At 69.5% G+C, this 106,763-nt stretch carries 105 protein-coding genes, 1 tRNA gene and 1 pseudogene; 32 read left to right on the forward strand and 75 right to left on the reverse strand.

Annotated features, from left to right (window positions below; genetic code table 11):
- Window positions 1-34: 34 nt before the first annotated feature.
- The 5 genes from AC1DMN_RS07010 to sufB are packed head-to-tail and all read right to left on the reverse strand — an operon-like array spanning window position 35 to window position 4,144.
- Window positions 35-364 carry a metal-sulfur cluster assembly factor gene (locus AC1DMN_RS07010; RefSeq protein ID WP_045252088.1) on the reverse strand — a complete coding sequence of 110 codons (330 nt, stop codon included), beginning with the start codon at window positions 362-364 and terminating at the stop codon, window positions 35-37.
- Between the two features lie 9 nt (window positions 365-373).
- A complete protein-coding gene (gene sufC, locus AC1DMN_RS07015) occupies window positions 374-1,144 on the reverse strand; it encodes a Fe-S cluster assembly ATPase SufC (protein WP_440731684.1) in 771 nt (256 codons plus the stop codon).
- Between the two features lie 46 nt (window positions 1,145-1,190).
- Entirely contained in the window at window positions 1,191-1,526 is a 336-nt protein-coding gene (locus AC1DMN_RS07020; RefSeq protein WP_292721013.1) for a non-heme iron oxygenase ferredoxin subunit, read from the reverse strand.
- Window positions 1,523-2,725 carry a Fe-S cluster assembly protein SufD gene (gene sufD / locus AC1DMN_RS07025; protein WP_441975849.1) on the reverse strand — a complete coding sequence of 401 codons (1,203 nt, stop codon included), beginning with the start codon at window positions 2,723-2,725 and terminating at the stop codon, window positions 1,523-1,525. The genes AC1DMN_RS07020 and sufD overlap by 4 nt, the downstream gene beginning before the upstream one ends.
- Window positions 2,726-4,144, reverse strand: coding sequence for a Fe-S cluster assembly protein SufB (gene sufB, locus AC1DMN_RS07030; protein ID WP_477384028.1), 1,419 nt, complete (start codon window positions 4,142-4,144; stop codon window positions 2,726-2,728).
- A 249-nt stretch (window positions 4,145-4,393) separates the two neighbouring features.
- On the opposite strand from sufB, the gene AC1DMN_RS07035 reads away from it, so the two are divergent.
- Complete coding sequence (locus AC1DMN_RS07035) at window positions 4,394-5,407, forward strand: COX15/CtaA family protein (RefSeq protein ID WP_477229143.1); 1,014 nt, start codon at window positions 4,394-4,396, stop codon at window positions 5,405-5,407.
- Between the two features lie 30 nt (window positions 5,408-5,437).
- On the opposite strand, the gene AC1DMN_RS07040 is transcribed toward AC1DMN_RS07035, so the two are convergent.
- On the reverse strand, window positions 5,438-6,409 hold the full coding sequence (locus AC1DMN_RS07040) for a helix-turn-helix transcriptional regulator (protein WP_477229144.1): 972 nt from the start codon (window positions 6,407-6,409) through the stop codon (window positions 5,438-5,440).
- Between the two features lie 271 nt (window positions 6,410-6,680).
- On the opposite strand from AC1DMN_RS07040, the gene AC1DMN_RS07045 reads away from it, so the two are divergent.
- The gene (locus AC1DMN_RS07045; protein ID WP_477229145.1) at window positions 6,681-7,160 is read left to right on the forward strand and encodes a hypothetical protein; all 480 of its coding nucleotides are present in this window, start codon (window positions 6,681-6,683) and stop codon (window positions 7,158-7,160) included.
- Here the strand turns inward: AC1DMN_RS07045 and AC1DMN_RS07050 are convergent.
- On the reverse strand, window positions 7,106-8,038 hold the full coding sequence (locus AC1DMN_RS07050; protein ID WP_477229335.1) for a heme o synthase: 933 nt from the start codon (window positions 8,036-8,038) through the stop codon (window positions 7,106-7,108). The genes AC1DMN_RS07045 and AC1DMN_RS07050 overlap by 55 nt on opposite strands.
- 238 nt (window positions 8,039-8,276) lie before the next feature.
- Between AC1DMN_RS07050 and tkt the strand changes: the two genes are divergently transcribed.
- The 6 genes from tkt to pgl are packed head-to-tail and all read left to right on the forward strand — an operon-like array spanning window position 8,277 to window position 16,428.
- The gene (tkt, locus tag AC1DMN_RS07055) at window positions 8,277-10,379 is read left to right on the forward strand and encodes a transketolase (RefSeq protein ID WP_440731678.1); all 2,103 of its coding nucleotides are present in this window, start codon (window positions 8,277-8,279) and stop codon (window positions 10,377-10,379) included.
- Between the two features lie 23 nt (window positions 10,380-10,402).
- Window positions 10,403-11,515, forward strand: a complete 1,113-nt coding sequence (gene tal, locus AC1DMN_RS07060; RefSeq protein ID WP_477229146.1) for a transaldolase — start codon at window positions 10,403-10,405, stop codon at window positions 11,513-11,515.
- Window positions 11,512-13,131, forward strand: a complete 1,620-nt coding sequence (locus AC1DMN_RS07065) for a glucose-6-phosphate isomerase (RefSeq protein ID WP_441975844.1) — start codon at window positions 11,512-11,514, stop codon at window positions 13,129-13,131. Before tal ends, AC1DMN_RS07065 begins: the two co-directional genes overlap by 4 nt.
- Window positions 13,132-13,166: 35 nt before the next feature.
- Window positions 13,167-14,714: a glucose-6-phosphate dehydrogenase gene (zwf, locus tag AC1DMN_RS07070; RefSeq protein WP_477384030.1), complete on the forward strand. Its 1,548-nt coding sequence runs from the start codon at window positions 13,167-13,169 to the stop codon at window positions 14,712-14,714.
- Window positions 14,711-15,646 carry a glucose-6-phosphate dehydrogenase assembly protein OpcA gene (locus AC1DMN_RS07075; protein WP_477384032.1) on the forward strand — a complete coding sequence of 312 codons (936 nt, stop codon included), beginning with the start codon at window positions 14,711-14,713 and terminating at the stop codon, window positions 15,644-15,646. Before zwf ends, AC1DMN_RS07075 begins: the two co-directional genes overlap by 4 nt.
- Window positions 15,647-15,648: 2 nt before the next feature.
- Window positions 15,649-16,428, forward strand: coding sequence for a 6-phosphogluconolactonase (pgl, locus tag AC1DMN_RS07080; protein WP_477229147.1), 780 nt, complete (start codon window positions 15,649-15,651; stop codon window positions 16,426-16,428).
- A gap of 31 nt (window positions 16,429-16,459) precedes the next feature.
- Here pgl and AC1DMN_RS07085 read toward each other — a convergent pair whose 3' ends face one another.
- Window positions 16,460-17,683 (reverse strand): DMT family transporter, encoded by a 1,224-nt coding sequence (locus AC1DMN_RS07085; protein WP_477229148.1) that lies wholly within the window; start codon window positions 17,681-17,683, stop codon window positions 16,460-16,462.
- A 43-nt stretch (window positions 17,684-17,726) separates the two neighbouring features.
- Here AC1DMN_RS07085 and def point away from each other — a divergent pair, with 43 nt between their 5' ends.
- From def to AC1DMN_RS07100, 3 genes are all read left to right on the forward strand, one after another.
- Complete coding sequence (def, locus tag AC1DMN_RS07090) at window positions 17,727-18,293, forward strand: peptide deformylase (RefSeq protein WP_440731672.1); 567 nt, start codon at window positions 17,727-17,729, stop codon at window positions 18,291-18,293.
- 142 nt (window positions 18,294-18,435) lie between these two features.
- A complete protein-coding gene (locus AC1DMN_RS07095) occupies window positions 18,436-18,948 on the forward strand; it encodes a septum formation family protein (RefSeq protein ID WP_441975842.1) in 513 nt (170 codons plus the stop codon).
- Window positions 18,949-19,102: 154 nt separating this feature from the next.
- A tRNA-Asn gene (locus tag AC1DMN_RS07100) sits at window positions 19,103-19,175 on the forward strand.
- Between the two features lie 112 nt (window positions 19,176-19,287).
- Here AC1DMN_RS07100 and AC1DMN_RS07105 read toward each other — a convergent pair.
- Genes AC1DMN_RS07105 through dusB form a run of 4 tightly spaced genes read right to left on the reverse strand, consistent with a single transcriptional unit; the run spans window position 19,288 to window position 24,530 of the window.
- Entirely contained in the window at window positions 19,288-20,058 is a 771-nt protein-coding gene (locus AC1DMN_RS07105) for an ATP-binding cassette domain-containing protein (RefSeq protein WP_477384034.1), read from the reverse strand.
- Window positions 20,059-20,111: 53 nt separating this feature from the next.
- A complete protein-coding gene (gene dnaG, locus AC1DMN_RS07110) occupies window positions 20,112-22,001 on the reverse strand; it encodes a DNA primase (protein WP_441975831.1) in 1,890 nt (629 codons plus the stop codon).
- Window positions 22,001-23,386, reverse strand: coding sequence for a deoxyguanosinetriphosphate triphosphohydrolase (locus tag AC1DMN_RS07115; protein WP_440731668.1), 1,386 nt, complete (start codon window positions 23,384-23,386; stop codon window positions 22,001-22,003). Before AC1DMN_RS07115 ends, dnaG begins: the two co-directional genes overlap by 1 nt.
- A complete protein-coding gene (gene dusB / locus AC1DMN_RS07120) occupies window positions 23,376-24,530 on the reverse strand; it encodes a tRNA dihydrouridine synthase DusB (RefSeq protein WP_440731667.1) in 1,155 nt (384 codons plus the stop codon). Before dusB ends, AC1DMN_RS07115 begins: the two co-directional genes overlap by 11 nt.
- A gap of 60 nt (window positions 24,531-24,590) precedes the next feature.
- Between dusB and AC1DMN_RS07125 the strand changes: the two genes are divergently transcribed.
- Complete coding sequence (locus AC1DMN_RS07125; protein ID WP_477384036.1) at window positions 24,591-25,082, forward strand: glutathione peroxidase; 492 nt, start codon at window positions 24,591-24,593, stop codon at window positions 25,080-25,082.
- Window positions 25,083-25,120: 38 nt separating this feature from the next.
- On the opposite strand, the gene AC1DMN_RS07130 is transcribed toward AC1DMN_RS07125, so the two are convergent.
- From AC1DMN_RS07130 to AC1DMN_RS07140, 3 genes are all read right to left on the reverse strand, one after another.
- The gene (locus AC1DMN_RS07130) at window positions 25,121-25,804 is read right to left on the reverse strand and encodes a DsbA family oxidoreductase (RefSeq protein WP_440731665.1); all 684 of its coding nucleotides are present in this window, start codon (window positions 25,802-25,804) and stop codon (window positions 25,121-25,123) included.
- A 632-nt stretch (window positions 25,805-26,436) separates the two neighbouring features.
- Window positions 26,437-27,387, reverse strand: coding sequence for a tetratricopeptide repeat protein (locus AC1DMN_RS07135; RefSeq protein ID WP_440731663.1), 951 nt, complete (start codon window positions 27,385-27,387; stop codon window positions 26,437-26,439).
- Window positions 27,384-29,264, reverse strand: a complete 1,881-nt coding sequence (locus AC1DMN_RS07140) for a DUF8094 domain-containing protein (protein WP_441975829.1) — start codon at window positions 29,262-29,264, stop codon at window positions 27,384-27,386. The genes AC1DMN_RS07135 and AC1DMN_RS07140 overlap by 4 nt, the downstream gene beginning before the upstream one ends.
- 186 nt (window positions 29,265-29,450) lie before the next feature.
- Between AC1DMN_RS07140 and AC1DMN_RS07145 the strand changes: the two genes are divergently transcribed.
- Window positions 29,451-30,515 carry an AI-2E family transporter gene (locus tag AC1DMN_RS07145; RefSeq protein WP_440731661.1) on the forward strand — a complete coding sequence of 355 codons (1,065 nt, stop codon included), beginning with the start codon at window positions 29,451-29,453 and terminating at the stop codon, window positions 30,513-30,515.
- 6 nt (window positions 30,516-30,521) lie between these two features.
- Here AC1DMN_RS07145 and AC1DMN_RS07150 read toward each other — a convergent pair whose 3' ends face one another.
- From AC1DMN_RS07150 to rpsB, 9 genes are all read right to left on the reverse strand, one after another.
- On the reverse strand, window positions 30,522-31,235 hold the full coding sequence (locus AC1DMN_RS07150) for an alpha/beta hydrolase (RefSeq protein WP_477229151.1): 714 nt from the start codon (window positions 31,233-31,235) through the stop codon (window positions 30,522-30,524).
- A gap of 1 nt (window position 31,236) precedes the next feature.
- Window positions 31,237-31,521: a hypothetical protein gene (locus tag AC1DMN_RS07155; protein WP_440731659.1), complete on the reverse strand. Its 285-nt coding sequence runs from the start codon at window positions 31,519-31,521 to the stop codon at window positions 31,237-31,239.
- 13 nt (window positions 31,522-31,534) lie between these two features.
- Window positions 31,535-32,158 carry an aggregation-promoting factor C-terminal-like domain-containing protein gene (locus tag AC1DMN_RS07160; protein WP_440731658.1) on the reverse strand — a complete coding sequence of 208 codons (624 nt, stop codon included), beginning with the start codon at window positions 32,156-32,158 and terminating at the stop codon, window positions 31,535-31,537.
- A 127-nt stretch (window positions 32,159-32,285) separates the two neighbouring features.
- A complete protein-coding gene (locus AC1DMN_RS07165; protein WP_440731657.1) occupies window positions 32,286-32,867 on the reverse strand; it encodes a DivIVA domain-containing protein in 582 nt (193 codons plus the stop codon).
- Window positions 32,864-33,955, reverse strand: coding sequence for a phosphatidate cytidylyltransferase (locus AC1DMN_RS07170; RefSeq protein ID WP_477229152.1), 1,092 nt, complete (start codon window positions 33,953-33,955; stop codon window positions 32,864-32,866). Before AC1DMN_RS07170 ends, AC1DMN_RS07165 begins: the two co-directional genes overlap by 4 nt.
- 8 nt (window positions 33,956-33,963) lie before the next feature.
- Window positions 33,964-34,518 (reverse strand): ribosome recycling factor, encoded by a 555-nt coding sequence (gene frr / locus AC1DMN_RS07175; protein ID WP_045273202.1) that lies wholly within the window; start codon window positions 34,516-34,518, stop codon window positions 33,964-33,966.
- Between the two features lie 102 nt (window positions 34,519-34,620).
- Entirely contained in the window at window positions 34,621-35,337 is a 717-nt protein-coding gene (gene pyrH, locus AC1DMN_RS07180; protein ID WP_440731655.1) for a UMP kinase, read from the reverse strand.
- 109 nt (window positions 35,338-35,446) lie between these two features.
- A complete protein-coding gene (gene tsf / locus AC1DMN_RS07185; RefSeq protein WP_440731654.1) occupies window positions 35,447-36,274 on the reverse strand; it encodes a translation elongation factor Ts in 828 nt (275 codons plus the stop codon).
- 78 nt (window positions 36,275-36,352) lie between these two features.
- Window positions 36,353-37,276 carry a 30S ribosomal protein S2 gene (rpsB, locus tag AC1DMN_RS07190; RefSeq protein ID WP_440731653.1) on the reverse strand — a complete coding sequence of 308 codons (924 nt, stop codon included), beginning with the start codon at window positions 37,274-37,276 and terminating at the stop codon, window positions 36,353-36,355.
- A 285-nt stretch (window positions 37,277-37,561) separates the two neighbouring features.
- On the opposite strand from rpsB, the gene AC1DMN_RS07195 reads away from it, so the two are divergent.
- Window positions 37,562-38,335, forward strand: coding sequence for a murein hydrolase activator EnvC family protein (locus tag AC1DMN_RS07195; RefSeq protein WP_477229153.1), 774 nt, complete (start codon window positions 37,562-37,564; stop codon window positions 38,333-38,335).
- Window positions 38,336-38,377: 42 nt separating this feature from the next.
- On the opposite strand, the gene AC1DMN_RS07200 is transcribed toward AC1DMN_RS07195, so the two are convergent.
- The 9 genes from AC1DMN_RS07200 to AC1DMN_RS07240 form a co-directional block, all read right to left on the reverse strand.
- On the reverse strand, window positions 38,378-39,280 hold the full coding sequence (locus tag AC1DMN_RS07200; RefSeq protein WP_477229154.1) for a tyrosine-type recombinase/integrase: 903 nt from the start codon (window positions 39,278-39,280) through the stop codon (window positions 38,378-38,380).
- Window positions 39,281-39,341: 61 nt separating this feature from the next.
- Entirely contained in the window at window positions 39,342-40,598 is a 1,257-nt protein-coding gene (gene dprA, locus AC1DMN_RS07205; RefSeq protein ID WP_477229155.1) for a DNA-processing protein DprA, read from the reverse strand.
- Window positions 40,595-42,124 (reverse strand): YifB family Mg chelatase-like AAA ATPase, encoded by a 1,530-nt coding sequence (locus tag AC1DMN_RS07210; RefSeq protein WP_477229156.1) that lies wholly within the window; start codon window positions 42,122-42,124, stop codon window positions 40,595-40,597. Before AC1DMN_RS07210 ends, dprA begins: the two co-directional genes overlap by 4 nt.
- The gene (locus AC1DMN_RS07215) at window positions 42,121-42,483 is read right to left on the reverse strand and encodes a YraN family protein (protein WP_440731648.1); all 363 of its coding nucleotides are present in this window, start codon (window positions 42,481-42,483) and stop codon (window positions 42,121-42,123) included. The genes AC1DMN_RS07210 and AC1DMN_RS07215 overlap by 4 nt, the downstream gene beginning before the upstream one ends.
- Window positions 42,484-42,623: 140 nt before the next feature.
- Window positions 42,624-42,950 (reverse strand): DUF2469 family protein, encoded by a 327-nt coding sequence (locus AC1DMN_RS07220; protein WP_045273217.1) that lies wholly within the window; start codon window positions 42,948-42,950, stop codon window positions 42,624-42,626.
- A gap of 53 nt (window positions 42,951-43,003) precedes the next feature.
- Window positions 43,004-43,663, reverse strand: a complete 660-nt coding sequence (locus tag AC1DMN_RS07225; protein ID WP_477229157.1) for a ribonuclease HII — start codon at window positions 43,661-43,663, stop codon at window positions 43,004-43,006.
- Entirely contained in the window at window positions 43,644-44,429 is a 786-nt protein-coding gene (gene lepB / locus AC1DMN_RS07230) for a signal peptidase I (RefSeq protein ID WP_440731646.1), read from the reverse strand. Before lepB ends, AC1DMN_RS07225 begins: the two co-directional genes overlap by 20 nt.
- 119 nt (window positions 44,430-44,548) lie before the next feature.
- Window positions 44,549-44,899 (reverse strand): 50S ribosomal protein L19, encoded by a 351-nt coding sequence (gene rplS, locus AC1DMN_RS07235; RefSeq protein ID WP_440732424.1) that lies wholly within the window; start codon window positions 44,897-44,899, stop codon window positions 44,549-44,551.
- A gap of 251 nt (window positions 44,900-45,150) precedes the next feature.
- A complete protein-coding gene (locus AC1DMN_RS07240) occupies window positions 45,151-45,663 on the reverse strand; it encodes an MFS transporter permease (RefSeq protein ID WP_477229158.1) in 513 nt (170 codons plus the stop codon).
- A gap of 120 nt (window positions 45,664-45,783) precedes the next feature.
- Between AC1DMN_RS07240 and map the strand changes: the two genes are divergently transcribed.
- Entirely contained in the window at window positions 45,784-46,566 is a 783-nt protein-coding gene (gene map / locus AC1DMN_RS07245; protein ID WP_441975819.1) for a type I methionyl aminopeptidase, read from the forward strand.
- 81 nt (window positions 46,567-46,647) lie between these two features.
- Window positions 46,648-47,238, forward strand: coding sequence for a histidine phosphatase family protein (locus tag AC1DMN_RS07250; protein WP_477229159.1), 591 nt, complete (start codon window positions 46,648-46,650; stop codon window positions 47,236-47,238).
- A 63-nt stretch (window positions 47,239-47,301) separates the two neighbouring features.
- Here AC1DMN_RS07250 and trmD read toward each other — a convergent pair whose 3' ends face one another.
- Genes trmD through rpsP form a run of 4 tightly spaced genes read right to left on the reverse strand, consistent with a single transcriptional unit; the run spans window position 47,302 to window position 49,299 of the window.
- Window positions 47,302-48,027 carry a tRNA (guanosine(37)-N1)-methyltransferase TrmD gene (gene trmD / locus AC1DMN_RS07255; protein WP_477229160.1) on the reverse strand — a complete coding sequence of 242 codons (726 nt, stop codon included), beginning with the start codon at window positions 48,025-48,027 and terminating at the stop codon, window positions 47,302-47,304.
- Window positions 48,017-48,628, reverse strand: a complete 612-nt coding sequence (gene rimM, locus AC1DMN_RS07260) for a ribosome maturation factor RimM (protein WP_440731641.1) — start codon at window positions 48,626-48,628, stop codon at window positions 48,017-48,019. The genes trmD and rimM overlap by 11 nt, the downstream gene beginning before the upstream one ends.
- Before the next feature lie 2 nt (window positions 48,629-48,630).
- Window positions 48,631-48,861 carry an RNA-binding protein gene (locus tag AC1DMN_RS07265; protein WP_477384038.1) on the reverse strand — a complete coding sequence of 77 codons (231 nt, stop codon included), beginning with the start codon at window positions 48,859-48,861 and terminating at the stop codon, window positions 48,631-48,633.
- A gap of 6 nt (window positions 48,862-48,867) precedes the next feature.
- Window positions 48,868-49,299 (reverse strand): 30S ribosomal protein S16, encoded by a 432-nt coding sequence (gene rpsP / locus AC1DMN_RS07270; RefSeq protein WP_440731640.1) that lies wholly within the window; start codon window positions 49,297-49,299, stop codon window positions 48,868-48,870.
- A gap of 227 nt (window positions 49,300-49,526) precedes the next feature.
- Between rpsP and AC1DMN_RS07275 the strand changes: the two genes are divergently transcribed.
- From AC1DMN_RS07275 to AC1DMN_RS07285, 3 genes are all read left to right on the forward strand, one after another.
- On the forward strand, window positions 49,527-50,474 hold the full coding sequence (locus AC1DMN_RS07275) for an ornithine cyclodeaminase family protein (protein WP_477384040.1): 948 nt from the start codon (window positions 49,527-49,529) through the stop codon (window positions 50,472-50,474).
- The gene (locus tag AC1DMN_RS07280; protein ID WP_477229162.1) at window positions 50,474-51,457 is read left to right on the forward strand and encodes a proline racemase family protein; all 984 of its coding nucleotides are present in this window, start codon (window positions 50,474-50,476) and stop codon (window positions 51,455-51,457) included. The genes AC1DMN_RS07275 and AC1DMN_RS07280 overlap by 1 nt, the downstream gene beginning before the upstream one ends.
- A gap of 79 nt (window positions 51,458-51,536) precedes the next feature.
- Window positions 51,537-52,721: a metal-dependent hydrolase family protein gene (locus AC1DMN_RS07285; protein ID WP_477229163.1), complete on the forward strand. Its 1,185-nt coding sequence runs from the start codon at window positions 51,537-51,539 to the stop codon at window positions 52,719-52,721.
- Window positions 52,722-52,807: 86 nt separating this feature from the next.
- On the opposite strand, the gene AC1DMN_RS07290 is transcribed toward AC1DMN_RS07285, so the two are convergent.
- The 12 genes from AC1DMN_RS07290 to AC1DMN_RS07345 form a co-directional block, all read right to left on the reverse strand.
- Window positions 52,808-54,286 carry an aldehyde dehydrogenase family protein gene (locus tag AC1DMN_RS07290; protein WP_477229164.1) on the reverse strand — a complete coding sequence of 493 codons (1,479 nt, stop codon included), beginning with the start codon at window positions 54,284-54,286 and terminating at the stop codon, window positions 52,808-52,810.
- A 10-nt stretch (window positions 54,287-54,296) separates the two neighbouring features.
- Complete coding sequence (locus AC1DMN_RS07295) at window positions 54,297-55,298, reverse strand: proline racemase family protein (protein ID WP_477384042.1); 1,002 nt, start codon at window positions 55,296-55,298, stop codon at window positions 54,297-54,299.
- Window positions 55,299-55,353: 55 nt separating this feature from the next.
- Entirely contained in the window at window positions 55,354-56,286 is a 933-nt protein-coding gene (locus AC1DMN_RS07300; protein WP_440731634.1) for a dihydrodipicolinate synthase family protein, read from the reverse strand.
- Between the two features lie 173 nt (window positions 56,287-56,459).
- Window positions 56,460-57,818, reverse strand: coding sequence for an FAD-dependent oxidoreductase (locus AC1DMN_RS07305; protein WP_477229166.1), 1,359 nt, complete (start codon window positions 57,816-57,818; stop codon window positions 56,460-56,462).
- A complete protein-coding gene (locus tag AC1DMN_RS07310; RefSeq protein ID WP_477229167.1) occupies window positions 57,815-58,060 on the reverse strand; it encodes a (2Fe-2S)-binding protein in 246 nt (81 codons plus the stop codon). Before AC1DMN_RS07310 ends, AC1DMN_RS07305 begins: the two co-directional genes overlap by 4 nt.
- Complete coding sequence (locus tag AC1DMN_RS07315; RefSeq protein ID WP_477229168.1) at window positions 58,057-59,277, reverse strand: NAD(P)/FAD-dependent oxidoreductase; 1,221 nt, start codon at window positions 59,275-59,277, stop codon at window positions 58,057-58,059. Before AC1DMN_RS07315 ends, AC1DMN_RS07310 begins: the two co-directional genes overlap by 4 nt.
- 2 nt (window positions 59,278-59,279) lie before the next feature.
- On the reverse strand, window positions 59,280-59,990 hold the full coding sequence (locus tag AC1DMN_RS07320) for an ABC transporter ATP-binding protein (protein ID WP_440731630.1): 711 nt from the start codon (window positions 59,988-59,990) through the stop codon (window positions 59,280-59,282).
- Window positions 59,987-60,907 carry an ABC transporter ATP-binding protein gene (locus tag AC1DMN_RS07325; protein WP_477229169.1) on the reverse strand — a complete coding sequence of 307 codons (921 nt, stop codon included), beginning with the start codon at window positions 60,905-60,907 and terminating at the stop codon, window positions 59,987-59,989. Before AC1DMN_RS07325 ends, AC1DMN_RS07320 begins: the two co-directional genes overlap by 4 nt.
- The gene (locus AC1DMN_RS07330) at window positions 60,904-62,097 is read right to left on the reverse strand and encodes a branched-chain amino acid ABC transporter permease (protein ID WP_477229170.1); all 1,194 of its coding nucleotides are present in this window, start codon (window positions 62,095-62,097) and stop codon (window positions 60,904-60,906) included. The genes AC1DMN_RS07325 and AC1DMN_RS07330 overlap by 4 nt, the downstream gene beginning before the upstream one ends.
- A 1-nt stretch (window position 62,098) precedes the next feature.
- Window positions 62,099-62,986 carry a branched-chain amino acid ABC transporter permease gene (locus AC1DMN_RS07335; RefSeq protein ID WP_440732423.1) on the reverse strand — a complete coding sequence of 296 codons (888 nt, stop codon included), beginning with the start codon at window positions 62,984-62,986 and terminating at the stop codon, window positions 62,099-62,101.
- Between the two features lie 73 nt (window positions 62,987-63,059).
- Window positions 63,060-64,247 (reverse strand): branched-chain amino acid ABC transporter substrate-binding protein, encoded by a 1,188-nt coding sequence (locus AC1DMN_RS07340; protein ID WP_477384044.1) that lies wholly within the window; start codon window positions 64,245-64,247, stop codon window positions 63,060-63,062.
- 91 nt (window positions 64,248-64,338) lie between these two features.
- On the reverse strand, window positions 64,339-65,001 hold the full coding sequence (locus AC1DMN_RS07345; protein ID WP_441975803.1) for a GntR family transcriptional regulator: 663 nt from the start codon (window positions 64,999-65,001) through the stop codon (window positions 64,339-64,341).
- A gap of 92 nt (window positions 65,002-65,093) precedes the next feature.
- Here AC1DMN_RS07345 and AC1DMN_RS07350 point away from each other — a divergent pair, with 92 nt between their 5' ends.
- The gene (locus AC1DMN_RS07350; RefSeq protein WP_440731625.1) at window positions 65,094-66,233 is read left to right on the forward strand and encodes a glutamate--cysteine ligase; all 1,140 of its coding nucleotides are present in this window, start codon (window positions 65,094-65,096) and stop codon (window positions 66,231-66,233) included.
- A gap of 49 nt (window positions 66,234-66,282) precedes the next feature.
- Here AC1DMN_RS07350 and AC1DMN_RS07355 read toward each other — a convergent pair whose 3' ends face one another.
- Window positions 66,283-67,245, reverse strand: a complete 963-nt coding sequence (locus tag AC1DMN_RS07355; protein WP_440731624.1) for a sugar-binding transcriptional regulator — start codon at window positions 67,243-67,245, stop codon at window positions 66,283-66,285.
- Between the two features lie 108 nt (window positions 67,246-67,353).
- Between AC1DMN_RS07355 and AC1DMN_RS07360 the strand changes: the two genes are divergently transcribed.
- The 3 genes from AC1DMN_RS07360 (at window position 67,354) to glpK (ending at window position 71,450) form a co-directional block, all read left to right on the forward strand.
- Window positions 67,354-69,063, forward strand: a complete 1,710-nt coding sequence (locus AC1DMN_RS07360) for a glycerol-3-phosphate dehydrogenase/oxidase (RefSeq protein WP_477384046.1) — start codon at window positions 67,354-67,356, stop codon at window positions 69,061-69,063.
- Window positions 69,064-69,149: 86 nt separating this feature from the next.
- Window positions 69,150-69,905 carry an MIP/aquaporin family protein gene (locus AC1DMN_RS07365; protein ID WP_440731622.1) on the forward strand — a complete coding sequence of 252 codons (756 nt, stop codon included), beginning with the start codon at window positions 69,150-69,152 and terminating at the stop codon, window positions 69,903-69,905.
- Between the two features lie 30 nt (window positions 69,906-69,935).
- Window positions 69,936-71,450, forward strand: coding sequence for a glycerol kinase GlpK (gene glpK / locus AC1DMN_RS07370; protein WP_440731621.1), 1,515 nt, complete (start codon window positions 69,936-69,938; stop codon window positions 71,448-71,450).
- A 76-nt stretch (window positions 71,451-71,526) separates the two neighbouring features.
- On the opposite strand, the gene AC1DMN_RS07375 is transcribed toward glpK, so the two are convergent.
- The 3 genes from AC1DMN_RS07375 to AC1DMN_RS07385 all read right to left on the reverse strand — a co-directional run bounded on the left by AC1DMN_RS07375 (window position 71,527) and on the right by AC1DMN_RS07385 (window position 76,038).
- Window positions 71,527-73,629: an endo-beta-N-acetylglucosaminidase gene (locus tag AC1DMN_RS07375; RefSeq protein WP_477229172.1), complete on the reverse strand. Its 2,103-nt coding sequence runs from the start codon at window positions 73,627-73,629 to the stop codon at window positions 71,527-71,529.
- A 227-nt stretch (window positions 73,630-73,856) separates the two neighbouring features.
- Window positions 73,857-75,407, reverse strand: a complete 1,551-nt coding sequence (ffh, locus tag AC1DMN_RS07380; RefSeq protein ID WP_440731619.1) for a signal recognition particle protein — start codon at window positions 75,405-75,407, stop codon at window positions 73,857-73,859.
- A gap of 43 nt (window positions 75,408-75,450) precedes the next feature.
- The gene (locus AC1DMN_RS07385; protein ID WP_477384048.1) at window positions 75,451-76,038 is read right to left on the reverse strand and encodes a TetR/AcrR family transcriptional regulator; all 588 of its coding nucleotides are present in this window, start codon (window positions 76,036-76,038) and stop codon (window positions 75,451-75,453) included.
- Window positions 76,039-76,122: 84 nt separating this feature from the next.
- Between AC1DMN_RS07385 and lipB the strand changes: the two genes are divergently transcribed.
- Window positions 76,123-76,764, forward strand: coding sequence for a lipoyl(octanoyl) transferase LipB (gene lipB, locus AC1DMN_RS07390; protein ID WP_440731617.1), 642 nt, complete (start codon window positions 76,123-76,125; stop codon window positions 76,762-76,764).
- Window positions 76,761-77,750: a lipoyl synthase gene (gene lipA / locus AC1DMN_RS07395; protein ID WP_477229174.1), complete on the forward strand. Its 990-nt coding sequence runs from the start codon at window positions 76,761-76,763 to the stop codon at window positions 77,748-77,750. Before lipB ends, lipA begins: the two co-directional genes overlap by 4 nt.
- A 97-nt stretch (window positions 77,751-77,847) precedes the next feature.
- On the opposite strand, the gene AC1DMN_RS07400 is transcribed toward lipA, so the two are convergent.
- The 3 genes from AC1DMN_RS07400 to smc form a co-directional block, all read right to left on the reverse strand.
- Window positions 77,848-78,348 (reverse strand): DUF2004 domain-containing protein, encoded by a 501-nt coding sequence (locus tag AC1DMN_RS07400; protein WP_440731615.1) that lies wholly within the window; start codon window positions 78,346-78,348, stop codon window positions 77,848-77,850.
- An 80-nt stretch (window positions 78,349-78,428) separates the two neighbouring features.
- The gene (gene ftsY, locus AC1DMN_RS07405) at window positions 78,429-79,304 is read right to left on the reverse strand and encodes a signal recognition particle-docking protein FtsY (protein ID WP_440731614.1); all 876 of its coding nucleotides are present in this window, start codon (window positions 79,302-79,304) and stop codon (window positions 78,429-78,431) included.
- A gap of 79 nt (window positions 79,305-79,383) precedes the next feature.
- Window positions 79,384-83,007: a chromosome segregation protein SMC gene (gene smc / locus AC1DMN_RS07410; protein ID WP_477384050.1), complete on the reverse strand. Its 3,624-nt coding sequence runs from the start codon at window positions 83,005-83,007 to the stop codon at window positions 79,384-79,386.
- A 507-nt stretch (window positions 83,008-83,514) separates the two neighbouring features.
- On the opposite strand from smc, the gene AC1DMN_RS07415 reads away from it, so the two are divergent.
- The 4 genes from AC1DMN_RS07415 to AC1DMN_RS07430 all read left to right on the forward strand — a co-directional run bounded on the left by AC1DMN_RS07415 (window position 83,515) and on the right by AC1DMN_RS07430 (window position 87,004).
- Window positions 83,515-83,793 (forward strand): hypothetical protein, encoded by a 279-nt coding sequence (locus tag AC1DMN_RS07415; protein WP_477229176.1) that lies wholly within the window; start codon window positions 83,515-83,517, stop codon window positions 83,791-83,793.
- A complete protein-coding gene (locus AC1DMN_RS07420) occupies window positions 83,793-84,899 on the forward strand; it encodes an N-acetyltransferase family protein (RefSeq protein WP_477384052.1) in 1,107 nt (368 codons plus the stop codon). The genes AC1DMN_RS07415 and AC1DMN_RS07420 overlap by 1 nt, the downstream gene beginning before the upstream one ends.
- 96 nt (window positions 84,900-84,995) lie before the next feature.
- The gene (locus AC1DMN_RS07425; RefSeq protein WP_477229178.1) at window positions 84,996-85,691 is read left to right on the forward strand and encodes an ABC transporter ATP-binding protein; all 696 of its coding nucleotides are present in this window, start codon (window positions 84,996-84,998) and stop codon (window positions 85,689-85,691) included.
- Window positions 85,688-87,004, forward strand: a complete 1,317-nt coding sequence (locus AC1DMN_RS07430) for a permease (protein WP_477229179.1) — start codon at window positions 85,688-85,690, stop codon at window positions 87,002-87,004. The genes AC1DMN_RS07425 and AC1DMN_RS07430 overlap by 4 nt, the downstream gene beginning before the upstream one ends.
- A gap of 11 nt (window positions 87,005-87,015) precedes the next feature.
- Here AC1DMN_RS07430 and AC1DMN_RS07435 read toward each other — a convergent pair whose 3' ends face one another.
- Window positions 87,016-87,654 (reverse strand): HAD-IA family hydrolase, encoded by a 639-nt coding sequence (locus AC1DMN_RS07435; protein ID WP_477229180.1) that lies wholly within the window; start codon window positions 87,652-87,654, stop codon window positions 87,016-87,018.
- Window positions 87,655-87,806: 152 nt separating this feature from the next.
- Between AC1DMN_RS07435 and AC1DMN_RS07440 the strand changes: the two genes are divergently transcribed.
- Window positions 87,807-88,268, forward strand: coding sequence for a phage tail protein (locus AC1DMN_RS07440; protein WP_477229181.1), 462 nt, complete (start codon window positions 87,807-87,809; stop codon window positions 88,266-88,268).
- Between the two features lie 56 nt (window positions 88,269-88,324).
- Here AC1DMN_RS07440 and AC1DMN_RS07445 read toward each other — a convergent pair whose 3' ends face one another.
- From AC1DMN_RS07445 to AC1DMN_RS07480, 8 genes are all read right to left on the reverse strand, one after another.
- Window positions 88,325-89,476: a hypothetical protein gene (locus tag AC1DMN_RS07445; protein ID WP_477384054.1), complete on the reverse strand. Its 1,152-nt coding sequence runs from the start codon at window positions 89,474-89,476 to the stop codon at window positions 88,325-88,327.
- Window positions 89,477-89,877: 401 nt separating this feature from the next.
- Window positions 89,878-90,798, reverse strand: a complete 921-nt coding sequence (mutM, locus tag AC1DMN_RS07450; protein WP_477229183.1) for a bifunctional DNA-formamidopyrimidine glycosylase/DNA-(apurinic or apyrimidinic site) lyase — start codon at window positions 90,796-90,798, stop codon at window positions 89,878-89,880.
- Window positions 90,791-91,483, reverse strand: a complete 693-nt coding sequence (gene rnc, locus AC1DMN_RS07455; RefSeq protein WP_441975791.1) for a ribonuclease III — start codon at window positions 91,481-91,483, stop codon at window positions 90,791-90,793. The genes mutM and rnc overlap by 8 nt, the downstream gene beginning before the upstream one ends.
- Window positions 91,484-91,497: 14 nt before the next feature.
- A complete protein-coding gene (gene rpmF / locus AC1DMN_RS07460; protein ID WP_477229184.1) occupies window positions 91,498-91,707 on the reverse strand; it encodes a 50S ribosomal protein L32 in 210 nt (69 codons plus the stop codon).
- A gap of 32 nt (window positions 91,708-91,739) precedes the next feature.
- A complete protein-coding gene (locus AC1DMN_RS07465) occupies window positions 91,740-92,222 on the reverse strand; it encodes a YceD family protein (RefSeq protein ID WP_440732421.1) in 483 nt (160 codons plus the stop codon).
- A gap of 139 nt (window positions 92,223-92,361) precedes the next feature.
- On the reverse strand, window positions 92,362-92,859 hold the full coding sequence (gene coaD / locus AC1DMN_RS07470; RefSeq protein WP_440731604.1) for a pantetheine-phosphate adenylyltransferase: 498 nt from the start codon (window positions 92,857-92,859) through the stop codon (window positions 92,362-92,364).
- 92 nt (window positions 92,860-92,951) lie between these two features.
- Window positions 92,952-95,129 (reverse strand): ATP-dependent DNA helicase RecG, encoded by a 2,178-nt coding sequence (locus tag AC1DMN_RS07475; RefSeq protein ID WP_441975790.1) that lies wholly within the window; start codon window positions 95,127-95,129, stop codon window positions 92,952-92,954.
- Between the two features lie 62 nt (window positions 95,130-95,191).
- The gene (locus AC1DMN_RS07480; RefSeq protein ID WP_477229336.1) at window positions 95,192-95,962 is read right to left on the reverse strand and encodes an alpha/beta fold hydrolase; all 771 of its coding nucleotides are present in this window, start codon (window positions 95,960-95,962) and stop codon (window positions 95,192-95,194) included.
- Between the two features lie 94 nt (window positions 95,963-96,056).
- Here AC1DMN_RS07480 and rsmD point away from each other — a divergent pair, with 94 nt between their 5' ends.
- The gene (rsmD, locus tag AC1DMN_RS07485) at window positions 96,057-96,632 is read left to right on the forward strand and encodes a 16S rRNA (guanine(966)-N(2))-methyltransferase RsmD (RefSeq protein WP_477229185.1); all 576 of its coding nucleotides are present in this window, start codon (window positions 96,057-96,059) and stop codon (window positions 96,630-96,632) included.
- Here rsmD and thiL read toward each other — a convergent pair.
- Window positions 96,587-97,675: a thiamine-phosphate kinase gene (gene thiL, locus AC1DMN_RS07490; protein ID WP_477229186.1), complete on the reverse strand. Its 1,089-nt coding sequence runs from the start codon at window positions 97,673-97,675 to the stop codon at window positions 96,587-96,589. The genes rsmD and thiL overlap by 46 nt on opposite strands.
- Before the next feature lie 23 nt (window positions 97,676-97,698).
- Here thiL and AC1DMN_RS07495 point away from each other — a divergent pair, with 23 nt between their 5' ends.
- On the forward strand, window positions 97,699-98,226 hold the full coding sequence (locus AC1DMN_RS07495; RefSeq protein WP_477229187.1) for a DUF3515 domain-containing protein: 528 nt from the start codon (window positions 97,699-97,701) through the stop codon (window positions 98,224-98,226).
- 19 nt (window positions 98,227-98,245) lie between these two features.
- Here AC1DMN_RS07495 and AC1DMN_RS07500 read toward each other — a convergent pair whose 3' ends face one another.
- The 9 genes and pseudogenes from AC1DMN_RS07500 to AC1DMN_RS07540 all read right to left on the reverse strand — a co-directional run.
- A complete protein-coding gene (locus AC1DMN_RS07500) occupies window positions 98,246-98,824 on the reverse strand; it encodes a hypothetical protein (protein WP_477229188.1) in 579 nt (192 codons plus the stop codon).
- Between the two features lie 135 nt (window positions 98,825-98,959).
- Window positions 98,960-99,883, reverse strand: a complete 924-nt coding sequence (locus AC1DMN_RS07505; RefSeq protein WP_477229189.1) for a LysR family transcriptional regulator — start codon at window positions 99,881-99,883, stop codon at window positions 98,960-98,962.
- 75 nt (window positions 99,884-99,958) lie between these two features.
- Window positions 99,959-101,041 carry a D-alanine--D-alanine ligase family protein gene (locus tag AC1DMN_RS07510; protein WP_441975785.1) on the reverse strand — a complete coding sequence of 361 codons (1,083 nt, stop codon included), beginning with the start codon at window positions 101,039-101,041 and terminating at the stop codon, window positions 99,959-99,961.
- Window positions 100,947-102,098: an NAD(P)H-dependent glycerol-3-phosphate dehydrogenase gene (locus tag AC1DMN_RS07515; protein ID WP_477229190.1), complete on the reverse strand. Its 1,152-nt coding sequence runs from the start codon at window positions 102,096-102,098 to the stop codon at window positions 100,947-100,949. Before AC1DMN_RS07515 ends, AC1DMN_RS07510 begins: the two co-directional genes overlap by 95 nt.
- Window positions 102,088-102,840 (reverse strand): lysophospholipid acyltransferase family protein, encoded by a 753-nt coding sequence (locus AC1DMN_RS07520; protein ID WP_440731595.1) that lies wholly within the window; start codon window positions 102,838-102,840, stop codon window positions 102,088-102,090. The genes AC1DMN_RS07515 and AC1DMN_RS07520 overlap by 11 nt, the downstream gene beginning before the upstream one ends.
- Before the next feature lies 1 nt (window position 102,841).
- Complete coding sequence (gene murA, locus AC1DMN_RS07525; protein WP_441975783.1) at window positions 102,842-104,203, reverse strand: UDP-N-acetylglucosamine 1-carboxyvinyltransferase; 1,362 nt, start codon at window positions 104,201-104,203, stop codon at window positions 102,842-102,844.
- 75 nt (window positions 104,204-104,278) lie between these two features.
- Window positions 104,279-104,875, reverse strand: coding sequence for a 3-isopropylmalate dehydratase small subunit (leuD, locus tag AC1DMN_RS07530; RefSeq protein WP_477229191.1), 597 nt, complete (start codon window positions 104,873-104,875; stop codon window positions 104,279-104,281).
- Between the two features lie 2 nt (window positions 104,876-104,877).
- A complete protein-coding gene (gene leuC, locus AC1DMN_RS07535) occupies window positions 104,878-106,344 on the reverse strand; it encodes a 3-isopropylmalate dehydratase large subunit (protein ID WP_441975781.1) in 1,467 nt (488 codons plus the stop codon).
- A 181-nt stretch (window positions 106,345-106,525) separates the two neighbouring features.
- Window positions 106,526-106,763: pseudogene (locus AC1DMN_RS07540) on the reverse strand (TerC family protein); the annotation flags it as partial.

Raw genomic sequence — 106,763 nt, forward strand, 5'->3', positions numbered from 1 at the left:
GTCATACGGCGTCAGACCCTTCGGTCGAAGCGTGTCAGATCGCGAAGCCGAGCGCACGCATCTGGTCGCGCCCGTCGTCGGTGATCCGCTCGGGGCCCCACGGCGGCATCCACACCCAGTTGATGCGGAAGCGGTCGACGACATCGTCCAGCGCCTGACCGGTCTGCTCCTCGAGCACATCGGTCAGAGGGCACCCGGCGCTCGTGAGCGTCATGTGGATGACGAGGGCGTCATTCTCCTCGTCCCAGGAGAGGTCGTAGATGAGACCGAGGTCGACGACGTTGATCCCGAGCTCCGGGTCCACGACGTCCTTGAGCGCCTCGGTGACCTCGTCGTACTTCTCTCCGGTCAGCGTTGCCGTCATGCCTTCAGCCTACGCTTCGATGGGAGCGGCGGGGTCGAGGAAGCGATCGTAGCCCTCGTCCTCGAGACGGTCGGCGAGCTCCGCACCGCCCTCCTCCACGATCTTGCCCGCGACGACCACGTGCACGTAGTCGGGGCGGATGTAGCGCAGGATGCGGGTGTAGTGCGTGATCAGCAGGACGCCGAGGTCCGTCTGCTCCTTGGCGCGGTTGACGCCCTCGGAGACGATCTTCAGCGCGTCGACGTCGAGGCCGGAGTCGGTCTCGTCGAGCACGGCGATCTTCGGCTTGAGCACCTCGAGCTGGAGGATCTCGTGCCGCTTCTTCTCACCGCCGGAGAAGCCCTCGTTGACGTTGCGCTGCGCGAACTTCGGGTCCATGCGCAGGTTCGCCATGGACGCCTTCACGTCCTTGGTCCACTGGCGGATCGAGGGCGCCTCGCCGTCCAGCGCGGTCTTCGCCGTGCGCAGGAAGTTGGTGACGGTGACACCCGGGATCTCGACCGGGTACTGCATGGCGAGGAAGAGACCCGCGCGAGCGCGCTCGTCGACGCTCATCGCGAGGACGTCCTCACCGTCGAGCGTGATCGAACCGCTCGTGACGGTGTACTTCGGGTGACCCGCGATCGTGTACGCCAGGGTGGACTTGCCGGATCCGTTCGGGCCCATGATGGCGTGGGTCTCGCCCGTGCGCATGGTGAGGGTGATGCCGTTGAGGATCGGCGTGGTGCCCGCCTCGGTCTCGACGGTGACGTGCAGGTCCTTGATCTCCAGGACGGTCATGGATGGTTCCTTCGTATTCGTGAAGCTTCGTGTGCGGATGCCGGGCTCAGAGGCCGCTGACATCCTTCGTGACGGTGGGGTCGATCATGAGGTCGTCTCCGACGATCTCCGTGACGTACACCGGGACCGGCTCGTAGGCCGGAAGGTTCAGCGGCTTGCCCGAGCACAGCGAGAACGCAGAGCCGTGGGCCCAGCACTCCAGCGTGGTGCCCTCGACGAACCCCTCGGACAGTGAGATGTCACCGTGCGTGCAGGTGTCACCGATCGCGTGGATCTGCCCTTCGGAGTCGAGCACGACCGCGATCGGCACCCCGTCGAGCTCGACGCGCAGCGGAGTGTCCTCCTGCAGGTCGCTCACGGCGCAGGCCCGCTGGGCGGTCACGCGTTCACCGCCTGCAGCTCGAGCTCGATCGCGGCGAGCAGCTCCTCTTCGAGGGAGGGCACGCCGAGACGCTGCACGATGTCGCTGAGGAAGCCGAGGACGACGAGGCGGCGCGCCTCCTCCTCGGTGATCCCGCGCGCCTGCAGGTAGAACAGCTGCTCGTCGTCGAAGCGTCCGGTGGCGCTGGCGTGGCCCGCACCCAGGATGTCGCCGGTCTCGATCTCGAGGTTCGGGATCGAGTCGGCGCGTGCGCCCTCGGTGAGCACCAGGTTGCGGTTCGCCTCGTAGGAGTCGGTGCCGGTCGCGTCGGGACCGATGAGCACGTCGCCGATCCACACGCTGTGCGCGCCCTGACCCTGCAGCGCGCCCTTGTACAGCACGTCGCCGATCGTGTGCGCGCCCTTGTGGTGCATATAGACCTGGCTCTCCAGGTGCTGACCGGCGTCCGCGTAGGACAGACCGTACAGGCGTGCCTCGGATCCGGCTCCGGCGAGTTCGACGTTCGGGTTGACGCGCACGACACCGCCGCCGAAGCTCACCACGAAGTGCGTGAGCGACGCATCGCGGTCGACGCGGGCCTGGTGCGCCGAGGCGTGGATCGCGTCGTCGGCCCACTCCTGCGCGCTCACGACCGTGAGCCGGGCGCCGTCTCGCACGAGGATCTCGACGTTCTGGGCGAGCTGGGCGGATCCAGTGTGCCGGAGCACGACCGTCGCCGAGCTGTTCGGGCCGGCCTCGATCACGATGTGCTGATCGGCGCGCAGCTCGGCGCCCTGCCCCACCAACTGCACGAAGATCGGCTCGGCGATCTCCTCGTCGGCGGGGATGGCGATGTGCTGCGCCTCGGTGCCGCCCTGCCAGGCGACGGCGGAGACGACGTCCTCGGGACGGAAGAACTCGCCGCGCGGGGCATCGCCGAAGCCGAGTGCCGTACGGAGGTAGCGGGAAGGCGTCACATCGACCGTGACACCGTCGCTGTCGGAGCTGGTCTGGAACAGCCCGGTCAGCTGCGCGACGGGTGTGTGCTTCCAGTTCACCTCGCGACCGGTGGGCACGCCGAAGTCGGCCGCGTCGAACGAGTGCGGCCGCTCGGAGCGGGTCTGCACCGGCGCGGTGGCTGCGTTCGCGACCTGGGCGGCGGGGTCGATGTGGGCGTGCGTATCCTGCGCCTCAACGGGCGCGGTCGTAGCGGCGGTCATTCAGCCGACCGATCCTTCCATGCCCATCTCGATGAGCTTGTTGAGTTCCATCGCGTACTCCATCGGCAACTCGCGCGCGATCGGCTCGATGAAGCCGCGCACGATCATCGCCATCGCCTCGTCCTCGGGCATGCCGCGGGACTGCAGGTAGAAGAGCTGCTCCTCGCTGACCTTGGAGACCGTGGCCTCATGGCCGAGCTGCACGTCGTCGACGCGGATGTCGATGGCCGGGTAGGTGTCGCTGCGGGACTTCGTGTCSACSAGCAGCGCGTCGCARCGCACSGTGTTSGCGGAGTGRTGCGCKKYCGCRTCCACCCKSACCTCRCCGCGGTAGCCGGCKCGSCCKCCGCCRCGGGCGATSGACTTSGASACGATCGACGACTGCGTGTACGGCGCCATGTGGATCATCTTCGCGCCGGCGTCCTGATGCTGACCGGGACCGGCGAAGGCGACGGAGAGGGTCTCGCCCTTGGCGTGCTCGCCCATCAGGTAGATCGACGGGTACTTCATCGTCACCTTGGAGCCGATGTTTCCGTCCACCCACTCCATGGTCGCGCCCTCGTGCGCGACGGCGCGCTTGGTGACCAGGTTGTAGACGTTGTTCGACCAGTTCTGGATCGTCGTGTAACGCACACGGGCGTTCTTCTTGACGATGATCTCGACGACCGCGGAGTGCAGCGAGTCGCTCTTGTAGATCGGGGCGGTGCAGCCCTCGATGTAGTGCACGTAACTGTCCTCGTCGGCGATGATCAGCGTGCGCTCGAACTGGCCCATGTTCTCGGTGTTGATCCGGAAGTAGGCCTGCAGCGGGATCTCCACGTGCACGCCCTTGGGCACATACACGAAGGATCCGCCGGACCACACCGCGGTGTTCAGCGCGGCGAACTTGTTGTCGCCGGCGGGGATCACAGTGCCGAAGTACTCCTCGAAGAACTCGGGGTGCTCGCGCAGCGCGGTGTCCGTGTCCATGAAGATGACGCCCTGCTGCTCCAGGTCCTCGCGGATCTGGTGGTAGACGACCTCGGATTCGTACTGCGCGGCCACACCGGCGACGAGGCGCTGGCGCTCGGCCTCGGGGATGCCGAGGCGCTCGTAGGTCTCGCGGATGTCCTCCGGGAGGTCCTCCCAGCTCTGCGCCTGCTTCTCGGTGGAGCGGACGAAGTACTTGATGTTGTCGAAGTCGATCTCGCTGAGGTCGGCGCCCCAGGTCGGCATCGGCTTGCGGCCGAAGAGCTGCAGGCCCTTCAGACGCGTCTTCAGCATCCATTCCGGCTCGCTCTTGAGYGCCGAGATACCCCGCACCACGTCCTCGGAAAGGCCGCGTCGCGCGGTTGCGCCGGCCGCATCCGTGTCGTGCCAGCCGAACTCGTACACCCCCAGACCATCCAGCTCCGGGCGGTCGATCAGCACATCCGACATCACACTCTCCTCTTGGGCCGTAACGGTTCATCCGCCCCGGCACACCGTCGCTCCCATCGAGTCTGCAGGGGAACGGGTGCCGCTTCTGGGCCCTCATCATGGACGCAAAGCATTCGCGCCTAAACTGTTGTCGATGGCAGAGCCATGCACATTCCGCGCTCCTGCGACCATCGCCGACACCTGAGATTCTACAGGTTCCCYCCGACATCCGGGCCGCAGTGCGCCCGCCGGAAGGGTTCCGGAGGAGCCATGCCCGAGATCGTGACACCGTCCGCCCGCCGTACCCGCTCCGGATTCCTGGGCCGAGTCCATGATCGGCTTCCCGATCGGGTCGACCTCCGTGTGCGGATCGCCGCCTGGGTCTCGTTCGTGCTGGAAGTGGCGATCGTCGGCACCGGCGGCGCCGTCCGCCTCACCGATTCCGGGCTCGGCTGCGAATGGCCGCTGTGCACTCCGGACTCGCTGTTCCCGACAGCGGCGCAGAGCTATCACTCGCTGATCGAGTTCGGCAACCGCGGCCTCAGCTTCTTCGTCGGCCTCGCCGCGATCGCCGTGATCGTGCTCATCTCCCGCTTCCGCGCGGAACGACGCGACCTCTGGGTCATGTCATGGATCATCTTCGCGGGTGTGCTGGTGCAGGCCGCGGTCGGCGGGATCCTGGTCATCTTCCAGCTGCACCCGAACATGGTCGCGTTCCACTACCTCGTTTCGCTCGTGCTGGTCGCCGTGTCGGCAGCCTTCCTGGTGCAGATGCGGCAGCCGCGCGGCACACGGGTGCGCGCCGTTCCGAAGGGCGTCGCGATCCTTGTGCACATCACCTCGTTCGTGCTGGCGTTGACGGTGCTCTTCGGGGTGCTCACCACCGGCGCAGGCCCGCACTCCGGCGACCCCGCGGTGACGCTGCGCAACGGCTTCGACGCGACCCTCCTCGAGCACGTGCACTCCTGGCCGGCGTACGCCCTGTTCGCACTCACCCTTGCCTTGCTCGTGATCACCCTGGTGAACTCGCTCTCCGCGATCCGCAATGCGGTGATCGCCCTGCTCGCGATCGAGCTCGTGCAGATCGCCGTGGGCCTCTACCAGGCGCGCAACGCGCTGCCTCCGCTCGCCGTGGGTGTGCACATGGTGCTGGCAGCGATACTCGTCGCGGCGTGCACGGTGCTCGTGCTGCGGCTGAAGCGCCCCGGGGCGACGTGGCCTGCAGCCGCAAGCACTCCGAGCGCCGGCACCGCGGACGCCGGGCCCTCGCACCCTCGCGACTGACGCGCCCTCTCGGCTGATCCGCTCCGCCGGTCAGCCGGTGCTGCGTTCCGCTCCCGGGCTGCCGTCCTGCGCCCAGGCGACCCCGAGGGCGAACAGCGTGGCCACGCCGTAACGCTCCATCGCCGCCGCGATCCTGCGCCGCCCGGTGCGCGGCGTGATGCCGAGCGAGCGGGATGCGGCATCCAGGGTCATCCCTCGTCGCATCCGGTGCAGCAGCTGTCCGTACCCGCCCGGATCCTTCTCGACCGGACTGGCCTGCTGCCAGAGCTCCGCGAAGTAGGCCTTCGCCATCCCGGCGATCACAGGGCTCGCGACGGCGAGCACGCTCTGGGGCGCCGTCTCGCCCCACACCAACGGCACCCCGGTGACATCCAGGTCGTCCACCCAGAACCAACTCGGCGGATCCGGCAGCATGCGGAACTCCACACCGGAGTCCCCGAACGCGCGCACCATGGCGGACAGCTGCTCGTCGAGCGGCATCGCAGGGATGATCGCCTGCACCGAGGAGTATGTCGACATCGCCGCGGCGAACGCCCTGCTGCGCTCGGGACTGCTCGCGCGATACCGGTCGAGGTCGGTGAGCACGGCCCGCACCCGACCACTGGAACCCACCCGGGATGCCTGGACGGCGAACCACAGGTCCTCGGCCGCGTGCGGGCCGTGGGCGCTCTGCAGCGAGAGCCGGTCCTGAGCCACCGCCTCGCCGAAGTTCCAGGACGAGGTGCGACGGGCCACGGCGTCCACGATCGCCGCGAGCTGGTCGCTGCGGGACTGCGCCTGGGCGCGCTCGGACTGCAGCACCCGTTCGATCGCGATCGCCGCGGCGTGCACCGGGGGGTTGAGCAGGATCAGCTCGTCCTGCAACGACAGGCTTCCCGCTTCGGCAAGGCGCTCCAGACTCGCGAGCGCGAGTCCGTGGTCGAGCCCGGAACGCGCGACGACCGCATGCACGTCGAAGGGGCGCTCGCGCAGCAGCAGATCCAGCAGCTCGTCGTCGCTCATGTCATGTCCTCTTGCGGACAGCGCGCGAACCGGTCCTTGCGCCGTCCTGATCAGGTCAGTTGGAATGTGTTCTGGACGCTAGCAGGATGTTCGGGATCAAGGACGGATCCTCACCTGCGTGCTGGGGACGCGGGTCCCGGCGCAGGGACGCCGGGACCTCTCCCCCTGATCCGCACTTGCGTGGTGCAGCGGATCGCGTCGGCGTCGGACGCATACCGGCCTCATAGGCGATGCAGACCGGACGCACGAGTTCGCCCGTGAGGCTGGGTCCATGACACGCGCATTGAATCGCAGCCTCCCGTTCTGGATCCTCGTCGTCGCCTCGATCGGCCTCATCGCCGCAGGAGTACTCACCGTCCTCGACCATCTCGGCACCATGACCGCCACCCTCAAGGACGGCAGTGCGACCGGGCTCGAGGTGTACGGGGGTCAGTCCTGGATCGTGCTCGGTTCGGCCCTGATCGGGGCGGGTGCGCTGGGCGTGCTGCTCGCCCTCGCGCTCGCGGTCGTCTCCACGCTGCTCGGCGCCACGGCGCAGCCCGTCGACAGGGCGCCTCTCGCGTTCGACGACGTCGACCTCGACCCGGAGCCCGAACTCGACCCCGAGGGGGCGCTCGACGCACCTGTCGCGCCGCACGAGATCGAGCGGGAGCAGCAGGTCGAGACCGAAGCCGACGAGGCGACGACCGAGGAGGCTCAGAAGGGCAGCAACGGATCGATCGCGACGGCCACGAAGATCAGCGTCAAGTAGGTGATGGAGGCGTGGAAGACGCGCATCGGCTTGGCCGATGCGCCCTTCACCGCCTGCGCGTACAGCCGGTGCGACTCGTACACGAACCACCCGCCGAACACCAGCGCCGACACGGTGTAGACCAGGCCCATCCCGGCCACCGGGATCAGCAGCAGGGAGCAGGCCAGGGTCGCCCACGCGTACAGGATGACCTGCAGCCCCACCTGCGATGCGGAGCGGGTGACGCCGAGCATGGGCACGTCGACGTCGTCGTAGTCGTCCTTGTACTTCATCGACAGCGGCCAGTAGTGCGCCGGAGTCCACAGGAACACCAGCACGAACAGCACGAAGGCCGGCCAGTCCAGCGATCCGGTGACAGCCGCCCAGCCGATGAGCACGGGGAAGCATCCGGCGATGCCGCCCCAGATGATGTTCTGCTCGGTGCGGCGCTTGAGGATCATCGTGTAGATCACGACGTAGAAGAAGATCGCGGCGGCGGAGAGCACGGCGGCGACCCAGTTCGTGGTCAGCCAGAGCCAGACGGTGGAGGCGACGGCGAGCACCCAGGAGAACACCAGGGCTCCGCGCGGGGAGACCTCGCCGGTCACCAGCGGGCGCTTCTCCGTGCGGTGCATGTGTGCATCGATGTCGCGATCGATGTACATGTTGAAGGATGCGGCGGATCCGGCGCTCAGGGATCCGCCGATCACCGTGGCCGCGACCAGCCAGAGGTTCGGCAGGCCGTGCTGCGCGAGGAACATCACCGGCACGGTGGAGACGAGCAGGAGCTCGAGCACACGGGGCTTGGTCAGCTCGACGTAGGCCTTGATGGTCCGCTTCAGAGAGCGCTCGGCGGCGACGGACTCGATGGTGGTCGCGATGCTGACCGCCTCCTTCATGCGCACACGGGAACTCATTCATCCTACGCCACGGTGCGGGYCCGGCCCGCCCCTCCTTCCCGCCCCGAGCACCGCTGCGAGGCGCGTCGCGCAACAATGTGTCGTGACCGGGCACACGGCGATGCGTCCGCACTATGCTGAAAACACTCGCGCGCCCGTCAACGTGCCAGCCCTTCCGTGATGTCGCGGGTGGCGCGCAGACAGCGGGCGCACACACTGTCTTCGAAAGGGCTCTGGAGTGTCGGAACTGCTGTGGGAAGAGATCGATCGGCGCGCGGTGGACACCGCTCGGGTTCTGGCGGCGGATGCCGTGCAGAAGGTCGGGAACGGTCATCCGGGTACGGCCATGAGCCTGGCCCCCGTGGCCTATCTGCTCTACCAGCGCGTCCTGCGCCACGACCCCGCCGACACCCACTGGATCGGGCGCGACCGGTTCGTCCTGTCCGTGGGGCACTCCTCCCTCACGCAGTACATCCAGCTCTACCTGGGCGGATTCGGCCTCGAGCTGACCGACCTCGAGGCGCTCCGCACCTGGGGCTCGCTGACCCCGGGCCACCCGGAGTACGGCCACACCAAGGGCGTGGAGATCACGACGGGACCGCTCGGCCAGGGCCTCGCCTCGGCGGTGGGCTTCGCCTACGCCGCCCGCTACGAGCGCGGCCTGTTCGACCCTGAGGCCGCCGCCGGCACGAGCCCCTTCGACCACTACGTCTACGTGATCGCCGGAGACGGCGATCTGCAGGAGGGCGTGACGAGCGAGGCCTCCTCGCTCGCGGGCCACCAGCAGCTCGGCAACCTCATCGCCATCTACGACTCCAACCGCATCTCGATCGAGGGCGACACCAACGTGGCCTTCACCGAGGGCGTGCGCGAGCGCTACGAGTCGTACGGCTGGCAGGTGCAGCACGTGGACTGGGTGCGCACCGGCACCTACGTCGAGGACGTGAAGGAGCTCTTCGACGCGATCGAGCAGGCCAAGGCGGAGACCTCCAAGCCGTCTCTGATCATCCTGAACACGATCATCGGCTGGCCGGCGCCCAACAAGAAGGGCACCGAGTCCGTGCACGGCAACGCCCTCGGCGCGGACGAAGTCGCCGAGACCAAGGTCGTACTGGGCTTCGATCCGGAGAAGTCGTTCGTGGTCGAGGACGCGGTGATCGAGCACACCCGTGAGCTCGGCGCCCGCGCCGCCTCCGAGCGCGCCGCCTGGCAGCAGGACTTCGATGCCTGGGCGGCGGCGAACCCGGAGCGCAAGGCGCTCCTGGACCGGCTCGAGGCACACGAGCTGCCCGAGGGCATCGAGGACGCGCTGCCCGTGTTCGAGGCGGGCACCGAACTCGCGACGCGCGCGGCGTCCGGCAAGGTCATCAACGCCCTCGCCCCCGAGCTCCCCGAGCTGTGGGGCGGATCCGCCGACCTGGCCGGATCCAACAACACGACGATCGCAGGCGCCAAGTCCTTCATCCCCGCGACCTGGTCGACCCACGACTGGGACGGCAGCCCCTATGGCCGCGTGCTGCACTTCGGCATCCGCGAGCACGCCATGGGCTCGATTCTGAACGGTATCGTGCTGCACGGCCCGACCCGGCCGTTCGGCGGCACGTTCCTCATCTTCAGCGACTACATGCGCCCCGCGGTGCGCCTGGCCGCGCTCATGAACGTGCCGAGCGTGTTCGTGTGGACGCACGACTCGGTCGCCCTCGGCGAGGACGGCCCCACGCATCAGCCGATCGAACAGCTCGCCTCGCTGCGCGCGATCCCCAACCTGACCGTGGTGCGCCCGGCCGACGGCAATGAGACCGCCGCCGCCTGGCTGGAGATCCTGCGCCGCCACGGCGGCCCCACCGGCATCGCGCTGACCCGGCAGAACGTGCCGAACTTCGCGCGCGGCACGGGCGAGGCATCGGGTGACACCTTCGCCGCGGCGTCGAACACGGTCAGAGGCGCATACGTCCTGGCCGAGGCTCCGAACGGCACGCCGGACGTCATCCTCATCGCGACCGGATCCGAGGTGCAGCTGGCCGTCGCCGCCCGCGAGGCTCTGGCCGCCGAGGGCGTCAACGCCCGCGTGGTGTCCGCCCCGTCCCTGGAGTGGTTCGCCGAGCAGGACGAGGCCTACCGCGAGGCGGTGCTGCCGTCGGGCGTCAAGGCTCGCGTCTCGGTCGAAGCCGGATCCACCCTCAGCTGGCACGGCATCGTCGGCTCGACCGGCCGCTCGGTCGGAATCGACCACTTCGGAGCCTCCGCCGACTACAAGACCCTGTTCCAGAAGTTCGGCATCACCACGGAGGCCGTCATCGCGGCCGCCCACGAGACCATCGCCGCCTCCGCGGCCGCTTGAGCAATACGTAAGAGGAGATCCGCATGACCACCCCCACCGCAGCCCTCTCCGCCGCAGGCGTCAGCATCTGGCTCGACGATCTGTCCCGCAGCCGCATCACGTCCGGCAACCTCGCCGAGCTCATCGCCACGCGCAACGTCGTGGGTGTGACCACCAACCCGACGATCTTCGCGAACGCGATCACCAACCCCGACGACACCTCGTACGACAGTCAGGTCGCGCAGCTCGCCGCCTCCGGTGCAAGCGCCGAAGAGGCGATCTTCGAGGCGACCACGCAGGACGTCCGCGACGCCCTCGACGTGTTCCGCCCGGTGTGGGAGGAGACCGGGCACGTCGACGGCCGCGTGTCGATCGAGGTCTCCCCCGACCTCGCGCACGACACCGAAGGCACCATCGCTCAGGCCAAGGAGCTCTGGGCCAAGGTCGATCGCCCGAACCTGCTCGTGAAGATCCCCGCGACGAAGGCGGGGCTGCCCGCGATCACGGCAGCGATCGCCGCCGGCATCAGCGTCAACGTGACGCTGATCTTCAGCCTGGAGCGCTACGCCGAGGTGATCGACGCCTACCTCGCGGGCCTCGAGCAGGCGAAGGCCGCCGACATCGACCTCTCGACGATCCAGTCGGTCGCGTCGTTCTTCGTGTCGCGCGTCGACACCGAGACCGACAAGCGCCTCACTGCGATCGGCACGGACGAGGCCATCGCGCTCAAGAGCAAGGCTGGTCTCGCGAACGCTCGCCTCGCGTACGAGCTGTACGAGCAGACCTTCGCGGGCGACCGCGCCGCGGCCCTGCTCGCCGCCGGTGCGAATCGCCAGCGACCGCTCTGGGCCTCCACAGGTGTGAAGGACCCGGCGCTGCCCGACACCTTGTACGTCACCGAGCTCGTCGCAGCCGACGTCGTCAACACGATGCCGGAGAAGACGCTCGAGGCGACCTTCGACCACGGCGTCGTCACCGGCGACACSGTCACCGGTACCTACGACGAGTCCCGCGCGGTGTTCGCCGGTCTCGCCGCGGTCGGCGTCGACTTCGACGACGTGACCCAGGTGCTCGAGGACGAGGGCGTCGCGAAGTTCATCGACTCCTGGCACGAGCTGCTCGGCCAGGTCCGCGAAGGACTGGAAGCCCAGCGGTGAGCTTCGAGATCCACACGTCCGGGGCGCCGAAGGCGGCGATCGACGAGGTCGTCCCGCGCCTGGTGGGCGAGCTGATCGCCTCCCGGATCACCAACGGCGATCCGACCGTGTGGGGCGAAGCCGCCGAGGCCGAGGCGAGCATCCGCCTCGGCTGGGTCGACGCCGTGAGCGTCTCGCGCCCCCTGGTGCCGGAGATCCTGGCACTCCGAGCCGACCTCGCGGCGAAGGGCGTCACCCGGGTCGTGCTGGCGGGGATGGGCGGATCCTCACTCGCTCCCGAGGTCATCTCGCAGACCGCCGGCATCGACATCACGATCCTCGACTCGACTTCGCCCGGGCAGGTGCTCGCGGCGATCGACGCAGGACTCTCCGACACGGTGCTCGTGGTGTCGTCCAAGTCCGGCTCCACGGTCGAGACCGACTCGCAGCGCCGCACGTTCGAGGCGGCATTCAGCGATGTCGGCATCGACCCCGTCGAGCGCATCGTCGTCGTCACCGATCCCGGCTCGCCTCTCGACGAGTCGGCGCGCGCCGCCGGCTACCGGGTGTTCAACGCCGATCCGAACGTCGGCGGCCGGTACTCCGCCCTCACCGCATTCGGGCTGGTGCCGTCGGGTCTCGCCGGCGTGGACATCACYGAGCTGCTCGACGAGGCCGAAGCCACGCTGCTGCAGGTCGCGATCGACTCCGCCGAGAATCCGGCGCTGCTGCTCGGCGCGGCGATCGCCGCGAGCGCACAGGCCCCGGGCGGGCCGCGCCGCGACAAGCTGGGTCTGATCACCGACGGCACCCACATCGTGGGTCTGCCCGATTGGATCGAGCAGCTCGTCGCCGAGTCGACGGGCAAGGAGGGCACGGGAATCCTTCCTGTGGTCCTGCTCCCCGTCTCCCCCGAGGTGGAGAACCGGCCGGTTGACCTGCAGCTGGTGCGCCTCGTCGACGATGCCGACGAGTTCCACCTCCGCGAACGCCACCCCGGCGAGATCCTCGTCAGCGGCACGCTCGGCGCGCAGTTCGTGGTCTGGGAGCACGCCACCGCTGTCGCGGGCTACCTGCTCGGAATCAACCCGTTCGACCAGCCCGACGTGGAGTCGGCGAAGGTCGCCACCCGTGGGCTGCTGGACGCGCGCCCGGAGCCGTCGCCCGCAGCCTTCGTGCAGGACGGCGTCGAGGTGCGCGCGTCCGACGCCTCTCTGCTCACGTCCGGCACGATCGCCGGGGTGCTCGACGCTCTGTGGCAGACGCTGCCGACGGATGGCTACGTGTCCATCCAGGCCTACGTGAACCGCCTCGAGATGCCGCAGCTGCAGGGCCTGCGCGAACTCGTGGCCGCGGACTCGGCACGTCCGACCACCTTCGGCTGGGGCCCGCGGTTCCTGCATTCGACGGGTCAGTATCACAAGGGCGGTCCTGCCCAGGGCGTGTTCCTGCAGATCCTGGAGCGTACGGACCTGGATCTGGAGATCCCGGATCGTCCATTCACGTTCGGCCAGCTCATCGAGGCACAGGCCGCGGGCGACGCCGGTGTGCTCGCCGCGCACGGCCGCCCCGTCGTGACCCTGACGATCACCGAACCACAGGACGATGTGCTCGACCTCTTCGAGGCCGCGCAGTAGGCATTCCACAGAGCACTCAGGAGAATCCCCCACTGATGACTGTTCCCGTCTCCCGCGGCCGCAACCCGCTGCGCGATCCCGACGACCGCCGGCTGAGCCGGATCGCGGGGCCCAGCGCTCTGGTGATCTTCGGCGTCACCGGCGATCTGTCGCGCAAGAAGCTGATGCCCGCCGTCTACGACCTCGCCAACCGCGGCCTCCTGCCCCCCGGGTTCGCCCTGGTCGGCTTCGCCCGCCGCGACTGGGAGGACCAGGACTTCGCCCAGGTCGTCTACGACGCCGTCAAGGAGCATGCGCGCACCCCGTTCCGCGAGGAGACGTGGGCGCAGCTGCTGCAGGGCATCCGGTTCGTCTCGGGCGAGTTCGGCGACCCGGACGCGTTCCGACGCCTGCGCGAGACGGTCGAGAAGCTCGACGTCGAACGCGGCACCATGGGCAACCATGCCTACTACCTGTCGATCCCGCCGAACCAGTTCCCGCTCGTGGCGCAGCAGCTGCGCGACTCGGGGCTCGTCGAGGGCCACGAGGACGCCGACCACTGGCGCYGGGTGGTGATCGAGAAGCCGTTCGGGCACGACTTGGCCTCGGCCCGTGCGCTGAACGACGCGCTCGAGGGCACCTTCCCGGCCGACTCGATCTTCCGCATCGATCACTACCTGGGCAAGGAGACGGTGCAGAACATCCTGGCGCTGCGCTTCGCGAACGAGCTGTACGAGCCGATCTGGAACCGCAACTACGTCGACCACGTGCAGATCACGATGGCCGAGGACATCGGCGTCGGCGGCCGTGCCGGCTACTACGACGGCATCGGCGCTGCCCGCGACGTCATCCAGAACCACCTCCTGCAGCTGCTGGCCCTCACCGCCATGGAGGAGCCGATCAGCCTGTCCGCAGAGCACCTGCGCGCCGAGAAGGAGAAGGTGCTGGCGGCGGTGTCGCTGCCCGACGACCTTTCTCTCGCGACGGCTCGTGGACAGTATGCGGGCGGCTGGCAGGGTGGTGAGCAGGTCACCGGGTTCCTCGACGAGGACGGCATGGATCCGGAGTCCGCCACCGAGACCTATGCCGCGGTGAAGCTCGAGATCAACACCCGGCGCTGGGCGGAGGTGCCCTTCTACCTGCGCACCGGCAAGCGTCTGGGCCGCCGCGTCACCGAGATCGCGGTCGTCTTCAAGCGCGCCCCGGAGCACCTCTTCGGCAGTGGACAGACCTCCGAGCTCGGCCAGAACGCGCTGGTCATCCGTGTGCAGCCGGACGAGGGCGTCACCCTCCGCTTCGGTTCGAAGGTCCCGGGCAGCGGCAGCAATGTCCGCGACGTGACGATGGACTTCGGCTACGGACACGCCTTCACCGAGGCCAGCCCCGAGGCGTACGAGCGGCTCATCCTGGACGTGCTGCTCGGCGACCCGCCGCTGTTCCCGCGCCATGAAGAGGTCGAGCTCAGCTGGAAGATCCTCGACCCCGTGGAGCAGTACTGGGCCGCCGAGGGCGGTCCCGTGGAGCAGTACGCTCCCGGATCCTGGGGACCGGCCTCCGCCGACGCCCTGCTCGCCCGCGACGGACGTGTCTGGAGGCGCCCGTGATCATCGATCTGCCCGACACCACCACCAGCCAGGTCGCGAAGAACCTGGTCAAGGCCCGCGAGGAGRGCGGCGTCGTCGCCCTCGGCCGCGTGCTCACGCTCATCATCGCCGCGACCGACGATGTCGCCGAGTCCGCCATCGACGCCGCGAACGACGCATCCCGCGAGCACCCGATGCGTGTGATCGTGCTGACCACGAGCGACGGGGATTCCCACCTCGATGCGCAGATCCGCGTCGGCGGCGACGCCGGTGCGAGCGAGGTCGTCGTGCTGCACGCCTTCGGCGACGCCGCGAGCAACGAGGAGAGCCTCGTCACGGGTCTGCTGCTGCCCGACGCCCCCGTGGTGGTGTGGTGGCCGCGCGAGGCTCCGGAAGCACCTGCGGCCTCTCCCCTGGGCCGCATCGCGCAGCGCCGCATCACCGATGCAGCTACCGCGCAGGACGTGCGCGCTCAGCTCGAAGTTCTCGGCCGTACGCACGTGCCTGGCGACACCGACCTGGCCTGGACCCGGCTCACGCACTGGCGCGAGCAGCTCGCGGCGGTGCTGGATCAGCCGCCGTACGAAGACGTCACGGCCATCGAGGTACGCGGGTCCGCCGCCTCGCCGTCCACGGCGCTTCTGGCCGGCTGGCTGCGCCTCGCTCTCGATGTGCCGGTGCGCTGGGCGTATGAGAGCCCTGAGGTGTGGCACGAGGGCATCAAGTCGGTGCGCCTGACCCGTGCGAACGGCGACATCCTGCTGGAGCGCCCGGTACCGGGATCCGCCGTGCTCACCCAGCCCGGGCAGCCCGACCACGAGCTGCACCTGCCGCGGCGCACGCTGCGCGAGTGCCTTGCCGAGGAGCTGCGCCGCCTCGACCCCGACGTGCTCTACGGCCGCGTGATCACCGAGGGCTGGGAGCTGCTCGAGGCCCCGGAGCCGGTGGCCTGACGATGGCTGCGGATTCCCCCGCCAAGCGGGTCGTCATCGGCGAGGATCCGGCGTCTCTCGCCGGCATCGTGGCTGATCGGTTCCTCGTCCGCGTGCACGCACGCATCAGGGACGGGCGGCTCGCCCACATCGCCCTCACCGGAGGCAGCATGGGAACCGCTGTGCTGCGGGCTGTCGCCGAGCACCCGCGCGCGACCGAACTGGACTGGTCGCTCGTGCACTTCTGGTGGGGCGACGAGCGCTTCGTGCCGGCGGACGATCCCGACCGCAACGCGGGACAGGCGCGGGCGGCGCTGCTGGACCGCATCCCGGTCCCGCCGGAGAACGTGCACGAGATGGCGGCGAGCGATGCGGGGCTGAGTCTGGACGAGGGCGCCGCGGCCTACGCGGCGGAGCTCGCGCGCTTCGGCGATGCGGAGCGTGCCTGGCCGTCGTTCGCCGTGTGCTTCCTCGGCGTCGGCCCCGACGGGCACATCGCCTCGCTCTTCCCGGACCACCCGGAGATCACGGTGACCGACGCCGCGGTGCTGCCGGTGCGGAACTCGCCGAAGCCGCCACCAGAGCGGATCACACTGACCCGTCCGGTGATCAACGCCTCCAAGCGGGTGTGGCTCGTGCTCACCGGCGCGGAGAAGGCCTCGGCACTCGGTCTCGCCCTGGCGGGGGCGAACTACGAGAACGTGCCGGCCGCCGGCGCCAAGGGGCGCAAGCGCACCGTGTATTTCGTCGACGAGGCAGCGGCCGCCGAGGTCGCACCCGACCTCATCGACATCGATTACTGACCGACCCCGCAGGGCCGGATCCGGTTCCCGCTCAGGCCCCTGAGGATCCGTTCCCGCGCTCATCGGCGTCTCCGCCGGCGCGGGGAGCGTCTTCACGGCGGAACGGGGCCACGTTCGACGGCCACTCCGGCGCATCGGGATGATGACCCGGAGCACCCTCGGAAGCACGCCCGGGCGAGGCCGAGGGCGCGGCAGCCTGCGACGCGGCCCCGCTGGGCGGCGTCTGCGTCGTCGAAGATCCGGATTCCTCGCGCGCGCCGGAGGGCATCGCATCGCCGGAACTGCCCCGAGTGATCGGCAGCTCCTGGCTCTCGCTGATGACCTGCGGATGATAGCGGGCGAGCGTGACCACGCCCCAGCCCGCGATCGCGCCGGAGACCCCGAAAGCGATGAACACCCACGGCGGCGCCGCTGCTCCCTCTTCGAGCACGAGCAGCCCGATCAGCACCGCCACCATGGGGTCGACCACGGTGAGCCCGGCGATCACCAGATCCGGCGGACCGGAGCCGTACGCGGTCTGCACGAAGTAGGCGCCTGCGGCACCCGCCGCGATCAGGGCGATCACGCACACGGCGGTGAGCCAGTCGAACTGCCCGAACTGGATCCGGCTGATCACGGCCTTGGCGAGCGTGGCCACGAAGCCGTAGAGGATGCCGGCGCCGGTCACATAGAAGAGCGCACGCATACGGCGCCGCAGGATCAGCCAGCAGGCGCCGAGCACGATGATGACGACCAGCAGGATCGTGAGGATGGTGAACAGCTGGATCTCGCTGATCTCGCGCTCCACGGCGAACAGGGCCGCGAACAGCACGAAGATGAAAATGCCGCCCACGCACGCGAAGATCGAGACGAGCGAGCGCTTGGTCGGCGCGACGCCCGTCACCCGGGCGTTCAGCAGCGTCGTGATGACGAGCGCGATCGCGCCGAGCGGCTGAACCACGATCAACGGCGCCTTGGTGAGCGCAGCCAGCTGGCAGACGATGGCGAGTGCCAGCATGAGGGTGCCGATGATCCAGGAAGGGCGTGTGAGCAGCCCACGGACCTGCGCCCAGCTGAGGCCTGTGGCGGCGTCGGAGCCGCTGAGTCGCTCCACCTTCTCCACACCGCGGTGCTGGTACTGCGCGCCGAGCGACATGAACACGGCTCCGGCGAGGGCGAGAGGGATGCCCATCAGCAGACCGGGGTTCTGGAACACCCCGGCGAGATGCTCGCCGACGTCGGCCGTCCCCATGGTCCGCGTCACGTTCTCCAGCACCCTTCGAGCCTACCTGCCGCCCGCCGCCGACTAGGGTTGACGCGTGGCTGTGCTTCCGATTCGCATCATGGGCGACCCCGTTCTGCATTCCCCCGCCGATCCGGTCGGCGAGATCACCGATGAGATCCGCACTCTGGTGGCGGACATGCACGAGACCATGGACGTCGCCCCCGGCGTCGGACTCGCCGCGCCGCAGGTCGGTGTCGGCCTGCGGATCTACGTCTATTCGTATGTCGACGACGACGAGAACCCGTGGCGCGGGGAGATCATCAACCCTGTGCTCTGGATGGCGCCCCTCGAGCCTGGCTCCCCCGACCCGGACCTCGAGTCCGAGGGCTGTCTGTCCTTCCCCGGCGAGCGGTTCCCGCTGCGCCGCTCGGAGCGAGTGCTGGTGACCGGCATGGATCTGAACGGCGACGCGGTGCGTATCGAGGTCGACGGCTGGCGCGCCCGCATCATGCAGCACGAGTTCGATCATCTCGACGGCATCCTCTACGTCGATCGCCTCGACGACGGCGACTGGAAGACCGTGCAGAAGATCGCCCGCAAGCGTGGCTGGGGCCGCCCCGGCGCCAGCTGGCTGCCCGGCGTGGACGATCTCGAAGGCTGAACCCGAGAACTTCCACTCGGCACAGAAATTCCCCAGGACAGCGCATCTTTCGCGCAGGTTTGAGATTTCCTCTTCCGCACCGGTACGTTCGTACCGTTCCCGCGTTCTGCGTGGATTCATAGCTTCTAGAGGGGGAATTCCCATGAACGACCGCGCTCTTCTCCGCCGCGTCGCCGTCGTCGGCTCTGCGCTGGTCTTGGCCGCCGGGCTCAGCGGCTGCAGCGTGATCGGCAGCATCCTCGGCAACGGGGGCGGCGACGCGCCGCGCGACGACAAGGCCCAGGTCACCCAGAGCTCGAGCATCGGCATCTTCAATCTCAAGCTCGGCGACTGCAAGATGAGCGATTCCGGGACGACCGTCAGCGACACCGACGTCGTCCCGTGCGACAAGCCGCATGACGAAGAGGTCTTCTACGAGTTCAAGCTCCCCGACGGGGAGTACGACTCCGCCGCGATCGACAAGGAGGTCGAGAAGTGCGCGGGTGACGCCTTCACGACATTCATCGGCATCGCGTACGACGACTCGACGCTCGACGTCGCGTACATGACGCCGACGAAGGACACGTGGGAGGAGATGAACGACCGTCTCGTCCAGTGCATCGTGAGCGACCCGGCCGGACAGACCACGGGCTCCCTCAAGGGATCCGCGCGCTGAGCGCGCCGGAAGCCGCGTCCTAGGAAGGGTCCGCTGCGGTGGGCCCTTCCGTCGTTCACGACGTGCGCGACGACGCGCCCGGGCGTCGTGCCGTGGCGGAGTCGGGACGCAACCTTTGCTATAGTTGACGAGTTGCCCGCGCAGCGGGAAGCATTCCTCGGTAGCTCAATTGGCAGAGCAGCCGGCTGTTAACCGGCAGGTTCTTGGTTCGAGTCCAAGCCGGGGAGCGATCCCCTCGAAGGCCCCGTCTCACGACGGGGCCTTCGTCGTTCCCGAGCGGGCACAGCCACGACGATTCGGGGTCGTCGGGCGTTACGGCTCACCTCATGCCGGGACCACTCAGCGCGGGTGCTCGGTGCCCGGGGTCCAGAGCAGATCCGCGCCCGCGCCCCGTGCGACCACATGGCCCTCGCGGATCATGAGCGTCTCCGCGCCCAGTTCGCGTGCGAACGCCGCGTCATTGCTGACCAGGAGCGCCGCCATCCCGCGTTCGGTGCGGCGGCGCGTGATCGCGGCGAACACGACGGGCCGCACCTCCAGGTCGAGGTTCGCGAGCGGCTCGTCGGCGATCAGCACGGTCGGATCGAGCACCAGGGCGCGGGCGATCGCGACGCGCTGGCGCATGCCCGCGCTGAGCTCGTACGGAAACGACGCGGCGAGGCCCAGCGGCAGGTGCAGTTCGTCCAGCAGCGTCGCCACCCGGATCGCCAGCGCCTTCACGTTCACGCGCCGCTCGCGCTGCAGGATCGGCTCTGCGATGATCTCCTRCACGGTCAGCTGCGGAGTGAGCAGCGCCCCGGCGTTCTGCGGGAGATAGCCGGCCCGATACGTCAACTCGCGCAGCCGGCGTCCGGGATGACGCACCGAGACGCCGCATACCGTCGCGGATCCGCCGACGACCCGGATCGAGGGGTCGGCGGCGCCGGCGAGGGCGCCGACCAGCGTCGACTTCCCGGCTCCGGTGGCACCGGCGATGCATATCAGCTCCCCCGCCGGCAATGCGAAGGTCACGCCATCGATCGCCCTGGTGGGAGCGGAGTGCCCGATCCGGTCGATGACGATGTCCTCGCAGACGATCGCGGTGGATGCATCCCCCGTCGCACGTGCCATGCACCCATCCTGCCCGATGCCTGCGGGCTCGGCGCCCTGGACCGCGGCGGGCCTCAGTACTCGATGAAGCGCTGCCGCTCAGCGTCGATCTCGACGATGCGACGCGCGATCGAACGGGCGCCCTCGGAATCGGCGGGCAGTCGCTGGATCGCGCCCAGCAGCTCGTGCTTCTCGCGCTCCAGTCCGCGCACGATGAGCCGGCGGCAGAGGTCCGTCGCGGATGCTCGGGCGCCCTGCTCGTCCCGCGCGGGGAACGCAGCCATGAGCAGTTCCCCGCCCAGCCCGCGGTACGGCTCCCGCACGGCGTCCACGGCCTGCAGCGCCCAGCCCGGTCGCTGCCGGTCGGAGATCTGCGCCACGGCCTCGCGCACGGCGTCCAGGGCGGGCACGGAGAACGGCGCGGTCATCGCGCGCTGCAGCAGTTCCGGATCGAGCTGATGCCCGTACTGCAGCGCTCCCATGAGCGCGTCGCGCTCGAGTGAGGCCTCCCCCGTGCGCGGAAGCGTGGCGAGCGTCACCACCGGAATGGATACCGGCGCGGAGGGGCCGTCGAGCGCGCCGGGATGCGAGCCCATGGCCGCTGTCGTGGTCCGCTGCTCTCGGGTTCCCGCATCGCCCTGACGGCGGCGTTCATGGCGGCGTACCTCCGCATGCACGTCCGTGGGGTCCATGCCGAGCCGGCGGGCAAGGATTCGCTCGTACTCGGGACGCAGCAGGGCGTCGCGAATCTCGCCGACGATCGGTGCCGCCGCGCGCAGTGCGCCGACGCGCCCCTCCGCAGTGCCGAGATCGAACGAGGCGATCTTCCGATCGATCACGAACTCGAACATCGGCACCTTGGCCGACATGAGGCCGCGCACGGCCTGGTCGCCGCGCTGCAGGCGCAGATCGCACGGGTCCAGCCCGTCGGGCGCCACGGCGACGAAGGTCTGCGCGTTGAACCTGTCGTCCTCCGTGAAGGCGCGCAGCGCCGCCTTCTGACCCGCCTCGTCGCCGTCGAACGTGAAGACGACCTCGCCGGCCGCGGAGTCGTCGCCCATGACCCGGCGCAGGAGCTTGATGTGCTCGGCCCCGAAGGCCGTACCGCAGGTCGCGATGGCGGTTGTGACGCCGGCGAGGTGGCACGCCATCACGTCGGTGTACCCCTCGACCACGACGACGCGCTTGGGATCGCCGCGGGAGATGTCGCGCTTGGCCAGATCCAGTCCGTAGAGCACCTGGGCCTTCTTGTAGATCGGCGTCTCCGGGGTGTTCAGGTACTTCGGCCCCTGATCGTCGTCGTAGAGCTTGCGGGCGCCGAACCCGATGGTCTGGCCCGTCACGTCACGGATCGGCCACACCACCCGGCCGCGGAACCGGTCGTACACGCCGCGCTGGCCCGCAGAGACGAGTCCGGCCGCGGTGAGCTCGTCGCGGGTGAACCCCTGCGCGCTGAGCGCTTTGAGCATGCCGTCCCAGCCGCGCGGTGCGTAACCCACGCCGAAATGGGCGGCGGCCCCCGCGTCGAACCCGCGCTGGCCGAGGAACGCGCGCGCAGACTCGGCCTCCGGGCTGAGCAGCTGGCCGCGGAAGAACTCCGCGGCCGCGGTGTTCGCGGCGTAGAGCCGGCTGCGCCCGCTCGTCTCCGGCGCGGGGCCGCCGTCCTCGTAGTGCAGGGTGTATCCGACGCGACCGGCGAGGCGCTCCACCGCCTCGGTGAAGCTGACGTGGTCCATCTCGCGCAGGAACGAGTACACGTCGCCGGAGGCGCCGCAGCCGAAGCAGTGGTAGTAGCCGACCTGCGGGCGCACGTGGAAGCTGGGGCTCTTCTCGTCGTGGAACGGGCACAGGCCCTTCATCGAGCCCACCCCCGCGGACTTCAGCGAGACGCGCTCCCCCACGATGTCGGCGATGTTGGTGCGCGACTTGACCTCGTCGACGTCGGCCTGCAGGATCCGGGGCATCAGCGCCCGCCGTGTTCGACGTCGACGAGCGCAGCCCGGGGGGTGTGCGCAGAACGCGGCCTGGCGTGCCGGGGCGACCAGATGCCGACCTCGGCGGGGTCGATGTCCCCGACCAGCCGGTTGTGCCAGTCCACCGCGGTCTGATCCGTCAGGCTGGCGACCTGATCCACGACCACTCGGGCGCGCTCGGCATCGGATCCGGCCGCGTGGAAGTCCGCGGCGAAGGCCGGTTCGAGCACGTCGGCGCCTGCGGTCCACAGGGCATCCGTGGACCACAGCGCGTCGGCGAGGCGCTTGAGCACCCGGCGCTGCTCCTTGTAGACGCCGCGACGGGCGTCGATCGTGACGATCGCCTGCCCCATGATCCCCTTGAGCACAGCGATCTCGGCCTCGATCACCTTCGGCACCACCACGTGCGCGCTGTACCGGGCGAGACTCGTGCCCGGATATGCCTCTCGGGTCGCGGACACCGCGGCGCGCGCGAAGCGGCCGATCATGTCACTGGTGAGGTTCTTCAGCCTCGCGAGATCACGCCGCGACCGGTCGAAGGAGCTCAACCACATCGGCTGCCGGGTGAGTCGGTACAGCGCGTCGGCGAGATCCTCACGGGTGAAGTCGTATCCGACCCACTGCTGGACGCGCCCCACCAGCGCGTGATGCTCGGCCGGATCCGCCAGCTGSGCSACRTCCAGGTACCCGTTGACGATCGCRTCCTCGAAGTCGTGCACCGAGTAGGCGATGTCGTCGGAGAGATCCATGATCTCCGCCTCGATGCAGCGCAGGCGGCCCGGCGCGCCCTCACGCATCCAGCGGAACACGTCCTCATCGTCGGGGTACACGCCGAACTTGAGCCGGCCGCCGGGATCGGGCAGAGGGCTGTCGACGGTCCACGGGTACTTGCACGTCGCATCGAGGCTGGCCCTGGTGAGGTTGAGTCCGACCGAGCGATCGCGGTCGTCGAGCACCTTCGCCTCGAGGCGCGTGAGGATCCGCAGCGACTGGGCATTGCCCTCGAAGCCGCCGATGTCCTCGGCCCAGTCGTTGAGCGCGCGCTCCCCGTTGTGCCCGAACGGCGGGTGCCCGAGGTCGTGGCTGAGGCACGCGGTGTCGACGACGTCGGCGGAGACCCCGAGCGCAACCGCGAGCTCGCGTCCCACCTGCGCCACCTCGAGCGAGTGCGTGAGACGGTTGCGGGCGAAGTCCGCCGTGCTCGCGGGGCTCAGCACCTGCGTCTTCGCCGCGAGACGGCGCAGCCCCGCCGAGTGCAGCACGCGGGCGCGGTCGCGGGCGAAGTCGTCCCGTTCGGAGCGGTGGGTCTCGGCGAAGAAGCGGGCGGCGTCGTGCGCGTCGTAGCCATCGACGCGCACGACGTCCTCAGCCGCCACTGTTCTCGACCTCGGCGCCGCGCATCATGTCGGTGACCTCGGAGGCGACCTCGCGCGAATCCAGCCATCCGTCCGGCAGCGCCGTGCGCTTCGGCGTGCCCGCGCGACCGCGCTGGCCCTCGGCTGGCGCACCCGGATACGGCGCGTCTCCGAGCGTGCCCAGGATGTCGTCGATCTCCTGCAGGGTCGACACGCGGGCGAGGGCTGCCCTCGTCTCGCCGCCCACCGGGTAGCCCTTGAAGTACCACGCGACGTGCTTGCGCACGTCCTTGCAGCCTCGGTCCTCGTCCTCGAAGAACTCGACCAGGAGCTCCGCGTGCCGGCGGAACGCGTCCTTGACGAAGCCCAGGGTCGCGTCGACCTGCACCGCGTTCTCGTCACCGAASGCGCCGGCGAGCTCGCCGAACARCCASGGTCGGCCGAGRCAGCCACGGCCSACCACGACACCGTCGCAGCCCGTCTCGGTCATCATCCGCACCGCGTCGTCCGCGCTCCAGATGTCACCGTTGCCCAGGACCGGGATCGAGGTCACCGCCTGCTTGAGCTCGCCGATCGCCGACCAGTCCGCATGTCCGGAGTAGTACTCCCCCGCCGTCCGCGCGTGCAGCGCGACCGCGGCGGCCCCGGCGTCCTCTGCGGCACGGCCCGCGTCGAGGAACGTGAGGTGATCCTTGTTGATGCCCTTGCGCATCTTCACGGTGAGCGGCACGTCGCCCGCGGCCTTGACGGCGCGGTCGACGATGTCGGCGAACAGTCCGATCTTCCACGGCAGCGCCGCTCCCCCGCCCTTGCGGGTGACCTTGGGCACGGGGCAGCCGAAGTTCAGGTCGATGTGGTCGGCCCTGTCCTCCGCGACGATGATCCGCACGGCCTCGGCGATGGTGGCCGGATCCACCCCGTAGAGCTGGATCGATCGCGGCGTCTCGCTCTCATGATGCTGGATGAGACGCATGGTGATCGCGTTGCGCTCCACAAGCGCCCGCGAGGTGATCATCTCGCTGACGTACAGCCCCGCGCCGTACTCGCGGCACAGGCGACGGAACGCGGTGTTGGTGATGCCCGCCATCGGCGCGAGCACGACGGGGACGTCGATGCGCAGCGGACCGATCTGCAGGGGCCGGACGGAGGCAGGGGCGAGAGTCATATCCTGTCCATTGTCCCAGATCCGAAGCCTCCGATCCCCGTCGCTCCTAGGCTTGGGGATATGTCCGACACCTCSCTGCGCCAGATCCCCTTCACCGATGCCGAMGGCGGCACCCGCACCCTCGACGACTACGGCACCGGCCCCGTGCTGGTCGTCAACGTCGCCTCGAAGTGCGGACTGACGCCGCAGTACGCGCAGCTCGAGGAGCTGCAGCGCCGGTTCGGCGACCGGGGCCTCACCGTGGTCGGGTTCCCCTGCAACCAGTTCTTCGGGCAGGAACCCGGATCCGTGGACCAGATCCTCGAATTCTGCTCCACGACGTATGGGATCTCGTTCCCGATCAATGACAAGGTCAAGGTCAACGGGCGCGGCGCCGCCGATCTCTACAAGACCCTCAAGCAGACCGAGGACGGTCACGGCAAGGCGGGGCGGGTGGAGTGGAACTTCGAGAAGTTCCTCGTCGCCCCGGACGGATCCGTGCGGCGCTTCCGTCCGCGCCAGGTCCCCGACGACCCCGAGATCGTCGCGGCCATCGAGGACGCCCTGACCTGACCACCCCCGCCACCTGATCGGAAGGGGGCGGCAGGGCGTCAGCCCTCGAGCACCTCGGCGGTGTCGCCGCGCTTCGCCCACAGCTCGCGCAGCACGCCCGCGAACGCCTCCGGCGGCTGTGCGCCGCTGACGCCGTACTGCCCGTCGATCACGAAGAACGGCACGCCCTGGATGCCGTAGGCCTGAGCCTGCGCCTGATCCTGACGCACGTCCGCCAGGTGCCGCTCCGTCTGCAGGGCCTCGAGCGCGGCCTCACGGTCCAGACCGATCTCGGCGGCGAGATCGGCCAGATCATCGATGCGGCCAACGTGGCGTCCCTCGACGAAGTAGGCCGACATCAGCCGCTCCTCCATGTCGTGCTGGCGTCCCTGTGCCTTGGCATGATGCAGGAGCTCGTGCGCCTTGACGGTGTTCGTGTGCTGCAGCAGGTCGAAGCGGTAGTCGAGCCCGGCTTCCTTGGCGACGCCGGTCACGCGGTCGAGCATCTGCTCCACCTGAGCGCGCGGCATCCCCTTGTGGCCGGCGAGGAAGTCGGCCTCGTCGCCCTCGAAATCGACGGGAGTGTCCGGCGAGAGCTCGAAGGAGTGGAACGTGATCGACACCTGCGGCGCGTCCTCGTCCTCCGCGGTGGCGGCGAGACCCGCCTCGAGATTGCGCTTGCCGATGTAGCACCAGGGGCAGGCGATGTCGGACCAGATGTCGATCGAGATGGGTTCACTCACACATCGATTCAACCGCATGTTCCCGGGGATATTCCGGATGCTAGCCTCATCCGGTGCCCGCCGCCCCCGCCCCCGCGCCGCGGCGGATCCTCATCGCAGGCGTGACCGGGAGCGGGAAGACGACGTTGGCACGCCGTCTGGCAGCGACACTGGGGCTGCGCCATGTCGAGATGGACGCGCTGTTCCACGGGCCCGACTGGACTCCGCGTCCCACATTTCTCGACGACGTACGGGAGATCGCCGCGACCGACAGCTGGGTCATGGAGTGGCAGTACTCGAGCAGAGGCACGGATCCGATCCTCGCCCCGCGCGCAGACCTGGTGATCTGGCTCGACTATCCATATCGCATCGTGCGCACGCGTCTGCTGTGGCGGACGATCTCCCGCAGCGTGCGCCGCACCGAGCTGTGGAACGGCAACCGCGAGAAGCCGCTCTGGGACATGCTCCGCCACGGTCCCGAGGAGAACATCCTGCGCTGGCAGACCACGACACTGCACAAGTGGCGCGACCGCATGCCCGAGATCGCCGCAGAGCATCCGGATCTGCCGATCCTGCGGTTCACGCACCCGCGCGAGACCGAGGAATGGGTGCGGACGCTGCGGGACAACGGCTGGCCGCCGCCGCAGTACCGCTCAGAACAGCAGCGTGGCGAGGCGCTTACGCGCCGCGACGACACGCGCATCCGCGTCGCCGACCAGGCCGAACAGCTCGACGAGGCGCTCGCGGACGACGCCCTGCTCGTCGGCCGGCACCGCGGTGAACAAGTCGAGAAGCCGGTCGAACGCATCGGCCACGTGGCCGCCTGCGACGTCGAGGTCTGCCACGGCGAACTGCGCGGGAATGTCCGTCGGCGCAGCCGCAGCCGCGGCGCGCGCCTCGTTCAGGTCGAGATCCTGGGTGCGGAACAACAGCCGGACCTGCCCGAGGCCCGATCGGGCCTCCTCGTCACGCGGATTCTCCGCCAGAGCCTTCTCGTACGCCTCGATCGCCGCAGCGAAGTCCCCTCGCTCGATCGCGTCGAACGCCGCCTGGTGCAGCGGTGGCAGCGGCTGCTCGACCGGCTCCGCCGCATCGTCCCCGGCAGCGGCTTCGCCGACCGGGATGGTCCCGGTCACGCCGTGCTGCGCCGCCAGCTGCAGCAGCTGCGCGAACACCTCCCGCACCTGCTCCTCGGGCACGGCGCCGGTGAACAGCGGCACGGGCTGGCCCGCCACGAGCGCCACCACCATCGGGATCGACTGCGCGCGGAACCCCTGGGCGAGCTGCGGGTTGGCGTCCACGTCGACCTTGGCGAGCACGACGCGGCCTGCGAGCTCGGTGACGACCTTCTCCAGCACCGGGCTGAGCTGCTTGCACGGGCCGCACCACTCGGCCCACAGGTCGACGACCACGGGAACGCGCTGCGACAGCTCCAGCACCTGCCCGAAGGTGGCATCGGTGACGTCGACGACCAGCGGGATCGCGGCGCCGTCCACCGGGCCCTGCTCCTGGTCCGGAGCACCTGATGCAGGTGCGGCCGGGCGATTGCGCAGCGAGGAAAGGTCGACAGCGCCGCGGAGGGCGGCGGCGGACAGCTCGGTCATTTGATCTCCGTCACACTCTGGAGCTGCTGGGACGCTGCCAGCAGCGTGATCTTGTCGTCGGATCCCTGCGCGGGCACGGCGAAGAACAGCTGCATCCCGTACACGGACACGAAGCCCGTCTTCGACTCGTCCACGCCCGTCAGAGCTTTCGCGGGAGCATTCACCACGGTGCCGTTCGTGTCGACGTTCTTGATCGAGGCGTCGGTGCTGGTCGGCTTGATCGTCTGCGAATCGTCGACCGTCACCGAGACGATCGCGCCGCTGTCGATGCTCGACATGGAGACGGGCGCGCCGGCGCCGGCGGTGGCGGCGAAGGCGAGACTCGACGTGGCGTCGGCGCCCTTGTCCTTCAACGCCTGGAGCACGGTCGCCCGGCTGTCCTGCACGGACTTGGCGAAGGCGAGCGCCGACTTGTCGAACTTGTCGTAGAACTCGCTCTTCTCGCCCTGATCGATCACGTTCGCGAACTCCGCGGCCAGCTCATCTGGCGCGGCCACGAGGAACGGCGAGTCCGGCGGGGTGAGCTTGGCGCCCAGCCACGCAGGAGCCATGTTGGGCAGCTTCGCGGACGCCTGCATCTCGGCGACCGAGGAGATCTTGTAGTCGGACCACGGATCCGGCTGCGTCATCATCATGATCAGCGGGGCGACCTTGTCGTCGCTGCCGTGCTCGACGAGCATGAGCACGGTGCGCGGCCACGAGTCGTACGCCTGGGGCACGAGGATCTTGACCTTGTCGGCCGGGATCGTCGCCGGCAGCGAGAAGTCGGCGACGCTCTTGCGCACGGCATATGCGGTCTTGCGCGCCTCGAGGGCCGCGCCCTCCAGGCGGGTCCCCGCTTTGGCCGCGTCGAGGTTCTTGTCGGCGTCGGCGAGCGTGCCCGAGATGCTCTCCAGGATCCGTGCTGCCTGCGCCTCGGTGACGGCGGGAGCCTGCTGGCCCGCCTCGACGGCCTGGGTCTCGGTCGGCGTCGGCGTCGGCGAGGTCGCGGGATGCGGCCAGATGTCCGGCGAGCAACCGCTGAGCAGAGCGGCGGTCACGCCGACCGCGGGCAGCAGGAGCAGCGCCCGTCGACGCCTCGGACCCATGGCACGGCGCTCGCGCACGACGCCGTCCTGACTCGACGCCTGATCGGACTCCGGCGACGCCTGGTCCCCGGCTGGAGCGGGGTCGGCCTCGGGGGCCGCGTCGATGGCGGCGCGGTCCGCGACGTCGATGGGTTCGGTCACCGGAAGGGGCGGCGGGGCCTTGCGGCGCGGGCCACGGCCCCTGCGCGAATGCCGGATCGCGAGCACGTACAGCACCAGCCCGACCAGGAAGAGGATGCCTCCCGCGACCATGAGCGGCCCTGCCCACGGCGTCGCGGTGTCGAGGGGCCATTTCAGCACCACATCGGTGGGCGCCTCGGCCTTCCCGTCCGAGGCGACCAGCACGCTCACGCCGTCGGGCACCTGCATCCGATCGACCAGCGAGTTCTTGTCGGTGAAGCTGTCCAGCCACAGATCGGATCCGGCGGGGTTGCGCTGAACGTCCTTCGCGCCGTCGCTCGCGACGGTCGGCTCGATCACCTTCGCGGTGGTGGTGCCGTTCTTGGCGAGGGAGATCCGGTTGTAGCTGGCGTCGCTCAGCCAGGCCTCGAGATCGGCGGTGCGCGCCTGAGCGACGAAGATCGTGCCGTCACCGTGGGCGACGAGCGTCTGCTCCCCCGGGTGGGCACGGAGGACGGCGGAGTCGATCACCGTGTACGCCTGCGGGGCCTTCACGGCCAGCTCGGCCGCGACGTCCTTCGGGCCGAGGAAGATGGTCCGCTGCGCGATGCCCGTCCCGATCAGGACGGCCGCCAGCACGAAGGCCAGAACAGCCCATACAAAACGCACGAAAAGTCTCCTCCGCGATCCTCGGGCAGGCGCCCGGGATCTCCGCTCGACGTTTCAGACTAGCGAAACGACCTGTATGGATGCCACGAGAGGCCCCTCGGCGCGCTCAGCCACGGCCGTTCGGCGATGCTCTGAGGCTCTGTGAGCTGCGCCGGTTACGCTGAAGAGCCCAGCCCGAAGGATCCCATGAAGCTGCACAACCCGTTCCGCACCGCCCTGGTGGCGACCCTCGGCGTGGGCCTGGGCATCATGCTCATCCAGAGCGTGCAATCCCTGTCCACGATCCTGCTGTACGTCGGAACAGCCTTGTTCCTGAGCCTCGGCCTGGATCCGATGGTGAGCTGGCTGACCCGTCGCCGTCTGCCTCGGTGGGCGGCCGTGCTGATCACGATCCTGGTCGTGCTCGGGGTGTTCGCGGGCATCGTGCTGATGGTGATCCCCATCCTGGTGACCCAGATCTCCCAGCTCGTTCAGCAGATCACGCAGATCGTGAACAGCGGCACGGCCATGGCCGACTTCAAGCACTGGCTGGAGGGGCTGCTCCCCAATCTCGACGTCGACACCGTGTTCGGCTATGTCAACGACTGGCTGAACAAGAACCTCGGCGATATCAGCAGCTCGATCGGACAGGGCGTGATCGTGGTCGGAGGTGCCCTCTTCGCGGGGATCAGCGGCACGTTCATCGTGCTGATCCTGACGATCTACTTCACGGCGGCGATCCCGTCGCTCAAGGGCGCCGTGTACCAGGTCGTCCCCGCCTCCAAGCGCGACCGCTTCATCGATCTCGCCGAGCAGATCACCGCCTCGGTCGGGCACTACGTCATGGGCCAGGTCGCCATGGGCGTGATCAACGGCGTGCTGAGCTTCATCTTCCTGTCGATCATCCAGGCGCCCTTCCCGATCGTGCTCGCAGTGATCGCGTTCTTCTTCTCCCTGATCCCGCTCGTCGGCACCCTGACCGGCTCGACGCTCATCGTGCTGCTGTGCCTGATCCCCGGGCTCGGGTCTCCCCCGTGGGCCTGGTTGATCGCCGCCGCCTACTACCTCGTGTACATGCAGATCGAGGCCTACGTCATCTCGCCGCGTGTGATGAACCGCGCGGTCGCCGTGCCCGGAGCCGTGGTCGTGATCGCGGCGCTGTCGGGCGGCGCGCTGCTCGGCCTGCTCGGCGCGCTCATCGCGATCCCGGTCGCGGCCAGCATCCTGATCATCTACCGCCAGGTGCTCATCCCGAGGATGAACGAGAGATAGCCGCCCTCAGGCCGCGGGCCACTCGCGCGGCAGCGGAAGTGCGGCGGGGTTCACCGCCGAGACGATCTCGTCCAGCACGCGACGAGTCTGACTCTCACCCACCCAGAGGTGCTTGCCACCGTCCACGGCGATGAGCTCGACGTGCGGGATCGCTGCGAACCGCGCCGCGGCCTCGGCCGGACGCAGATAGTCGTCGAGCTCGGGGACCAGGACCACCACGCGCCGCTCGTCGTGCGCCCAGGCGGCCACCTCGTCGGCGGTCGCGCGATGCAACGGCGGCGAGAGCAGGATGACGCCCTCGATGTCGTGCTCGCGGCCGTACTTGAGCGCGAGCTCGGTGCCGAACGACCAGCCCACGAGCCATGGCCGGGGCAGGCCGCGCTCCCGCGCGAACGCCATCGCCGCGGTCACGTCGTGGCGCTCCGCCGCTCCGCCGTCGAAGACGCCCTCGCTCGAGCCTCTCGGCGAACTCGTACCGCGTGTGTTGAAGCGCAGCACGGCGAGATCGGCCAGCGCCGGCAGCCGTGCCGCCGCCTTGCGCAGGATGTGCGAATCCATGAAGCCGCCCGCGGTGGGCAGCGGATGCAGCGTGACGAGCGTCGCCACCGGATCCGCGGCCTGCGGCATGGCGAGTTCGCCGACGAGGCGCAGCCCGTCCGCGGTGCGCAGTTCGATGTCCTCGCGTCGCGCGGGCAGAGGGCGAGGTCCGCGGATCTCCACGTCAGCTCCTGTTCCAGCAGCCGTTGTGCCAGTGCCGCCGAGCGGCCAGGTCGGCCGCGTCACCGAGCACGCCGTCCGCGCGCCAGACCACCAGATGCGCGGTGCGCGCAGGGATCACGCTCCGACAGCCCGGGCACACGTACTCCTTCTGCGCCTGCGCCGCCGTCAGAGGCTGGACGTACCACTCCGAGCCGCCCCGCGCCTCTGTACGCTTCCATCCGGCGATCAGCCGGTCGAGCGAATCCTCCTGCGGGCGCTCCTGACGTCGTCGATGCGGGCGTGGCATGGGTGAGCGCCGCTCACCACCAGTTGTTGGCGGACCAGAACGCCACGGCGGCGCCCCAGCTGCCGTAGCGGCCCACGGCGTAGCCGTTGCCCCAGCGCAGGTTGTCGACGGGGTCATAGCCGTTCCCGGGCACCTTGCTGCACGGCAGCGCCTGCACCAGACCGCACGCGCCGGATCCGCTGTTGGTGGCGTTCGGGTTCCAACCGCTCTCGCGGCTCACGATGTAGTCGACGTAACCCCAGTCGCTGGATGCGATGCCCGCTGCGGCCATCCACTCCGCCGGCGCGCCGCCGCCGCTGTAGTACATCGGTCCCGCATCCCCCGATGAACCGGAAGAAGAGGAGGAGTCATCGCTGGATGCGACCACCGGCTCAGGCGTCGGAGTCGGCTTCGGCGCGACATAGACGTCGAACGCATCGCGCGTCTGCGTGGTGGGCGTCACGCCGTGCACGGAGACGGTGATGTTCTGCGCGTCGCGGGCCGCCAGCGAATAGGCCGTGGTCGCCGCGGCGTGGGCGGGCTCCGAGGCCGACATCGCGAACCCGGCGGGAGCCACGATCGCGACGGAGAATCCGACCACGGCGAGCCCTGCGAGCACCGCGGAGGTCGCACTCCGACCGGGGCGTGCATTCGCCACCGGACGGGGAGCTGTGGCTGCGTCGTTCTGCACGGCGGTTCGGGGGCGCGCCGCAATCGAATCGTTATCGGGAGTCACAATGGGTCCGAGTTTAGCCAGCCGAACCTGAATTCGCCATGAGAATCGCTCAACGGATCGCGAGCAGCACGTCGATGGTCGCGTCGAGGAGCGCATCGACCTGCTCCTCGCGGTAGCCGCGGCGCTGCATCCGGAACGCGGTCTGACGCACCTGCTCCGCTGTCAGCGCGTCGCCGTCGCGGAGGAAGCGCACGATGCGCTTGGCGACGTGATCTACTTCGTCGACGCGGTATCCGAAGGTCAGCATCCCGGTGCGGGCGAACTTGTGCCCCTGCGGTCGGGTGAGGTGGTCCAGGATCACCTGCGCGTCGGTGCGCGCCCGCCCGACCCAGGCGGAGGCGCCGTCCGTGGAGACGACGAGGGCGCGCTCGCGCTGCGCGAATGCCTCCTCGACCCTGGCCAGCGCGGCGTCGACGGCGGCGATGTCATAGCCGCCCCGCACCAACGGGAACGAGGCCGCGCGGATGTCGGAGGATCCGATTCCGTCCGCCTCGTCCTCGAACGCACGACGCGCGCGGAGCAGGAACGTGTCGACAGCGGCGCGCTGATAGCCCTTCTCCCTTCGCGGGAGCACGGGAAAGCTCGGCGCGGCGCCGGAGGCGTCGCGATCGGTTCGTGCGGAATCGGTCATGCTGCCGCCAGAGGGGTGAGAAGGAGGTACAGGGCGAGCGCGACCACAGCGGAGGGGAGCATGCTGTCGAGCCGATCGAGCAGACCGCCGTGCCCGGGGATCCAGGAGCTCATGTCCTTGATTCCGAGATCGCGCTTGAGCAGCGACTCCCCCAGGTCGCCGATCGTCGCGGAGGCCACGAGGACTGCGCCGACGATGAGGCCGGCCCACCATGGCAGGCCGAGGAGAAAGACGCCGACGAGGGCACCGGCGACCAGAGATCCGAGGACCGCACCGGCAAAGCCCTCCCACGTCTTCTTGGGGCTGACGCGAGGCGCCATCGGATGACGCCCGCCACGCCCGAACAGCAGGCCTGAGGCGTAGGCGCAGGTGTCGGCCACGACCACGACCACGATGAGCGAGAGCACCCACCACTCTCCGCGGGGCTGACGCAGCAACATCAGCATCAGCGCGCCGAGGAACGGCACATACACCTGGATGAACCCGCCGGCCAGGGCGTCGGTGAGGACGTCGCCGTAGGTGCGCCCGTCCTTTGCGACCATCTGAGCGACCAGACGCCACACGACGACGCCGAACACGGCGACGAACAGCATCACCCAGGTCAGCCAGGCCTCGGCGAAATAGCCGCCCGCCGCCAGCGCCGCCCCGAGCACGAGCTGCGGCCACAGGTCGACCTTGCGTCCGCCGCTGCGCAGCGCGAGCACGAGCTCCCAGACGGCGATCAGGATGATCGCGAGGCCGATCACCACGAACGACCACTTCGCCAGCAGCAGGGAGGCGAGGATCACACCGCCGATCAGCAGGCCGACGCCGGTCGCGACGACGAGGTCGCGCCCGGTGCGCTCCTTGATGCGCTCGTTCGCCTGATCCAGCTGGTCACGAGCGTGCGAGACATGCGTCTCGATCTCAGCCTTCTTCGCACGGAATTGCGCCTGCAGGTTCTCGCCGCTGCGCTGGACCGGACTCTCCTGGCCGCGCGGCGGTGGGATCTCGTCGTCGCGGCGCTGCTCAGCGTCATGGATGCGCGACGGAAGCGGTGGTCTCGGAGGGATCCTCGACGCGTCCTCGTCGCCGGAAGGGGTGCTCATAGGCGGTCTCAGACCTCGAGCAGCTCTGCCTCTTTGCGCTTGACAGCCTCGTCGATGAGGTCGACGTGCTGGCGCGTGAGGGCGTCGAGCTCCTTCTCGCCGCGAGCGATCTCATCCTCGCCGAGGTCGCTCTTCAGGCCGTCCAGCTCATCTTTCGCCTTGCGCCGGATGCCGCGGACATGCACCTTCGCGTCCTCGCCCTTGCTCTTCACGAGCTTGACGTACTCCTTGCGACGGTCGGCCGTGAGCTCGGGCATCGTGACGCGCACGATGTTGCCGTCGTTCGTCGGGTTAGCGCCCAGATTCGGCATGTCGCGGACCGCCTGCTCGATGGCCTTGAGCGCGGTCTTGTCATAAGGGGTGATGATCAGCGAGCGCGCCTCCGGATTGGCGAGCGATGCGAGCTGTGCAAGCGGAGTCGGCGTGCCGTAGTAGTCCACCAGGACCTTCTGGAACATCTGCGGGTTCGCACGGCCGGTGCGCACCGTGCTGAAGTCCTCCTTGGCGGCCTCGACGGCGCGCTGCATGCGGGAGGTGGTGTCGGCGAGGACATCCGCGATCACGGTGACTCCTATTCGTCAGGGGGTWGCGAYTCAAGTCTATCGGGGAGGATGTGCGGATCCCCGGCCCTACGCCCAGCGGCGCGGCCCGGGGATCCGATGCTCTCAGGCGATGACGCGGGTTCCGATCGGTTCGCCCAGTAGCGCGCGGGTGATGTTGCCCGCGGGCTCCATGCCGAACACGCGCATGTCCATGCCGTTGTCCATGCACAGGCTGAACGCCGTGGAGTCCACGACCTTGAGGCCGCGCACGAGCGCGTCCTGGAAGGTGATCTCCTCGATCCGCTCCGCCGAGGTGTCCTTCTTGGGGTCGGCCGTGTAGATCGCGTCCACGCCGTTCTTGGCGACCAGGACCTCGTCGGCGCCGATCTCCAGCGCACGCTGCGCCGCGACGGTGTCCGTGGAGAAGTACGGCAGGCCCGCGCCCGCGCCGAAGATCACGACGCGGCTCTTCTCCATGTGCCGCTCTGCACGCAGCGGCAGGTACGGCTCGGCGACCTGGGTCATGGCGATCGCGGACTGCACGCGCGGCGACGCGCCCGCCTGCTCGAGGAAGTCCTGCAGCGCGAGCGCGTTCATGACCGTGCCCAGCATGCCCATGTAATCGGCGCGGGCACGATCCATGCCGCGCTGGCTCAGCTCCGCTCCGCGGAAGAAGTTGCCGCCGCCGACGACGACGGCGATCTCGACCCGGTCGGTGGCCGCGGCGATCTCTCGCGCGATCTGGCTGACGATGTCGGGGTTGACCCCGAGCTGGCCACCGCCGAAGGCCTCACCGGAGAGCTTGAGGACGACGCGTCGTCGCCCCTGTCGTTCGGTCATGGAGTACTTCCTCTCGTCTGGGAAAAGATATCGTCTGCAGCCCCCGTGCAGGAGCGGGGGCATGACGAAGGGGTCCGGATCCTGGTGGATCCGAACCCCTTCGATGCTGTTACGCGCCGACCTTGAAGCGGGCGAAGCCGGTCACGTTCAGACCGGCGTCCTTCGCGACCTGGCCCACGGACAGCTTGTTGTCCTTGGCGTAGTCCTGCTCGAGCAGGGCGACCTGCTTGAAGAACGCGGTCACGCGCCCCTCGACGATCTTCGGCAGGGCGGCCTCGGGCTTGCCCTCGTTGCGGGAGATCTCGGTCACGATCTCGCGCTCCTTCTCCACGTCCGCAGCCGGGACGTCCTCACGGGTGAGGTAGGAGGGGTTCGCGAACGAGATGTGCTGCGCGATGCTGCGAGCGGTCTCCGCGTCGTCACCCGTGTAGGCGACGACGACGCCGATCTGCGGCGGGAGGTCCTTGCTCGTGCGGTGCAGGTAGACCTCGGTCCGCTCGCCGGAGATGGTGGCGACGCGACGCAGTTCGACCTTCTCGCCGATGATCGCGGCCTCGTCGGAGATCAGCTGCTCGACGGTCTGACCGCCGGCGTCCGCCGCGAGGGCGGCCTCGACGCTGTCCGCCTTGATGGCGGCGGCTGCGTCGGCGACCTTGTCGGCCAGCGCGATGAAGCGCTCGTTCTTCGCGACGAAGTCCGTCTCGCAGGCGAGCTCGACGAGCGTCACGGCGCCGTCCTGCTCGCGGGCGACGACCAGGCCCTCGCTGGTGGAACGGTCAGCGCGCTTGGCGTTGCCCTTCGCACCCTTCAGGCGAAGGATCTCGACGGCCTTCTCGACGTTTCCGTCGGCCTCTTCGAGCGCCTTCTTGGTGTCGACCATTCCCGTTCCGAGCTGCTCACGCAGCGCCTTGATGTCGGCGATGGTGAAGTTGGCCATGTTGTGGTGGCTCCTTGCTTCGTATGTATGCGTGGTGGATGCCGGTCAGCTGGCTTCTGCCAGATGACCGATAGGCAATTACTTGTCGGTCGACTCGGCGGCGGCGACCTCGGCCACCGTCTCGTCGGCAGCAGCGGCGATCGTCTCGTCGTGCGCCTCGGCGCCGGCCTCGTCCGCAGCGGACTCAGTCGCGGCGACCTCTGCGGCTGCGCCCTCGACGACCTCGGCCGCGGGGGCCTCGTCGGCGGCGGGGGCCTCGAGGAGCTCCTGCTCCCACTCGGCGAGCGGCTCGGCGTCGCCGACCTCGGGGTTGTGCTTGAGCTGCAGGCCCTCGGCCGCGGCGTCGGCGATGATGCGGGTCAGCAGCGAGACCGAGCGGATCGCGTCGTCGTTGCCGGGGATCGGGTACTGGAAGTCGTCCGGGTCGGCGTTGGTGTCGAGGATGCCGATCACCGGGATGCCGAGCTTCTTGGCCTCGTCGATGGCGAGGTGCTCGCGCTTGGCGTCGACGACCCACAGGGCCGACGGGGTCTTGGTCAGGTTGCGGATACCGCCCAGCGACTTGTGCAGCTTGTCGAGCTCGCGCTTCTTGAGCAGCAGCTCCTTCTTCGTGAAGCCCGATGCGGCCGGGTTCTCGTAGTCGAGCTCCTCGAGCTCCTTCATGCGGGCGAGACGCTTCGCAATGGTGGTGAAGTTGGTGAGGAGGCCACCGAGCCAGCGCTGGTTGACGTAGGGCTGACCCACGCGCGTGGCCTGCTCGGCGAGGATCTCCTGCGCCTGCTTCTTGGTGCCCACGAAGAGGATGGTGCCGCCGTGCGCGACCGTCTCCTTGACGAAGTCGTAGGCCTTGTCGATGTAGCCCAGCGACTGCTGCAGGTCGATGATGTGGATCCCGCTGCGCTCCGTGAGGATGAAGCGCTTCACCTTCGGGTTCCACCGGCGGGTCTGGTGTCCGAAGTGAACGCCGCTGTCGAGCAGCTGGCGGATGGTGACGACGGCCATGGTCGTACTCCTTGTTCGTTGAGGTTGTGCTGCCGATCGGGTGATCGGCGATCCTGGTGCCCGGCGCACACTCCGCTCTCCTGCGAGAGACCTGTGGAGTGTTCGCCACGTTGAACGCTGTGGGCACGCGTAGTCACCCCGACAGACGGGGTGCCGTGCAAGCATATCAGGGTCGCGACGCCGGAACACGCGCGATCCGTCCGCACAATCCCGCCGGTGCGCAGGCTGTGCACCGATTGCGCGGAAGACTCACTGAGCGAACGCCGCACGGCGGAGGATCGGAGGATGCACTCTCCTCGCCGCCTTGCCTCCCCGAATCGCGGCGGGCGTCCGCCGCTCGGGCTGCTCGCGGTGGCGGCCGCATTGCTCGGCGGGCTGCTTCCCGTGGTGCTTTCGGCGGCGTCTCCGGCGGCGGTCGCGGCTGGAGGTCCTGCACGCACCGGCGACGTCGGTCAGGTCGAGGTGAGTTCGCGGGCTTCGGGCCGGGGTCCGGCAGCTTCGGGCGTTGGTCCCGCGACTCCGGGCCTTGGTCCCGCGACTCCGGGCCTTGGTCCCGCGACTCCGGGCCTTGGTCCCGCGACTCCGGGCCTTGGTCCCGCAGCGGAGGGGCGCGCTTCGGCGGGTGGCTCCTCCTCGCTGCCGGACCACGATTGGCTCTGGCCGGTCGAGGGCGCGCGTTCGGTGCTCGTGCCGTTCCGGGCCCCCGCGCACGACTACGGACCCGGGCACCGCGGCATGGACATCGCGGCGACAGGCGGGGCCCGAGCACCGGCCGACGGCGTGATCGCGTTCCGAGGCGTGGTCGTCGACCGTCCGCTGCTGACGATCGACCACGGCAACGGCCTGGTCACGACGTTCGAGCCCGTGCAGTCGGAGTTGGCCCCCGGCACGATCGTGCATCGAGGGGAGGTCATCGCGACCCTGTCCACCGGCGGGCATACGCCCGCCGGTGCCCTGCACGTCGGTGTGCGCTGGAACGGCGTCTACATCAACCCCATGCTGCTGTTCGGCGACGTGCCGCGCGCGGTGCTGCTGCCCTGCGGGACCGACGGCTGCTGACCACTGCCACGGGCATGATGGCGACGCGCGTCCGTGCGTCCGTCACGCCCGTGGGTGCGCGAGGCGGTAGCTCGCCGCGAGGCGCTCCGCCGAGACGTGCGTGTAGATCTGGGTTGTCCCCAGACTCGCGTGCCCGAGGATCTCCTGCACCGCGCGCAGGTCCGCTCCACCGTCGAGCAGGTGCGTGGCAGCGGAGTGGCGGAGCGCGTGGGGTCCCACGGTCTCCGCGCCGATCACGGGCGCGAGCACACGGGCGACCAGTTCGTACACCGCGCGCGGTCCCAGGGCTCCTCCGCGCGCACCGCGGAACAGCGCAGGGCCTGGCCGCTCTGCGCGTGCGACGAGCACGGGTCGGGCGCGGCGCAGGTACGAGGCGACCGCATCACGCGCCGGCGCGCCGAACGGCACGACGCGCTCCCTGTCGCCCTTGCCGAGCACGCGGGCGGTGCCTCGGTCGAGGTCGACGTCGTCGACGGCGAGCCCGCACAACTCGGAGACGCGCATGCCCGATCCGTACAGGAGCTCCAGGATCGCGCTGTCGCGAAGGCGGACAGGATCTACGTCGAGTGCGGCGTCGCGCGCCTCGTCGAGCAGCACGCGCATCGCGTCGGCCGATGCCACCGCCGGCAGGGTGCGCCCCCGCTTGGGTGTCACGAGGCGCAGCGCGGGGTCGTGCGCGATGAGCCCGGCCTCGGCGGCCCAGGCGAAGAACGAGCGCACCGCCGCCGTCCGTCGAGCCAGGGTCGATCGCGCGTCACCCCGCTGCGTGGCTCGCCACAGCCAGTCCCGCAGCGCCTCGAGATCGACGTCGTCGAGCGCCGCATCCGCCGTCGACGCCGCGAGATCGGCCAGATCCGACCGGTACGCGCGCACCGTCGCCGGCGACAGCCGCCGCACCTGGGCGAGGTGCGTCGTGAACACCGTGGCGGCCTCGGATACGCGCATGACTCCAGCATGCGCTCCCCGGCTCTGCACCGGCGGGAGCACGCGCGGGCACCACGACCTCTCATTGCAGGATGCTGCGCCACCCGTGCTCGGAGCGGACCGCGCTGCCGTCCAGCTCCAAGATGCCGAGGAGCGCCTCGACTCGATCCGCGCTCAGCCCGCTGCGCTGCGCGAGCTGCGTGCTGCTGCGTGGCGTGCGCACGTTCAGCGCGTCGGCCAGGCGCACCATGTCCGGATCCTCCGAGGCCGTCGCCGGCGTCACCGCGGCGACCCCGAGCAGCTCGCGCACGTCGGCGACGGACGTGATGCAGCGCGCGTCGTAGTCGCGCAGCAGCCGGTGGCAGCCCGCGGACGCGGTCGAGGTGATCGGACCCGGTACGGCGCCGAGCGGTCTGCCGAGCGCGGCCGCGTGCCCCGCCGTGTTCAGGGACCCGCTGCGGTGCCCGGCCTCGACCACGACCGTCGCGGCGGAGAGCGCACTGATCAGCCTGTTGCGTGCCAGGAACCGCCACTTGGTCGGGGCGGTGCCGCAGGCCACCTCGCTCACCAGCGCGCCACTCGTCAGAATCCGCTCGAACAGCTGCGCATGCCCGCTCGGGTAAGGCCGATCCACCCCTCCGGCGAGCACGGCCACCGTCCTTCCTCCGGCACGAAGCGCGGCGCGGTGCGCCGTACCGTCGATCCCGTACGCGCCTCCGGAGAAGATCACGCGCCCCTCTGCGGCGAGCTCGGCCGCCAGCTCCCCCGCGACGTGTTCGCCGTAGCTCGACGAGGCCCTGGCGCCGACGAGCGCGACGCCGTCTCCCGTCAGCACCGTCGGATCGCCACGCAGCCACAGCGCGTGCGGGGCATGCGCACCCAGATCTGCTGCGCACGCGGGCCATTCCGGATCGGGCGGCAGCAGAAGGCTCGCTCCGATGCGTGCTGCGGTCCGCAGCGCTCCGAGATGCGGCAGCGGGTCGAGCCGGGGAGCCCAGCGTCGCCGCCCGTCCCGCAGCGCTCCCGCTGCCGGGCGGTCGTCCACGCCATCCTGGCGATCCCCCTCACCGCTCGCCATGAGGTCCAGTGCCTCCTGGGGCCCGAGCGCGGCGACGAGCGCGCCCGCGACGCCGTCGCCAGGCTCGGTGATGAGATTCCAGATCAGGCCGTCACGCACCTCGGGCCGCTCCGCATCGGGACGGACACGGGTGGCCGCCTCAAGGAAGCGCTCGTCCTCCCGGAAGGCGCGCAACCGTGCCGCGAGTGCTCCGCCGCCCGGTGCGCGCCGCTCGCTGCGCTCCGCGCTCCCCGCCGCAATGGTCTGCTCCGTCGCGCTCATGCCGTCATCCCCTTCTTCAGGAACAGGGCGCGCCCCACATGGGCGAGCCCCGGTGCGTCCGCACCCGCCAGGTCGGCTACCGACCACGCCAGCCGCAGGACCCGGTCGTATCCGCGCAGCGTGAGGGCCCCGCGTTGCAACGCGCGATCCAACGGCGCCCGCGCCTCGGCGGGGAGCCGGAAATCTCCCTGGCGCAGCCATGTGCCTGGCACGTGCGCGTTGAGCCGCCACGGCGTGCCCCTCCAGCGCCGCGCAGCGCGGTCCCGCGCCTCCTCGACCCGCCCGCGCGCATCGGCCGTCGAGAGCGTGCCGCGCTCCTGCGTGCTGACCTGGGCGGCCGAGACACGGGCGACCCGCACCTCGATGTCGAGCCTGTCCCGGATCGGACCGGACAGCCGTGCCGCATAGCGCCGGATCGCGGAGGGAGGGCAGATGCACTCCTCGCCGACCACGCCGAAGGCTCCACAAGGGCACGGATTCGTGGCGAGCACCAGCTGGAACCGCGCGGGGAAGCGCGTCGTGAACTCGGCGCGATGGATCTCGATCATCCCCGCCTCCAGTGGCTGCCGGAGCGCGTCCAGGACACCGCCCGGGGCCTCGGCCGCCTCGTCGAGGAAGAGCAGCCCGCCATGGGCTCGGGCGATCGCACCTGGCCGGGCCGCTCGGGATCCGCCGCCGATCATGGCGGCGATCGACGCACTGTGATGGGGCGCGACGAACGGCGGCCGGAGGTCCAGGCGGGTGAGGTTCTCCCCCATCAGCGAACGGATCGAGGCGGCTTCGAGGGCCAGCTCCTCGTCGAGGTCCGGGAGGATCCCGGCGAGCCTGCGCGCCAGCATGGTCTTGCCGGCGCCGGGCGGACCGGACAGGAGCAGGTGGTGCCCTCCTGCCGCGGCGGCCACGAGGGCGGCGACCGCCTCGTCCTGTCCGATCACATCCGCCAGCTCCGGCGCAGGACCACTCCGCGCCGGTGTCGCCGCGGCGAGCACCGGTTCAGGATCGCCGAGCTCGGCCAGATCGGCACCGTGCAGCAACGCCACGTGGGCGAGGCTCACGGCCGCGTGCACCTCGAGCCCCGGTACGAGCCGGGCCTCGGCCTCATTCGCGACGGGCACCACCGCCCGCTCGAACCCGGCCTCCCGCGCCGCATGCAGCGCCGGCAGCACCCCGGGAATCGGGCGCAGCCGCCCGTCCAGTCCGAGCTCGCCCAGATGCACCGTGTGAGCGAGCGAGACCTCATCGAGGGATCCGGTCGTGCCGAACGCCGCGATCGCGATCGCGAGATCGAACGCGGCCCCGTGCTTGGGCAGGCCGGCGGGCGACAGGTTCACCGTGAGCTTGCGCCGCGGCAGGTCGAGGCCGCTGTTGCGGCAGGCGTTGTGCACACGGCGCACCGCCTCGCCGAGCGCGCGGTCCGCAAGCCCGATGAGATCGAACCCCGGCGTCTGCTGCGAGAGATCCGCCTCGACGTCCACCATGTGGCCGTTCAGCCCGGTCAGGGCGACCGCCCAGGTGCGCGCGGTCATCGCAGATCCTGCAGGTGTTCGAGGACTCCGATCGCCGGATCCGCGCCCACGATCCCGATCGCCTCGAGCCGCAGTGCCTGCCCCCGGCTCGCCATCGGGTGCTCCCGCACCCATACGTGCACCAGTCGCCACAGCCGCTGCCGCTTGCGCTCGTCGATCGCTTCGAACGGGTGTCCGTAGTCGAGGGTGCGCCGAGTCTTCACCTCGACGAACGCCAGCGTGCCATCGCGCTGCGCGACGATGTCGAGCTCACCCTGATCGCACCGCCAGTTGCGGTCGAGGATCCGGTATCCGAGTCGGGTCAGGTGCGCTGCGGCGCGGTCCTCCCCCGCGCGTCCGAGATCGTCTTTGGCTGCCATGTTCGACAGCCTGACCGCCGCTGCGGCGTCGTGGAGCGCCGTTCACGCAACCCGTGCGCAATCGGCGGGATCATCCGCCTGGGGAGGAAGATCGCGGGAGGGGCAGCGGTCAGGCCAGAGGGCGCCCGCCACGGCATGAATCACTCGCCGTCGAGTGAGAGCTCCTGCGGCAGTTCGAACTCGCGGCGCGACAGCTCCTCGACGTTCACGTCCTTGAACGTGAGCACGCGCACGGACTTCACGAAGCGGTCGGCGCGGTAGATGTCCCACACCCAGACGTCATTCATGGACACTTCGAAGTAGAAGTCATGCTCGGTGTCCCGGCGCACCACGTTGACCTCGTTGGCGAGGTAGAAGCGGCGCTCGGTCTCGACCACGTACTGGAACTGCAGGACCACGTCGCGGTACTCGCGGTACAGGGCGAGCTCGAGCTCACGGTCGTAGTCGTCGAAGGCGTCGTCATCCATGATCCCCCCATCCTACGAGAGCGGGATCCGCGCGGCCGCATCCTCGCGCGCGGTCAGAACAGCGTGGGCGCGTCGGCGATCGCCCAGGACGAGCGGTGGTGGCGGGTCAACCCGCGCAGACGGATCGCCTCACGGTGCTCGATGCTCGCGTAACCCTTGTTCCGCTCCCACTGGTAGTGCGGGAACTCGGGCGCCAGGTCGACCATGAGGGCATCGCGTGCCACCTTGGCCAGCACCGAGGCCGCGGCCACCGACGCGCAGTCCCGGTCGGCCTTGATGATCGAGCGCACGTTCAGGCGCCCGGGATGCACGGCAGAGACGTAGTCGTGGTTGCCATCGAGGATCACGAGCGCCGTCGAGGCCTCCCAGGCGTCCCCACAAGCCGCGATGATCGCACGGGACGCGGCGAGGCCCAATGCGCGCATGATGCCGACCTCGTCGATCTCGGCGCTCGAGGCCCAGCCCACCGCGCTCGCAGGCGCCCAGGCGCCGGCACGGTCGGCGACCTCGCGCCGGCGCTTCTCCGGCACCAGCTTGGAGTCGCGCAATCCCTGCGGCACCCGCCGGCGTGCGGCGGCCGCGTCCACCACGGTCGCGCCGACGGCCACCGGGCCGGCCAGCGCTCCTCGCCCGACCTCGTCCAGGGCGATGAGATGGGAGTGCTCCCGCAGCAGCCGCCGCTCGAGGACCAGGCTAGGCTCGACGACCGCCACGGCGGCGCTCCTGTGGCTTCGGCTTCGACACCCCGTTGAACACGGCGTAGTGACCGTCGACGAGGCCGAACCGGTCGAACGGCCACGTGGTGAGGAATGCGCGCCCGACGATGTTCTGCATCGGCACGAATCCGCCCCCGGGCTGATCCTGGTGATAGCGCGAGTCCTCGGAGCGCGTGCGGTTGTCCCCCAGCACCCACACCGCGCCCTTGGGCACGGTGACATCGAACGGGATGCTGGACGCGCGTGCGTCGCCCACGCCGGGTTTGAGATACGACGACTCGTCGATCGGAGCGCCGTTCACGGTGAGCTGGCCCAGTGAGTTGCAGCACACGACATGATCACCCGGAAGGCCGATGAGGCGCTTGACCAGATGGTCGTCCGAGTCGGGGGCGGCGACCCCGATCAGGGTGAGGAACCATTCCCCGGCCTCGAACAGCGGGGACCGCGGCGGCTGCGGCGGCGCCGGCGGCAGCCAGCCGCCCGGATCCTTGAAGACCACGACGTCGCCGCGGTGATAGCCGTTCCAGTGCGGAGTGACCTCATCGACGAGGATGCGGTCCTTGACGAGCAGCGTGTTCTCCATCGAGCCGGACGGGATGTAGAAGCTGCGCACCACGAAGGTCTTCACGAGGAAGGAGACCAGCACCGCGATGAGCAGGATCACCACGACGTCGCGGAGGAAGATCACCCAGCCGCGTCGTCGCGGCGTCGTCTGCTCCCGCACCGCGTCGGCGGGTCCGGCCGCCGCGAGCTCTTCCGTCATGCGCCATCCTTCACAGGCCTCGGCCGTCGACTGACGGCGCCTTCCAGCTTCTCATGTCCAGGGAACGAACAAGCGCCCCGGGAACCGTGTCTCGGGGCGCTTGTTCGAAAGCGGATGGGTCAGCGCGCGTCGCGCTTCTCCTTGATCTTCGCCTTCTTGCCGCGCAGGTTGCGGAGGTAGTACAGCTTGGCGCGGCGCACGTCGCCGCGGGTGACGACCTCGATGTGGTCGATCACCGGGGAGTGCACCGGGAAGGTGCGCTCGACGCCCACCTGGAAGCTGATCTTGCGGACCACGAAGGTCTCGCGCACACCGTCGCCCGAGCGGCCGATGACGACACCCTGGAAGACCTGGATACGGGAGCGGCTGCCCTCGATGATGTTGACGTGCACCTTGACGGTGTCGCCGGGGAAGAAGTCGGGGATGTCGGAGCGGAGCGAAGCCGCGTCGACGACGTCGAGGATCTGCATGATCGTCTCTCTCTGCATTCGCCTCAGGTCGCATGCATGTAGGAAGGGGTGAAAGGAGTGTTGTGTGCCGAACGGAGCGCTGAGCGCCCGCGGGTTCCCCTGAGGCAGAACCGGGTCACGGCACAAAGAACCATTCTGCCATGGAACCGGATCCGCACCAAAACGGGATCGGCCCCTCCCGGCCCGCGGCTCAGCGCGCGGAGAGGTCGCGCCCGGGGCGCGAGGAAGACCGCGGCCGCGCGCTCCGGGCGTCAGGCCCCTGAACGGTCCGTCTCCGTGATGACGAAGACGTCTCCCTGCTGCGACATCCGCTCTCGCTCAGGGCCGCCAGGATCCCCGTATGCCGCGGCGCGCATCGCTTCGCCGTCGATCGCGAATGCGGCCCTACCGCGCTCCGCCAGGTCCTTCCAGAGCTGCCAGAGGGTCGACCAGAACAGGCCGAGGAACGCCACGATGGTGCCGGTCAGCAGCCAGCCGAACGCGCTCTGCGGGAAGAAGCCCAAGGCGATCGTGAGGCCATGCCACACGGTGAACCCGATGACGTCGCGCCAGGAGACCGCGCGCTCCTCTCGGACGGTCGGGCGCGCGCGCACGAGCAACCCCAACGCCACCTCACCGACGAGCACCGAGGGCAGAGCGACGAACAGCACCCAGAAGAAGGCCCAGCCTCCGGCCTGGAACACACCCCAGCCGATGAACAGCCACAGCGGCAGCACCAGGGCGGCCGGGAACAGCCAGGAGAAGAAAGCGCGCCGGATCCACATACCGCGATGCTACGTCGGGGGCACCGACGCGGATCCGCGCGTTCGCTGTGAGCGTCGCCGGCGGAGAGGCGTCGGCCGCCAGAGAGGTAGGAGAGAATGGACCAGACGAGAGGACTGGGAATGATCGAACTGCGCACCCCCGCCGAGATCGAGGAGATGCGGGCGGCCGGACGCTTCGTGGCGGAGACGCTGGCGACGCTGCGTGCCGAGACCAAGGTGGGCACGAACCTGCTCTCGATCGATCGGCGCGCGCACGACATGATCCGCAAGGCCGGTGCCGAGTCCTGCTACATCGACTACCACCCCTCGTTCGGCGCGAGCCCGTTCGGGAAGGTCATCTGCACGTCCGTGAACGACGCCGTGCTGCACGGACTGCCCCACGACTACACACTGCGCGACGGCGACCTCGTCTCCCTCGACTTCGCCGTCTCCGTCGACGGCTGGGTCGCCGACTCCGCCGTGTCGTTCGTGGTCGGCACCCCGCGCGATGAGGACCTTCGCCTCATCGACACGACCGAGCGCGCCCTGGATGCAGCGATCGCGGCGGCCGTGGTCGGCAACCGGATCGGCGACATCTCGGCCTCGATCGCCGCCGTCGCTCACGGCGAGGGATACTCGATCAACACGGACTTCGGCGGGCATGGCGTCGGCCGCATCATGCACGGCGACCCGCACGTGCCCAACGACGGCCGGCCCGGACGCGGCTTCCCGCTGCGCGCCGGCCTCGTGATGGCGCTGGAGCCCTGGTTCCTCGCGACCACGGACGAGCTCGTCACCGACCCGGACGGCTGGACGCTGCGCAGTGCCGACGGCTCCCGTGGCTCGCACTCGGAGCACACGGTCGCGATCACCGAGGACGGCCCGATCATCCTCACCGACCGCACGTTCCTCGGCGTCGACTGATCCCGGATGCGCACGCGCTGAGGCGCACCCCGGAGCCGAGCGGCCGCTGTGCCGAAGCGGGTGCTGTGCCATTCTGTCGGCATGCCTCTCGCCGCACGGATGCCGGATCGCCTGTTCCTCGCGCGGCATGGCCAGACCGAGTGGAATCTCGAGCGCCGGATGCAAGGTCGGCTCGACTCCCCACTCACCTCCGCCGGCATCGAGCACGCGCATGCGACCGCACGGCAGCTGGAAAGCTCAGGCGTCGGGCTGATCTGCACGAGTCCGCTGGGACGCGCACGACGCACCGCGGAGATCGTCGCCGAACACCTCGATGTGGCCGTGGTCGTCGTCGACGAACTCGCGGAGGTGGATCTGGGGACCTTCGCGGGGCGCACCTGGGATGAGATCGATGAGACCCACCCCGGTGTCCGCGCCCTGCGGTCGGAGAACCGATACGGATGGGCGTTCCCCGGTGGCGAAAGCTACGCGTCGGCGCGACCGCGGGCACTCCGGGCGCTGGAGGAGTGCTCCTGGGCCGGTGAAGGGACACCGCTGCTCGTCACGCACGAGATGATCGGCCGGCTGCTGCGCGGCGCCATGCTCGGGTACGGGCATGCGGACACGCTCGCGCTGCGCCACCCGCATGGGATCGTCTTCGAACTCGCCCACGGAACAGAGCGCCTGCTCTGAGAAGGTCCGTCAGGATCCCGATCCGCCTCCGGTCGGTCGCCATGAGGCAGCGCGGGACGGCGCTCAGCCCTCGTCGGACAGCAGGTCGGGGCGGCGGCGGCGGGTGCGCTCGAGCTGTTGCTCCCGACGCCAGGCAGCGATCGCGCCGTGGTTCCCGCTCAGTAGGATCGGCGGCACCTCGCGCTCGCGCCAGACCGACGGCTTCGTGTAGGAGGGGTACTCGAGCAGGCCATCCTCATGCGATTCCTCGACGAGGCTCTCAGGGTTGCCGACGACACCGGGGATGAGCCGGCCGATCGCCTCGATCATCGCCATGACGGCGACCTCTCCCCCGTTCAGCACGTAGTCGCCGAGACTGATCAGGCGCACTTCGCCGAGGCTTGCGGCCTCCTCGAACACGCGCTCGTCGATGCCCTCGTAACGGCCGCAGCCGAAGATCAGATGCTCGCGGTCGGCGAGCTCGCGCGCGGTCGACTGCCGGAACACCTCGCCCGCCGGTGACGGGAAGATGATGGTGGGGCGAGCGTCAAGCGGCTCCGGAACAGAAGCCGTGCGAGCGGGCTCGGTCGCGAGCTGGTCGAGCGCGAGCCCCCAGGGCTCCGGCTTCATGACCATGCCGGCGCCGCCCCCGTAGGGCGTGTCGTCGACGGTGCGGTGCCGATCGCTCGTCCAGTCCCGCAGGTCGTGGACGTTCAGGTCCAGGATCCCGCTGTCGCGCGCCTTGCCCAGCAGCGAGAGGGTCAGCCCGTCGAAGTACGACGGGAAGATCGAGACGACGTCAATCCGCACCGGGAGCGTCCTGCTCGGAGGCGTCGGCGGGTGCGTCCTCGTCCGCGAGCTCCTCGAACAGTCCGGCGGGCGGCGTCACGACGATGCGTCCGGCGGCGATGTCCACGGTCGGCACGATCGCCGAGACGAACGGCACCATGATCTCGGATCCGTTCCCCGATGCAGGCCGGACGATGAGCAGATCCTGCGCGGGAAGGTGATCGACGCGGATCACGCGCCCGACGACGACGTCATCGCGGACGACGTCCAGCCCGGTGAGCTGGTGGTCATACCAGGCGTCGTCTTCGGGCTCCTCGGTCTCGTCCTGGTCGATCCACAGGATCGCCTTGACCAGGCCTTCGGCCGCGGTGCGGTCATCGACGCCCTCGAAGAACACGACGGAGCTGCCGTTCATCACCCGGTGCTCGCGGACGGTGATGGACTTGCCGTGCCACGGAGATGCCTCAGGCACCTGCAACGTGAACTCGGCGCCGGGCACGAAGCGCCCGGCCGGATCGTCGGTGTACAGCTCCAGCTTGAGCGCGCCCTTGAGGCCGTGCGCCTTGACGAGGCGCCCGACGCGCAGCTGGTTGCGGCCTGACGGGCGGTCGGTGGTGGCCACGCTCAGTCGTCCGCGACGTCGACGCGAACGCGACGTCCGTCCGCGAGCGCGGTGATCAGCGTCCGCAGGGCCTTGGCGGTGCGGCCGCCGCGCCCGATCACGCGACCTCGGTCATCGGGGTGCACGTGCACCTCGAGGACGTCGCCGCGGGGCGACGAGGTGGCGGTGATGGTCACATCCTCCGGGTGATCGACGATCCCCGAGACGATGTGCTCGAGCGCGRCAGCCAGCACGACGGATTACTCCGCGTCGGTCGCAGCGTCGGCTGCGTCCTCGGCGGCGGTCTCGACGGAAGCCTCCTCGACGGGAGCCTCCTTCTTCTCGACCTTGGGCTTGATGACCGACTTCTTGGAGGAGTCGGCCTCGAAGGCCACCTTCTCGCCGGCGACCTTGAGGGTGGACTTCGCGTCCTTGTCACCCTTGAACTTGCCCCAGTCGCCCGTGATCTTGAGGATGGCGGCGACCTGCTCGGTCGGCTGCGCGCCGACCGACAGCCAGTACTGCGCCCGCTCGGAGTCGACCTCGATGAACGAGGGCTCCTCGGTGGGGTGGTACTTGCCGATCTCCTCGATCACGCGACCGTCGCGCTTGGTGCGCGAGTCGGCGACGACGATGCGGTAGTACGGCGCGCGGATCTTGCCCAGGCGCTTGAGACGAATCTTGACAGCCACGATTCTCCTGAATGGTGTGGAAGGAAGACGAACTGATCACCTGGAGCGTGGGGTGCACACCCGGTGGAAGCTCTGCGGGTGGATCACGGCCGGATAGAGGGTCGAGCGGTGATCCAGCTGTCCATTCTGCCAGATCCGCGGCCCTGAGGCGAAACGACGCGGATCACGGTGGGTTTGACTGCCATCCGATCTGTACTGCATGACATATTACTGGGTAGAGTGAGGGCATGTCCGATGTGATCGCCGATCTCGCCCTCATCGATGCGGCGACCCTCGCGGCCCGCGTGAGCATGGCCGACGCGATCCGGGCCGTCGGCGAGGTGCTCCGCGGCGGCTTCGACCCCGAGGACGATCTGCCCCGCACGATCCTCGATATCCCGCACGGGCAGCTGCTGCTCATGCCCGCCGCCTTCGGCGGGATGGCCGGACAGAAGCTCGCCTCCGTCGCTCCGGACAACCCGGCACACGGACGGGACCGCATCCAGGCCGTCTACGTGGTGCTGGACGGCACGACGCTCGCGCCGATCGCCGTCATGGACGGCACGGCTCTCACTTCTCTGCGCACGCCGRCCGTCAGCGCCGCCGCGGTGGACGCGCTGGCCGGCCCCGATGCCGGCGACCTCGTCGTGTTCGGCACCGGACCTCAGGCCGTGCAGCACGTCCGGGCGCTCTGCGCCGTGCGCGCGCTCCGCACGGCACGCCTGATCGGACGGGATCCGGCCAAGGCCGCGGATGCCGTCGCCCACGCCCGGGACTTCGCGACGGAGGCGGATGTCGCCGTCGGATCCGTCGCGGACCTCGCCGCCGCCGACCTCATCGTGTGCGCGACCACGGCGACGGATCCGCTCTTCGTCGCCGACGCGGTGCGCACAGACGCCACCGTCGTCGCGATCGGCTCGCACGAGCCCGGTAAGGCGGAGCTGCCGCCCGCTCTGCTCGGCCGCGGTCAGGTCGTGGTGGAGAGCCGTCGCGTCGCGGCGGCGGAGGCCGGGGACGTCATCCGTGCCCTGGATTCCGGCGCGCTGCGGCCGGAGGAGCTCGTCACGATGCATGAGCTCTTCACGGGAAAGGTCTCCCCCGCCAAGGACCGGCCGAGGATCGTGAAGACGTGCGGCATGGGGTGGCAGGATCTGGCGGTCGCCGCCCGCGCAGTCCGCACCGGAGAGGAGCGATGATGACCATGATCACGGAGGATTGGCACACCGCCGGAGAGCCGTTCCGGATCGTCGAGGGCGTGCCGACCCACGGTGCCACCGTCGCCGAGCGCCGGGTCGACGCGATGAACGGCGAGGCGGACGGCGTCAGACGCTTCCTCTGCCTCGAGCCCCGCGGCCACGACGACATGTACGGCGGCTTCCTCACGCCGCCCGACGACGCCGGCGCCGACTTCGGCGTGCTGTTCTGGCACAAGGACGGCTTCTCCACCGCCTGCGGGCATGGCACCATCGCACTCGGCGCGTGGGCGGTGCGCACGGGCCGAGTGCCCTCGGATCCGGACGGCGAGACGACGGTCACGATCGATGTGCCGAGCGGTCGCGTGCAGGCCCGCGTGCGACAGCAGGGCGGCCGGATCACCGAGGTGGTGTTCCGCAACGTGGAGTCGCGGGTGCTCGCGCGCGGAATCTCCCTGGAGACGTCGCACGGGCCGGTCGACGTCGACCTGATCTTCGGCGGCGCCGTGTACGCGACGCTGCCCGCCTTCGCGGTCGGCCTGTCCGTGCTCCCGGAGCACACCGCCGACCTCATCCGCATCGGGCGCGAGATCAAGTGGGCGCTGAACGAGCATCCGGCCGCCCAGCTCGACGACGCGCGCCTGAGCGGCGTCTACGGCACCATCCTGGTCGACGACCTCGGACGCACCGAGCGCGGCCCCTGGCAGCGCAATGTGACGGTGTTCGCCGACGGCGAGGTGGATCGCAGCCCGTGCGGATCCGGAACAGCCGCCCGTGTGGCGCTGCTCGCGGCATCCGGCGTGCTCGGCGACGGCGAAGAGCTCACGCACGACTCGATCCTCGGAACCCGCTTCCACGCGAGCGTCGTCGAGCGCACCGCGGACGGCGTGATCCCCGAAGTGCGCGGCCTCGCGCATCGGGTCGGATCCTGCGCCTTCGAGCTCGACGAGGGCGACCCGCTGCCCGAGGGCTTCAGCCTGCGCTGACGTCCGGGGCCTGCCCTATCGTGAGGGATCCTGGCCCGCCCGGCTCACCCTCRCCTCCGATCACCGTCAAGGAGCACCTATGCGCACCGGATCCCTCAGCATCCTCGGAGCAGCCGTCTGGGACGGCGAGCGCTTCGAGGAGCGCGACCTGCACATCGTCGACGGCCGCGTCGCCGATCGCCCGGCCGACGGCGCGACGACGGTGGGCGGTCATGGCCGCTGGCTCATCCCCGGCCTCATCGACGCACACTTCCACGCCTACGCCACGAGTCAGGACGGGCTGGAGGACGAGCGCGGCCCGCTGAGCTTCGCGGCGATCAACGGGACCCGCCGTCTCGGTGCGGCGCTGCGACGCGGCTTCACCACCGTGCGCGACGTGGCAGGCGGCGACATCGGCCTCGCGCGCGCGATCGATGCCGACCTCTTCGACTCGCCGCGCTACCTGTTCACCGGCCCCGCGCTGAGCCAGACCGGCGGCCACGGGGATCCGCGCTCCGCGCACATCGACATCTGCTTCACGCACGGACACATGTGCGAGATCGTCGACGGGGTCGAACCGTTGCGCCTCGCCGTCCGGAACCGGCTGCGCACGGGCGCACACGCGATCAAGGTGATGACGTCCGGCGGAGTGTTCTCGCTGACGGATCCGATCCGGGTGCCCCAGTACTCCGAGGAGGAGCTGCGGGCCGTCGTCGCCGAAGCCACCCGGCAGCAGTCCTACGTCGCCGCCCACGCGTACTCCGCGGAGGCGGTGCGGCACTCGATCGACAACGGCGTCCGGTCGATCGAGCACGGCAACCTCATCGACTCCCCGACGGCGCAGCGCATGGCCGAAGCGGGCGCCTTCCTCGTTCCCACGCTCGCCGCCTACGACGCCATGGACCGACGCGGTGCGGGGATCGGCCTCAACGCCGTCTCCCTCGCCAAGAACGCCGAGGTCCTCTCCCACGGACAGGAGGCGGTGCGTCTCGCACTCGCCGCCGGCGTCCCGGTCGGTTTCGGCACCGATCTCATGGGCGAGCTCGAGGACGATCAGCTCTGCGGGGTGCGTCTGCAGGTCGAGGCGGCCGGCGCGGCGGAGACGCTGCGATCGATGACCACGGTCAACGCCGCCCTCATCCGCGACGAGCGCGCCGGACGCCTCGGCCTCGGCGCGTACGGCGACGCCGTGCTGCTGACGGCCGACCCCCTGGCCGAGCCCTCGGCGCTGTGGGAGCAGGACGCGCGCGCTCTCGTGGTGCGCGCCGGGCGTGCCGTCGGCTGATCCGCCGGCGGCAGAGCTGATCCGCCGAGGACGGAGAAGGGGCGGCCGCCCGTCGTCGGGCCGGCCGCCTCACTCGTGCTCGCGCCTCAGCGGGCGAACGCACCCCACTCGGTGGAGCGGCCGGCCTCGCTGCGGGTCTGCGGCACGTGCCACGGGTTGTCGTCGCGCAGCGGCGGCGGAAGCAGCTCCTGCGGCGCGTTCTGATACGCCACTCCACGCAGGAACCGGGTAATGCCGGCCGTGCCCACGCTGGTCGCATCGGTGGTCGTCGCAGGGTAGGGGCCGCCATGCTGCATCGCCGGAGTCACTGAGACGCCCGTGGGCCAGCCGCCGAACAGCACGCGGCCGCTCGTGGCAGCCAGGGCGTCGACGAGCACGTCCAGGGATCCGTCGGCCAGCTCGGCCGGACGCGCGTGCACGGTGGAGGTGAGGTTGCCGGGGAACAGCTCCTCGTGCACCGCAGGCAGCGCCGATGCGTCGGTGTAGCGCACGATGATGGACAGCGGTCCGAACGACTCCTCGAGCAGTGCCTCTCGGTGTGAGCGGAGCGTTTCGAGGTCAACGGCGACGACCGTGGGCGTGGCGTGGCGCTGTCCTTCCTCGTCCTCGTGGACCTCGCCCTCGGCGAGGACGGTCGTGCCTTCCGCGCCGAGCACGGCGGACCTGCGGCCCTCGAACGCCCGCCCGATGCCGGGGTTCAGCAGGCGGTGCTCTGCCACACCCCCGACCGCGGGTGCGACCGCGGACAGGTCGGCGTCGGCCGGCACGAACAGGAAGCCCGGCTTCGTGCAGAGCTGACCGGCGGATCCGGCCACGGACGCGACGAAGCCCTGCAGCAGCTCGGCATCGGCGTACGTCGCGTACACCGGATTCACGCTGCCCAGCTCGCCGTAGAACGGGATCGGCCGTGGGCGGGCGGCGGCGATGTCCGCGAGCAGACGCCCGACGTGCGTGGAGCCGGTGAAGGCCCCCGCGCGGATCCGCTCGTCCTGCAGCAGGTCGACGCCGTTCTGCTGCCCCTCGATGAGCTGGAACACGCCCGTCGGCATCCCGGCGCCTTCGAGTGCCGCCGCGGCGATGGCGGCCGTGCGCCGGGACAGCTCGGGGTGCCCCGAGTGCGCCTTGACCACGACCGGGCAGCCCGCGGCGAGGGCCGCCGCGGAGTCTCCGCCGGCGACCGAGAACGCGAACGGGAAGTTCGACGCCGCGAAGTTCAGCACCGGTCCGACCGGCTCCAGCACGCGGCGGACGTCCGGACGCGGGCCGATCACGTAGTCGGGATCCGCCGCGTCGATCCGCGCGTCGAGGTAGGCGCCGCCGGCGATCGTGTCGGCGAACAGGCGCAGCTGCCAGGAGGTGCGCTTCACCTCGCCCGTGAGCCGCGCCTCGGTGAGGCCGGTCTCCCCCATCGCGATCGCGATGAGTTCTCCCGCGTGCGCGTCGAGGGCGTCGGCGACCGCGACGAGCGCGGCGCCGCGATCGGTAGGCGACGTGGCGGCGAAGGCGCGGGCCGCGGACGCCGCCCGCGCGGCGACCTCGGACACGGTGGGCGTGCTCTCAGACATGCATCTCCTCCTAGAAGACGAAGCCCTCGGGGAACGGGTCGTCCCCGTCGAGGATGTACTGGCCGAGCCCGGTCACCCAGGCTCGGCCGGTGATCGTGGGGATCACGGCGGGCCTGTCGCCCACGCTCGTCTCGCCGACCAGCCGGCCGACGAACTCCGTGCCGATGAACGACTCGTTCACGAACGGCGTGTCCAGTGCGAGCTCACCGCGAGCGTGCAGCTCGGCCATGCGGGCGCTCGTCCCGGTGCCGCAGGGCGACCGGTCGAACCAGCCGGGGTGGATGGCCATGGCGTGACGCGAGCGGACAGCGTCGGATCCTGGCGCGATGAATTCCACGTGGTGCACGTGGTTCGCGCCCTCCAGCAGCGGGTGCGCGGGTGGGGCCTGCGTGTTGATTGCGTCCATGATCTGCAGGCCGGCGCGGACGATGTCGCCCTGCCGAGCGCGATCGAACGGCAGCCCGACCTCGTCGAGGTCGACGAGTGCGTAGTAGTTGCCGCCGAACGCGACCGAGTAGGTGATCTCGCCGATCCCGGGAACCTGGATCCTCTCGTCGAGACGGTCCACGAAGCTGGGCACGTTCTCGATCGTGACGTTCACGGCGCGTCCCTCCTCGACCGAGACACGCGCGATCACGAGCCCCGCCGGAACGTCCAGCCGGATCTCGGTCACCGGCTCCGTGACCTCGACCATGCCGGTCTCCACCAGCACGGTGGCCACTCCGATCGTGCCGTGCCCGCACATCGGCAGGAATCCGGATGCCTCGATGAACACCACACCCCAGTCGGCGTCGTCGCGCGCCGGCGGCTGCAGGAGCGCGCCCGACATCGAGGCGTGCCCGCGCGGCTCGTTCATGAGGAAGCCGCGCAGCCCGTCGAGGTRCTCCATCGCGTACAGGCGGCGGTCGTTCATCGTCGCGCCGGGGATCCGGCCCACACCGCCCGTGACGACGCGGGTCGGCATGCCCTCCGTGTGCGAGTCGACGGCCTGCAGCACCCGGCGCGCGCGCATCAGCGGACTCCGGCGAGCCGGGCGTGCAGACGCCGGAGCACGGACGGCGTGCGCATCAGGCGACGACCGCCGAGCGCGCGGCGAGGGCAGCCAGGGCGCGCTCGGTATCGGCGGTGACCTGTGCGCGCTGCTCGGCGCTCAGCGGGCCGCGCGGCGGACGGGTGGGGCCGCCGTAGGAATTGCCGCAGATGTCCATGGAGAGTTTGATCGCCTGCACGAACTCGGTGCGCGAGTCCCAGCGGAACACGGCGACGAGCTGCTCGTACAGGGCCTTGGCCTCGTGCCATTTGCCGTCGGCGCAGAGGTTGTAGAGCTCGACCGCCTCGCGCGGGAACGCGTTCGGGTAGCCGGCGAACCAGCCGACGGCGCCGTTCACCATGAGCTCGAAGAGCACATCGTCGGCCCCCGCGATGATGTCGATGTCGCAGAGCTCCTTGATCTCGTAGACGCGGCGCACATCGCCGGAGAACTCCTTGATGGCCACGACCTCTGGGATCTGGGCGAGCTTCGCCACGAGCGCCGGCACCAGGTCGACCTTGGTGTCGAAGGGGTTGTTGTAGGCCATGATCGGCAGACCGGCCTTCGCGACCTCCTCGTAGTGCGCGATGACCTCGCCCTCGTTGGCGCGGTAGATGGTCGGCGGCAGCAGCAGCACGCCGTCCGCACCGTCCTCGCGAGCCAGCTCGGCCCACTTCCGCGCCTGGTGGCTGCCCACGCCGTGCACGCCGGCGATGACGATGCCACGGCCGTCCACGGCCTCGACAGCGACCTGGATGACCTTGCGGCGCTCCTCGTCGGTGAGCGAGGAGTACTCGCCGAGCGAGCCGTTCGGACCGACACCGCGGCAGCCGTTGGACATCAGGAAGTCGACGTGCTCGCCGAACTTGTCGTAGTCGACGGCGAGGCCTGCGGGCGCCGAGGAGTCCTCGGTGAACGCGAGGGTCGTCGCGACGACGACGCCGCCGAGGTCCATGGTCTGCTCAGTCATTGCGATGTCCATTCTCTCCTGTGCCCGGCCGCCGTGGCCGGGTACTCGTGGGTGGTCCGTGTGCTGCTCGTCGGCTGGTCGCTGACCACTCCGAAATGCGTCGCGACGTCTTCGTCGCGGTAGTATGTAACATATCACCCACTACAACGAGTGAACAAGATCCTCCATGTGGGTCAGTCCGCGAGGTCCGAGCGGGTCGCGGCGAGCTCGCCGATCCGCACCGAGGACAGCACAGGACGGCGGTCGTAGCCGACCAGCGCGCCCACGATGTCCTCGACACTGCGGCCGCAGGTGCGCCCCTGGCATGCGCCGAGGCCCGCACGCGTGGCGAGACGCATCCCCCGCGACGAGACGTCGGCATACTCGTCGAGCGTCCGCCGGCGCACCGATTCGCAGCGGCACACGATGGTCTCCGCGTCCAGCCAGGCGGTCCAGCCGGATCCGATCCGATGCGTCTGAAGCCGGGCGGCGAAGGCGCGCATGCGACGGCGCTCGGCCAGCGGCGCCCGGTATCGGATGTCCACCGGGGCGACCCCGGCCGCGGCGAGACCTGCCACCGCCCCCTCGGCGAGCGCCGCGTCGGCCCCGCCGATGCCGGTGATCTCCCCCGCGGCGTAGACGTCTTCGACGCTCGTGTCCTGCTGGGACCCGACGCGCACGAATCGGTCGGATCCGATCTCGCATCCTGCCTGGATCGCCGCCTCGAGCCGGGGGGTGAAGCCGTGGCCGAGCGCGACGGAATCGCATTCGATCGTGCGCTCGCTGCCCGGGATCGGGCGCCAGTCCCGGTCGATGCGCTGCACGGTCGCCGCTTCCACGGCTGTGCCGCCGTGGATGCGCGTGACCGCCGCGCCGAAGCGGTACGGCGTGCGGTGCGCCGCGAGCGAGCCGAGATACGAGGCGAGCTCCCCGGCCTTGGCGGTCGCGGCGGCGAGCTCCCACGGGCGCCGCCCCCAGCCTCGCGCGACGGCCGTGATGCTCGCCGCCTCCACGACCTCGGCCACCTCCCCTCCGACGCGGCCGATGCTCTGCGCGACGGGGAGCAGGAACGGGCCCGCCCCGCCGAGGACCGTGCGCGTGCCGAGCCGCACCCCGTCGCGCTTCGCGAGCGCCTGTGCGGCGCCGGCCGAGGTCACGCCGGGAAGCGTCCAGCCGGGCACCGGCAGCACGCGGTCGTGCGCACCGGTGGCGATCACCAGGGCGTCGGCCAGGACCGTCTCACCGCGGCGCTGGGCGGCGTCCGCGGGTCCGATGAGCGCGTGCACGCGCAGGGGAGCCCCCGGTTCGATGCGCCACACCGAGGCGGAGGAGAGCACGCGCACGCCCTCGAGCTGCTCCTGCAGCGATCCGAACCGCTCGGTCTGGTGCTGCAGGTGCGGATCCGTGATCCCGGGGTGGTGCCGCCAGAACTGTCCGCCGACGCGCTCCCCCTCGTCCAGGACCGTGACCGCGGCACCGGCCTCGACCGCGGCCGCGGCCGCAGCCAGCCCCGCMGGCCCCGCACCGATGACCACCACGCGYCKCGCGCTCATGCCCGKCCCTCCCGCTCGACGACATCGCCGTCGCACGCCGCGCGCTGACAGGCGCGGACGCCCTCCACGCCGTTGACCGTGACGACGCAGTCCTGGCAGATGCCCATGCCGCAGAAGATGCCCCGCTGCTCTCCCGCCGCCGTGCGCCATGTGCGCCGGCCGGCGCCCAGCAGCACACCGGCGATGGTCTGCCCGTCCCGCCCTTGCACGGCCGCGCCGTCCACGATGATCTGCACGCTCACGCGGCGGCCTCCTTTCCTGGTGCGCCCGTACTGCGTCTCTCGACGCCGCCCTGGCCCCGCCCGTCGGAGCCCTGCAGGCTCGCCCGCGAGGGCAGGAACGGCGTGGGATCCAACGGCGCGGGGGTACCCAGCACGGCGTGCGTGATGAGTGCGCCGGTGGTCGGCGCGAGTCCGATGCCCGCCCCCTCGTGTCCCGCCGCGTGGAAGAGTCCGGCGATGGTGGCATCGGCGCCGATCGCCGGCAGATGATCCGGCGCGTACGGGCGGAAACCGTAGTAGGTGCGCAACAGCATGGTGTCGCGCAGGAACGGGAACAACCGCGTCGCTTTGGCAGCGATCTCGGACAGCGGCGCGAGCAGGCCGTCGCCCGAGAAGCCGACGCGCTCCCGGCTGGATCCGATCAGCACGGTGCCGGACGGCGTGGACTCGACCACGGTCGATGTCTGCAACGCGGCGTCGCCGGATCCGACTGCACTCACGTAGTCGGCGTCGTAGACCTTGTGGAACACCCGCTGCGGCATCGCCGCCGTGACGAGGATCGTGCCGCGGCGCGGCCGGATGTCCAGCACGCTGCCGAACAGCGCCGCCGTCTCTCCCGCCCAGGGGCCGGCGCAGTCGACCACGGCGTCGGCCTCGACCAGCCCGCCCGCCGTGCGCACCCCCGTCGCACGTCCCGCCACGACGACGCCCGCGACGACCTCTTCCACGATCAGCCGCGCGCCGAGGTGCACCGCCCGGGCGAGCATCGCCTGCGTGGCGAGGCTCGGCTGCACCTGCGCATCGTCGGGGTAGTGCACGCCGAGAGCGATCTCCGGGCTCAGGTGCGGCTCGGCGGCGCGCACGGCTACCTCCTCGAGCGCTTCGGCGCGGATGCCGATGCCGTGCTGCGAGACCGCGAAGGACCTCAGCGCGTCGGCGCCCCCGGGGAAGGCGACGACGATGCCGCCCTTCGCCTCGAACTCGGTCGCGGGCTGACCGGGAACGCGATCCGCGTCCAGGCGCTCGGCCAGGGCGCGCCAGGCGCGGTTCGCCTCGATCGCGAGATCGGCCTCCGGTCCCGGTTCCTTGTCGGAGACGAGGATGTTCCCCTCGCACCGGCTCGAGGTCTCCCCCGCGACACCGCTGCGATCGATGACGATCACTTCGGCGCCCGCTTCGGTCAAGGCGAGTGCGCATGCCGCGCCGATCGCCCCGGCGCCGATCACGACGACCCTCATCCTCAGCCGCCGAGGTACGCGTCGACCACGCGCGCGTCGGCGGCCAGCTCCGCGGCCGAGCCGGAGAGCGTCGCCCGACCGGTCTCCACCACGTATGCGCGGTCCGCGATCCGCAGCGCAGCGCGCGCGTTCTGCTCGACGAGCAGCACGGTCGTGCCGTGCGCATTCACCGCCTGGATCGTCTCCATGACCTGCTTCACGACGAGCGGCGCGAGCCCCATGGATGGCTCGTCCAGCAGCAGCAGCTTCGGACCTCCGATGATCGCGCGCCCGATCGCCACCATCTGCTGCTCGCCGCCCGAGAGCGTGCCGCCCTGCTGCTTGCGGCGCTCAGCCAGTCTCGGCATGAGCGCGTACACCTGATCGACGCGCTGGGCGATCAGCTTCTGGTCCCGCACGGTGTAGCCGCCGAGCAGCAGGTTCTCGTGCACCGTCATCGTGGAGAAGATCCGCCGTCCTTCCGGCACGTGCACGAGTCCCGCGGCCACGATGTCCCACGGCTTCGCGGTGGCGAGGTCCATGTCGCCCCAGCGCACCGTGCCGCTCTTGGGCCGTACGAGCCCGGAGAGCATGTTCATCGTGGTCGACTTGCCGGCGCCGTTGTTGCCGAGCAGGCAGACGATCTCGCCCTCGTGCACGTCGAAGCTGAGCTCTCGCAGCGCGTGGACGCGGCCGTAGTAGACGTCTGCCGCCTGGACTGTGAGCGAGCTCATGAGCGCTTCCCCTTCTTCGTCGTGCCGTCGCCTTCGAGCAGGGACAGGTCCACCGTGCCGGTCTGCAGCTTCGTGGCGTCCAGCGGCTCGTCCTCGACACCGAGGTACGCCTCGATCACGATCGGGTCGTGCTTGATCTGCTCCGGCGTTCCGACGGCGATCTCCTTGCCGTAGTTGAGCACAACGATGCGCTCGGCGAGCTCCATGATCAGCCCCATGTCATGCTCGATCAGCACCACCGCGACGCCGAGGTCCCGGATGCGCCGGATGAGCTGCATGAGCGCCTGCTTCTCGCTGAAGTTCAGACCCGCCGCCGGCTCGTCCAGCAGCAGCAGCTTCGGACTCGTGGCCAGCGCCCGTGCGATCTCCACGCGGCGCTGCTCGCCGTACGGCAGCTGCGTCACGTAGAGGTTCTCGTCGTCCGTGAAGCCGACGAAGTCCAGCCAGCCGCGCGCCGCCTCGGCACAGGCGAGCTCGGCACGGCGGTAACCGGGAGTGTGCAGGAAGGTCGCCCAGAAGCCCTCGCGCAGGTTCGCGTGCATGGCGGTCTTGACGTTGTCCAGCACGCTGAGCTCGCGGAACAGCCGCAGGTTCTGGAACGTGCGCGCCATCCCCCACTTCGTCACCCGCGACGGCAGCACCCGGTAGAGGCCGAAGCTCTGCAGCAGGTCCACCAGGCGCAGCTTCCGCAAGAAACCCGGTGCCTGGCGCACGATGTCGTTGCCGTCGAATACGACGGATCCGGACGTGGGCAGATAGAACCCCGAGATGCAGTTGAACGCGCTCGTCTTCCCCGCTCCGTTCGGCCCGATGACGGCGAGGATCTCGCCCTCCTGCACGGAGAAGCTCAATCCGTCGACGGCCTTCACGCCGCCGAACTGCAGTCGCAGGTCCGAGACCTCCAGCAGCGCGCTCATCGCGTCTCACCCTCTTCCGCCGTCGCGTCCTCCGCCTCGACCGGCGTCTCATCCTCGTCGACCGGCACCGGCGACAGGAAGCCCTGGGTGGGCGGCGGCACGGGTCTCCGCTTCTTCAGCCACGGCAGGATCGCCGTGGAGGGCCAGAGCCCCGCCGGGCGGAACAGCATCACCACCACGAGCAGCAGGCCGAAGATGAGGAAGCGCCACTCCGAGAAGTCGCGCAGCAGTTCGGGGGCGAGCGAGACGAACAGCGCACCGATGATCACACCGGGGGTGGAACCCATGCCGCCCAGGACGACCGCCATCAGGATCAGCGCCGAGTAGAGGAACTGGAAGCTGTTCGGGCTGATCGCGCTGAGGTGCGTCGCCATGAGCTGCCCCGCCACACCGGCCCAGACCGCGCCGATGATGTAGGCGGAGATCTTCGCGAGGTAGGTGTTGATCCCCATCGCCTCGGCGGCGTCCTCATCGTCGCGGACCGCCTTCCAGGCGCGCCCCATCTTGCCCTTGGCGAGCCGGCCCGCGCCGATCACGCCGACGAGCACGACGATCGCCGCGACGAAGTAGTAGAAGAGCACCCGCTGCGGGAAGACCAGTCCGCCGATCGTGAGGCCGTCGGCGAAGCTCCAGCCGCCGAAGCTCCACGTCGGGATGCCGTGGATGCCGGAAGGGCCGCCGGTGATCTTCAGATTGTTGGCCGTGATCCGGATGATCTCGCCGAAGCCGAGTGTGACGATGGCGAGGTAGTCGCTGCGCAGACGCAGCGTCGGTGCGCCGATGATGATGCCGGCCACCATGCAACACAGGATCGTCGCCGGAAGAGCCATCCACATGGGAAGTCCCACCACGGTGGTGAGGATGCCCGAGACGTAGGCGCCGACTGCGAAGAAGGCGATGTAGCCCAGGTCCAGCAGACCCGCGTAGCCGACGACGACGTTGAGCCCCATGCAGAGCATCACGTAGATCAGCGCGCTGGTCGCGATCGACATCGTGTACCGCGAGGCATCGATGAACGGGAGCACGGCGAGGAGCACGATGCACACCCCGCCGAGGGCGCGCAGGAAGCCCTGCTGCGAGGAGAGCACGCCGCGGGGCGCAGACGGACGGTCGAACAGCGGCGAGGGCGCGCGCAGCTTCGCGTCGCGCAGCGCCGAGGTCACGGAGCCTGGGGTTGCGGTGCCGGACATGTCACATCCTCTCGACGACGCGGGCGCCGAGCARCCCCGTCGGTTTGAAGGTGAGGAAAAGGATGAGGAACGCGAACGAGAACACGTCGCGCCATTCGCCGCCGAACCATGCGGATCCGAACGACTCCAGCAGGCCCAGCAGCAGTCCGCCGAGCATCGCGCCGTAGAGGTTGCCGATGCCGCCGATGACCGCCGCGGTGAACGCCTTCAGACCGATGATGAATCCCATCAGGAAGTCGATCGAGCCGTAGTAGGCGCCGGCCATCACGCCGGCGGCTCCGGCGAGGGCGGATCCGATGAAGAACACGGTCGCGATCACGCGGTTCACGTTGATGCCCATGAGCTGCGCGCCCTGCGGGTCCAGCGCGATCGCGCGCATCGCCCTGCCCTGACGGGTGCGCTCGACGATGTGCGCGAGCACGAGCATCAGGCCCGCGGCGATGATGACCAGCACGATCTGCGCCGGGGTGATCCGCATGCCGAGGAAGTCGAAGCCGGCGGACTCCAGCCGCACCGGGAACGCCTCGGGGTTCGGCCCGAAGATCTGCCGCACGGCGTACTCCAGGGTGAACGAGACGCCGATCGCGGTGATCAGCACGGCGAGCCGTGGGCTCTTGCGCAGCGGACGATAGGCGATCCGCTCGATGCCGACTCCGATGAGGCCGGTGGTCACCATGGACAGCAGCAGGATCACCAGCAGCAGCGGGATCGAGCTCTCATTCGAGATCCCGAAGGCCGAGAGCGTCGCGAAGCCGGCGAACGCGCCGAGCATGTAGATGTCACCGTGCGCGAAGTTGAGCAGCTTGATGATCCCGTAGACCATGCTGTATCCGAGCGCGACGAGGGCGTAGAACGAGCCGACGATGAGGCCGTTCCAGATGAGTTGCATCACGAGGATGTCCTTTCCGGGGTGAGCGAAGGCCGTACGGGGGCGATCCGCGAAGATCGCCCCCGCGGTCGGCTCAGCCCTGGAGGTTGTCCTTGAGGACGAACTGGCCGGAGGACGGATCGATCGAGACGATCACGAAGCCGCCGCCCGACCGGGTGTGGTCGGGCATGAACGTGAGTGGACCTGCGAGCGTCTTGAAGTCCTTGAGTCCCTCGAGCGCCTTGACCACACCGTCGAACTTCGTGCCCTTGGCCGTCTTCATCGCCTCGGCGACCACCTTGACCGCGTCGTAGGACTGGGTCGAGTACGGRCCGGGGTCGGCWCCKGCGAGCTTCTTGTAGTCGGCGATCCACTTSTCGGCGCCCTTGAGCATGTCSGGCGTCTGSGTGAAGGTGCCGAGCACGTTCTCGGTGTARCCCTTGCCCGCGATCTCGGCAAACTTCGCGTCCACCGATCCGTCGCCGACGAGGAAGGACCCGCTGAAGCCGGCGTCCTTGGACTGACGGGCGATCAGACCGCCCTCCTGGTAGTACCCGGTCCAGTACACGAGGTCGGGCTTGGCGCCGGAGAGCTGGGTCGCCACGGCGGAGTAGTCGTTCTCACCGGGCGTGATCACCGCATTGAAGTCGACCGTGAGGCCCGCGTCCTTCGCCTGCTGCGCGAACGAATCGGCGAGATCCTTCGAGTAGGCGGTCGCATCGTTGATCGCCGCGACGGTCTTCGCTCCAGACTTCTGCGCGTACTTCACCGCCGACGCGGCCTGCTGGGTGCCCGTGCCGTTGATGAGGAACACGCCGGGGAGCTTCTGCTTCACGAGCTCGTTGGAGTTCGCCGCCGGGATCACCGTCGGGATCTTCGCCTCGTTGAAGATCGGCAGGGTCGGCAGCGTGGCGCCCGAGCAGTACCCGCCGACCGAGGCGACGACGCCGTCGGTGACGAGCTTGTTCGCGGCGGCGACCGCGGTGGTCGCATCGCACGCGTCGTCCTGCACCTCGAGCTGCAGCTTGCGCCCGTCGATGCCGCCGTCCGCGTTGATCTCGTCGATGGCGAGCTGCGCGCCGTTCTTCATGTAGTTGCCGAACGCCGACTCGCTGCCCGAGAACGGCGCGAGCATGCCGAGCTTGATCGGTCCGGATCCGCCTCCGGATCCGCTGTCGCCGCCGCTCGCGAGACCTCCGGAGCAGCCGGCGGTGGCGAGCAGAGCGCCCGCTGCGACGACGACGGAAAGTGCGCGCAGGGCGCGTGTGGTTCGGGTGTGCATGTGAGGACCTCCTGGATGCGACATTGCATTCGTGGTGAATACCATGTGACACATTACTCATGCGGAAGGCTCAGCGGAAGGGGGTCCTGGCTCAGTTCTCCTCGCGCCCGCTCCACACACCGCCGACGTGGCCCAGGTGCCGGCGCATGAGCGCCTCCGCACCGTCGCCGTCTCCGGCGACGAGCAGATCGACGAGCTCCGCGTGCTCTCGCGCGGTGGGCATGAGGGTGTCGGAGTCGGCCAATCGCACGAGCCCCACAAGGCGGGTCTGCTGACGGAGTTCACGCACGGTGTCGACGAGTTTCTGGTTTCCCGTGACCGCGAGGATGCGCAGGTGGAAGGTCGTGTCGGCCTCGAGGTACTCCTCGAAGCGGCGTTCCTGTCCCGCCGCCACGATGCGCTCCGCGAGCTCGCGGAGCTCCTTCTCGAGCGCCTCGTCGATCGCCCCGGCGACGCGCCGCATCGGCGGTGCCTCCAGCAGCAGACGCACGTCGGTGAGCTGGTTCAGCTCGTCGGCGGAGACTTCGGTGACTTGGAAGCCGCGGTTGCGGATGGGCCGGAGGAAGCCGCGCCGCGCGAGATTCAGCATCGCCTCGCGCACGGGGGTGGCACTCACCCCGAAATCRCCGGCCAGGGTGGGCACCGTCAGCACCTCTCCTGGGGGCGTCTCCCCCGACACGATCCGCGCCCCGATCATGCGCTCCACCTGCTCGCGCAGACTCTCCGCAGGAACGAGAATGGAGCCGGCACTCATGCGCGGCACCCGTCGCAAAACGTCATACGGCACATGCTAGCGCCGTGCATGCCATCATTGGCCGACGACCTCCTGCACCGAATCGAGGCCCCATGCCGATCGAGTTCGCCACCTCGCCGCGTTCCACGGTCGGACTGGAGTGGGAGCTCATGCTCGCCGATCCGGCCACCGGTGATCTGGTCGGGCGTGCTCCCGAGCTGCTGCGCGATCTGGAGGGGGCGAGCGCGGACGAGCGGCACACCGTCACCGGCGAGCTGCTGACCAACACGATCGAGGTCACGAGCGGCATCGGATCCACCGTCTCCGCCGCCGTGGCCGACATCGCCGCCGCGATCGCGGCCGTCCGCGCCGCGACAGATCCGGCCGGCATCGAGCTGCTCTCCGCAGGCAGCCACCCCTTCGCGCAGTGGTACGACCAACAGGTCACCGACAAGACGCGCTATCACTCGCTCATCGAGAAGACACAGTGGTGGGGCCGCAACATGATGATCTGGGGCATCCATGTGCACGTCGGGGTCGAAGACCGCGACAAGGTGCTGCCGATCATCGGCGCACTCACCTCGTATCTGCCGCATCTGCAGGCGCTCGCCGCCTCGAGCCCGTTCTGGGCCGGAGAGCGCACCGGCTATGCCTCGAACCGCGCCCTCGTGTTCCAGCAGCTGCCGACGGCGGGCCTGCCCTGGCCGCTCCCGGACTGGGCGGCCTACGAGGGCTACCTCGACGACATGGTGCGCACCGGGGTGATGTCCGATGCCACCGAGGTGCGCTGGGACATCCGCCCCGCACCGCGCTGGGGCACGATCGAGGTGCGCGCCTGCGACGGCATGTCGACCCTGCACGAGCTCGCCGCGGTCGCCGCCCTCACCCAGGTGCTGGTGGAGTCGTTCTCCCGTGATCTCGACGAGGGACGGACGCTGACTCCGCTCGCGCCGTGGTTCCACCGCGAGAACAAGTGGCGTGCGGCCCGCTACGGACTCGATGCCGAGCTCATCGTGTCGGCCGACGGTGCGCAGCGCTCGGTGCGGGAGCATCTGACCGAGGAGCTGGAACGGCTCGCGCCGGTGGCGGCGGATCTGCAGTGCTCGGCGCAGTTCGGCGGGGTCGCCGACATCCTGCACGGCGGCGCGAGCTATGAGCGCCAGGTCGCCGTGGCCGACGCGACCGGCGGCGATCTGCACGAGGTCGTCGAGCACCTCATCCGCGAGTTCCGCTCGGGCCCCGAGACGCTCTGAGCGGGACGAGCCCGGGTTCTCCGACGGCGATGCCGCGGCTCTCGAAAGGTCAGCCCTCCACGAGCTGGCGCGCGAGCCCCTCATCGAGCACCACGTCGGTGACCAGCCGCGCCCCGATCGCCGCCTGCAGCGACGGCAGCTTCTGCGCCCCCGCCACGACGCAGAATCGCCGCGCGACGCGGCGCAGTCGGTCCAGACCGGGCCCGGTCGCACGGGCGTTCACCGCGATGTCCTTCCAGGTGCCGTCGGCACGGAAGAACACCGTCGCCACGTCGCCGATCGCTCGATCCTCGCGCAGGCTCCGATAGTCGTCCCGGCCCAGATAGCCACCCACATAGACCCGGCTGGGCACTTCGGCGCTCGGCGAACCCACGCTGAACACGGCGAGGTCCATCTTCGCCTGCAGATCCAGCACCCGCAGCGTGCTGCGTTCGCGCCACATCGCCTCCCGTGTGCGGGGGTCGTCGAAGAAGGCGGGCACGGGGAACTGCTGCACCTGAGCGCCGAAGGCGGAACCGAAGCGCTGCAGGATCTCGCTCGAGTACTCCACGCCGCTGGTCAGCGTGTTCCCGGCGCCGTTCAGCTGGACGATGGTCGTGCCGCGGGTCTCCTTCTGCCCGAGGTCGCGGCTGACCGCGCTGATCGTCGAACCCCAGGCGAGCCCGACCACCATGTTCGAGTCGATGATCTGCGTGAGCAGGCGGCCCGCGGTCAGCGCCACGCGTTCGAGACGCTCCACCTCGGTCACGCTCTCCGGCATCGGCACGACGTGCGCGGTCACGTGCAGACGGTCGTGCAGCTGCTGCTCGAGCTCCCCCGCATGTTCGAGGGGAGAGTTGATGCGGATGTCGACGAGCCCCACTTCACGTGCATAGCTCAGCAGGCGGGACACCGAGGAACGGGAGGTCCCGAGTTCGTCGGCGATGACATCCATCGTCTTGTCCTGGAGGTAGTAGAGCCGGGCTGCGGTGAGGGCCGCGACCGCCTTCGACTGGCGCTTCCGTTCAACCATTTCGAGCCCTTCGCGTATCGATTCGACCGATTCTTGCACATTCGTGCACGGCGCTTGACCATACGGGCGGCTGGGGGAATGCTGTGAGAAATCCGGAAGGAGACGAAGATGACYGACCACGTCCACAAYGCCGCAGAACGCCCCGAGGTGACTCGCGTYCGCGAAGCGGGCCGCRCCACCGTGCTGGTGATCGGCGGCGGGATCAACGGGATCTCCACCTTCCGCGACCTCGCTCTGCAGGGAGTCGACGTGGTCCTCGTCGAGCGCGGCGACTTCGCCTCGGGAGCGTCCTCCGCCTCGAGCCATATGATCCACGGCGGCATCCGCTACCTCGAGAACGGCGAGTTCCGCCTCGTCAAGGAGTCGGTCACCGAACGCAACGGCCTTCTCAAGATCGCCCCGCACTACGTCAAGCCACTCGAGACGACGATCCCGATCTACTCGACCTTCTCGGGGATCCTGTCCGCGCCGCTGCGGTTCCTCACGCACAAGTCCGGAAAGCCGCAGGAGCGCGGCGCCTTCCTCATCAAGATGGGCCTGACCATCTACGACACCTTCTCGCGCGACGGCGGCATGGTCCCGCGGCACAAGTTCCTCGGCCGCAAGAAGTCGCTCGCCGAGCTCCCCTCGATGGATCCGAAGATCAAGTACACCGCGACCTACTACGACGCCTCCATGCACGACCCCGAGCGCCTCGCGCTGGACGTGCTGCAGGACGGTCGTGCGGCGCACCCCGGTGCAGTGGCGCTGAACTATGTCGAGGCCATCGGACACGAAGGGGACGCGGTGCTCGTGCGCGACCGCGAGAGCGGGACCGAGTTCCCGATCGCCGCGGACGTCGTCGTGAACACCTCGGGCCCGTGGACCGACCTCACGAACGAGGCCATGGGCGAGCTGACCCGCTTCATGGGCGGCACCAAGGGGTCGCACATCGTTCTGGACAACCCCGAGCTGCACGCCGCGACCCGGGGCCGTGAGATCTTCTTCGAGCACTCCGACGGCCGCATCGTGCTGATCTACCCCCTCAAGGGCAAGGTGATGGTCGGCACCACCGACATCGACGCCGACCCCCGCGAGGTGCCGCTGTGCACCGAGGAGGAGATCGACTACTTCTTCGACCTCGTGCACCACGTCTTCCCGACGATCGACGTGAACCGCGATCAGATCGTGTATCGCTTCAGTGGGATCCGCCCCCTTCCCCGCCATGAGGACACCGCCCCCGGATTCGTCTCCCGCGACTACCGCGTGGAGGTCGACAACAGCCGCGCCGTCCCGCATCTCAGCCTGGTCGGCGGCAAGTGGACCACGTTCCGCGCCCTCGGCGAGTCGCTCTCCGACCGGATCCTGGAGCTGCTGGGTCGCACGCGCGTCGTGTCGACCCTGGGTCGGGCGATCGGTGGCGGCAAGGACTACCCGCAGGACGACGCGGCGCGCGTCGCCTGGATCGCGAAGAACCTGCCCGGCGCCGGCGAGCGCGCCGAGCAGCTGCTGAAGCGCTATGGCACCCGCGCCGCCGAGGTGTGGACATTCGTCGAGCAGGGCCCGGACGCCCCGCTTGCCGGTGGGCAGCTCTCGACGCGCGAACTCGAATGGATGGTGCAGAACGAGCTGATCGTGCGCCTCGAGGATGTCATCCTGCGCCGCACCAGCCTGGCGTTCACCGGCGACGTCACCGAGGAGATCCTCGAAGAGGTCGCCGAGGCGCTCGCGCCGCTGCAGGGCTGGGACCGCGCACGCGCTGCCCACGAGATCGAACTGACCCGGGAACTGCTGAACACCCGGCACGGACTGTCCCTCGTCGCCCGCACGCGCGGGTAACGGGGTTCCGCCGCCGCCCTCCTCGGCGTCTACTCGAACACCGCATCGGCAGAGGGGCCGATGCTCTGCGAAAGGTCAATGGAGACATGCCTGAAGTGAATATGGGGCTCTATTTCCTGTCCGAACTCGTCGGAACGGCGATGCTGATCCTCCTCGGATGCGGTGTCGTCGCCAACGTCGCCCTGGCGAAGAACAAGGGTCTGGGCGGCGGCTTCCTGATGGTGAACTGGGGATGGGGCCTGGCGGTCTTCGCCGGCGTGCTCGTCTCCGCCTACTCCGGAGCCATCCTGAATCCGGCCGTCGGCATCGGACTTCTGGTCGCGAACAAGATCTCGTTCGCTCAGTTCGCCGTCGCCGCGGGCGCGGAACTGCTCGGTGCGATCATCGGTGCCGTGCTGTGCTGGCTGGCGTACAAGCAGCACTTCGATGAGGAGCCCGACCCGGCGAACAAGCTCGGGGTCTTCTCGACGGGCCCTGCGATCCGCTCCTACGGCTGGAATCTCGTCACCGAGATCATCGGCACGTTCGTCCTGGTGTTCGTGATCTTCGCGTTCGCCGACTACGGCGACGTCAAGGTCGGCACGCCGGGAGGCCTCGGCCCGCTGACGGCGCTGCCCGTCGCCCTGCTCGTCGTCTCGATCGGCGCTTCGCTCGGTGGCCCGACCGGCTACGCGATCAACCCGGCTCGTGACCTCGGCCCGCGCATCGCTCACGCGATCCTGCCGATCAAGGGCAAGGGCTCGAGCGACTGGGCGTACTCGTGGGTTCCGGTGGTCGGCCCGCTCATCGGCGGTACCATCGCCGCTCTCCTCGCTCCGGTGCTCCTGCACCTCGCGAAGTAACCCGAACCGCTATTCAAAGGAGAACTGCACATGGCTGATTACGTCATCGCCATCGACCAGGGCACGACCTCGAGCCGTGCCATCATCTTCGACCGCAAGGGCAGCATCATCGCCACCGGTCAGAAGGAGCATGAGCAGATCCTGCCGCAGGCCGGCTGGGTCGAGCACGACGCGTCGGAGATCTGGGCCAACGTCCAGGAGGTCATCGGCCTCGCTCTGACGCGTGCGCACCTGACCCGCCACGACATCGCCGCGGTCGGCATCACCAACCAGCGCGAGACCGCCGTGGTATGGGACAAGACCACGGGCAAGCCCGTGTACAACGCGATCGTCTGGCAGGACACGCGTACCCAGCCCATCGTCGACCGTCTGGCTGCCGACGGCGGCGTCGAGCGGTTCAAGCAGATCGTCGGCCTGCCGCTGGCGACCTACTTCTCCGGCACGAAGATCGCCTGGATCCTCGAGAACGTCGAGGGCGCGCGCGCCAAGGCGGAGGCGGGCGACCTGCTGTTCGGCACCACCGACAGCTGGGTGCTCTGGAACCTCACCGGCGGCGTCAACGGCGGCGTGCACGCCACCGACGTCACCAACGCCTCTCGGACCATGTTCATGGACCTGGAGACGCTGCAGTGGCGCGACGACATCCTCGAGGCCTTCGGCGTGCCGAAGTCGATGATGCCGTCGATCCGCTCCTCTTCCGAGGTCTACGGGGCCGCGGAGGGATCCTCGCTGCTGCGGGAGACCCCGATCGCCGGCATTCTGGGCGACCAGCAGGCGGCGACGTTCGGCCAGGCGGCGTTCAACACCGGTGAGAGCAAGAACACCTACGGCACGGGCTGCTTCCTGATCTTCAACACGGGCGAGGAGATCGTCCATTCGAAGAACGGGCTGCTCACGACCGTCGGCTACAAGCTCGGCGACGGCCCGACGCACTACGCGCTGGAGGGCTCGATCGCGGTCACCGGATCCCTCATCCAGTGGCTGCGCGACCAGCTCGGGATCATCGACTCCGCCCCCGAGGTGGAGGAGCTGGCCCGCCAGGTCGAGGACAACGGCGGCGTGTACATCGTGCCGGCGTTCTCGGGTCTGTTCGCGCCGTACTGGCGTCCGGATGCCCGTGGCGCGATCGTGGGTCTGACCCGCTACGCGAACAAGAACCACATCGCGCGCGCCGCGCTCGAGGCGGTGGCGTTCCAGACCCGCGACGTGCTCGACGCGGTCAACGCCGACGCCGGAGTGGACCTCACCGAGCTSAAGGTCGACGGCGGCATGGTCGCGAACGACGCGCTCATGCAGTTCCAGGCCGACGTGCTGGGCGTCCCGGTGGTCCGCCCCGTGGTCGCCGAGACGACCGCGCTGGGCGCCGCCTACGCGGCCGGCCTCGCGGTCGGGTTCTGGAGCGGCCTGGACGACCTCTCCGCCAACTGGCAGGAGGACCGTCGCTGGGAGCCGAGCATGGACGCCGCGGAGCGCGACCGACAGCTCCGGCTGTGGCGCAAGGCCGTCACCAAGTCGATGGACTGGGTCGACGACGACGTGAAGTGATCTGACGCACGAAGAAAGGCAGGCCCGGAGGAACGATCCTCCGGGCCTGCCTTTCTCATGTCTCCAACGGGATGGATCAGGGGGTCAACGCGGCCTTCACGGGAGCACTGCGGTGCAGGTCGCCGCCGAATGCGACGAGCTGGAACTGCCGCCCTCCGGCGAGATCCACCGCCTCKGCGAAGAACACGTCGCGGTGCACGCGGCCCAGCCAGGTGGTGCTGCCGTCCCCGATCTGCAGCACGTCGTAGCCGACGGCATCGGCCTGGAGATCCCAGGCGAAGCTCAGATGCCGTCGCCCGTCTCCGGCATCCCCCGCGTCGGCGACATGGAAGCCGGTCGGCGTCGATGGCTTCAGCGGTTTGCCGGCCTCCCGCAGCGACACGCGTCCGAGACGGCCATCGCCACTGGTGCGCAGCGAGATCCGCGCGACGCGTCTCCCGTGCATCTCGATCCCGCCGGTCCAGCCGTCCCAGTCCGCGGACGCCGATTTCGCCAGCGACTGCCAGTCGATCTCGGACGGTGCATCCTGCCACGTGATCCCGATGTCGATGGTCTGCAGCCCCTGCGCGCGGACGTCGACCGACATCGCCTTCGCGGCCGTCAGGTCGGTCTTGAACAGGTGGATCACGCCTCCGCCGCGCAGAGCGAGGCTGTGCCCGCTGCCGTAGCTGGCCGACTCGTCCAGCGTGACGACGAGGTCACCCTCGGTCCAGTACTGCCAGGTCAGCGCCCGGTCCGCGCAGCCCATGTTGTCCCAGCCGCCGTCACGCACCTTCGTTCCGTCGAGGAAGAATGCGGATCCGGCGCCCACGTTGAAGTCGGTGGCGATCGGCAGGCTGCCGTACGGCGAACGCTCCGTGATCCAGTGCGCGATGCCATCCCACTGCCGGTAGTCGAGGGTGTCGGTGCGATACGGGGGCGTGCGGGGCTCGAGCCGTCCGGACGTCCCCGGGTTCCCTGTCGGGCCGGACCAGAACCGCTGCTCCAAGTCGCGGTACGTCGCGCGCCCCTCCGCGGTGGACGTGGTGCCGTCCCACGATCCGTTCAGCCAGATCTGGGAGTCCACGAAGAGCGCGACCGAGGTCGGCGCAGGACGACCCGGGCCCGCCACGCTGCCGAAGTCCTCTTCGGGCCGGAACCCGCCCTTCTGGTGTTCGACGCCGGCGAAGCCCACCATGCGAGGGTCGTAGCCCGCGGCGACGGCTGATGCGGCGCTCCTGCTGAGATCGCGGTCTGCGCCGCCGGTGGTCGCCTGCCACCAGTAGTTCATGAACAGGGAATCGTAGATGGGCGCGTCCGGCGTGCCCAGCCAGCGCAGGTTGTTCTCGCTCAGCCTGTTCTCATAACTGACCTCGCCGCTGTCGAAGTCCGCCGAGTCATAGCCCTGCAGATAGAAATCGGGATCCGCGCGCTTGAGGTAGCGCAGGAAGTCCTGGAACTTCTTGATCTGCGCCGCACTGACGCTGCCCTCCTGATTGATGAACAGGCCGTCGAATCCGAAGTATTTCCGGATCTCGATCATCTTGTCCGCGACGGGGAAGGATCCGTCGCCGGACTGCACGAGGAATGCGTCGAAGTCGACGGGGCGCGGCCAGAACCAGCCACCGATGGAGCGCGCGCCGTTCTTATGCGCGGCCTCGGTCCAGCCGGGATTCGGGATGTCGATCACGCCGTACGGACGTCCGGGGGCACGCTGCCCATCGATCATCTCGATGGGTGCCGGCCCCTTGACCTGTCCGTGCCAGGTGCCCCAGATGTCGATGTACGACCAGTACCGCTGGGTGTACACCTGCGCCTCCAGGCCGATCGCCTGGTTGTGGCCCTCGTAGATGCTCCCCGCGTCGTCGATCGTGAGCGTGGACAGCTGCACGGCGGGGTCGAGATCCGGATGCGCCTGCGTGGCGGCGAAGGGCGCGATGCGCGTGGCCCGTGGGATCAGACAGCGCAGGTGCCGCGCCCACGGCGTCGTGCCGGCGTCGAAGGCGAGCAGATCATCAGCGGCCCAGCCGAACGTATAGGGCCCGGGCGGCGTTCCCCCGGATGCCGGCACAGGTGCGGCGGCATCGGTTCCCGCGGCAGGACGCGCCGCCGCGTGGGCGATCCCCGGCGCCCCGGCGAGCAGCGCTGCTAGCCCGACACCTCCGACGGTCAGGAATGTTCTGCGGTTCAGGTCAGCCATATGCACCCTCCAGGTTGCGCTCCGTTGCGTGGCGGATCCGCGTCCCGTCACTGGAGACGCGAAGCCGCGTCCAGGCTATAACGCTTTAGTGTTCGGATGCGAAGCTCGAATCCGGCGCGTCGGTGGTCGCGGCGCACAACGATGCGAGGTTCTGGGTATCCGCCGCCGTCGCCGGACACGCCGCGGGCGCCGGGCCGCATCGGCCACGGCGCCCGCGAGCGTCGACGTCAGTTCTTGCCGAAGAGCTTCTGGATCTCAGCCATGTCGGCCTCGCTCGGCGCCGGCCGGCCACCCAGACCGAATCCCGATCCGGTCCCGGCTTCGCCGGTGGCGATGCCCGCGTTCTCTGCCGCGCGCTTGGCCGGGTTGCCGGAGCGGGATCCGGATCCCTTGCCCTTCTTGCCGCGCTTCGAAGAGGCGCCGGGGCGCCCCATGCCGGGCACCGGGCCCATGCCGGGGATGTTCGGGGTGCCTCCGCGGGCGACGGTCTTCATCATCTTCGCGGCCTGCTCGAACCGCTGCACGAGCTGGTTCACGTCGGTCACGGTCATGCCCGAACCGCGCGCGATGCGCAGGCGCCGGGAGCCGTTGAGGACCTTGGGGTTGCGGCGCTCCCCCGGCGTCATGGAGCGGATGATCGCCTCGGTGCGGTCGATCTCGCGCTCGTCGAAGTCCTCGAGCTGCTGCTTCATCTGGCCCATGCCCGGGAGCATCCCGAGCATCTTCTTCATCGAGCCCATCTTCTTGAGCTGCTGCATCTGCTCGAGGAAGTCCTCGAGCGTGAAGGTCTCGGTCGCAAGCTTCTCAGCGACCTTGAGCGCTTCAGCTTCATCGAACGCACTCTGAGCCTGCTCGATGAGGGTGAGGATGTCGCCGAGGTCGAGAATCCGGCTCGCCATGCGGTCGGGATGGAACGGCTCGAGGTCGTCGAGACCCTCGCCCGTCGACGCGAACATGATCGGCCGGCCCGTGATCGAGGCGACCGAAAGCGCGGCACCACCGCGGGCATCGCCATCGAGCTTGGAGAGCACGACGCCGGTGAAGTCCACGCCGTCCTGGAACGCCTTGGCGGTGTTGACCGCATCCTGACCGATCATCGCGTCGATGACGAACAGCACCTCGTCGGGGTTCACCGCGGCGCGGATGTCGGCGGCCTGCTTCATGAGCTCGGCGTCGACGCCGAGGCGTCCGGCGGTGTCGATGATGACGATGTCGTGCTGCTGGCGGCGTGCGTGCTCGACGCCGTCGCGCGACACGCGCACGGGGTCGCCGACGCCGTTGCCGGGCTCCGGGGCGTAGATGGTGGCGCCCGCCTGCTCCGCGACGACGGTGAGCTGGGTCACCGCGTTCGGACGCTGCAGGTCGGCGGCGACGAGCAATGGCGTGTGCCCCTCGCCCTGCAGCTGCTTGGCGAGCTTTCCGGCGAACGTGGTCTTTCCGGATCCCTGGAGGCCGGCGAGCATGATCACAGTCGGCGGGTTCTTCGCGAACTCGAGACGGCGCTGCTGACCGCCGAGGATCGCGATGAGCTCCTCATTGACGATCTGCACCACCTGCTGCGCGGGGTTCAGCGCCTTGTTGACCTCGTCGCCCAGCGCCCGCTCGCGCACCTTGGCCGTGAAGTCCTTCACGACGGGAAGCGCGACGTCGGCGTCGAGCAGAGCGCGACGGATCTCGCGGACGGTGCCGTCGACATCGGCGGCGGACAGCTTGCCCTTCGTGCGCAGGTTGCGGAAGGTCTCGGTCAGCCGATCGGAGAGCGTGCCAAATGTAGCCATGGTGCTCCGATTCTACGCGAGCGGATCCCCCGTCCGCGGCGCGTCAGCCCCAGTGCAGGTCGGCGATGCGCGGCAGCGCGTGCTGCAGCTGCGCGAGCGGCGATCCGTGGCCCGCGCCGCCCTCTGCCCAGACGCGCAGAGACGACAGCACGACGACCGCGTAAGCGGCGCCGAGCACGTCGGCGCGGATCCGCTCGACGCCAGCGCCACGCGCGGCTTCGGAGAGCGCGGCGGCGAGCCGGCCCTGACGCAGCGCCGATTCGCGCTGCAGCTCATCGCCGAGACCCATGGCCTGTGCATTCCCGAACGCGAGCGCCAGCGGATCCGGCTCGAGCCCCTGCAGGATCGCGGCCAGGATCGTCTCGATCCGGGCCGAGTCCGCTCCCGCATCCGGCTCCGCGAGCGCCGCGACGGCCCGGTCGAGGCGCTCGTCGAATCCCGACCAGAGCACATCGCTCTTGGAAGAGAAGTAGTTGAAGAAGCTCGACCGGCTCACCCCTGCGCGCTGTGCGATGCCGGCGATCGAGGTGCCCTCGTACCCGGACTCCAGGAACAGCTCGCAGGCCGCCTCGGCGATCGTCTCGCGTGAGGAGACCCGGGGGCGGCCGACGCCGCGGGCAGGGATGGTCACCACCACACCGTATCGCGATGCGCTCATCCGGCCATTCCCCCCTATTATTGAACCGCATACAACAACTCGATCAGAGGATCGGTCATGCTCGACATCCAGACGGTGGGCCTCGCCCCCGCGTTCGTCCCCTACCTCGACGGCTGGGATCTGCAGCGCCGGATCCATGCCGAGGTCGTCGCCGGCACCCGCCCCGACACGCTGCTGCTGCTCGAGCACGAGGCCGTCTACACGGCCGGCAAGCGCACCGAGCCCCAGGAGCGACCTCAGGACGGCACTCCCGTGGTCGATGTCGACCGCGGCGGCAAGATCACCTGGCACGGCCCCGGTCAGCTGGTGGGCTATCCGATCGTCCGCCTGCCGGAGCCCATGGACGTGGTCGCCCACGTCCGCCGCCTGGAGCGCCTGCTCATCGACGTGCTGCGCCCGCTCGGCGTGGACGGATACCAGGTCGATGGTCGCAGCGGCGTGTGGGTGCGACGGCCGCTCAGTGAGGACAAGGTGGCGGCGATCGGCGTGCGCGTGCAGCAGGGCGTGACCATGCACGGCTTCGCGATCAACTGCGACAACACGCTCGCCGGCTTCCGCGGCATCATCCCGTGCGGCATCACCGATGCCGGCGTCACCACGGTCAGCGAGGTGGTGGGGCGGGAGATCGCGCCGGCGGACATCGCCGACGCGGTCGCCATGGCGTTCGCCGCGGAGTATGCGACGGAGGTGGCAGCGTGAGCGCCGCTCCCGAGGGCCGCAAGCTGCTGCGCCTGGAGATCCGCAACGCGGAGACCCCGATCGAGCGCAAGCCGGAGTGGATCAAGACCAAGGCGAGGATGGGGCCGGAGTACAAGGCCCTGCACTCGCTCGTGAAGGACGAGGGCCTGCACACCGTGTGCCAGGAGGCCGGATGCCCCAACATCTTCGAGTGCTGGGAGGACAAGGAGGCCACCTTCCTCATCGGCGGCGCGCAGTGCACGCGGCGCTGCGACTTCTGCCAGATCGACACCGGCAAGCCCGCCGATTACGACACCGACGAGCCGCGCCGCGTGGCCGAGAGCGTGCAGCAGATGGGTCTGCGCTACGCCACGGTCACGAGTGTCGCCCGCGATGATCTGCCCGACACGGGCGCGTGGCTCAACGCCGAGACGGTGCGCAAGATCCACGAGCTCAACCCGAACACCGGTGTCGAGCTGCTGGCGAACGAGCACAACGCGGATCCGGCCTTCCTCGGGCAGATCTTCGATGCGCGTCCTGAGGTGTTCGCGCACAACGTCGAGACGGTGCCGCGCATCTTCAAGCGGATCCGCCCGGCGTTCAAGTACGAGCGCTCCCTCAACGTGATCACGCAGGGACATGAGGCCGGTCTCATCACCAAGTCGAACCTGATCCTCGGCATGGGYGAGGAGCCGGAGGAGGTCGTACAAGCGCTGCAGGACCTGCATGACGCCGGCTGCGACATCATCACGATCACCCAGTACCTGCGCCCCACTCCCCGCCACCTTCCGGTGTCGCGGTGGGTGAAGCCCGACGAGTTCGTCGCCTTCAAGGAGGAGGCGGAGCGGATCGGCTTCCTCGGCGTGCTCGCCGGCCCGCTGGTGCGTTCGTCCTACCGTGCGGGACGACTCTGGGCGCAGTCCATGGTGTCCAAGGGCCGCGAGATCCCGCCGCACCTGGCGCACATCGCCGCCAGCGCAGACCTCGGCTTCGCGCAGGCCGTCTGAGACGCGGATCGCCGGTCGGGCAGCAGGGGGGCCACTCCCGTCCGGCGGTCCGTACTTCCCCCTTCGGCGGGCGACCGGCCCGGCGCGGTGCTCGGGCTCAGTCGGCGCTCATGACCGACAGCACCGAGCCGTCGGATCCGAAGTTCACCAGCAGCACGTCGTCGGCGCCGTCCGCGTCGAGGGCGTACTCGAGCACAGCGAACGGCTCACTCCCGCCGTGCTCGTCGACCAGCAGCGTCATGCTCATCAATCGGAGCGAGCGGATGATGTCGACGGCGGCATCGCCGCTCACATCGACGAGGTAGTCGGTGAGCTCGTCGCCGTACTCCTCCTGCTGCTGCAGGATGTACTCGGTGACCTCGCTGGTGCGGTCGTCGACCTCGGCGAGCATGCCGCGCCGGGCCTTGTCGTCGATCGCCTCCAGGCCCGACACGAATGCGGCCGCGATGTCGAGGGACTCCGGGGACACGTCCTCCTGATCGGGCGCGGTCAGGTCCACGGTGAGGGCATGGTCGCCGAACTCCACCGTCTCGGACCAGAAGATCGATCCGTCCGGTCCTGAGGACAGCAGTCCGAAGAAGTCGTGTTCGATCGCCATACCGCTATAAAACCAGCCTTGTGCGCGGGGCGGTAGTCCGTGGCGCGCGTGCCGCCGACAGGTTCTTCGCCATCGTGGAATCAGGACCCGACGAGCGCCTGCACGAACACGTGCGGGGTGAAGCCGGTGAGGTCGTCGATGCCCTCGCCCTGGCCGAGGAGCTTGACCGGGATGCCCGTGCGCTCCTGCACCGCGAGCACGAATCCGCCCTTCGCGGAGCCGTCGAGCTTGGTGAGCACGAGCCCTGTGACACCGGCGTGCTCGAGGAAGGCCTCCGCCTGCATGACCCCGTTCTGGCCTGTCGTCGCATCCAGCACGAGCAGCACCTCGCTGATCGGTGCCTGCTTCTCCACGACACGGCGGATCTTGGACAGCTCGTCCATCAGCCCGCCCTTCGTGTGCAGACGCCCCGCGGTGTCGATGATGACGATCTCCGTGCCCTCGCGCTTGGCGTAGTCCACGGTCTGGAACGCTACGGAGGCCGGATCCTGCCCGTGCTGCTGCGGTCGCACGATCGCGGCGCCCGCGCGCTGCGCCCAGGTGGCCAGCTGCTCGACGGCCGCCGCTCGGAAGGTGTCGGCGGCGCCCACGACCACCGAGCGCTGGTAGCCGCGCAGGAACTTCGTGAACTTGCCGATCGTGGTCGTCTTGCCCACGCCGTTCACGCCGACGACGAGCACGACCGCCGGCCGCTCCGTGAGCTTGAGCGTGGTGTCGAACTTCGCGAAATGCTCCTCGAGCGTCTCTCGCAGCATGCGCTGCAGATCCTTCGGATCCGTGGTGCGGTACTTCTCGACCTTGGCGCGCAACTCGTCGACCAGTCGCTCGGTGATGTCCGGGCCGAAGTCGGCGGTCAGCAGCGCGGTCTCAAGATCGTCCCAGGTCTCCTCGTCGATCGTGGGCTTGACGAACATGCCGCGCAATGCGCGACCGAGGGACCAGGACTTCTCCGCCATGGCTCCAGCCTACGGGGAGCGACCCGGCGAACGCGGCGTGTTCGCCGAGGGCGCGTGGCCTGCTGTTCGGCGTCTCGGCTCAGACGGCAGCGGCCGCGCGATCCCCGACGCGCTGGCCGACCACCGCCGACACGCCGTCCTGGCGCATCGAGACGCCGTACAGCGCGTCGGCGATCTCCATGGTGCGCTTCTGGTGCGTGATCACGAGCAACTGCGAGCTGGCGCGGAGCTGCTCGAACACCGTCAGCAGCCGACCGAGGTTGGCGTCGTCGAGCGCCGCCTCGACCTCGTCCAGGATGTAGAACGGACTCGGACGGGCCTTGAAGATCGCCACGAGCAGAGCGACAGCGGCGAGCGACCGTTCCCCGCCGGAGAGCAGCGAGAGCCGCTCGATCTTCTTGCCGACCGGGCGCACCGCGACCTCGATGCCGGTGTTCAGCAGATCGTCGGGGTTCGTGAGCGAGATGCTCCCCGCGCCGCCGGGGAACAGCAAAGGGAACACCTCGCCGAACGCCTGCCGCGTGTCCTCGAACGCAGAGGCGAAGATCGTCTGCATCCGCTCGTCGAGCTCGGTGATGATCGTGAGCAGATCCTGCCGGGTCTTGGTGAGGTCGGCGAGCTGTTCGGTGAGGAAGGCGTGCCGCTGCTCGAGCGCCGCGAACTCCTCGAGGGCGAGCGGATTCACCCGGCCGAGCTGAGCGAGCTTGCGTTCCGCTTCCTGCAGCCGGCGCTGCTGGATACGACGGTCGAACGGGATGCCGCTCGCGGTCGGCGCGCTCACGTCGCGGACGGATTCGTCGCCGATCTCATCTCCTTCGGCGCCTTGCGCTGCCTCTTCGGCCACGGCGGCCGCGAGCAGACTCTTGGCATCGCCCGCCGCACCTGAATCGCGCGGAACCAACTGATCAGGACCATATTCCGCAATCAGAATATCTTCGTCGAGAGCGAGTTCGGACTGCACCCGCTCGAGCAGGCTGGACAGGTGCAGCTTCTTCTCGTGGATCTGCAGCTCGAGGCCGTGCACGCTCTCGGTGAGGCCCGCCAGGCGTTCCCGGATCGACGCGTCCTGCCGGCGCAGCTCGCCCAGCTCCTCGTTCTGGGCGGAACGGGCGGACTCGGCGGCCGCGAGCGCCAGACGCGCCTCCGCGACCGAGCGATCCACGGAGTCCATGATGCGCGGCAGCTCGGCGGCGACCCCGGAGGCCGTCTCGCGCTGGGCACGACGCACCACGGCACGTCGTGCGGCCTCCGCCGCTGCCTCGCGCTCCCGCTCGCGCTGCCGTTCCAGCGACGCGACCCGTGCCTCGGCGGCGCGCACGCGTTCACGCATCGTCTCGACCCCGAGGCGCGCCTCGATCTCGGCTTCCCGCGCGGCCTCGAGCGCTTCCAGCAGGCCGTCTCGTGCCGAAGCGTCGAGAACGGGGCGCGGTGCAGCCTCGGCCGCCGCGAGCGCGTTCGTCGCCGCATCCGCGTTGGACTCGGCGTCGGCGACAGCCGACTGCGCCTGAGCGAGGCCCGACTCGAGGCGCTCGCACTCGGCGATGGCCGACTCGTGTTGCACGACCACCCTGTTGACCTGCTCGGTGTGCGCGGCCAGCGCCGCATCGTGCTCGCGCAACGTGCGCAACGCGTCGCGGGATGTACGTCGCGCGGTCTCCAGCGTCTCGGTCGCATCCTCGCGAGCTTCGCGCAACGAGTCGACGACGACCCGTACCTCGTCGAGGCGCTCGACGGCCGCATCGCGCTCCGCGACGAGCTCCAGCCGGGAGCGCTCCCCTCCGGATCCGGTGTGCAGGGTGTGCGCCGTGAGCACTTCGCCGGCACGGGTGACGATCGTGAGCGGCACGCCGGCGGCAGCCGTCGCGGCCGCATGCGCGGCACGGGCGGACGCCAGATCCTCCACGACGACGACGTGCGAGAGGACGCCGATGATGCCGGCCGGAGCGGTCACGACCTGCGCGGCGGGCGTCGCTCCCGCGATCCCCGCATCGACGACGGATACGGCTGCTCCTTCGGCGATGACGAAGTCGTATGCACCGGCCGTCGCGTCGTCCCCGGCGAGGGCGAAGGCCGCCGCCACGTCGTCCACGAGCACGCCCTCCGCGAGCGGACCGAGCACTGCGGCGATCGCGGCCTCGAACCCCGGTTTGACCTGCACCGCGTCGCCGACGAGCCCTCGCACGCCGGCGAATCCCGCGGCGACGATCTCCGCCGCGCCGCCCGTGATGGCGATGGCGCTGCTCAGCGCGGCGGCCTTCGCCGTCAGCGCCTCGGACTCGCGCTCGGCGGCGTGCAGCCGCTCGCGCAGTTCGCCGAGCGCGGTCTCGGCCGCGACAGCCCGGGCCTGCGCTCGCTCATAGGTCTCGGCGTGCTCCGAGGCCGTGCCCTCGGGCGCCTCGCCTTCCTCGATCCGCTCACGTGCCTCTGCGGCTTCGCGACGGCGCTGGTGCGCGGCCTCCAGCGCATTCTCCTGACGGAGCACCGCGCCGCGGACGGCGGCCAAGGCTGACGCGGCGGCCTCCGCCTGCCCGCGCAGGGTGGTCAGACGCATGTCGTGCGCAGAGACCAGCGCGCTCTGCTCTGCGATGTCGACATCGAGCGCGTCCAGCTCCGCCCGCGCATTCGCGACCTCCCGGGTCGCCTCGTGCGCGGCATCCTGCGCGCGGCCGATGTTCGACGAGATCTCCTCGGCCTCGTGCTTCGCCTCGTCGATCGTGGCCTGGGTGACGGTGACGGCCGTGACCGCGGCATCATCGTCGTCGGATCCGAGCAGCGCGAGYCKCTGATTSGCGAGGGTGAACAGACCGCGCATGCGCTCCTGCACCTGCTCCAGCCCGAACGMGACMCGCCGCGCCTCGTCGACCGCCGCGGAGTTCTGCACGGCCTCGAGCCGGGTGATCTCGGCCCGGACGCGGTCACCCTGCTCGCTCAGCACCACGCGCTCGGCATGACGCTCGTGTTCGTTGCGGGTATGGTCGGCGAGCGCCGTGCGAAGGGTCACCACATCGTCGGCGAAGATCCGTGCCTTGGCGTCGCGCACGACCGCCGCGATGGTCTGCGCCTCGCGAGCGATCTCGGCCTGACGACCGAGCGGTTTCAGCTGGCGGCGGATCTCCCCCGCCAGGTCGCTGAGCCGGGTCAGGTTGGTCTCCATCGCGTCGAGCTTGCGGAGGGTCTTCTCCTTGCGGCGCCGGTGCTTGAGGATGCCCGCGGCCTCCTCGATGAAGCCGCGCCGGTCCTCGGGCGAGGCCTGCAGCACCGTGTCCAGGCGCCCCTGACCGACGATGACGTGCATCTCCCGGCCGAGCCCCGAGTCGCTGAGCAGCTCCTGCACGTCCAGCAGGCGGCAGTTCTCGCCGTTGATCGCATAGTCGCTCGATCCATTGCGGAACAGGGTGCGACTGATCGTCACCTCGGCGTACTCGATCGGCAGAGCCCCATCGCTGTTGTCGATCGTGAGCTGCACCTCCGCGCGTCCGAGCGGACCACGCGTAGAGGTGCCGGCGAAGATGACGTCCTCCATCTTGCCGCCGCGGAGAGTCTTCGCCCCCTGCTCCCCCATGACCCACGCAAGCGCGTCGACGACATTCGACTTGCCGGATCCGTTCGGCCCGACGATGCAGGTGACGCCCGGCTCGAAGGCGAACGTGGTCGGCTGCGCGAAGGACTTGAACCCCTTGAGGGTCAGGCTCTTCAGGTGCATGGGCACGCTCGGCGATCGGCGGAGTTCACGGCGTCTACGCTATCGCGGTGCTCCCTGCGGCCGCGCGGGAAACGCCCGAGGTCCAGGGATTTCTGAGTGTCGGCTTGACGTCTTCTGTGAAGCTCCGCTAGCGTGACAACCCGAGCCGAGAAAGGAGGTTGCCGACATGATTACTCGCACTGATATCAACCCAGCACGTGGGATCGATGCGTCTTCGGCGACTTCCGCCGGCCTCCGCGAGCGTTTCGCCGCGTAGTAGGCGCATCTCCCCTCGCCCCGGCCCCAGGCCGGCCTGACGCTGCGTGCGTCTGCGATCCGATCCGCGATTTCCGCGTCGATCATCGATCGCCCACCCGATCCGGGACACCGTGTCCCTGGATCCGTGCAGATCCGGACATTCCGTCTCGGATCCGTCCCCTCACCCGTGACACGTCGCGGCGTCCTACCGGACGACCCTGCCGTGGAGCGAAACCGCCTTTCCGGCACGACCAACGAAAGCGAATCACCGTGAATACCGCATTGCACGCTTCGCCTCCCACCGAGTCGAAGCAGCGCGCTCTCCCCGAGCGCGACCTGTCCATCCAGCTCCCCCGCGAGGAGGAGCTGCGCAACCTGTCGCTCACCCAGCGTGTGGCCCTGCGCGTCGCCCTGCACCTCATCGTGCGGTCGCGGCCGTCGACGCAGGACCGGGCTCACGCCGCCCAGGCCGAGGCACGTCGCCTCCGCATGCTGGAGCAGTACGAGGCCGACCGCCTGGCTCGCACGGCGACCCGGCAGGTCCTCTGATGACCGGCTCTCGGATCGACGAACCGATCATCTCCCTGCCCGCCGGTGCGACCCTGCATCCGCTCGTGCTCCCCGCACGGGCGGATGCGGGCTCGCCCGGCCCGCTCCGCGACTACGCCGAGGTGCGCAACCGCTGCCTCGAAGCGGCATCGGGCCGGGATGACGACAGCTTCACCCCGGAGGAGCTGCTGCCGCTGCTCACCTCGGACGCGTACTCGCACCGCCGCCAATGGCGGATCGTCATCGGACAGCACACGGTCGGCGTAGCGCTCCTGAACATCTCGCGCGACGGCGAAGGCGACACCGCCACGATGGCGATCAGCGTGCTCCCCGAGGAACAGGGCCGAGGCCTCGCCACCGCGGTCGCCGCACACCTGGAGCAGCGCGCCCGCGCCGACGGCGTCCACACGCTGCAGGTGTGGACGGAGCATCTCCCGGCGGACGAGCCTGCGCTGGTACCGCCGACCGGATTCGGCAGCGTCCCGCGCGACCACACTGCACGCTTCCTGCTCGCACAGGGCTGGACCCTGGAGCAGGTGGACCGCGTCAGCGAATATCGCTGGGGCGAAGACGACCATCTGCCGGCACTGCGCGCCGCCGCCGAGGAGGCCGCATCCGGATACCGCGTCGTGCAGTGGCTGCTGCCGACCCCGGACGAACGGCTCGACGGGTACGCGTGGATGAAGTCCCGCATGTCGACCGACGCGCCGGACGCGGCGATGGACTCGCCCGAAGAGACCTGGGACGCGGATCGCGTGCGCGAGCAGRACGCCCGCTGGCTCGACATGGGGCATACCCTGCAGGTGACAGCGGCCGAGCACATCGCCACCGGCGAGCTCTGCGCGTTCAACGAGCTCTCCCTCAAGGGGCCGGAGGACAGTGTCACCCAGCAGAACGACACCCTCGTGCTCGCCGCGCACCGCGGCCATCGGCTCGGCCTGCTCGTGAAGACGGCGGGCCTGCTCTCCTGGCATGAGCGCTTTCCGAGGTCGGCCCGCGTGGTCACCTACAACGCGGAGGAGAACCGCCCGATGCTGTCCATCAACGAGCAGCTCGGATTCGTCCCGATCGCCTACGGCGGTGCGTGGAAGAAGGTGCTGGACTGATCCTTCGTCCAGGATCATCCCGGAGGATGACGTCGCATCGCGATCCTCACTCCGGGGGCCGATGATCCGTCGGGTCACGCCGACCAGGCTTGAGGCATGAGCACAGCAGTCATCGAAGCACACGGTCTGATCAAGTCGTTCGGATCCACCCGCGCCCTGGCCGGAGTGGACCTCCGGATCTCCTCCGGGGAATCCGTCGCGATCATGGGGGCATCCGGATCGGGCAAGACCACTCTGCTGCATGCGCTCGCCGGGATCACCCGGCCCGACGGGGGCCGCGTGATGTTCGTGCCGCCCGCCGGTGGCTCCGTCGAGGTGAGTGCGCTGGGCGAGTCCGCGCGATCCCGTCTGCGTCGCGAGTCGTTCGGCTTCGTGTTCCAGCAGGGGCTGCTGATGCCCGAGCTCTCCGCGGTGGAGAACGTCGCGCTCGCGGCGATGATCACGGGGGTCTCGCGTGCGGAGGCGACGCAGCGCGCGGCGGGGTGGCTCGCGGCGCTCGGGCTGCAGGGCATGGAGGACCGCCGCATCGGCGAGCTCTCGGGCGGGCAGGCGCAGCGCGTCGCCATCGCCCGCGCCCAGGTCACCGGAGCGAGCGTGGTGTTCGCGGACGAGCCGACCGGCGCGTTGGACTCAGCGACCTCGGCGGAGGTCATGGACGCGCTGCTCTGGTCGACGACAGGGCAAGGACGCACGCTCATCGTCGTCACGCACGATCCCCAGGTCGCGGCGCGCTGCTCGCGCACGATCGCCGTCCGCGACGGGCGAGTGCTGGGCTCGGTGGTGAACGCATGAACGCCGCGACGCTGCGTCTGCTGCTGCGGCCCGCTCCGGGTTCTGCCGGGGTCGTGGTGATCCCCGCCATCGCGTTCGCCGTCGTGTCCGCGCTCGTGCTGACCGTCGTCGGCGGCGCGCAGGCATTCTGGCGGTGGACCGACCAGGACGCGCTGATCTACCAGATCCTTGCGGCGGTCGCGCTCGTACTGCTGGTGCTGCCGCTCGCCACCCTGGGCGGCGCCGCGGCCCGGCTTTCCGCCCGGCGCCGGGACGAGCGCCTGTCGACGCTGCGCCTCCTCGGCGTCACGGGGTTCGGCGTCGGTGTCGTCGCCGTGGTCGAGTCGACCCTGGTCGCGGTGATCGGCGTCCTCGGCGGCGTGGTGCTGGCCCTCGGTCTCGCACCGCTCGTCGGCCTCATCCCGTTCCGAGGCGCGCCACTGGGCACGGCTGTGCTGCTGTCGCCGGGGCTGCTGGCGGCGATCGCAGCCGGCACGGTGCTGCTCGCGACGGTGAGCGCGATCGTCGGGCTGCGCCGCGTGGTGATCTCACCGCTCGGCGTGCGCACCAGGACCACGCCGCCGACGCCGCACTGGGTGCGCGCCGTCATCGCGATCGCAGCCGTCGCGGCAGGATTCGTCGCCGGCCGGATCGTCCCCGGGATCGGCGGCGCGATCGCCATGATCACCGGTCTCGTCGCGATCTTCGGCGTCGGGCTGCTGGTGCTGAACCTCATCGGCCCGTGGGTGTTGAAAGTCGGCGGCCGGGTGCAGCTGCGCGGGGCGAAGACCCCGTCGCGACTGCTCGCGGCGCGCATCGTGCTGGATGACCCGAAGGGGGCGTGGCGTCAGGTCAGCGGGGTGGCGATGGCCAGTTTCATGGCCGTGTTCGCCGGCACCGGGGTCGCCCTGATGGATGTGATCAGCTCGGGCGACCCTTCGGATCAACAGCTGATGCTCGTCACGGACATGCGCACGGGCCTCGTCATCACTCTGGTCGCGTCCTTCCTCATGGTCGGCTGCTCCGTCGCCGTGACGCAGGCCTCCGACATCCTCGACCAGCGCGATCTGCACCGCAGTCTGCACTACCTCGGTGTGCCGGCCGACACGGTGGACGCCGCACGACGCCGCGCAGTGATGTCGCCGCTGCTGATCACAGCGCTGGGCTCCGCTCTCTGCGCGGCCGTGCTCATCTTCCCGCTGCTCGGGATGGCCCTCATCACGGCGCCGCTGTCCATCGCGACCATCGCCGCGGTCCTGGCCGCCGGCATTGCGCTGGTATGGATCGCGACGCGCCTCACCCGGCCGCTGCTGATGCGGGCGTTCGCCGGCTGAGCACGCTGATCTCAGGATCCGATCGCGGCCGTCAGGAACTCCTCGACGGCCGCGATCGTCGTCGCGTTGTCGGTGTGCACGATGCCGCGGATACCCAGTTGAACCGCGCCGTCGATCTGCTGCCGGCGGTCGTCGATGAAGAAGACGTTGGCAGGGTCGGCGCCCATGGCGGTCAGTGCCGCGGTGTAGGCCTCGGGATCCGGCTTGTTGGCGCCGATCTCGTGGCTGTAGCAGATCGGGTCGAAGACGGCGGAGAAGCCATAGCGGCGCTCCTCCTCTTCGCGAGCACCGTCCGCCGAGTTCGAGAGGATCGCGACTCCGGCGCGGCCGCGCAGCCCGCGCGCGTAGTCGATCAGCGCCGTGTTCGCCTCCCCGCAGTAGGCGTCCCACATCTCAGCGAGCGCGACTTCCTGCTGTGCGGGAGTGAACCCCAGCGTTCGCGCGAAGCTGTCCCAGTACTCTGCAGCCCGGCCCTGCTCGATGTCGATGCGCGGAAGCCCGGCGGCGGCGAGACGCTCGTCGTACTGCGGCCGGGTGAGGTCCGCCCGGGCCGCCCACCTGTTCTTGAGCTCTTCCTGCCAGGGTCCGTCGTCGACGAGTTCGAGCACTCCGCCGATGTCGAACAGGATCCAGGTCTTGATCCGCGCCATACCTCGACGCTAGGCGACGAGTGCCACGATGACGATGGGGAGCGCTCCCCCGCTCCCCGCACCGGTGCCGGTGCCGGTGCCGGCACCGTGTGCGGGCGAGACGGAAGTGTCCCAGAATGGATCCGTCCTGTCATCGTCCCGAGGAGCACCGCATGAGCAGCATCGTCGACTTCGTCACCGTCTCGACCGCGGGCCTCGAGTCCTCGCCCATCGCCGAGGCGCTGGCCGGTCTGCGCGCGAACGAGGCACGGTACATCACCAATAAGTACGGCTCACCGTTCACCGTGAGCACGCCCGAAGAGGACCCGGAGACGCTCCGCTGGGTCACCGAAATCCTGCGTGAGGAGCGCGACATCGTGATCGCGAGTCCCGCACTCGAGGTCAGCGGCTTCGAGGCGGACGGGATCCGGTTCGGCTACGTCTTCTACGCCTCGGGGCTCGCGATCAACGTGATGTACACGATCGCCGACGGAGGCAAGCGCGCGGTCGGTTTCAAGCTGTCGCTCGGCATGGACGTTCCGGAGGAACTGTCGGCCTTCAAGTTCGCACGCCAGCGTTCGAAGCTCGCAGGCGAGATCCGTGGTTCCTACTTCGTCATCAAGGGCGAGCACTAGCCGCGCCGGGAGCGCTCTTCTCCTCTGACCACGGATCTGGATCTTTCTCGGGACGCTCAGTTCGGCAGCGTGGCCTTGTAGATGGCCGCCGCGCCGGTGCCGATGAACACCGTACTTCCCGAGACGGCGATGCTCTCGGCGTTGCCGGTGATCCCACTCACGTCCGCCCGCTTCGTCCAGGTCGAACCGTCGGTGGATGAGTAGACGGCGGGAGCGGCCGGCGAGTTCGCCAGCATGTACGTGGTGCTGCCGTCCTGGTAGGTGTCCAGGACAGCGCTGAGACCCGGGCCCGAGATCGTGGTGTAGTTCCCCGTGGTCGTGTCGAAGGCCGCGAGACCGGCCGAGCCGTTCACCGAGATCACGTCGCCGCGGAGCGTCGACTTGGAGAAGACGATCTTCGAGCCCACCGCATCCGCATGGTAGGGGTGCGGCAGCGTGGCGATGACCGGGCCCGGGTCCACCGTGCTCCAGCCGGAACCGGGCGTGTAGACGTCGAGCCCCGTGTTGTTGTACGCCGTGTGCTGCACGCCGTCCTTGCCGGGGTACTGGAATGCCAGCGAAGCGGCACCCGTGGCAGACATCGTGCTCGCCCGAGTGTAGAGCTTCCCGCCCACGACGGACATCCAGTAGTAGCGGGCGTACTCGCCGTCACCGGGATAGGTCGCCAGTACCATGGGATCGTCCGCCGCGGTGCGCTCGATGGTCCAGGTCGCGCCGCCGTCGACGGACTTCTTGATCGCAGCGATGGTATTGGTCGGCCCGTACTCGGCCTTGTCCGGGTTCTGAATCGAACCGGCCAGGAACAGCTCGCCTCCGAGGTCGGCGGAGTCGAACACGTGCACGAACGGCGTGTTCGCCACGTAATTGCCGGCATGCGTCGCCGAGTCGTAGAGACCGTAGTTCGCCGGCGACGTCCAGCTGACCCGCGGGTCCATGTTCGGGGCGTAGACCTTGCCGTCCAACACCCGCAAGGTGTGGATCTCCTCGGCCGGCATGCCCGTGACCTCGTGCTTCTCGGCTCCGGTCGCGATCGAGTACGAGTTCAGGCTCACCGGCCCGGTGTTGATGTTGTAGTCGCCGTAGCCGGCGAAGACCTTGCCATCGGCGACGGCCAGATCGTGGATCCCCGAGTGGAACGTGCTCTGCGTCCCGACCCCGCTCGGGACCRCCTTCGCATCGCTGTTCGTCGCGAAGAGAGAAGCCTTCACCGCTGAGGTCGTGGTTCCTCCACCCGGCTTGGACGGGCCTTTCCCCGTGTGCACGGATGCCGTCAGTTGCGCAGACCCCGAGGCCGGAACTGCGTTCGCGGGCGCTGCGATACCCAGCGTGCACACCGCGACCAGGGCGAGAGCGGGAGCAGCACGAAATGCCGTGCGGGAGAGCCGGCTGCCGGCGCGAGATCCGGAATTCTTGATGGACCGCATGAGCGTGAACCTTTCGATCTGGGTTGGAGCTTGGTGCGGAGCACAACGAATTTCGAGGATTATTCTGCTATATCGGGAGTCGATAGAGGAAATCAGAGAGAGCCCGATGCGCGACGCCCCGGCGCTCGACGCGCTTGACCCGCATCCACAGACTCGAGCGCCTCAGCGAGGGAACCCCGCGCCCGTCAGGCGCTCGAGGTGGGAGCCTTCCTCTGGCATCGCGGGCAGAAATGACTCGAGCGGTTCATGAAGGCGTCGCGGCGGATCGGGCCCCCGCAGCGCCGGCACGGCTGACCCGTACGACCGTAGGCGTTCAGCGAGTGCGCGAAGTAACCGGCCTCGCCGTTGACGTTGACGTACTGGGCGTCGAAGCTGGTGCCGCCCTCGGCCAGCGCCTTCTCCAGCACTGCGTGCACCTCGGCCAGCAGGCGGTTCACCGCCACAGTGGACAGTGCGGAGGCCGGCGTCTCGGGGTGGATGCGGGCGGCCCAGAGCGACTCGTCGGCATAGATGTTGCCGACACCGCTGATGAGGTTCTGGTCCAGCAGCACACGCTTTATCGCGCTCGACCGCGTGCGCAGCGCTGCGCGGAAGACGCCGTCCTGGAACGCCTCATCCATGGGGTCCCGCGCGATATGCGCTACCTGCGACGGAAGGAGCGGTGCGTCACTCCCCCAGCCCGCGGCTCGTCCATCGGCCGTCGCCACCAGCTCATCCACGGCGAGAGATCCGAAGGTGCGCTGATCGGCGAAGACGACGGCCAGCTCGCCGTGCTGCGGATGCTCGATGAACAGCCGGATCCGCTCGTGCCGCTCAGCGGCCGCGTCCCGGCGGCGCAGCAGCAGTTGCCCCGACATGCCGAGATGCCCGACGATCGCCGAGCGTCCGTCGGTGCCGTCGGACGTCAGCGGCATCCAGAGGAACTTCCCCCGGCGAGCCACCGTCGCGACTTCGGAACCCTCCAGCCGCGCGACGAAGTCGGCGGCGCCTGCGACGTGCCGCGTGAGAGCACGCTCGTCGTGTACGGCCACCGAGACGATGCGTGCCCCGGTCATCGCCGGAGCGAGGCCGGCGCGGACGACCTCGACCTCGGGGAGCTCAGGCACGGTCGCTGAGCGCGTGCCAGGCGGCCAGCGCCGCGGCCATCTCGGCCGTCTTCTTGCTCGTGCCCGTGCCCGTGCTGGCCAGGTCTCCCGTCGTCACCGTCGCGGTGAAGCGACGGTCGTGATCGGGCCCGGTCGAGACCACCTCGTACACGGGAGCGCTGAGACCACGATGCGCGGAGAGCTCCTGCAGCGCGGTCTTCGGATCCATCGCCGCGCCGTACCGCTCCGGGTCGGCGAAGAGCGGCTCGATGAGCCGCAGCACGAGCGCCGTCGCCGCCTCGGGACCTGCGGACAGGTAGGTGGCCCCGAACACCGCCTCCATCGTGTCGGCGAGGATCGAGTCCTTGTCGCGGCCGCCGGTGCGCTCCTCGCCGTTTCCGAGCAGGATGTGCGCGCCGAGGCCGATGCCACGGGCGACCTCTGCCAGGGCGACGGTCGACACCACGCTCGCACGCCGCTTCGCCAGGGACCCCTCGTCGAGGTCCGGGAGCGTCGTGTAGAGCATGACGGTCACAGCCTGGCCGAGCACGGAGTCGCCGAGGAACTCGAGACGCTCGTTGTGCGGGATGGCGCCGTTCTCGTACGCGTACGAGCGATGCGTGAGCGCAAGCTGAAGCAGCTCGGGGTCGATGTCGACCCCGAGCTGCTCAGAAAGCGGGCGCGTCCCCACGGGGACTTCTGCCATGATCGACGGATCGATCAGACGTCGGCGACCTTGCGGCCCTTGTACTCGAGGAACAGCTCGGTGCCCTGCGAGTCCGTGACGACCTTCGCCTGGTGAGGACGGCTGTAGACGACCTTGCCGTTCTCGATGGTCTTGACGAGGGCAGGAACCTCCGCCTTCCACTGCGCGCGACGCGAGCGGGTGTTCGAACGGGAGACCTTGCGCTTCGGGGGGTTACCGGCCATGGTTTGCTACTTTCTGTGCTCTGGGCGCGCAGTTATTCTGCTGCTTGCTTTTCGACGGTGCCGTCGTGGTCTGTGATCTGCTGGAGCGCAGCCCATCGAGGATCGACAGGAGCGTCCTGCTCTTTCCCGGCGCTTCCGGTCAGCCGCTCGCCGGTCTCGGGGTCGAGTCCAGGGCAATCCGGCTGACACACCGGCTGAAACGGGAGCGCCAAAACCACCGCGTCCCTGACCAGAGTTTCAAGATCCACGTGGTCGTCTTGAACCTCGAAGTCGTTCGCTTCCTCTCCAGGGTACGCGAAAAGCTCTTGAAACTCGACTTCGACAGGCTCTTCGATCGGATTCAGGCATCGACCGCACTCTCCGCGGTACGTCGAATCGACCTCGCCGGTGACAAGGATCCCCTCGTGCACGGACTCCAGCCGGACGTCGAGATCGAGTCCCTCGCCCTTCTCGACGGAGACGAGACCCTCGCCCCACTGCTCAGGCAGAGGAATCGTCATCCGGAACTCTCGCATCTCACCGGGTCGACGAACGATGTCGTGCGCGGACAGCGAGAATGGTCCTTTGCGTCGGGTCTTCACCGGTTCAGTCTACTGGGCGCACCTGGGCGGAGGCCGGGCCCTCCGATGGGCTCAGGGACCGGCGGGCTGCCGTTCAGATGCCGCGGGCACCGGTGTCGAGGAAGCGCGCGACGGCCGGCGGCACGAACGGGGACACGTCGCCGCCGAGCGCGGCGACCTGCCGCACGAGCGAACTGGAGACCAGGGCGTGCGCCGGATCCGGCAGCAGGAACACGGTCTCGATGTCGGCGAGGTGGCGGTTCACGATCGCCATCGGCGACTCGTACGCCACGTCGACCTGCGAGCGGATGCCCTTGATCAGCACACCCGCGTTCACATCGCGGGCGTAGTCGACGAGCAGACCCATGCTCCAGGATCCGACGATGACGGTGCCCGTCACGCCGGCTTCTGCGATCGACTCCTCCAGCAGTGCGAGTCGCTGCGCCACCGGCAGCATGGCCTGCTTGTCGGGGTTGTGCACCACCAGCACGTGCAGCTCGTCGTAGAGGGCGGCGGCGCGTCGGATGACGTCCAGGTGGCCGAGGGTCGGCGGGTCGAAGGAACCGGGGACGACGGCGATCCGAGCGCTCATGCGCCCAGCCTAGCGGCGCGGATCTCTGCGTCAGCCGCAAGCGCCGTTCGACGAGCGCCCTCCGACGCGCTCAGGGGGCCGCGCGGGAGGAGTCAGTTCTTGGCGAGGGCGGCACGATCGTCGATGCTGAGGCGCTGCGCCATCGCCGCGCGCAGCCCGTCGTGCTGCTGCAGCGCGGGATCCGCCTCGATGATCTCCTCGGCGATCGCGCGGGCCTGGGCGATCAGATCCGCGTCCTTGATGACCCGCAGCAGCTTCAGCGACGACTTCGCACCCGACTGGCGCGCTCCGAGCACGTCGCCCTCGCCGCGCAGGTCGAGGTCGACCTCGGCGAGGACGAAGCCGTCGAGCGTCGCGGCCACCGCATCGACCCGGTCGCGGGCCGGCGTGCCCTGCTCGGCCTCGGTGACCAGCAGGCACAGGCCGGGCACCCCGCCGCGACCGATGCGGCCGCGCAGCTGGTGCAGTTGGGAGACACCGAAACGGTCGGCCTCGAGCACGATCATGGTCGAGGCATTCGGCACGTCGACACCGACCTCGATCACGGTGGTCGCGACGAGGAGGTCGATCTCGCCACGGGCGAAGGCCTGCATGATCGCGTCCTTCTCGTCCGCGGCCATACGGCCGTGCAGACCGGCGATGCGCACCGCGCCCAGCTTCGGGTGCGTGCTGAGCGCGGCCAGCAGCTGCACCACCCCCCAGCGCGGTCCGCGGCTCTCCTGCTCCTCATCCGCGAAGTGCTCCTGGTCCGCCTCCTCCGCGCCGTCATCGGTATCGATCGCGGCGCACACGGCGAACACCTGGCGCCCCTTCTCGATCTCCTCCGCGGCGCGCTCCCACACCCGGGTGAACCAGCCGGGGTGGTCGGCGAGGGGCGCGACGAAGGTCTCGATGCCCGCGCGCCCGCTCGGCATCGTGCGGATCACCGAGATGTCGAGATCGCCGAACACGGTCATCGCGACCGTGCGCGGGATCGGGGTGGCGGTCAGCACCAGCGCGTGCGGGCTGGTGCCCTTGGCGCGCAGCGCTTCCCGCTGCTCGACGCCGAAGCGATGCTGTTCGTCGACCACCACGAGCCCCAGATCGGCGAAGGTCGTCTTCTCCCCGAGCAGTGCATGCGTGCCCACCACGATGAGTGCCTGGCCCGCCGCGACGCGCAGCGCAGCCTTGCGCCGTTCGGGCGCGGACATCTGCCCCGTGAGCAGCGTCGGCATCACCAGGGGGGCGAGCTTCGGCCCGAGCATCTTCGTGATCGAACGCAGGTGCTGAGCCGCGAGCACCTCGGTCGGCGCGATCAGCGCCGCCTGACCGCCCGTCTCAGCGACCTGAAGCATGGCGCGCAGCGCGACCAGCGTCTTTCCGGATCCGACCTCTCCCTGCACCAGCCGGTTCATGGGCGCGCCGCCGACCAAATCCGCGGCGATCGTCTCGCCCACCGACTCCTGGTCGGGCGTGAGCTCGAACGGCAGCGCGGCGTCGAAGCGCTCCAGCAGCCCGCCCGGCTTCGCCGGGCGAGCGGTGGCGTCGAGCATGCGCACGAGATAGCGCTGCTGCATGAGCGCCGTCTGAAGAGTGAGCGCCTCGTGCATCCGCAGCGTGCGGATCGCCGGAGCGATCTCGTCCTTGGTGCTCGGCCGGTGGATGCGCTCCAGCGCAGCGCGGGCGTCGAGGAGCCCCTCCTGGAGGCGCACCGCATCGGGGACCGGTTCCGGCACCGGCCCGAGCTCGTCCAGCACCGTGCCGATCATCTTCTCGATCTGCCACGTGGTGAGGGCCGCCGTGGCCGGGTAGATCGGCAGCGGCGTGGTCACCAGCACATCGGCCTGAGTGCGCGCGCGCAGCTCATCGTCGAACATCTCGTACTGCGGGTGCGCGAACTGCGTCACGCCGCGGTAGTCGCCGACCTTGCCGGTGAACACCCCGCGCCTGCCGACCCGCAGCTCCTTCTCGCGCCATTCGAGCTGTCCGCGGAACTTGGCGAAGAACGTCAGCACCATGCGGCCGACGCCGTCGCCGATGTCGACCGTCATCATCGCCCCGCGGCGATTCTTCATGTCGCGGACGTCGACCTTCATCACCTCGGCGACGATCGTGACCGTCTCACCCTTCGGGAGATCGAGGATCGGCGTGAGCTCGCCTCGGTTGGCGTACCGGCGCGGGTAGTGCGAGAGCAGATCCCACACCGTGCTCATGCCGAAGGCCTTCTGCAGCGTCTTCGCATTCCCGTCGCCGACCGCGACAGCGAGCGGCGAGTCGAGACGGAGCGGCATGCTCAGAAGTCTAGAACGGCGCGCGGACACCGCCCTCGTCCACGACCCGGGGCAGCGCCTGGTCAGTTCTCCTGCAGGAACTCCAGGGCTGCCTCCCGAAACGCCTTCGACCCCGGTGCGTTGAAGTGATGCCGGCCGGGGATCTCGAAGAACCGTCCCTGCGGCGTCGCCTCCGCGAGTCGCACGGAACCAGCGATCACGGCGTCCTCGGACCCGGTCGCGAAGAGCACCGGCTGCGTCGGCGCCGTCGCGGGGTCCGGATCCATCGATCCCGATTCCCGCATGCCCTGGGCGAGCGCGATCAGCGCGCTCAGGTCGTTGCCGGGGACGCGCTCCGTCAGCGCGATGTAGTTCTGCGTGACCCGATCCGTGACCGGCGTGCCCTCGTCGATGAAGCGGCGCACCTGGTCCAGATCGAGCCGGCCGAGCGGGATCCCGTCCGGCACGCCGCCGAGCACCGCCCGCGGGATCCGGTCGCCGAGGTCTTGGAGGACCTGCCAGCCCACCCGTGCACCCAGCGAATAGCCGACGTAGAACGCGTCGTCGACGAGGTAGGTGTCCAGGACCTGCTCGACGTCCGATGCGAGCGTGCGCACGTTGTAGCCGACGGGATCGTGCGGCTTCTCGCTCGCGCCGTGCCCGCGCTGGTCGACACCGAGCACGCCGTAGCCTGCCTGCTGCAGCATCCGGATCCACCCGGTGAGCACCCAGTTGTCGCGCGTGCTGGAGGCGAAGCCGTGCACGATGAGCACCACAGGGCCCTCGAGCTCTCCCCAGACGTAGGTGGCGATCGCGACGCCCTCCCCCGCTTCGATGAACTGCGGCTGCGGCATGCGGGTCAGATCGGCGAGGCTCTCGGGCACGCTCCTATCCTGCTCCCTTCCGTGCCCTCCGCGGCGAATGAGTCGCGGCGCATAAGGTGAACAGGTGACGAGAATCATCGCCGGATCCGCCGGCGGCACCCGCCTGGAAGTGCCGGGACAGGGGACGCGGCCGACGAGCGATCGGGTGCGCGAGTCGCTGTTCGGCGCTCTGGAATCGATGGACGCGATCGACGATGCCCGGGTGCTCGACCTGTACGCCGGATCCGGAGCGCTCGGCCTGGAGGCGCTCAGCCGCGGGGCCCGCAGCACAGTACTCGTCGAACGAGGACGCGGCGCCGCGGCCGTGATCCGCCGCAACGCGGCTGCCGTGTCCAAGGCGCTGGGCCGGGACGCGGCGGCGAGGACGACCGTGCAGGAGTCGTCCGTGCACGCATATCTCGTCCGCGCCTCCGGACCGTTCGACCTGGTCTTCACCGATCCGCCCTACGATCTGACGGACGCCGAGATGACCGCCGACCTGGTAGCGCTCGCCCCTCTCCTGTCGCCCGCCGCCGTCGTCGTCATCGAGCGCGCGAAGCGTTCCACGCCGCCGGATCTCGCCGCTGCCGGGCTCGCACTCATCCGGGAGAAGACCTACGGGGACACCGCGTTGTGGTGGGCCGAGCCGGCCGCCGCCTGACCGTCGATCCGTGCGGGAGCGTCGGCTCCCGCATCGCGGTAGGGGTCCCAGCCGAGCGGGCCGACCGGCTCGCCGTCGCACAGCACAGGGGCGTCGGGCACGGCGCCGATCACGGTTCCGATCCGGCGGAAGCCCGGCGGAAGCACCCCAGGAGGGAACGTGGCGAGCAGGGCGTGGTCCTCGCCGCCGGCGAGCGCCCGGTGCGGATGCGCCCCCAGGGCAGACCGCTCCAGAGCGAGCGTCACGCCGGAGGCCTCGGCCATGCGGCCAGCATCCAAGGCCAGGCCATCGGAGACGTCCATCATCGCGGTGGCTCCGGCGATCGCGGCCATCGGGCCGAGTCCGATCGGCGGCGCGGGGCACAACTGGGCGGCTATCGCATCGGCCTCGCCCTCCGTCAGGGCGGCGGCGACCACCGGCACCGCCACGCCGTCGGGGTGGAAGCGCCGGAACAGCACAGACAGGCCGTGCCCGGCGAGGCCCATCTCGCCCGCGATCGCGAGAACATCCCCCTCCCGGGCGCCGGCCCGTGTGACAGCCGCACGCCCTTCCAAGTCCCCGAGCGCCGTCACGGCGATCATCAGCGTCGCCGACACGGTCAGATCGCCGCCGACGACCGCGCATCCCGGAGCGAGCGCGGCGCACGCCTCGCGGAAGCCGTCGGCGATCGCGGCGACGAAGGAGAGCCGACGATCCTTCGGCACCGCGAGCGCCACGAGCAGCGCCGTCGGGCGCGCCCCCATCGCGGCGATGTCCGCGAGATTCACGGCCGCCGACTTCCAGCCCAGGTCGTAACCGCTCGACCAGGCCGCGCGGAAGTCCGGCCCCTCCACGAGCGTGTCGGTGGTCGCGACGACCGAACCGGAGGGCGCGGCGATCACGGCGGCGTCGTCTCCCGGACCGAGCACAGTGTCGCGCCCCGCGGGCGTGCGCGCCAGGATCGTGCGCAGCACGCGTCCCTCGCTCACCTCGCCGATCATCGGATCGTCGGATCGGGGAGCCTCCGCGGTCGCATCGGATCCGGGAGCTGAAAGGTCCACCATGCTCTCAACGGTAGCCTGGAGGGATGCCCCGCCGTCTCTCCGTCGCCACCGTCCTCGTGCTCGCGACGGCGCTGCTGGCCGGGTGCAGCTCGACGGTGCATCTGAACCCCGCGGACGACGCGAACGACCCGCGCTGCGCGGATGTGTCGGTGCGGTTGAGCAACGTCCCGTCGATCGACGGGCACGATCGGCGCTGGACGGATGCCCAGGCCACCGCGGCGTGGGGCGACCCCGCCGTGGTGCTGCTCACCTGCGGCCTGCCGGAGGCGGAGCCGACGAGCGCTCTGCAGTGCATCTCCTTGCAGGGCATCGACTGGCTCGTGGACGATTCCAAGAGCCCTTATCTCACGCTCACCACGTACGGCCGCAAGCCCGCCGTGCAGCTCTACATCAACAGCAAGCCCGATGCACCGGGCAAGGGTGTCAGCGCCAATGACGTGATCGGCAATAAGAGCCTCGCTGCGGCGATCGCGACCATCCCCGCCACCCACGCCTGCACCGATCGGCCCGGGGCGGACACGGCGACACCGGCTCCGACTCCGGCCGGCTGACGCGAGCGCTCAGGACGGTTCAGTCGAGCGCGCCCGCCACTCCCGTCAACGACGCCGTCGGTACCGGATCGACCGCGGGATGATCGTCATCGCGCCGGTGCTGCAGGAGGATCTCGGCGAGCGCCGGGATCCAGATCAGCGTGGCGAGCTGAATCGTCAGCCATGCGCCGTGCGGCGTCGTGACGCCGATGACGAACGCCGCACCGATCGGCACCGCGGCCAGGAACACGAACGAGGAGACCCCGGCGAGCCGGCGCACCCACGGCCGGCTTCGGTCGGAGAACAGGAAGCCGGCGCCGATGAACGCCGCCAGCAGCGGCAGGGTCGCCGGATCCGCGAGCATGACGAACGGCGCGAGCGTCAGCCAGGCGGCTCTACGCCGGCGGCCCGCGATCCGGCGGGCGAAGGCCCAGCCGAACAGAGCGCCCATGATCGTCCCCGGCACCAGGATGAAGCCGAACGTTCCGAGCCAATGGAACTCCGACTCGAAGCCGGCGAGCTGCGCCATCATGCCGCGCATGGAGGCGGCCCAGCCGAGGCCCCCGACCGCGCCGATCGCGATCGGCAGCACCACTCCTGTTCGCCTCGTCGCGTTCATGACCGCTCCTTCTCGCGCCCCACGACGCCGCGCCGCACATCGCGGCCCGATCATGCTGACGTTCTATCAGGGAAGCGGGCGGTCCGCGGGATCGTTTCCTCTGCGGAAACAGCGGACGAACCCGCCCGGCATCGGTCAGCGTCGCGCGGACGGTGCGGCCCGGGTGATCGCCTCGGTGAAGTCCGCGAACAGCGCGATCATCGCCAGGAGCTCGGGTCTGACGTCCGCTGACCGATGATGCATGTAATACCAGCACGCCGGGACACCGTCGAGCTCGACCCATTTCAACGCGGGCGGCAGGGCCGCGACCAGGGCAGCGGGAACCACGGTGATCCCGGACCCCACGAGCAGCTGCCCGGCGACGTCCGACGTTCGCGACGCCGGCAGCCGGACCAGCGCCGCGTCGGCGAGCGGTCGGACGTCCGCGAGGACGAACGGATCCATGTAGCTCGCCGGCAGCTCCGGAGAATACAGCAGCGGCTGCCGGGCGAACTCCGCCACCGGCACGCTGCGTCGATGGGTATAGGGGTGTCCGGTCGGGATCAGGCCGACGCGCCGCAGTTCCCCGAGCCGTGTCGAGGACACCTCTTCGGACTCCGAGACGCCGAACGTGAGCGCGGCGTCGACGGTGCCGTCGGCCAGGTCAGGATCCAGCCGTTCGAATGCTGTCGGCACGAGCACGACGCCGACGCCGGGAAAGGCGTGCGAGAGCGCGAGTTCGAGCGTCGCGAGTGCAGCCGGCATCAGCGGGGCCACCGCATCCACGCCGGCGGGGAACGCCACGCGTAACCGCTCTGCCGGCTCCGCGACGGCCGCGAGCTGCGCGGCCTGAGCAGCCTCCAGCACCCGCGGCGCGAACTGGAGGAACCGGCGCCCTGCCGCGGTGAGGCCGAACACGCCTCCGGAGTCCCGCTCGATGAGCGGGATCCCGAGTTCCGTCTCCAGCCGTTGCACCCGTTTGGTCACGGCCGAGATCGATACCCCGAGTTCCGCCGCCGCGCGCCCGAAATGGCGATGACGGACTACCGCGAGGAAGGAGGTCAGCGCGATGATGTCCACCGCATCCTCCCCTCGGCACGGGCGTTGCAGAACGCCAGGATGCCCCTGCGCCGAAGAGCGCGCAAGAGGGCAGGATCAGCGCCGCAGACCCGCCTCGATCAGCTCGGTGATGAGATCGCGGTATCTGAGCCCCGAGGCGATCCAGCACTTCGGGAACATCGAGATCGGAGTGAAGCCGGGCATCGTGTTCAGCTCGTTCACGACGAGGGTGCCGTCGGCCGTGAGGAACATGTCGACGCGTGCGAGACCGCGTCCGTCGACCGCCTCGAACGCGCTGATGCCGGCGTCCTGGATCGCGCCGATCTCGGCCTCGTCCAGCTCTGCCGGGCAGACCACGTCCACGCCGTCTCCGCCGAGGTACTTGCCCTCGAAGTCGTAGAAGCCCCGGGACGTCAGCACGATCTCGCCCGGCACCGAMGCGCGCGGCCCYTCGGCGCCCTCGAGGATCGCGACCTCGATCTCRCGGCCGACCACTCCGGTCTCCACGAGCACCTTGTCGTCCTCGGCSAGRGCGATSCGCATSGCCTCGTCGAACTCSGCGGGATCSGTCACCTTCGAGACGCCGACGCTCGACCCGGCACGGGCCGGCTTCACGAACAGCGGCGATCCGAGCCCGGCCGCGGCAGCGCGCACGCTCTCGGGATCCTGCGCCCACTGCCGCGCGCGCACGGTGATCCAGGGCGCCACGGCGATGCCAGCGGCCTGCAGCGCGACCTTCATGAAGTGCTTGTCCATGCACAGCGCGGAATCCAGCACCCCGCCGCCGGCGTACGGCACCTCGAGCGTGTCGAAGTAGCCCTGCAGCGTGCCGTCCTCGCCGTGCGGACCGTGCAGCAGGGGCAGCACCACATCGATCGCACCGAGGTCCTCGATCGTGCCGTCGGCGCGCGTCACGCGCAGCGTGCGGATCCCGCCGGGCTCCGGCCACTGGATCCGAGTGCCGTTGTCCACGACCTCGGGCAGATGCGCGGCGTCGAGCGGGAACTTGTCCGGCTCGTCGTCCTCCAGGACGAACGCTCCTTCACGGGTGATCCCGACGGGGATGACGTCGTAGCGTTCCCGGTCAAGGGCGCGCAGCACCCCTCCCGCCGTGGCGGAGCTGATCGAATGCTCGCTGGAGCGCCCTCCGAAGAGCACCACCACCGTCTGCTTGTCCATTGCCCGTCCCTTCCCCCTGCGGGGTGTCGTCGTCGGTGGTCAGATGGGGGGCGATGTCGCGCGGATCCATGGTGCCGTCCAGCACCATCTTCACCTGCTCGACGATCGGCATCTCCACGCCGGCGGCGCGGGCCAGCTGCAGGATCGGCGCGACGGACGCGAGTCCCTCGGCTGTCTGCTGCATCTGCTTGACCACGTCTTGGAAGCTGTATCCCTGACCGAGCAGGCGCCCGGCGGTGTTGTTGCGGCTGAGCGGCGACTGGCACGTCGCGATCAGATCGCCGAGGCCGGCCAGACCCTGCAGGGTCCCCGGCTGTGCGCCGTTCGCCACCGCGAAGTCGGTCATCTCGACCAGACCCCGCGTGATGATCGACGCCTTGGTGTTCTCGCCGTAGCCGACGCCGTCGACGATGCCGATGGCGACGGCGATGAGGTTCTTCAGCACGCCGCCGAACTCGGTGCCGATCACGTCGGTGTTCACGAAGCTGCGGAAGTAGTGGTTGCGCGCGGTGCGCGCCACGATGTCGGCCGTCTCCTGGCTGTTGGAGGCGATGACGGCCGCGGTGGGCTGCTCGCGCGCGATCTCGAGCGCCAGGTTGGGGCCGCTCGCGACCGCGATCCGGTCGGGGTCGCAGCGCAGCTCCTGCTCGATGACCTGGCTCATCCGCAGGCCGGTGCGCTTCTCGACGCCTTTCATGAGGCTGACCACGGGGACGTCGGAGTTCCGCAACAGCGGACGCAGTGCCTTGAGGTTCTCCCGCAGCGTCTGGCTCGGCACCGAGAGGTACACCTGCTCGGCGCCCTGGATCGCCTCGGCCAGGTGATGCGTGGCCGTCATCGATCGTGGCAGGTTGATGCCAGAGAGGTATTGCGAGTTGCGCTTCGCCTCGGCGATCTCGTGGGCCAGCTCCTGTCGGCGCGCCCACATCGTCACCTGCGCGCCGCCGTCGGCCAGGATCTTTCCGAAGGTGGTCCCCCAGCTCCCGGCACCGATCACCGTCACGCGCGGCCCGAGCGGGATCGAGGCGGTGCGCGGGGCCGCGTTCCTAGGAGTCAAGACGCCCCGTCTCCTTCTGGCCGTGCTCGGTCGGATTCCACCGCTCGGCGGGAGCCTTCTCGCCGCGGAGCTCCTCCAGGAGCACCGTGATGGCGGCCATGAGCCGGTCGTTCGCTTCCACGAGCGCGGCACGCTCGCCTCCTCGACCGTACAGGTCGGAGACGTCGACCGGATCCCCGATGAGCACGTCGACCTTCTTGCGCGGCGGCCAGAGGCGGAGGCCCTTCTGGTAGCGGCCCATGATGTTCTGCGTGCCCCACTGCGCCATCGGGATCAGCGGGATCTCGCCGGCGAGGGCGAGACGGACGGCACCGGTCTTGCCGCGCATCGGCCACAGCTCCGGATCCCGGGTGAGCGTGCCCTCCGGGTAGACGATGACCCCGCGTCCGTGCTTCACGAGCTCCTCGGACTGCACCAGCGTCTGCTTCGCCGCCGCTGCGGACGAGGCCCGGGCCACGGGGATCATCCCCGTGCCGCGCAGCGCCCAGCCCAGGACCGGCACGCGGAACAGGCTCTCCTTCGCCATGAAACGGGGCGCGCGGCCGAGCCGCCACACGGCGACCGCGACGATCAGCGGGTCGAACTCCGAGTAGTGGTTCGGCGCCAGCACGAAGGCGCCTTCGCGGGGCAGCCTCTCGGCGCCGCGGATTCGGATCTTCGCCAGGAACGAGACGAACGGCACCACGAAGACCCCGAGGAACCAGAACAGGCTCGGGCGTGTCTTCTCGGCGGTCGCGCGCATGTCAGCCGATCACGTCGAAGTCGGCGCCCAGTGCGGTGAGCTTGTCGAGGAACTTCTCGTAGCCGCGGCTGAGGATGTCGACGCCGGAGACCCTCGACTCGCCGGTCGCGGTGAGCGCGGCGATGACGTGGCTGTAGCCGCCGCGCAGGTCCGGCACCACGATGTCTGCGCCGTGCAGCGGGGTCGGGCCGGTGATGACCGCCGCCTGCTCGAGGTCGCGGCGTGCGACACGTCGCGGGCCGTCCTGCAGGCCGTGCGGGTGCACGACGATGTCTGCGCCCATCTTGATCAGTGCGCCGGTGAAGCCCATCCGGTTCTCGTACACCGTCTCGTGCACCACCGAGCGACCCTGCGCCTGCGTGAGCGCGACGACGAGAGGCTGCTGCCAGTCGGTCATGAAGCCCGGGTGCACGTCGGTCTCGACGATCACCGGCTTGAGCTCTCCGTCGCGGCGGAACAGGATTCCGTCCTCGCGTACGTCGAACCAGCCGCCGGCCTTGCGGAAGACGTTGAGGAACGTCAGCATCTCCTGCTGCTTGGCGCCGCCGACGAAGATCTCGCCGTCGGTCGCGAGCGCCGCCGACGCCCAGGACGCAGCCTCGTTGCGGTCGAAGATCGAGCGGTGATCGTAACCGCGCAGCTTCTCCACGCCCTCGATGAGAATCACCCGGTTGGGCTCGTAGGAGATGATCGCGCCCATCTTCTGCAGCACCGCGATCAGGTCCATGATCTCCGGCTCGATGGCCGCGTTGCGCAGCTCCGTCGTGCCTTCCGCGCGCACCGCGGTCAGGAGGACCTGCTCGGTCGCTCCGACGCTCGGGTACGGCAGATGGATGTTGGCGCCGTGCAGACGGCTGCCGCCCGTGGACAGCCGGATGCCACTGGGCAGCTTCTCGACGGTCGCGCCGAACTTGCGCAGCGCGTCGAGGTGGAAGTCGATGGGACGGTCGCCGATGCGGCAGCCGCCGAGGTCGGGGATGAACGCCTGGCCCAGGCGGTGCAGCAGCGGGCCGCAGAACAGGATCGGGATCCGGGAGGCGCCGGCGTGGGCGTCGATCTCCTCGAAGTGCGCCGACTCGACGTCGCTCGGGTCGAAGATCAGCGCGCCGGGCTCGTCGCCCTCGGTGACGCGCACGCCGTGCACCTCGAGCAGCGAGCGGACAACGGCGACGTCGGAGAGGTCGGGGACGTCTCGCAGGGTGCTCGCGGTCTCGCCGAGGAGGGTGGCCACCATCGCCTTGGTCGCGAGATTCTTCGCGCCCTTCACGTCCACCCTGCCGTGCAGTGGACGTCCGCCGCGGATTGCCAGGACATCGCCCGAAGGCTTCGAAGCGAGCGTGGTCTCGTGCAGCGGTGTCGTCATTCAGGGCCTCTTCTTGTGGAACGAGCGCGGCCGGAGCCGCCGGGCGGATGCCCTAGGCTCACGGCCGCGTCCGATTCAGAGAACAGGAAGCGTACGTGGCCGCCACGACTCGCGACGGGCCTCGAACTGCGCGATCTTGTCTTCGTTGCGCAGCGTGAGCCCGATGTCATCGAGCCCTTCGAGGAGCCGCCATCTAGTGTAATCGTCGATCCCGATGGAGGTCTGGAAGTCGCCGATCGTGGCGGTGCGCGCCTCCAGATCGACCGTGATCTCCTTCCCGGGATCCTCGTCGATCAGCGCCCAGATCCGCTCGATGTCGGCCTCGTCGACGGTCGCGGCGAGCAGGCCCTGCTTGCCGGAGTTCCCGCGGAAGATGTCCGCGAAGCGGGGGCTCAGCACGACGGCGAAGCCGTAGTCGCGCAGCGCCCAGACGGCGTGCTCACGGCTGGATCCGGTGCCGAAGTCGGGGCCTGCGACGAGCACGGACGCGTTCCGGAACGGCTCCTGGTTGAGCACGAACCCGGGGTCCTGACGCCAGGCGTGGAAGAGCGCGTCCTCAAAACCGGTCTTGGTGACCCGCTTGAGGAACACCGCGGGGATGATCTGATCGGTGTCGACGTTGGAGCGCTTCAGCGGCGCTGCGACACCGGTGTGGGTGGTGAACTTCTCCATGCTCAGGCCTCCGATCCGGCCGCGACGGGCGCTTCGACTGATCCGGCGACCTCCAGGTCGCTCGGGCTGGACAACGTGCCGCGCACGGCGGTGGCTGCCGCGACGAGGGGCGAGACGAGGTGAGTGCGCCCKCCCTTACCCTGGCGGCCCTCGAAGTTGCGGTTGCTTGTCGACGCGCAGCGCTCACCGGGCGCGAGCTGGTCGGGGTTCATGCCCAGGCACATCGAGCAGCCCGCGAATCGCCATTCGGCGCCGAACTCGGTGAAGACCTTGTCCAGACCCTCCGCCTCGGCCTCCAGGCGAACACGGGCGGATCCGGGCACGACCATGACGCGCACGCCCTCGGCCTTCTTCTTGCCCTTGATGACCGACGCGAAGGCGCGCAGATCCTCGATCCGGCTGTTCGTGCAGGATCCCATGAACACGGCGTCGACCTTCACGTCCTTCAGCGGAGTACCCGGCGTCAGATCCATGTACTCGAGAGCCCGCTCGGCCGCGCTGCGCTCGTTGGCATCGGCGATCTGCGCGGGGTCCGGAACCGCGGAGGACAGCGAGCTGCCCTGGCCCGGGTTGGTGCCCCACGTCACGAACGGTTCCAGCTCGTCGGCGTCGATGAACACCTCGGCGTCGAACGTCGCCCCCTCATCGGTCGGGAGCGTGCGCCAATACGCGACCGCGTCATCCCAGTCCTGCCCCTGCGGCGCGTGAGGCTTGCCCTGCACGTACGCGAAGGTGGTCTCGTCCGGGGCGACCATGCCCGCGCGGGCGCCGGCCTCGATCGACATGTTGCAGATCGTCATGCGCCCCTCCATGGAGAGGGCGCGGATGGCGCTGCCGCGGAACTCGAGCACATAGCCCTGTCCGCCGCCCGTGCCGATCTTGGCGATCACGGCGAGGATGATGTCCTTCGCGGTGACGCCGGGGCGCAGCGTTCCCTCGACGGTGATCGCCATGGTCTTGAAAGGCTTGAGAGGCAGCGTCTGGGTGGCCATGACGTGCTCCACCTCGCTGGTGCCGATGCCGAACGCCATGGCGCCGAATGCTCCATGCGTGGAGGTGTGCGAGTCGCCACAGACCACGGTGATGCCGGGCATGGTCAGCCCCAGCTGCGGTCCGACCACGTGCACGATGCCCTGCTCCGCGTCGCCCAGCGAGTGCAAGCGGACACCGAACTCCGCAGCGTTGCGGCGCAGCGTCTCGATCTGCGTGCGGCTGGTGAGGTCGGCGATCGGCTTGTCGATGGCCAGCGTCGGAGTGTTGTGGTCCTCCGTGGCGATCGTCAGGTCGAGCCGGCGCAGCGGGCGCCCTTCGGCCCGCAGCCCGTCGAAGGCCTGAGGGCTGGTGACCTCGTGCACCAGGTGCAGGTCGATGTAGATGAGGTCGGGCTCGCCGTTCTCGCCCTTCACCACGAGGTGGTCGTCCCAGACCTTCTCGGCCAGCGTCCGGGGGCGGGGGGCTGCGTCATTCATGCGTTGCTTCTCCAGAGGGTCAAGGTGCGGCCCACGCGAGACTCCGCGGCGAGAGAGGCCTAGATCGAGGTCTCGCCGCGGCTGCTAAGGAGAAGCTGCACCGCCTGCATGGCAACGAGTTTACCCCCGGTCAGGGTGGGTGTTTCCCACCCACCCTGAGCCGGGCGAAGCACCGGACGGGTCACTCCGCGAGCGCGCGCTCCTGACGCTTCTCGCGCCCCGACGCGATCAGGCTCGCTCCGGTCGCGCCGAGCATCGCGACGACGATGACGGTGAGCGACAGCCAGATCGGCACGTCGGGCGCCCACTCGATGTGCTGGCCGCCGTTGATGAACGGGACGGTGTTCTCGTGCATCGCATGCAGCACGAGCTTCACGCCGATGAAGGCGAGGATCACGGCGATGCCGTAGTGCAGGTAG

The organism is Microbacterium sp. 01T413_2 (assembly GCF_056398985.1).

Coding starts and splice junctions, on each gene's coding strand:
- AC1DMN_RS07010 (WP_045252088.1), bottom strand. CDS start 364: ATGACGGCAACGCTGACCGGAGAGAAGTACGACGAGGTCACCGAGGCG.
- sufC (WP_440731684.1), bottom strand. CDS start 1,144: ATGACCGTCCTGGAGATCAAGGACCTGCACGTCACCGTCGAGACCGAG.
- sufD (WP_441975849.1), bottom strand. CDS start 2,725: ATGACCGCCGCTACGACCGCGCCCGTTGAGGCGCAGGATACGCACGCC.
- AC1DMN_RS07035 (WP_477229143.1), top strand. CDS start 4,394: ATGCCCGAGATCGTGACACCGTCCGCCCGCCGTACCCGCTCCGGATTC.
- AC1DMN_RS07040 (WP_477229144.1), bottom strand. CDS start 6,409: ATGAGCGACGACGAGCTGCTGGATCTGCTGCTGCGCGAGCGCCCCTTC.
- AC1DMN_RS07045 (WP_477229145.1), top strand. CDS start 6,681: ATGACACGCGCATTGAATCGCAGCCTCCCGTTCTGGATCCTCGTCGTC.
- AC1DMN_RS07050 (WP_477229335.1), bottom strand. CDS start 8,038: ATGAAGGAGGCGGTCAGCATCGCGACCACCATCGAGTCCGTCGCCGCC.
- pgl (WP_477229147.1), top strand. CDS start 15,649: ATGGCTGCGGATTCCCCCGCCAAGCGGGTCGTCATCGGCGAGGATCCG.
- AC1DMN_RS07095 (WP_441975842.1), top strand. CDS start 18,436: ATGAACGACCGCGCTCTTCTCCGCCGCGTCGCCGTCGTCGGCTCTGCG.
- dnaG (WP_441975831.1), bottom strand. CDS start 22,001: ATGCCCCGGATCCTGCAGGCCGACGTCGACGAGGTCAAGTCGCGCACC.
- AC1DMN_RS07135 (WP_440731663.1), bottom strand. CDS start 27,387: ATGACCGAGCTGTCCGCCGCCGCCCTCCGCGGCGCTGTCGACCTTTCC.
- AC1DMN_RS07145 (WP_440731661.1), top strand. CDS start 29,451: ATGAAGCTGCACAACCCGTTCCGCACCGCCCTGGTGGCGACCCTCGGC.
- AC1DMN_RS07155 (WP_440731659.1), bottom strand. CDS start 31,521: ATGCCACGCCCGCATCGACGACGTCAGGAGCGCCCGCAGGAGGATTCG.
- AC1DMN_RS07165 (WP_440731657.1), bottom strand. CDS start 32,867: ATGACCGATTCCGCACGAACCGATCGCGACGCCTCCGGCGCCGCGCCG.
- AC1DMN_RS07170 (WP_477229152.1), bottom strand. CDS start 33,955: ATGAGCACCCCTTCCGGCGACGAGGACGCGTCGAGGATCCCTCCGAGA.
- pyrH (WP_440731655.1), bottom strand. CDS start 35,337: ATGACCGAACGACAGGGGCGACGACGCGTCGTCCTCAAGCTCTCCGGT.
- tsf (WP_440731654.1), bottom strand. CDS start 36,274: ATGGCCAACTTCACCATCGCCGACATCAAGGCGCTGCGTGAGCAGCTC.
- rpsB (WP_440731653.1), bottom strand. CDS start 37,276: ATGGCCGTCGTCACCATCCGCCAGCTGCTCGACAGCGGCGTTCACTTC.
- AC1DMN_RS07195 (WP_477229153.1), top strand. CDS start 37,562: ATGCACTCTCCTCGCCGCCTTGCCTCCCCGAATCGCGGCGGGCGTCCG.
- AC1DMN_RS07200 (WP_477229154.1), bottom strand. CDS start 39,280: ATGCGCGTATCCGAGGCCGCCACGGTGTTCACGACGCACCTCGCCCAG.
- dprA (WP_477229155.1), bottom strand. CDS start 40,598: ATGAGCGCGACGGAGCAGACCATTGCGGCGGGGAGCGCGGAGCGCAGC.
- AC1DMN_RS07210 (WP_477229156.1), bottom strand. CDS start 42,124: ATGACCGCGCGCACCTGGGCGGTCGCCCTGACCGGGCTGAACGGCCAC.
- AC1DMN_RS07215 (WP_440731648.1), bottom strand. CDS start 42,483: ATGGCAGCCAAAGACGATCTCGGACGCGCGGGGGAGGACCGCGCCGCA.
- AC1DMN_RS07220 (WP_045273217.1), bottom strand. CDS start 42,950: ATGGATGACGACGCCTTCGACGACTACGACCGTGAGCTCGAGCTCGCC.
- lepB (WP_440731646.1), bottom strand. CDS start 44,429: ATGACGGAAGAGCTCGCGGCGGCCGGACCCGCCGACGCGGTGCGGGAG.
- rplS (WP_440732424.1), bottom strand. CDS start 44,899: ATGCAGATCCTCGACGTCGTCGACGCGGCTTCGCTCCGCTCCGACATC.
- AC1DMN_RS07240 (WP_477229158.1), bottom strand. CDS start 45,663: ATGTGGATCCGGCGCGCTTTCTTCTCCTGGCTGTTCCCGGCCGCCCTG.
- map (WP_441975819.1), top strand. CDS start 45,784: ATGATCGAACTGCGCACCCCCGCCGAGATCGAGGAGATGCGGGCGGCC.
- AC1DMN_RS07250 (WP_477229159.1), top strand. CDS start 46,648: ATGCCTCTCGCCGCACGGATGCCGGATCGCCTGTTCCTCGCGCGGCAT.
- AC1DMN_RS07280 (WP_477229162.1), top strand. CDS start 50,474: ATGACCATGATCACGGAGGATTGGCACACCGCCGGAGAGCCGTTCCGG.
- AC1DMN_RS07285 (WP_477229163.1), top strand. CDS start 51,537: ATGCGCACCGGATCCCTCAGCATCCTCGGAGCAGCCGTCTGGGACGGC.
- AC1DMN_RS07290 (WP_477229164.1), bottom strand. CDS start 54,286: ATGTCTGAGAGCACGCCCACCGTGTCCGAGGTCGCCGCGCGGGCGGCG.
- AC1DMN_RS07300 (WP_440731634.1), bottom strand. CDS start 56,286: ATGACTGAGCAGACCATGGACCTCGGCGGCGTCGTCGTCGCGACGACC.
- AC1DMN_RS07315 (WP_477229168.1), bottom strand. CDS start 59,277: ATGAGGGTCGTCGTGATCGGCGCCGGGGCGATCGGCGCGGCATGCGCA.
- AC1DMN_RS07320 (WP_440731630.1), bottom strand. CDS start 59,990: ATGAGCTCGCTCACAGTCCAGGCGGCAGACGTCTACTACGGCCGCGTC.
- AC1DMN_RS07325 (WP_477229169.1), bottom strand. CDS start 60,907: ATGAGCGCGCTGCTGGAGGTCTCGGACCTGCGACTGCAGTTCGGCGGC.
- AC1DMN_RS07330 (WP_477229170.1), bottom strand. CDS start 62,097: ATGTCCGGCACCGCAACCCCAGGCTCCGTGACCTCGGCGCTGCGCGAC.
- AC1DMN_RS07350 (WP_440731625.1), top strand. CDS start 65,094: ATGCCGATCGAGTTCGCCACCTCGCCGCGTTCCACGGTCGGACTGGAG.
- AC1DMN_RS07355 (WP_440731624.1), bottom strand. CDS start 67,245: ATGGTTGAACGGAAGCGCCAGTCGAAGGCGGTCGCGGCCCTCACCGCA.
- AC1DMN_RS07365 (WP_440731622.1), top strand. CDS start 69,150: ATGCCTGAAGTGAATATGGGGCTCTATTTCCTGTCCGAACTCGTCGGA.
- ffh (WP_440731619.1), bottom strand. CDS start 75,407: ATGGCTACATTTGGCACGCTCTCCGATCGGCTGACCGAGACCTTCCGC.
- lipB (WP_440731617.1), top strand. CDS start 76,123: ATGCTCGACATCCAGACGGTGGGCCTCGCCCCCGCGTTCGTCCCCTAC.
- AC1DMN_RS07400 (WP_440731615.1), bottom strand. CDS start 78,348: ATGGCGATCGAACACGACTTCTTCGGACTGCTGTCCTCAGGACCGGAC.
- ftsY (WP_440731614.1), bottom strand. CDS start 79,304: ATGGCGGAGAAGTCCTGGTCCCTCGGTCGCGCATTGCGCGGCATGTTC.
- AC1DMN_RS07425 (WP_477229178.1), top strand. CDS start 84,996: ATGAGCACAGCAGTCATCGAAGCACACGGTCTGATCAAGTCGTTCGGA.
- AC1DMN_RS07430 (WP_477229179.1), top strand. CDS start 85,688: ATGAACGCCGCGACGCTGCGTCTGCTGCTGCGGCCCGCTCCGGGTTCT.
- AC1DMN_RS07435 (WP_477229180.1), bottom strand. CDS start 87,654: ATGGCGCGGATCAAGACCTGGATCCTGTTCGACATCGGCGGAGTGCTC.
- AC1DMN_RS07440 (WP_477229181.1), top strand. CDS start 87,807: ATGAGCAGCATCGTCGACTTCGTCACCGTCTCGACCGCGGGCCTCGAG.
- rnc (WP_441975791.1), bottom strand. CDS start 91,483: ATGGCAGAAGTCCCCGTGGGGACGCGCCCGCTTTCTGAGCAGCTCGGG.
- rpmF (WP_477229184.1), bottom strand. CDS start 91,707: ATGGCCGGTAACCCCCCGAAGCGCAAGGTCTCCCGTTCGAACACCCGC.
- AC1DMN_RS07465 (WP_440732421.1), bottom strand. CDS start 92,222: ATGCGAGAGTTCCGGATGACGATTCCTCTGCCTGAGCAGTGGGGCGAG.
- coaD (WP_440731604.1), bottom strand. CDS start 92,859: ATGAGCGCTCGGATCGCCGTCGTCCCCGGTTCCTTCGACCCGCCGACC.
- AC1DMN_RS07475 (WP_441975790.1), bottom strand. CDS start 95,129: ATGCCGCTCCGTCTCGACTCGCCGCTCGCTGTCGCGGTCGGCGACGGG.
- AC1DMN_RS07480 (WP_477229336.1), bottom strand. CDS start 95,962: ATGCCGCAGCCGCAGTTCATCGAAGCGGGGGAGGGCGTCGCGATCGCC.
- thiL (WP_477229186.1), bottom strand. CDS start 97,675: ATGGTGGACCTTTCAGCTCCCGGATCCGATGCGACCGCGGAGGCTCCC.
- AC1DMN_RS07495 (WP_477229187.1), top strand. CDS start 97,699: ATGCCCCGCCGTCTCTCCGTCGCCACCGTCCTCGTGCTCGCGACGGCG.
- AC1DMN_RS07500 (WP_477229188.1), bottom strand. CDS start 98,824: ATGAACGCGACGAGGCGAACAGGAGTGGTGCTGCCGATCGCGATCGGC.
- AC1DMN_RS07520 (WP_440731595.1), bottom strand. CDS start 102,840: ATGCGCGCGACCGCCGAGAAGACACGCCCGAGCCTGTTCTGGTTCCTC.
- murA (WP_441975783.1), bottom strand. CDS start 104,203: ATGACGACACCGCTGCACGAGACCACGCTCGCTTCGAAGCCTTCGGGC.
- leuD (WP_477229191.1), bottom strand. CDS start 104,875: ATGGAGAAGTTCACCACCCACACCGGTGTCGCAGCGCCGCTGAAGCGC.